The organism is Clostridium pasteurianum BC1, assembly GCF_000389635.1.
Classification (GTDB): Bacteria; Bacillota; Clostridia; order Clostridiales; family Clostridiaceae; genus Clostridium_I; species Clostridium_I pasteurianum_A.
The window spans coordinates 3,170,238-3,285,580 of sequence record NC_021182.1 but is presented as its reverse complement, the minus strand read 5'-3'; the positions used below and the strand labels follow the sequence as shown (position 1 = coordinate 3,285,580).

Annotated in this window: 117 protein-coding genes, 2 pseudogenes and 1 riboswitch (1 of these 120 only partly in view); of the genes and pseudogenes, 85 read left to right on the top strand and 34 right to left on the bottom strand. The window is 29.6% G+C overall.

What is annotated here, in order from left to right; translation table 11 throughout:
• From CLOPA_RS15560 to CLOPA_RS15500, 13 genes are all read left to right on the top strand, one after another.
• On the top strand, positions 1–875 hold the 3' portion of the coding sequence (locus CLOPA_RS15560; RefSeq protein WP_015616386.1) for a PQQ-dependent sugar dehydrogenase. 445 nt of this gene lie to the left of the window's left edge; only the last 875 of its 1,320 coding nucleotides appear in the window; its start codon lies beyond the left edge, outside the window; the stop codon is at positions 873–875.
• Positions 876–917: 42 nt separating this feature from the next.
• A complete protein-coding gene (locus CLOPA_RS15555; protein WP_015616385.1) occupies positions 918–1,652 on the top strand; it encodes a zinc dependent phospholipase C family protein in 735 nt (244 codons plus the stop codon).
• A gap of 156 nt (positions 1,653–1,808) precedes the next feature.
• Positions 1,809–2,345, top strand: a complete 537-nt coding sequence (locus tag CLOPA_RS15550; RefSeq protein WP_015616384.1) for a hypothetical protein — start codon at positions 1,809–1,811, stop codon at positions 2,343–2,345.
• The gene (locus CLOPA_RS15545) at positions 2,320–3,999 is read left to right on the top strand and encodes a B12-binding domain-containing radical SAM protein (RefSeq protein ID WP_015616383.1); all 1,680 of its coding nucleotides are present in this window, start codon (positions 2,320–2,322) and stop codon (positions 3,997–3,999) included. The genes CLOPA_RS15550 and CLOPA_RS15545 overlap by 26 nt, the downstream gene beginning before the upstream one ends.
• An 83-nt stretch (positions 4,000–4,082) precedes the next feature.
• A complete protein-coding gene (locus tag CLOPA_RS15540; protein ID WP_015616382.1) occupies positions 4,083–4,589 on the top strand; it encodes a hypothetical protein in 507 nt (168 codons plus the stop codon).
• Positions 4,590–4,914: 325 nt separating this feature from the next.
• Positions 4,915–5,748 carry an Rpn family recombination-promoting nuclease/putative transposase gene (locus CLOPA_RS15535; protein WP_015616381.1) on the top strand — a complete coding sequence of 278 codons (834 nt, stop codon included), beginning with the start codon at positions 4,915–4,917 and terminating at the stop codon, positions 5,746–5,748.
• A gap of 383 nt (positions 5,749–6,131) precedes the next feature.
• Complete coding sequence (locus tag CLOPA_RS15530; protein ID WP_015616380.1) at positions 6,132–6,902, top strand: ABC transporter ATP-binding protein; 771 nt, start codon at positions 6,132–6,134, stop codon at positions 6,900–6,902.
• 1 nt (position 6,903) lies between these two features.
• A complete protein-coding gene (locus tag CLOPA_RS15525; RefSeq protein ID WP_015616379.1) occupies positions 6,904–8,031 on the top strand; it encodes an ABC transporter permease in 1,128 nt (375 codons plus the stop codon).
• A complete protein-coding gene (locus CLOPA_RS15520) occupies positions 8,028–9,230 on the top strand; it encodes an ABC transporter permease (protein ID WP_015616378.1) in 1,203 nt (400 codons plus the stop codon). Before CLOPA_RS15525 ends, CLOPA_RS15520 begins: the two co-directional genes overlap by 4 nt.
• Positions 9,231–9,315: 85 nt before the next feature.
• Entirely contained in the window at positions 9,316–9,606 is a 291-nt protein-coding gene (locus CLOPA_RS15515) for a type II toxin-antitoxin system Phd/YefM family antitoxin (RefSeq protein ID WP_015616377.1), read from the top strand.
• Positions 9,584–9,901, top strand: a complete 318-nt coding sequence (locus CLOPA_RS15510) for a type II toxin-antitoxin system RelE/ParE family toxin (protein ID WP_015616376.1) — start codon at positions 9,584–9,586, stop codon at positions 9,899–9,901. Before CLOPA_RS15515 ends, CLOPA_RS15510 begins: the two co-directional genes overlap by 23 nt.
• 86 nt (positions 9,902–9,987) lie before the next feature.
• Positions 9,988–11,118 carry a sensor histidine kinase gene (locus CLOPA_RS23890; RefSeq protein WP_015616375.1) on the top strand — a complete coding sequence of 377 codons (1,131 nt, stop codon included), beginning with the start codon at positions 9,988–9,990 and terminating at the stop codon, positions 11,116–11,118.
• Positions 11,111–11,740 (top strand): response regulator, encoded by a 630-nt coding sequence (locus tag CLOPA_RS15500; protein WP_015616374.1) that lies wholly within the window; start codon positions 11,111–11,113, stop codon positions 11,738–11,740. Before CLOPA_RS23890 ends, CLOPA_RS15500 begins: the two co-directional genes overlap by 8 nt.
• Before the next feature lie 91 nt (positions 11,741–11,831).
• On the opposite strand, the gene CLOPA_RS15495 is transcribed toward CLOPA_RS15500, so the two are convergent.
• The gene (locus CLOPA_RS15495; protein ID WP_015616373.1) at positions 11,832–12,332 is read right to left on the bottom strand and encodes an amidase domain-containing protein; all 501 of its coding nucleotides are present in this window, start codon (positions 12,330–12,332) and stop codon (positions 11,832–11,834) included.
• A gap of 186 nt (positions 12,333–12,518) precedes the next feature.
• Between CLOPA_RS15495 and CLOPA_RS15490 the strand changes: the two genes are divergently transcribed.
• The 4 genes from CLOPA_RS15490 (at position 12,519) to CLOPA_RS15475 (ending at position 17,055) form a co-directional block, all read left to right on the top strand.
• Positions 12,519–13,205, top strand: a complete 687-nt coding sequence (locus CLOPA_RS15490) for a GntR family transcriptional regulator (RefSeq protein ID WP_015616372.1) — start codon at positions 12,519–12,521, stop codon at positions 13,203–13,205.
• 342 nt (positions 13,206–13,547) lie between these two features.
• Positions 13,548–14,564 (top strand): zinc-binding alcohol dehydrogenase family protein, encoded by a 1,017-nt coding sequence (locus tag CLOPA_RS15485; protein WP_015616371.1) that lies wholly within the window; start codon positions 13,548–13,550, stop codon positions 14,562–14,564.
• A 280-nt stretch (positions 14,565–14,844) separates the two neighbouring features.
• Positions 14,845–16,164 carry a gluconate:H+ symporter gene (locus CLOPA_RS15480; RefSeq protein WP_015616370.1) on the top strand — a complete coding sequence of 440 codons (1,320 nt, stop codon included), beginning with the start codon at positions 14,845–14,847 and terminating at the stop codon, positions 16,162–16,164.
• Positions 16,165–16,488: 324 nt separating this feature from the next.
• Entirely contained in the window at positions 16,489–17,055 is a 567-nt protein-coding gene (locus CLOPA_RS15475) for a non-canonical purine NTP pyrophosphatase (RefSeq protein WP_015616369.1), read from the top strand.
• Between the two features lie 34 nt (positions 17,056–17,089).
• Here CLOPA_RS15475 and CLOPA_RS15470 read toward each other — a convergent pair whose 3' ends face one another.
• Positions 17,090–17,773, bottom strand: a complete 684-nt coding sequence (locus CLOPA_RS15470; RefSeq protein ID WP_015616368.1) for a DUF4397 domain-containing protein — start codon at positions 17,771–17,773, stop codon at positions 17,090–17,092.
• Positions 17,774–18,048: 275 nt separating this feature from the next.
• On the opposite strand from CLOPA_RS15470, the gene CLOPA_RS15465 reads away from it, so the two are divergent.
• The 9 genes from CLOPA_RS15465 (at position 18,049) to CLOPA_RS15425 (ending at position 27,574) form a co-directional block, all read left to right on the top strand.
• Positions 18,049–18,372, top strand: a complete 324-nt coding sequence (locus CLOPA_RS15465; RefSeq protein WP_015616367.1) for a hypothetical protein — start codon at positions 18,049–18,051, stop codon at positions 18,370–18,372.
• 262 nt (positions 18,373–18,634) lie between these two features.
• Positions 18,635–19,837, top strand: a complete 1,203-nt coding sequence (locus tag CLOPA_RS15460; protein WP_015616366.1) for a sensor histidine kinase — start codon at positions 18,635–18,637, stop codon at positions 19,835–19,837.
• A 101-nt stretch (positions 19,838–19,938) separates the two neighbouring features.
• Entirely contained in the window at positions 19,939–20,523 is a 585-nt protein-coding gene (locus CLOPA_RS15455) for a response regulator (protein WP_278246063.1), read from the top strand.
• A gap of 250 nt (positions 20,524–20,773) precedes the next feature.
• A complete protein-coding gene (locus CLOPA_RS15450; protein ID WP_015616365.1) occupies positions 20,774–21,913 on the top strand; it encodes an ABC transporter permease in 1,140 nt (379 codons plus the stop codon).
• A 12-nt stretch (positions 21,914–21,925) separates the two neighbouring features.
• A complete protein-coding gene (locus CLOPA_RS15445; protein ID WP_015616364.1) occupies positions 21,926–22,609 on the top strand; it encodes an ABC transporter ATP-binding protein in 684 nt (227 codons plus the stop codon).
• Positions 22,606–23,721 (top strand): FtsX-like permease family protein, encoded by a 1,116-nt coding sequence (locus tag CLOPA_RS15440; protein ID WP_015616363.1) that lies wholly within the window; start codon positions 22,606–22,608, stop codon positions 23,719–23,721. The genes CLOPA_RS15445 and CLOPA_RS15440 overlap by 4 nt, the downstream gene beginning before the upstream one ends.
• A 211-nt stretch (positions 23,722–23,932) precedes the next feature.
• Positions 23,933–25,111 (top strand): metallophosphoesterase, encoded by a 1,179-nt coding sequence (locus CLOPA_RS15435; protein ID WP_015616362.1) that lies wholly within the window; start codon positions 23,933–23,935, stop codon positions 25,109–25,111.
• Between the two features lie 170 nt (positions 25,112–25,281).
• Positions 25,282–25,875 carry a TetR/AcrR family transcriptional regulator gene (locus tag CLOPA_RS15430; protein ID WP_015616361.1) on the top strand — a complete coding sequence of 198 codons (594 nt, stop codon included), beginning with the start codon at positions 25,282–25,284 and terminating at the stop codon, positions 25,873–25,875.
• Positions 25,876–26,395: 520 nt separating this feature from the next.
• Positions 26,396–27,574, top strand: a complete 1,179-nt coding sequence (locus CLOPA_RS15425) for an acetyl-CoA C-acetyltransferase (RefSeq protein ID WP_015616360.1) — start codon at positions 26,396–26,398, stop codon at positions 27,572–27,574.
• A 73-nt stretch (positions 27,575–27,647) separates the two neighbouring features.
• On the opposite strand, the gene CLOPA_RS15420 is transcribed toward CLOPA_RS15425, so the two are convergent.
• Entirely contained in the window at positions 27,648–27,959 is a 312-nt protein-coding gene (locus CLOPA_RS15420) for an MGMT family protein (protein WP_015616359.1), read from the bottom strand.
• Between the two features lie 98 nt (positions 27,960–28,057).
• On the opposite strand from CLOPA_RS15420, the gene CLOPA_RS15415 reads away from it, so the two are divergent.
• The 4 genes from CLOPA_RS15415 to CLOPA_RS15400 all read left to right on the top strand — a co-directional run bounded on the left by CLOPA_RS15415 (position 28,058) and on the right by CLOPA_RS15400 (position 30,666).
• Entirely contained in the window at positions 28,058–28,603 is a 546-nt protein-coding gene (locus CLOPA_RS15415) for a GNAT family N-acetyltransferase (RefSeq protein WP_242834207.1), read from the top strand.
• A 126-nt stretch (positions 28,604–28,729) separates the two neighbouring features.
• Complete coding sequence (locus CLOPA_RS15410; RefSeq protein WP_242834206.1) at positions 28,730–29,398, top strand: HAD family hydrolase; 669 nt, start codon at positions 28,730–28,732, stop codon at positions 29,396–29,398.
• A 144-nt stretch (positions 29,399–29,542) separates the two neighbouring features.
• Complete coding sequence (locus CLOPA_RS15405) at positions 29,543–29,974, top strand: TipAS antibiotic-recognition domain-containing protein (RefSeq protein ID WP_041710921.1); 432 nt, start codon at positions 29,543–29,545, stop codon at positions 29,972–29,974.
• A gap of 146 nt (positions 29,975–30,120) precedes the next feature.
• Complete coding sequence (locus CLOPA_RS15400; RefSeq protein ID WP_015616356.1) at positions 30,121–30,666, top strand: pyruvate kinase alpha/beta domain-containing protein; 546 nt, start codon at positions 30,121–30,123, stop codon at positions 30,664–30,666.
• 189 nt (positions 30,667–30,855) lie between these two features.
• On the opposite strand, the gene CLOPA_RS15395 is transcribed toward CLOPA_RS15400, so the two are convergent.
• Positions 30,856–31,602, bottom strand: coding sequence for a DUF3298 and DUF4163 domain-containing protein (locus CLOPA_RS15395; RefSeq protein WP_015616355.1), 747 nt, complete (start codon positions 31,600–31,602; stop codon positions 30,856–30,858).
• A 275-nt stretch (positions 31,603–31,877) separates the two neighbouring features.
• On the opposite strand from CLOPA_RS15395, the gene ybaK reads away from it, so the two are divergent.
• On the top strand, positions 31,878–32,357 hold the full coding sequence (gene ybaK, locus CLOPA_RS15390; RefSeq protein ID WP_015616354.1) for a Cys-tRNA(Pro) deacylase: 480 nt from the start codon (positions 31,878–31,880) through the stop codon (positions 32,355–32,357).
• 53 nt (positions 32,358–32,410) lie between these two features.
• Here the strand turns inward: ybaK and CLOPA_RS15385 are convergent, their stop codons facing one another.
• Entirely contained in the window at positions 32,411–32,941 is a 531-nt protein-coding gene (locus CLOPA_RS15385; RefSeq protein ID WP_015616353.1) for a DUF2383 domain-containing protein, read from the bottom strand.
• Between the two features lie 265 nt (positions 32,942–33,206).
• Between CLOPA_RS15385 and CLOPA_RS15380 the strand changes: the two genes are divergently transcribed.
• Positions 33,207–33,620: a hypothetical protein gene (locus CLOPA_RS15380; protein WP_015616352.1), complete on the top strand. Its 414-nt coding sequence runs from the start codon at positions 33,207–33,209 to the stop codon at positions 33,618–33,620.
• Between the two features lie 89 nt (positions 33,621–33,709).
• Here the strand turns inward: CLOPA_RS15380 and CLOPA_RS15375 are convergent, their stop codons facing one another.
• Both CLOPA_RS15375 and CLOPA_RS15370 read right to left on the bottom strand, forming a co-directional pair.
• Entirely contained in the window at positions 33,710–35,320 is a 1,611-nt protein-coding gene (locus CLOPA_RS15375; RefSeq protein ID WP_015616351.1) for a putative ABC transporter permease subunit, read from the bottom strand.
• Entirely contained in the window at positions 35,313–36,038 is a 726-nt protein-coding gene (locus CLOPA_RS15370; protein ID WP_015616350.1) for an ABC transporter ATP-binding protein, read from the bottom strand. The genes CLOPA_RS15375 and CLOPA_RS15370 overlap by 8 nt, the downstream gene beginning before the upstream one ends.
• Before the next feature lie 620 nt (positions 36,039–36,658).
• On the opposite strand from CLOPA_RS15370, the gene CLOPA_RS15365 reads away from it, so the two are divergent.
• Positions 36,659–37,249: a DedA family protein gene (locus CLOPA_RS15365; RefSeq protein WP_041710920.1), complete on the top strand. Its 591-nt coding sequence runs from the start codon at positions 36,659–36,661 to the stop codon at positions 37,247–37,249.
• A 385-nt stretch (positions 37,250–37,634) separates the two neighbouring features.
• On the opposite strand, the gene pyk is transcribed toward CLOPA_RS15365, so the two are convergent.
• The gene (gene pyk / locus CLOPA_RS15360) at positions 37,635–39,053 is read right to left on the bottom strand and encodes a pyruvate kinase (RefSeq protein ID WP_015616347.1); all 1,419 of its coding nucleotides are present in this window, start codon (positions 39,051–39,053) and stop codon (positions 37,635–37,637) included.
• 560 nt (positions 39,054–39,613) lie between these two features.
• Between pyk and CLOPA_RS15355 the strand changes: the two genes are divergently transcribed.
• Both CLOPA_RS15355 and queC read left to right on the top strand, forming a co-directional pair.
• Positions 39,614–40,030 carry an acyl-CoA thioesterase gene (locus tag CLOPA_RS15355; RefSeq protein ID WP_015616346.1) on the top strand — a complete coding sequence of 139 codons (417 nt, stop codon included), beginning with the start codon at positions 39,614–39,616 and terminating at the stop codon, positions 40,028–40,030.
• Positions 40,031–40,141: 111 nt separating this feature from the next.
• Positions 40,142–40,819: a 7-cyano-7-deazaguanine synthase QueC gene (gene queC / locus CLOPA_RS15350; RefSeq protein WP_015616345.1), complete on the top strand. Its 678-nt coding sequence runs from the start codon at positions 40,142–40,144 to the stop codon at positions 40,817–40,819.
• Between the two features lie 109 nt (positions 40,820–40,928).
• On the opposite strand, the gene CLOPA_RS15345 is transcribed toward queC, so the two are convergent.
• The gene (locus CLOPA_RS15345) at positions 40,929–41,309 is read right to left on the bottom strand and encodes a type II toxin-antitoxin system death-on-curing family toxin (RefSeq protein ID WP_015616344.1); all 381 of its coding nucleotides are present in this window, start codon (positions 41,307–41,309) and stop codon (positions 40,929–40,931) included.
• Positions 41,310–41,989: 680 nt separating this feature from the next.
• Here CLOPA_RS15345 and CLOPA_RS24480 point away from each other — a divergent pair.
• Positions 41,990–42,157, top strand: coding sequence for a Spo0E family sporulation regulatory protein-aspartic acid phosphatase (locus CLOPA_RS24480; protein ID WP_015616343.1), 168 nt, complete (start codon positions 41,990–41,992; stop codon positions 42,155–42,157).
• Between the two features lie 703 nt (positions 42,158–42,860).
• Positions 42,861–43,076, top strand: coding sequence for a hypothetical protein (locus CLOPA_RS26830; RefSeq protein WP_431602556.1), 216 nt, complete (start codon positions 42,861–42,863; stop codon positions 43,074–43,076).
• A 53-nt stretch (positions 43,077–43,129) separates the two neighbouring features.
• On the opposite strand, the gene gloA2 is transcribed toward CLOPA_RS26830, so the two are convergent.
• Positions 43,130–43,516: an SMU1112c/YaeR family gloxylase I-like metalloprotein gene (gloA2, locus tag CLOPA_RS15330; RefSeq protein WP_015616341.1), complete on the bottom strand. Its 387-nt coding sequence runs from the start codon at positions 43,514–43,516 to the stop codon at positions 43,130–43,132.
• Positions 43,517–43,793: 277 nt separating this feature from the next.
• Between gloA2 and CLOPA_RS15325 the strand changes: the two genes are divergently transcribed.
• Positions 43,794–44,291 carry a D-glycero-alpha-D-manno-heptose-1,7-bisphosphate 7-phosphatase gene (locus CLOPA_RS15325; RefSeq protein ID WP_015616340.1) on the top strand — a complete coding sequence of 166 codons (498 nt, stop codon included), beginning with the start codon at positions 43,794–43,796 and terminating at the stop codon, positions 44,289–44,291.
• A gap of 177 nt (positions 44,292–44,468) precedes the next feature.
• On the opposite strand, the gene CLOPA_RS15320 is transcribed toward CLOPA_RS15325, so the two are convergent.
• Both CLOPA_RS15320 and ppx read right to left on the bottom strand, forming a co-directional pair.
• Positions 44,469–45,158, bottom strand: a complete 690-nt coding sequence (locus CLOPA_RS15320; protein WP_015616339.1) for a TerC family protein — start codon at positions 45,156–45,158, stop codon at positions 44,469–44,471.
• 339 nt (positions 45,159–45,497) lie between these two features.
• Positions 45,498–47,003 (bottom strand): exopolyphosphatase, encoded by a 1,506-nt coding sequence (gene ppx / locus CLOPA_RS15315; RefSeq protein ID WP_015616338.1) that lies wholly within the window; start codon positions 47,001–47,003, stop codon positions 45,498–45,500.
• 242 nt (positions 47,004–47,245) lie between these two features.
• On the opposite strand from ppx, the gene CLOPA_RS15310 reads away from it, so the two are divergent.
• The 4 genes from CLOPA_RS15310 (at position 47,246) to CLOPA_RS15295 (ending at position 53,621) form a co-directional block, all read left to right on the top strand.
• Positions 47,246–48,784 (top strand): HD domain-containing protein, encoded by a 1,539-nt coding sequence (locus tag CLOPA_RS15310; protein ID WP_015616337.1) that lies wholly within the window; start codon positions 47,246–47,248, stop codon positions 48,782–48,784.
• A 64-nt stretch (positions 48,785–48,848) separates the two neighbouring features.
• Positions 48,849–50,957, top strand: a complete 2,109-nt coding sequence (locus CLOPA_RS15305; protein ID WP_015616336.1) for an RNA degradosome polyphosphate kinase — start codon at positions 48,849–48,851, stop codon at positions 50,955–50,957.
• Between the two features lie 507 nt (positions 50,958–51,464).
• The gene (argS, locus tag CLOPA_RS15300) at positions 51,465–53,156 is read left to right on the top strand and encodes an arginine--tRNA ligase (RefSeq protein ID WP_015616335.1); all 1,692 of its coding nucleotides are present in this window, start codon (positions 51,465–51,467) and stop codon (positions 53,154–53,156) included.
• A gap of 93 nt (positions 53,157–53,249) precedes the next feature.
• Positions 53,250–53,621 (top strand): amino acid permease, encoded by a 372-nt coding sequence (locus CLOPA_RS15295; RefSeq protein ID WP_015616334.1) that lies wholly within the window; start codon positions 53,250–53,252, stop codon positions 53,619–53,621.
• 200 nt (positions 53,622–53,821) lie between these two features.
• Here CLOPA_RS15295 and CLOPA_RS15290 read toward each other — a convergent pair whose 3' ends face one another.
• Positions 53,822–54,349, bottom strand: a complete 528-nt coding sequence (locus CLOPA_RS15290) for a superoxide dismutase family protein (protein WP_015616333.1) — start codon at positions 54,347–54,349, stop codon at positions 53,822–53,824.
• 50 nt (positions 54,350–54,399) lie between these two features.
• Here CLOPA_RS15290 and CLOPA_RS15285 point away from each other — a divergent pair, with 50 nt between their 5' ends.
• The 6 genes from CLOPA_RS15285 to CLOPA_RS15260 all read left to right on the top strand — a co-directional run bounded on the left by CLOPA_RS15285 (position 54,400) and on the right by CLOPA_RS15260 (position 59,355).
• Complete coding sequence (locus tag CLOPA_RS15285; protein WP_207637885.1) at positions 54,400–54,666, top strand: hypothetical protein; 267 nt, start codon at positions 54,400–54,402, stop codon at positions 54,664–54,666.
• A 397-nt stretch (positions 54,667–55,063) separates the two neighbouring features.
• Entirely contained in the window at positions 55,064–55,465 is a 402-nt protein-coding gene (locus tag CLOPA_RS15280) for an FMN-binding protein (protein ID WP_015616332.1), read from the top strand.
• Between the two features lie 127 nt (positions 55,466–55,592).
• On the top strand, positions 55,593–56,756 hold the full coding sequence (locus tag CLOPA_RS15275) for an MFS transporter (RefSeq protein ID WP_015616331.1): 1,164 nt from the start codon (positions 55,593–55,595) through the stop codon (positions 56,754–56,756).
• Between the two features lie 116 nt (positions 56,757–56,872).
• Positions 56,873–57,937, top strand: a complete 1,065-nt coding sequence (locus tag CLOPA_RS15270; protein WP_015616330.1) for a nitroreductase — start codon at positions 56,873–56,875, stop codon at positions 57,935–57,937.
• A 57-nt stretch (positions 57,938–57,994) separates the two neighbouring features.
• A complete protein-coding gene (locus CLOPA_RS15265) occupies positions 57,995–58,435 on the top strand; it encodes a GNAT family N-acetyltransferase (protein WP_015616329.1) in 441 nt (146 codons plus the stop codon).
• Positions 58,387–59,355 carry an MFS transporter gene (locus CLOPA_RS15260; protein WP_080648328.1) on the top strand — a complete coding sequence of 323 codons (969 nt, stop codon included), beginning with the start codon at positions 58,387–58,389 and terminating at the stop codon, positions 59,353–59,355. The genes CLOPA_RS15265 and CLOPA_RS15260 overlap by 49 nt, the downstream gene beginning before the upstream one ends.
• A gap of 469 nt (positions 59,356–59,824) precedes the next feature.
• Here the strand turns inward: CLOPA_RS15260 and CLOPA_RS25190 are convergent, their stop codons facing one another.
• From CLOPA_RS25190 to CLOPA_RS15250, 3 genes are read right to left on the bottom strand one after another with little or no spacing between them, the layout of a single operon-like run.
• Positions 59,825–59,989 (bottom strand): hypothetical protein, encoded by a 165-nt coding sequence (locus CLOPA_RS25190; RefSeq protein WP_155241925.1) that lies wholly within the window; start codon positions 59,987–59,989, stop codon positions 59,825–59,827.
• Positions 59,980–60,189 carry a hypothetical protein gene (locus CLOPA_RS15255; protein ID WP_155241924.1) on the bottom strand — a complete coding sequence of 70 codons (210 nt, stop codon included), beginning with the start codon at positions 60,187–60,189 and terminating at the stop codon, positions 59,980–59,982. The genes CLOPA_RS25190 and CLOPA_RS15255 overlap by 10 nt, the downstream gene beginning before the upstream one ends.
• A gap of 17 nt (positions 60,190–60,206) precedes the next feature.
• The gene (locus CLOPA_RS15250; RefSeq protein WP_015616328.1) at positions 60,207–63,155 is read right to left on the bottom strand and encodes a vitamin B12-dependent ribonucleotide reductase; all 2,949 of its coding nucleotides are present in this window, start codon (positions 63,153–63,155) and stop codon (positions 60,207–60,209) included.
• A 441-nt stretch (positions 63,156–63,596) separates the two neighbouring features.
• On the opposite strand from CLOPA_RS15250, the gene CLOPA_RS15245 reads away from it, so the two are divergent.
• From CLOPA_RS15245 to CLOPA_RS15230, 4 genes are all read left to right on the top strand, one after another.
• Positions 63,597–64,010, top strand: coding sequence for an RrF2 family transcriptional regulator (locus CLOPA_RS15245; RefSeq protein ID WP_015616327.1), 414 nt, complete (start codon positions 63,597–63,599; stop codon positions 64,008–64,010).
• 114 nt (positions 64,011–64,124) lie between these two features.
• Positions 64,125–65,999, top strand: a complete 1,875-nt coding sequence (cooS, locus tag CLOPA_RS15240; RefSeq protein WP_015616326.1) for an anaerobic carbon-monoxide dehydrogenase catalytic subunit — start codon at positions 64,125–64,127, stop codon at positions 65,997–65,999.
• 137 nt (positions 66,000–66,136) lie between these two features.
• Positions 66,137–66,346: a (2Fe-2S)-binding protein gene (locus CLOPA_RS15235; protein WP_015616325.1), complete on the top strand. Its 210-nt coding sequence runs from the start codon at positions 66,137–66,139 to the stop codon at positions 66,344–66,346.
• A gap of 137 nt (positions 66,347–66,483) precedes the next feature.
• Complete coding sequence (locus CLOPA_RS15230; RefSeq protein ID WP_015616324.1) at positions 66,484–66,987, top strand: gamma carbonic anhydrase family protein; 504 nt, start codon at positions 66,484–66,486, stop codon at positions 66,985–66,987.
• A 317-nt stretch (positions 66,988–67,304) separates the two neighbouring features.
• Here CLOPA_RS15230 and CLOPA_RS15225 read toward each other — a convergent pair whose 3' ends face one another.
• Positions 67,305–69,938, bottom strand: a complete 2,634-nt coding sequence (locus CLOPA_RS15225) for a calcium-transporting P-type ATPase, PMR1-type (RefSeq protein ID WP_015616323.1) — start codon at positions 69,936–69,938, stop codon at positions 67,305–67,307.
• Positions 69,939–70,450: 512 nt separating this feature from the next.
• Between CLOPA_RS15225 and CLOPA_RS15220 the strand changes: the two genes are divergently transcribed.
• Positions 70,451–70,873, top strand: a complete 423-nt coding sequence (locus CLOPA_RS15220; protein ID WP_015616322.1) for a YaaR family protein — start codon at positions 70,451–70,453, stop codon at positions 70,871–70,873.
• Positions 70,874–70,896: 23 nt separating this feature from the next.
• Here CLOPA_RS15220 and CLOPA_RS15215 read toward each other — a convergent pair whose 3' ends face one another.
• The gene (locus CLOPA_RS15215; protein WP_015616321.1) at positions 70,897–72,822 is read right to left on the bottom strand and encodes an NAD(+) synthase; all 1,926 of its coding nucleotides are present in this window, start codon (positions 72,820–72,822) and stop codon (positions 70,897–70,899) included.
• Between the two features lie 400 nt (positions 72,823–73,222).
• On the opposite strand from CLOPA_RS15215, the gene CLOPA_RS15210 reads away from it, so the two are divergent.
• From CLOPA_RS15210 to CLOPA_RS15195, 4 genes are all read left to right on the top strand, one after another.
• Positions 73,223–73,669 carry an NfeD family protein gene (locus CLOPA_RS15210; RefSeq protein ID WP_015616320.1) on the top strand — a complete coding sequence of 149 codons (447 nt, stop codon included), beginning with the start codon at positions 73,223–73,225 and terminating at the stop codon, positions 73,667–73,669.
• Positions 73,666–74,598 carry an SPFH domain-containing protein gene (locus tag CLOPA_RS15205; protein ID WP_015616319.1) on the top strand — a complete coding sequence of 311 codons (933 nt, stop codon included), beginning with the start codon at positions 73,666–73,668 and terminating at the stop codon, positions 74,596–74,598. Before CLOPA_RS15210 ends, CLOPA_RS15205 begins: the two co-directional genes overlap by 4 nt.
• Before the next feature lie 772 nt (positions 74,599–75,370).
• The gene (gene fabV, locus CLOPA_RS15200) at positions 75,371–76,555 is read left to right on the top strand and encodes an enoyl-ACP reductase FabV (RefSeq protein ID WP_015616318.1); all 1,185 of its coding nucleotides are present in this window, start codon (positions 75,371–75,373) and stop codon (positions 76,553–76,555) included.
• A 371-nt stretch (positions 76,556–76,926) separates the two neighbouring features.
• The gene (locus CLOPA_RS15195; protein WP_015616317.1) at positions 76,927–78,642 is read left to right on the top strand and encodes a glycosyltransferase family 4 protein; all 1,716 of its coding nucleotides are present in this window, start codon (positions 76,927–76,929) and stop codon (positions 78,640–78,642) included.
• A 111-nt stretch (positions 78,643–78,753) separates the two neighbouring features.
• Here CLOPA_RS15195 and CLOPA_RS15190 read toward each other — a convergent pair.
• The 5 genes and pseudogenes from CLOPA_RS15190 to CLOPA_RS15175 form a co-directional block, all read right to left on the bottom strand.
• A pseudogene (locus CLOPA_RS15190) lies at positions 78,754–79,227 on the bottom strand (flavin reductase family protein); the annotation flags it as partial.
• A gap of 22 nt (positions 79,228–79,249) precedes the next feature.
• Positions 79,250–79,525 (bottom strand): hypothetical protein, encoded by a 276-nt coding sequence (locus CLOPA_RS15185; RefSeq protein ID WP_041710918.1) that lies wholly within the window; start codon positions 79,523–79,525, stop codon positions 79,250–79,252.
• Positions 79,479–79,721, bottom strand: coding sequence for a recombinase zinc beta ribbon domain-containing protein (locus tag CLOPA_RS23885; RefSeq protein WP_051115659.1), 243 nt, complete (start codon positions 79,719–79,721; stop codon positions 79,479–79,481). Before CLOPA_RS23885 ends, CLOPA_RS15185 begins: the two co-directional genes overlap by 47 nt.
• Before the next feature lie 65 nt (positions 79,722–79,786).
• On the bottom strand, positions 79,787–80,662 hold the full coding sequence (locus tag CLOPA_RS15180) for a recombinase family protein (protein WP_051115658.1): 876 nt from the start codon (positions 80,660–80,662) through the stop codon (positions 79,787–79,789).
• Positions 80,659–80,958, bottom strand: coding sequence for an XRE family transcriptional regulator (locus tag CLOPA_RS15175; RefSeq protein WP_242834205.1), 300 nt, complete (start codon positions 80,956–80,958; stop codon positions 80,659–80,661). The genes CLOPA_RS15180 and CLOPA_RS15175 overlap by 4 nt, the downstream gene beginning before the upstream one ends.
• Before the next feature lie 148 nt (positions 80,959–81,106).
• On the opposite strand from CLOPA_RS15175, the gene CLOPA_RS26200 reads away from it, so the two are divergent.
• The 4 genes from CLOPA_RS26200 (at position 81,107) to CLOPA_RS15155 (ending at position 82,739) form a co-directional block, all read left to right on the top strand.
• Positions 81,107–81,352, top strand: coding sequence for a hypothetical protein (locus CLOPA_RS26200; protein ID WP_015616314.1), 246 nt, complete (start codon positions 81,107–81,109; stop codon positions 81,350–81,352).
• 11 nt (positions 81,353–81,363) lie between these two features.
• On the top strand, positions 81,364–81,648 hold the full coding sequence (locus CLOPA_RS15165) for a hypothetical protein (RefSeq protein WP_015616313.1): 285 nt from the start codon (positions 81,364–81,366) through the stop codon (positions 81,646–81,648).
• Positions 81,645–82,217 carry an HD domain-containing protein gene (locus CLOPA_RS15160; protein WP_015616312.1) on the top strand — a complete coding sequence of 191 codons (573 nt, stop codon included), beginning with the start codon at positions 81,645–81,647 and terminating at the stop codon, positions 82,215–82,217. Before CLOPA_RS15165 ends, CLOPA_RS15160 begins: the two co-directional genes overlap by 4 nt.
• Positions 82,218–82,280: 63 nt before the next feature.
• Positions 82,281–82,739 carry a single-stranded DNA-binding protein gene (locus tag CLOPA_RS15155; protein WP_015616311.1) on the top strand — a complete coding sequence of 153 codons (459 nt, stop codon included), beginning with the start codon at positions 82,281–82,283 and terminating at the stop codon, positions 82,737–82,739.
• Positions 82,740–82,980: 241 nt separating this feature from the next.
• On the opposite strand, the gene CLOPA_RS15150 is transcribed toward CLOPA_RS15155, so the two are convergent.
• Positions 82,981–83,172, bottom strand: a complete 192-nt coding sequence (locus CLOPA_RS15150) for a hypothetical protein (protein ID WP_015616310.1) — start codon at positions 83,170–83,172, stop codon at positions 82,981–82,983.
• Positions 83,173–83,378: 206 nt separating this feature from the next.
• Between CLOPA_RS15150 and CLOPA_RS24475 the strand changes: the two genes are divergently transcribed.
• The 6 genes from CLOPA_RS24475 (at position 83,379) to CLOPA_RS15125 (ending at position 86,385) form a co-directional block, all read left to right on the top strand.
• Positions 83,379–83,528, top strand: a complete 150-nt coding sequence (locus CLOPA_RS24475; protein ID WP_015616309.1) for a DNA cytosine methyltransferase — start codon at positions 83,379–83,381, stop codon at positions 83,526–83,528.
• 29 nt (positions 83,529–83,557) lie between these two features.
• Positions 83,558–84,178, top strand: a complete 621-nt coding sequence (locus tag CLOPA_RS15145; protein ID WP_041710917.1) for a hypothetical protein — start codon at positions 83,558–83,560, stop codon at positions 84,176–84,178.
• Between the two features lie 11 nt (positions 84,179–84,189).
• Positions 84,190–84,405, top strand: a complete 216-nt coding sequence (locus CLOPA_RS15140) for a hypothetical protein (protein WP_015615719.1) — start codon at positions 84,190–84,192, stop codon at positions 84,403–84,405.
• 63 nt (positions 84,406–84,468) lie between these two features.
• On the top strand, positions 84,469–84,867 hold the full coding sequence (locus CLOPA_RS15135; protein ID WP_015616308.1) for a phage holin family protein: 399 nt from the start codon (positions 84,469–84,471) through the stop codon (positions 84,865–84,867).
• Between the two features lie 3 nt (positions 84,868–84,870).
• Positions 84,871–85,812 (top strand): GH25 family lysozyme, encoded by a 942-nt coding sequence (locus tag CLOPA_RS15130; protein WP_015616307.1) that lies wholly within the window; start codon positions 84,871–84,873, stop codon positions 85,810–85,812.
• Between the two features lie 192 nt (positions 85,813–86,004).
• Positions 86,005–86,385 (top strand): hypothetical protein, encoded by a 381-nt coding sequence (locus tag CLOPA_RS15125; protein WP_015616306.1) that lies wholly within the window; start codon positions 86,005–86,007, stop codon positions 86,383–86,385.
• A 448-nt stretch (positions 86,386–86,833) separates the two neighbouring features.
• Here the strand turns inward: CLOPA_RS15125 and CLOPA_RS15120 are convergent, their stop codons facing one another.
• A complete protein-coding gene (locus tag CLOPA_RS15120) occupies positions 86,834–88,111 on the bottom strand; it encodes an IS110 family transposase (protein WP_015613850.1) in 1,278 nt (425 codons plus the stop codon).
• A 450-nt stretch (positions 88,112–88,561) separates the two neighbouring features.
• Between CLOPA_RS15120 and CLOPA_RS26655 the strand changes: the two are divergent.
• Together CLOPA_RS26655 and CLOPA_RS15105 are read left to right on the top strand one after the other, a co-directional pair.
• A pseudogene (locus CLOPA_RS26655) lies at positions 88,562–89,452 on the top strand (DUF6731 family protein).
• A 28-nt stretch (positions 89,453–89,480) separates the two neighbouring features.
• Complete coding sequence (locus CLOPA_RS15105) at positions 89,481–90,008, top strand: hypothetical protein (RefSeq protein ID WP_015616304.1); 528 nt, start codon at positions 89,481–89,483, stop codon at positions 90,006–90,008.
• Between the two features lie 260 nt (positions 90,009–90,268).
• Here CLOPA_RS15105 and CLOPA_RS15100 read toward each other — a convergent pair whose 3' ends face one another.
• Together CLOPA_RS15100 and CLOPA_RS15095 are read right to left on the bottom strand one after the other, a co-directional pair.
• The gene (locus tag CLOPA_RS15100; RefSeq protein WP_015616303.1) at positions 90,269–90,787 is read right to left on the bottom strand and encodes a GNAT family N-acetyltransferase; all 519 of its coding nucleotides are present in this window, start codon (positions 90,785–90,787) and stop codon (positions 90,269–90,271) included.
• Between the two features lie 364 nt (positions 90,788–91,151).
• Positions 91,152–91,247: riboswitch (guanidine-I (ykkC/yxkD leader) on the bottom strand.
• 152 nt (positions 91,248–91,399) lie between these two features.
• Positions 91,400–92,002: a gamma carbonic anhydrase family protein gene (locus tag CLOPA_RS15095; protein ID WP_015616302.1), complete on the bottom strand. Its 603-nt coding sequence runs from the start codon at positions 92,000–92,002 to the stop codon at positions 91,400–91,402.
• Positions 92,003–92,360: 358 nt separating this feature from the next.
• On the opposite strand from CLOPA_RS15095, the gene CLOPA_RS15090 reads away from it, so the two are divergent.
• Positions 92,361–93,578, top strand: a complete 1,218-nt coding sequence (locus CLOPA_RS15090; protein WP_015616301.1) for a macrolide family glycosyltransferase — start codon at positions 92,361–92,363, stop codon at positions 93,576–93,578.
• Between the two features lie 340 nt (positions 93,579–93,918).
• Here the strand turns inward: CLOPA_RS15090 and CLOPA_RS15085 are convergent, their stop codons facing one another.
• Complete coding sequence (locus tag CLOPA_RS15085; protein WP_015616300.1) at positions 93,919–94,578, bottom strand: superoxide dismutase; 660 nt, start codon at positions 94,576–94,578, stop codon at positions 93,919–93,921.
• 577 nt (positions 94,579–95,155) lie between these two features.
• Between CLOPA_RS15085 and CLOPA_RS15080 the strand changes: the two genes are divergently transcribed.
• From CLOPA_RS15080 to CLOPA_RS15065, 4 genes are all read left to right on the top strand, one after another.
• Entirely contained in the window at positions 95,156–95,911 is a 756-nt protein-coding gene (locus CLOPA_RS15080) for an RES domain-containing protein (protein ID WP_041710915.1), read from the top strand.
• Positions 95,912–96,416: 505 nt separating this feature from the next.
• Positions 96,417–96,878: a hypothetical protein gene (locus CLOPA_RS23880; protein WP_015616299.1), complete on the top strand. Its 462-nt coding sequence runs from the start codon at positions 96,417–96,419 to the stop codon at positions 96,876–96,878.
• Between the two features lie 242 nt (positions 96,879–97,120).
• Positions 97,121–97,447 (top strand): 5-fold beta-flower protein, encoded by a 327-nt coding sequence (locus CLOPA_RS15070; RefSeq protein ID WP_015616298.1) that lies wholly within the window; start codon positions 97,121–97,123, stop codon positions 97,445–97,447.
• Positions 97,448–98,299: 852 nt separating this feature from the next.
• Positions 98,300–98,485 (top strand): DUF3606 domain-containing protein, encoded by a 186-nt coding sequence (locus tag CLOPA_RS15065; protein ID WP_015616297.1) that lies wholly within the window; start codon positions 98,300–98,302, stop codon positions 98,483–98,485.
• Positions 98,486–98,494: 9 nt separating this feature from the next.
• Here CLOPA_RS15065 and CLOPA_RS15060 read toward each other — a convergent pair whose 3' ends face one another.
• The 3 genes from CLOPA_RS15060 to CLOPA_RS25185 form a co-directional block, all read right to left on the bottom strand.
• On the bottom strand, positions 98,495–98,731 hold the full coding sequence (locus tag CLOPA_RS15060) for a helix-turn-helix domain-containing protein (RefSeq protein WP_015616296.1): 237 nt from the start codon (positions 98,729–98,731) through the stop codon (positions 98,495–98,497).
• A gap of 730 nt (positions 98,732–99,461) precedes the next feature.
• Positions 99,462–100,040 (bottom strand): flavin reductase family protein, encoded by a 579-nt coding sequence (locus tag CLOPA_RS15055; RefSeq protein ID WP_015616295.1) that lies wholly within the window; start codon positions 100,038–100,040, stop codon positions 99,462–99,464.
• 29 nt (positions 100,041–100,069) lie between these two features.
• Positions 100,070–100,201, bottom strand: a complete 132-nt coding sequence (locus CLOPA_RS25185) for a hypothetical protein (protein ID WP_015616294.1) — start codon at positions 100,199–100,201, stop codon at positions 100,070–100,072.
• A gap of 499 nt (positions 100,202–100,700) precedes the next feature.
• Here CLOPA_RS25185 and CLOPA_RS15050 point away from each other — a divergent pair, with 499 nt between their 5' ends.
• The 7 genes from CLOPA_RS15050 (at position 100,701) to CLOPA_RS15020 (ending at position 107,315) form a co-directional block, all read left to right on the top strand.
• Positions 100,701–101,813 carry an RNA-guided endonuclease InsQ/TnpB family protein gene (locus CLOPA_RS15050; RefSeq protein ID WP_015616293.1) on the top strand — a complete coding sequence of 371 codons (1,113 nt, stop codon included), beginning with the start codon at positions 100,701–100,703 and terminating at the stop codon, positions 101,811–101,813.
• A 102-nt stretch (positions 101,814–101,915) separates the two neighbouring features.
• Positions 101,916–103,094, top strand: a complete 1,179-nt coding sequence (locus CLOPA_RS15045) for a YibE/F family protein (protein ID WP_015616292.1) — start codon at positions 101,916–101,918, stop codon at positions 103,092–103,094.
• 159 nt (positions 103,095–103,253) lie between these two features.
• Positions 103,254–103,691: an RrF2 family transcriptional regulator gene (locus tag CLOPA_RS15040; RefSeq protein ID WP_015616291.1), complete on the top strand. Its 438-nt coding sequence runs from the start codon at positions 103,254–103,256 to the stop codon at positions 103,689–103,691.
• Between the two features lie 18 nt (positions 103,692–103,709).
• The gene (gene cysK, locus CLOPA_RS15035; RefSeq protein WP_015616290.1) at positions 103,710–104,639 is read left to right on the top strand and encodes a cysteine synthase A; all 930 of its coding nucleotides are present in this window, start codon (positions 103,710–103,712) and stop codon (positions 104,637–104,639) included.
• A gap of 81 nt (positions 104,640–104,720) precedes the next feature.
• A complete protein-coding gene (nifS, locus tag CLOPA_RS15030) occupies positions 104,721–105,902 on the top strand; it encodes a cysteine desulfurase NifS (protein WP_242834204.1) in 1,182 nt (393 codons plus the stop codon).
• 15 nt (positions 105,903–105,917) lie between these two features.
• Positions 105,918–106,994 (top strand): tRNA 2-thiouridine(34) synthase MnmA, encoded by a 1,077-nt coding sequence (gene mnmA, locus CLOPA_RS15025; RefSeq protein ID WP_015616288.1) that lies wholly within the window; start codon positions 105,918–105,920, stop codon positions 106,992–106,994.
• Positions 106,995–107,144: 150 nt separating this feature from the next.
• Complete coding sequence (locus tag CLOPA_RS15020; protein ID WP_015616287.1) at positions 107,145–107,315, top strand: zinc-ribbon domain-containing protein; 171 nt, start codon at positions 107,145–107,147, stop codon at positions 107,313–107,315.
• A gap of 365 nt (positions 107,316–107,680) precedes the next feature.
• On the opposite strand, the gene CLOPA_RS15015 is transcribed toward CLOPA_RS15020, so the two are convergent.
• Complete coding sequence (locus tag CLOPA_RS15015; protein WP_015616286.1) at positions 107,681–108,421, bottom strand: polysaccharide deacetylase family protein; 741 nt, start codon at positions 108,419–108,421, stop codon at positions 107,681–107,683.
• A 466-nt stretch (positions 108,422–108,887) separates the two neighbouring features.
• On the opposite strand from CLOPA_RS15015, the gene CLOPA_RS15010 reads away from it, so the two are divergent.
• Positions 108,888–109,568 carry a response regulator transcription factor gene (locus CLOPA_RS15010; RefSeq protein ID WP_015616285.1) on the top strand — a complete coding sequence of 227 codons (681 nt, stop codon included), beginning with the start codon at positions 108,888–108,890 and terminating at the stop codon, positions 109,566–109,568.
• Positions 109,565–111,088, top strand: a complete 1,524-nt coding sequence (locus tag CLOPA_RS15005) for an ATP-binding protein (protein WP_015616284.1) — start codon at positions 109,565–109,567, stop codon at positions 111,086–111,088. Before CLOPA_RS15010 ends, CLOPA_RS15005 begins: the two co-directional genes overlap by 4 nt.
• A gap of 34 nt (positions 111,089–111,122) precedes the next feature.
• Here the strand turns inward: CLOPA_RS15005 and CLOPA_RS15000 are convergent, their stop codons facing one another.
• Complete coding sequence (locus CLOPA_RS15000; RefSeq protein ID WP_015616283.1) at positions 111,123–112,451, bottom strand: S1C family serine protease; 1,329 nt, start codon at positions 112,449–112,451, stop codon at positions 111,123–111,125.
• A 255-nt stretch (positions 112,452–112,706) separates the two neighbouring features.
• On the opposite strand from CLOPA_RS15000, the gene CLOPA_RS14995 reads away from it, so the two are divergent.
• Both CLOPA_RS14995 and CLOPA_RS14990 read left to right on the top strand, forming a co-directional pair.
• Complete coding sequence (locus CLOPA_RS14995) at positions 112,707–113,747, top strand: AI-2E family transporter (protein WP_015616282.1); 1,041 nt, start codon at positions 112,707–112,709, stop codon at positions 113,745–113,747.
• 168 nt (positions 113,748–113,915) lie between these two features.
• The gene (locus CLOPA_RS14990) at positions 113,916–114,380 is read left to right on the top strand and encodes a DUF3189 family protein (RefSeq protein WP_015616281.1); all 465 of its coding nucleotides are present in this window, start codon (positions 113,916–113,918) and stop codon (positions 114,378–114,380) included.
• Positions 114,381–114,503: 123 nt separating this feature from the next.
• On the opposite strand, the gene CLOPA_RS14985 is transcribed toward CLOPA_RS14990, so the two are convergent.
• The gene (locus CLOPA_RS14985; RefSeq protein ID WP_015616280.1) at positions 114,504–115,148 is read right to left on the bottom strand and encodes an undecaprenyl diphosphate synthase family protein; all 645 of its coding nucleotides are present in this window, start codon (positions 115,146–115,148) and stop codon (positions 114,504–114,506) included.
• Positions 115,149–115,343 lie beyond the last annotated feature (195 nt).

Genomic DNA, 115,343 nt, shown 5'->3' with positions numbered 1-115,343 from the left:
CAACCAATTCCGGTGTAGTTGGTAGTGACAATACATGGGTTAAGGATAATCCCTTTTATCATGATATAACACCTAAATCCATAACGCTTAAAGGACAAAATTTTGGGAATAATAAAACTGGAGCTTTTGAGCCAAGTAACACCAATAGTTTTAAAGGACAAATTGTTCCTGAACATTTTCCGGGAAATGCCTCTGTTATCATATATAATTTTAAAACAAAAGCTTCCGAAACTTATGCTTATGGAATAAGAAATATAAGTGGAATGGATTTTAATAGTGAGGGAAAACTAATTGCAGATGTAGGTGGAATGGAAGATAGAGGATTTAGACCTATAAAGGGAGATTCTGATTATATATATTCAATAGAAAAGGGAAAATGGTATGGATGGCCAGACTATAGTGGTGGAGATCCTGTAGATTCTCCTAAATTTAAGGGTTTAAACAATACAAGAGTTGATTTTATTTTAGATAAGCATCCAACTACTAATCCTCCTGCACCTTTATATCAGCATAAATCGCTTTCTTCATTAGGTGCTCTTGCAGTGGATTCCAAGGGATTACTTAATGAAAAGGATGATATATATTTTTATGACAGTAAAGATAATTCAATATACTTTATAAATAAGAAAAATATATGTACAAAGCTTATGGATTTTTCAAAAAACTCTCATGTAAGTAGCATGAAGTTTACAAATAGTGGACTTATTGTGTTGGATTCAAAAGAAGGATATTTGATATCTGTAGCTAATAAAGGAGCTATAGAGAGGAAAATTTTACACAGTTATATCATATATGTATTAATAGCAGTTGTATTAATAGGAATAATTGGAGTATTATTAATGGGAAAAGTAAATAAGTCATCTAAAAAGAAGTAATAATTTATCCGATGACTAAAAATAGAAAATAGGGGATTGAATATGCAAAGAGCAATTGAAAAAAATTATGGTAAAGCGGTTAGAGGTGTTATGGCCACTGTAAATCCTATAAAAAAATTATTAATAAAGACTTATTGTACCGTTCATAAATATATAAATATAAAGGCAATTGAAATTATTAAGCATGAAGGAAATGATGAAATTTACAGGTTCTTTATGAAATATTTAAAAGAATTAAATGAAGGAGTAACTTGGGCTGATCAGGATTTCAAGAGTACAAATCATTTTTATCATTTTTCACAGGAGAAAGGTTTGTATGGATTTTCAAACGCTTTAACGGAATGTAAGAAATATTATAGAATGTCAATAAATTATGCTAAAGCTGGTGATAGATCAAGGGCATTATTTTATTTTGGAGCAGCCTGCCATTTGATTCAGGATACAACCGTACCACAACATGTAAATAATAACCTTTTAAAAAGCCACAGAGCTTTTGAAATGTGGATTTTAAAAAAGGTGGTAAGTGGCTATAGTTTTGAAGAGGGAACAGAAAGTAAAAGGTATGGATCTATAGATAAATATATTAAAGCTAATGCTTTAATGTCAAATAATACCTATACGAAATTTCAAAATATACTTGACGTAGAAAAAAGATATAGAAGTATTACTAACGTTATTATTGTGGAAGCTGAGAGGACTACTGCTGGGTTTATGATAGATTTTTACAATGAACTCTGCGTAAACAATATAATTTCACTGGATGAATTCAACAAATAATTTTAAAGAGAAAATAACTAACTTATTATGTAGTGCTTAGCTATCGTATCTGAATGTAAATAAAATTTAAATAAATAGTTCTTCCATTAATTGGAGGAATTATTTATTTTTTGTAGAATTTATTATTTAAATACGTATTTAAAGGGTGTGAGTTTTATGGGTAAAGAGATATTTATTAATTTGGAAAAAGAAGTATTTATAGGTAATGTATTGGATATAGGTTTTGAAAATAATGGTATTGTCTATGATCTTTGTAAAAATATAGATGACAATATAACTATTGATTATATAAATGGAAATGTAGACAAAAATAGAATAGAAAAAAATTATTATGACAGTTGTGTAGTATTTTTTTCGTTGCTAGAATTTAAAACTAAAAGATCCAAGTTAAATTTTTTTAAAGAAATTTCTGAGTATATAAGAAAGGATGGAATATTATATTTATGGGATGTAGATAAACCCAGATTTAAAAGTATTTCTATGAAGCTTAAGGTATTTGTTCCAAATAGAAAATATAAAGTGGTGCCAATAAATGCCAGAAATCCATTAATAGATGCTTCCTGCAAAAATACTGGTAGGCTTTTGCAATCTTATTTTAATATAATTGATTTAAAATGCTCTGATAATATATACTATATAAAGGCGCAAAAGAAAGGGAGTTTTTTAATTGGAGATATTATTAGCAGCAATTAATTCTAAATATATACATAGCAATTTAGCAGTAAGGTATTTAAAAGAATACACTGTAGATATGGATTATAAATGTAAAGTAAAAGAGTTTTCTATTAATGATAGAATAGAAAAGGTGTTTGAAAATATAATAACTGAAAATCCAGATATTGTGGCCTTTTCTTGCTATATATGGAATATAGAATATGTAAAAAAGCTTGCAAATTTAATAAAAACCTTAAATAGTAAAATAGAGATATTATATGGTGGACCAGAAGTCTCTTATGATGCTGAGAAATTTCTCCTTCATAATTCAGGGGACTATCTTATTGAAGGGGAAGGAGAGGCTGTATATAGGGAATTTATACAGTGGAGAATAAATAAAAAGGATTATCAAGAAGCCTCAAATATCAAAGGTTTATATCAAAAAGTAGATAATAAAATTATATATGGCGGAGAAAGATCACTTATGAATTTCGATGAAGTGGTATTTCCCTATAGAGAAGATGACAATTTGAAAAATAAAATAGTTTATTATGAAAGTTCCAGAGGATGTCCATTTAATTGCAAATACTGTTTATCCTCTATCAGTAATGGAGTGAGATTTCTAAATGTAGATAGAGTGAAGAGAGAACTACAGTTTTTTATAGATAAAGGAGTAAAACTTATAAAATTTGTGGATAGAACCTTTAATTGTAATCATAAATTTTCAATGGAAATATGGAATTTTCTAATTAACGCCCATGCAGATGCAACCTTTCACTTTGAAATATCAGCAGACATATTAAAGGATGAAGAAATAGAACTTTTAAAAACTGCACCTAAAGGGAGGATACAGCTGGAAATAGGAGTGCAGACCACAAATGATGATATACTTAAAAATATAAATAGAAATATTAAATTTAAAGATATAAAGGAAAAGGTTTTAAAGCTTCAGAAGAATAGAAATATAAAACAGCATTTAGACTTAATTGCAGGGCTTCCAGGAGAAAATTATGAAAGGTTTAGGAAGTCTTTTAATGACCTCTATTCAATAAGGCCAGAAGAAATTCAACTGGGATTTTTAAAACTGTTAAAGGGATCTGCTATGAGATATGAAGCTGAAGAATGGGGGATGGTGTATTCACCCTATGCACCTTATGAAATACTTAAGACAGACTGTTTAAGCTATGAAGAAATACTGAAACTTAAAAGAGTAGAAGCCATGGTGGATAAATATTACAATTCCGAAAAGTTTGGAAATATACTTAAATATTTTGTATCGAAATTTGAAAAACCCTTTGACTTTTATTTTTCTCTTGGAAACTTTTTTAAGGAAAAAGGATATTTTGATAGAAATATATCATCTTCAGATTATTATAAAGTGTTTCTAGAATATAATGAAGAAGAACTAGTTGGAGATAATAGTGATATAAGTGAAATAATAAAATTTGATTATTTAAAATTCAATAAGAAAAAATGGCTTCCGACATTTTTAAATAGAGATATTGATAAAGCTGTGGAAAAAGAGATTAGAAATAAATTAAAGAAAGATAACATATTTTCTAAAGAACAAAATTTTCACATAGAAAAATTTGATATAGATATATTAAAATATAAAGTAGAAAGTAAAATTGATAGGCAAACAAAATATGTAATTTTTGATGAGAATAATGTAGATAATATATTTTATTTTTAAGTGATATATTAACCGCTATTTACAATTGTGAACTTTTCATGTATACTTCTGTATATACAATAGTATATTCGAGGTGTAAAATAATGAAAAATAATGTTAAAAAATTGACGGTTACGAGTTTATTAACCGCATTAGCAATCATAATTCCCATAGTATTTGGGCCATTTTTAAAAATTCAAATACCACCTTTTTCAGCTACTCTTGCTTCTCATGTACCAATGTTCTTGGCAATGCTCATAGCTCCTGAAGTCGCTGTGGTTGTTGGGATTGGTTCTGCTCTAGGCTTCTTAATTACATCACCAGCAGTAATAGCTGCAAGAGCTTTTACGCATACTTTTGTTGGACTAGCTGGAGCACTTTTAATAAGGAGAGGTATGTCATTTAAAAAGGTTATAGTATTTACAGCACCAATTCACGCAATTCTTGAAGCCCTAATAGTAATTCCATTTGGTTTTACAGCGGCTAATGCATTATATATAGTTGGTATAGGAACAGTTGCACATCATTTTGTCGATGGAGTTATAACAGTTATATTAGTGGGGGCTATTGAGAGGGCATTAAGAATAAAGTTAACGAAGGCCTTCTCATAAGAAGCTAGGTAAACTTAATTTAAATACAATTATCAATGAATCTTACTCATTGGGAGTTTAGATGAATTATCCAGTAACGTGTCGCTGTTATCTCCACCTTGTAGACGGGGGAGTGATACAGCGACTAGTTATCGGATAAATTAAGAATAAAGAACTTGGAAATAAAATTCCAAGTTCTTTATTTCTATAGAAATAGTTAAAATAAATGATAATACCTATAAATAAAATACAATGAATTTATTTAAGAAATATTTTTAAATGTAGACTATAATAAAGGATATTAAGTTATAATGAGAATATGATATTTACAGGGAGAGTGATTATAATGTGTAAAATAAATCCAAAAGTAGATTTTGCATTTAAGAAGCTCTTTGGGAGTGAAGAGAATAAAGAACTATTAATATCTTTTATAAATTCAGTATTATCAGAGCAAGAACAAATAAAGGATATAACTATAAAAAATCCTTATAACATATCTAATTATATTCATGGAAAGATGTCAATACTGGATATTAAAGCAGTAGATGAAAAGGGTAAGTGGTATGATATAGAAATTCAAGTAGCACCGCAGATCTTTTATGATAAAAGATCTTTGTACTACTGGGCTAAAGTATACTCAGATCAACTTCAGGAAAAGGGAAGATATGGAGCATTAAATAAGACTATAGGGATAAATGTATTAGATTTTAACTATATTGAAGGAGAAGATTATCATAATAAATATAAGCTTTATAATTCAAAAACAGGAAAAGAGTTTTCAGATATATTAGAGTTACATTTTATAGAGCTTAAGAAATTTGATAAAGACATAAGGGATATAAAAACTACCTTAGATAGATGGATTACCTTTTTAAATAATGCTTATAAATACAGCAGAAATAGAATACCAAAAGAATTAGAAGAAGATAAAAATATCAAAAGGGCAGTAGAAGTATTAGATATAATGTGTCTAGATGAAGATGAAAGAGAATTATATGAGAATGACCTGAAAGACTCTATAGATAAACAGGAGCAACTGTATACCGCTAGGGAAGAAGGTATAGAAGAAGGTATAAAAAATGTAGCTAAAAGTTTGTTGGATGTACTAGATATAGATACAATAGTATCAAAGACAGGATTGTCTAAGGAAGAAGTATTGAAATTAAAAGATGAACAATAATATATAAGTACAATTAAATATAGAAATTATTTTTATCCGATGACTACCATCCGTAATACTCCCATCGCACTCTGTGAAAGCGATTCACACAAAATCAAAGATTTTGGTTCTCTGCTTTTCTATCAAAGTGGGAGATAACGGCTGCTACGTCCCTGGATAACGATTTCTAAGTTTCAGCTGGAGAAAAAAACTCCACCTGAAACAAAGAACTCTGTTTATAAGGCATATGAAAATAGATAACAAGTCAAATATACTAGCATACTGACTTAATTATTTTTTGAAGATGACTAAATAGGTATTACTAAAGTAATACCTATTTATATCTTTTTGCACTTAAAAATAAAAAAAGAAAATGATAACATTTAACCATGGAGGTGGTTAATATGGCATTGCCAATATTAAATTTAGAAAAGGTAAGTAAAAAATATGATAGTAAAACAGTAGTTGACCATATATCACTGGAGATAAATAAAGGTGAAGTATTTGGGCTTTTGGGCCCCAATGGAGCTGGAAAAAGTACCACTATGAATATGATTTGTTCTCTGGTAAAACCAACCACAGGTAAAATTACCGTATTCAATTATGATAATAAAAAAGAAATGAATAAAATAAAGGAGAAGCTAGGGTATATTCCACAGGAGCTTGCTATACATGGAAATCTTAAAGCTTGGGAAAATGTAGAGCTATTTGCTGGACTTTATGGTTTAAAGGGAAAGCAATTAAAAAATGCAGTGGAAGAATCATTAGATTTTGTGGGACTTTCTGAGCATAGAAATGGATTTGCTAAAAATTTCTCGGGGGGAATGAAAAGAAGGCTAAATATTGCCTGCGCCTTAAGTCATAAGCCAGAGCTTCTCATATTTGATGAACCTACCGTTGGCATAGACCCCCAATCCAGAAATTATATTTTAGAAAAAATAAAGTATGTAAATTCTCAAGGGGCAACAGTTATATACACTAGTCATTACATGGAAGAGGTTGAGGCTATATGCAGCAGGATAGCAATTATGGATAATGGAAAAATAATTGCGTCAGGAACAAAGGAGGAACTTGTAGCATTGGTATCAAAGGATGATAAGAATATGTCTTTAGAAGAGGTATTTTTAACACTTACTGGGAAAAAACTTAGAGACTTCGGTGAGGAGGTTTCTTAAAATGTTATTAATATTAGTTAAAAATAATTTTAAGCTCATGCTCAGAGATAAGATGTCAATGCTCTTTTTAATTTTTCTGCCTATTTTGTTAATTGCCATATTGTCCAGTGCCTTTTCACAGATGCTCAATAAAGATTATACTTTGAAGTCTTTTACTGTAGGTTACAACATTGAGGCTGGCAGCCATATAGATAAAAGTTTTTCAAATTTTATAAAAGCTTTTGAAGAAAATAAAATTACCTTAACTAAGATGACAAAGGAAAAAGCTGTAGAAGAAATTAAAAACGGAAGCCTAGCTGCCTATGTGGATATAAATGATAATGAATATACAATTTATAAAAAAGATGCCTTTAATATAAATGCAGAAATATTTGAAAACAGTATGAATAGTGCAATGTATTTATATGATGGAAATAAAGCTTTAGTGAATTATTTAGTTGAGAATAAAATTCCAATCAAAACAGAGAGTGGAAGTACCTCAGAGAATAAAAATTTTGTTAAGCTAGATACTCTGAAGGTTGATCCAATGCCAAGTTCAATAGTATACTATGGTATAACTGAAATTGTTTATGTTATTTGGTTTGGAATGTTATCGGTATCCTTAATAGTAAATAATGAGAGAAAATATGGAGTTACAGATAGAATTGGACTTACCAATGCCAGTCCATTAACGCTATTCTTTGGAAAGCTTATTCCTTCAGTGCTTGTAGTATCCATCCAAATATGTATAGCAACAATAGCTTCAATAATTTTAATGGATGTAAATTGGGGTAATTCACCTCTATTGTCAGCAGGAATATTATTTTTAGAGATAATAACTTCTTCAGTCCTAGGAATATTAATTTCATTAATAATAAAAAGTCAAGCTTTATCAAATGTTATAATAGTTTTGTTTGCCTTCTTTTTTGGATTCGTAGGAGGATCCTTTCAAACCTATATGTATAACTTTGTCAGTGATAATCTTGCTAAGCTGTCACCACTATATTATATAAATAGAACCTTGGTAGAGATTTCAATAAAAGGATATAGTGACTATACAAATATATGTATTATATTACTTTTAACTATATCAATTATAGCAATAATTATAGGAGTAGTAACTACTGCAAAAGGGAGGGAAGTCCTATGAGCGGATTTTTCGTAATGCTGAAATCAAATCTAAAGCTGCTGTTTAGAAATAAAGCATCTATATTCCTGTTTTTATTAATACCATTAGTTTCAGCTCTAATATTGAAAATACCTGTTAATAGTGATAATTCAGAAACTGCAGTATTTAAAACAAGTGTAACGGTATTTGATAATTCTAAAAGTGAGTTGTCAAAGGAAATAATAAATTTATTAAACAGTAATAGTTCCTATAAAATAACTGTGTATGAAGGTTCAACTAAAGATTTAAATTCTGCCAAAGAAAAAGCAGTAAATATAGCCAATAGAACGCCTACAAATGGATTTATATATATTCCTTCAGGCTTTTCTGATGCTGTAATAAAAGGTAATAATGAAAATTTATTAAATGTATTCACTACAGGAACTGACGAAAGAGTGAAGCTTTTAGAGAATAATATTAATATGATATTGTCAAGATTCAATATGTATTCAACGATGGCAAAGGGTGATAAAACTGTTTTTCAACAGCTAATGAAAGAAGCAGCTCAGAATAAAACAGAAGAAAAATTAAATTCTGTTACTCAAGGAGAAAAAGCTTTAAATACTGTAGAAAAATCACAAATCTATAATTTTGGATATCTTGTAGCTATTATGTCAATTACCTTAATGTTCAGTGGTAATTTTATAGCATCTATATTTATTGAGGAAAAAAACAATAGAGTATTAAAGAGAATAATGCTTACTAAGAGTAGTATATTTAATTACGGCATGGTAAAGGTTTATGTAGCTATAGCTGCTCTTATAGTACAAATTGCTATGATTGCTATTAGTATAAAATTATTTGTAAGAGTTGATGTAGGTATGAATCTATTTGAAATTTCAATATTAATATTGGGATTAGGTTTGATATTTAATACCTTGAGTATAGCTTTAGGAGCTATTTTTGAAAGTCTAAGTAATTCAAATTATTTAACTTTTTTTATAACTACAATTACTGCACTAATGTCAGGATTATATTTTCCACTGGATATAACTCCAAAATGGATGCAAAATGTTTCATTACTTATGTCACAGAGATGGGTAGTTAAAACAGCAGAACAGATACTTCTAGGATCGAATCAATGGGGTATAGTATTTGGAATGGTTGTTATTGCATATATGGCATTGTTTTTATCTATAGGATTTTTGGGGTTAAAGGTGAATAATAATTATAAAGCGTGAATTACTCCAACATAAAGTATTCATTGACCAAATAGCATGAAAAGAGTATAATATGGTTAGAATATTACTATGAGGAGTTGATACTATGCAAATTAAACCGTCTGCAAGTATTCGGCAGAACTATAATGAAATTGCTGCTTTGTGCAAATCCTCTGGAGAGCCTGTATATCTTACGAAAAATGGTGAGGGCGATCTTGTGGTTATGGATATAGAGGCGTTTGATCGGCGTGAAAAAATGCTGAAACTTTGGGAAGAACTGTTAGCTGTTGAGGAAGACCGTCTAGCCGGCCGAGAGGGAACCACGCCAGAGGAACTGGACAGCTATCTGGATAGCATCATTGATGAGGTGGAACATGGAAAAGAAACCTCAATATAAGGTAATTGTTTCTAACCGTGCCCGTCAAATGCTGGCGGGCCATGTCCGATTTTTGGCGCAAAAAAGTCCCTCCGCTGCCCGTAAAGTAAAGAATGAGTTGATGGAGGCCATTCGCTCTCTATATCAAATGCCGGAGCGTTTCCCGTTTCTGGATGCCAAATTTATACCACTCAATAAATATCATAAGATGTTTGTTGAGAAATGGTATCTGATTTTGTATCAAATCAAGGATCAGACGGTGTACGTTGATTACATCGTGGATTGCAGGCAGGATTACGGATGGCTGGTGCGTTAGTCTTTACAAACTAAATAAGAGTCATTGAACCATATTTTGTGATATAATTAATATAAAATATAATGCTTATTTATAGGGGGTATTACATGAATGAAAAGATAATGGAAAATTATTTCCCAATTGCAAAGTTAATATACATATTTTCATTAATCATATATTTTATAGCTACAAATGTAACAATTATATATGAAAGAAGTATTTTAGAGATAAGCTTATTGTTTATATTTACTTCAGCTACATTGTTTTATGAACTGCTTGATAAAAAGAGTATAATTCTATTGATTTTATGCTTATCTATTTGTATAATATTAATCTTTAATTTTCAAAGCTTTTATTCAGTACTTATTCCTATTGTAGCATTGGACTTAATAACCTATTTTGGATTGCCATCATATCTATATTTACTTACCTTTTTAATTGTTTTACAGAAGGATAATAATAGAATAATATATTTTATAGCTTGCTTATGCTGCAATATTATGTACTTTCAGCACTACTACATAATAAATGCATATAAAGCAATATTAACTGATTTTACCAATACTGAAGAAGATTTAAAAACATCTATAGAAAAGCAAAGAATGAGACATAAAAATGATATTGAAAAATTTACATTAGCACTTGAAAATAAATCTCTTGAAGAGAGAAGTAGATTATCTCAGGCACTGCACGATAAAATAGGACATAGCATAAATGGATCTGTTTATCAACTTGAGGCATGTAAACTTTTAATTAAGGATAATCCATTGGACAGCAAGAAAATTATTCAAGCAGTAATAGATAACTTAAGAAAAAGTTTAGACGAAATTAGAGCAATTTTAAGAAAAGAAAAGCCAAATAAAGGTCAGCTGTCATTGATTCAGCTTAGAAAATTATGTGAAAATTTTAAGGAAAACTATAATATAAATGCGAAGATTGTTTGTAGTGGAGAAATTAATGAAGTTCCAGAGCATATCTGGGAAATTATATTGAATAATTCCATAGAGGCTTTTTCAAATGCTTTGAAATATTCAGGGTGTAAAAATATAAAGATAAATATAGTTATTCTCAATAAATTGGTTCGCTGTTCTATAGAGGATGATGGGAGAGGATGTAGTAATATTAAAGAAGGAATGGGGCTGACTGGTATGAAAGAGAGAACGAAAGCAGCTAATGGTAATATTTTCATAACATCAAACCTTGGTTTTGAGATTAAGGAGAGGGAATATAGTGGATAAGATAAAAATTGTGATTGCAGATGACAGCGATTTTGTAAGGGATGGTCTAAGAATAATATTAGACATGGATGAGGATTTTCAGGTAGTTGGATGTGCTAAAAATGGCAGAGAAGCTATAGCTCTTTCTTTGAAAAATAAGGTGGATATTATATTGATGGATATTCAAATGCCAGAAGTAGATGGAATAGAGGCTACAAGGGAAATAGTAAAAAAGTCTCTAGGAAAAGTATTGGTATTAACTACTTTTGATGATTATGATTTGGTAGAAAAGGCCATACAAAATGGTGCAAAGGGATATTTAATAAAAAATCATACACCAGAAAAGCTTAAACAGATGATAAAATCTCTTTATAATGGCGTGAATGTTTTAGACGAAAAAGTATTTGAAAAGATAGCTAAAAGATCTAATTATATGAATGTAGGTTTTGATAACAGTATTTTTACTGAAAGAGAGCTTGAAATTATTGAAGCTGTAGCAGAGGGATTATCAAATAAAGAGATAGCTGCAAAATTATTTATAGGAGAAGGTACAGTAAAAAATCATATAAGTACCATACTTGAAAAGGGAAATTTAAGTCATAGGACTCAATTAGCAGTATATTATTTGACAGGTAAACGATGAAAATAATGATTAGAAACTTGTATATTATGTGTTTATAGTATACTGAGGATAAGATTATATATATATTATTTTATCTTCAAAATTATTTAAATTATAGTGATATTTTTATAAAATGCATTTTACTTGCCCAAAGTTTTATATAAGGTATATTTAAAATCTCAGGACTATGCTGTGATATTAAAGGCATATCATCCTTAAAAGAGGTTATAATTGCAGAATGAGTTAGTTTATCATTGCCATTTCTATAAAATATTAAATCTCCTGTTTCCAATGAGGAAATAGAGGAAACTTCTCTTCCTTTAACACCGTACAAGTTATCATTTCCGCTTACTTTTAAGTACCAATAGAGAGAATGTGCTGTAGCCCAGGAAACAGACCAACCTTTACTATTATACCACCATATATTTCTACTTGAAAAAACCATAGGTGCTCCTCCTGCAAATAGACACTGGGAAGTGAAATTTGTACAATCACCACCATTATCATATTGTACAGGAAAATATTTGTATGAAGGATTTGGATTCTCTGCATACTTTATAGCATAATTTACAGCATTAACTCGAGAATAGCTGGAATTTATTTTATTATTCATAATTTCTCCATAAGATTAATTATGTTATATTTTATGATAATACGTAAATAAAAAGTACAGTTTCTACATATAAAGATATAAATTTTAAAGGTGTTTTAACATTATAGTTTTGATAGTAGGGTGTGTATATGTTAAACTTATAACATCAAATTTTAAAATAAAAATAGTTTTTAAGGGAGCGCAACTATGAATCTATTAGATAGATTAGATGGAGAAAGTGGAAGGGAATATGCATATAGAATTTTAAAAAATAATATTATGTCCTTAGAACTTAAACCAGGTGAAAACATTAGTGAAACTATATTAGCACAACAATTGAATATTTCAAGAACGCCTATTAGAGAAGTTTTGATGAAGCTAAAGGAAGAGCATCTCATCGAAGTAAAGCCTCAAATCGGAACTTATGTTTCATTAATAGATAAAAATCTTATTGAAGAGGCATTTTTCATGAGGTATTATTTAGAAATAGAAGTAATGAAACTGGCCTGCAAAGATTTCCCGAAGGATAAATTGTCAGAACTTGAAAAATGTTTGATATCGCAAAAATATATTTCTGGGAAAACAGAATGTGAAATAGATTTTCATAAATTAGATGTACAATTTCATAATATAATATTTTCAGGTGTTAAAAGATCAGAAGTTTGGAAAGGAATATTGAGAATAAGTACTCATTATGATAGATTAAGATTAATAGCAGAAACTAAATATTCTAATGAAAGTACTATTAAACAGCATGAAAAGTTTATTGAAACCATAAAAAATAAAGATATAAAATCTGTTGAAGCTTTAGTGACTAAACATCTTAAAGAACCTAAAAAAGGATGGGACGAGATTTTTAATAAAGATTTTGAATACAAGAGTTATTTTAAATAGTTAATTACAATATAGTAATAAGGAAAGTTTTATTTTCATATACCTAAACTATAGCGAATTGATATAAACATCAGGGTGGAAATTATTAATACTTCTTGATGTTTTATTACACATATGCTAGTATACAAGTATACATAAGAAAATGTTTACATTAAGGATAGAATTTAATAATAAATTGAAAAAAGAAAGGAGAATAAAGTATTAATAGACATTTAGTTGGTATGACAATGATAAGCTGGAAAACTGAGATATGGACTTTATAATAGAGCATTAGGAGCAGTATACTTAAATAGAATAGGGGAAACTCTTGAAAAGGAAAATAAAAAAGGAGTTGAATATTATATGAAAACGGTTTATTTGGAATCGCCAAAGAATATAAGAATTAATGAGATTGGAGAGCCAGTAAGAAAGGAAAATGAAGCGCTAATAAAAGTTAAAGCCTTGGGAATATGTGGCTCGGACATCGGAGCTTATAGGGGAGTTAACCCACTGGTATCTTACCCAAGGATAATAGGACATGAAATAGCAGGAGAAGTACTAGAGATAGGAGATAACAGTAAAGGAATAAAAAAAGGAGACAGGGTTATTATAGATCCTTATATTTACTGTGGTAAATGTTATCCCTGTAGTTTAGGAAGGACAAATTGTTGTGAAGATTTAAAAGTATTAGGTGTTCACATAGATGGAGGAATGACAGAATTATTTACACATCCATCAGAATTATTGGTTAAAGCTCCTGATAATATTCCTTGGGAGCAAATCCCTATGGCAGAACCATTGACTATAGCATTACATGCAATTCATAGAACTAAAGTAAAAGAAGGAGAACATGTTGTTATAAATGGAGCAGGTGCAATAGGTATACTAATGGCATTATCGGCTATAGCTTATGGGGCGGTTCCAATAGTTATAGATATTGTGGATGAAAGATTAGAATTTGCAGTTAAATTGGGAATAAAAAATATTATTAATACTGTAAAAGAAAATGCAGAAGAAAAGATAAGAAAGATTACAAATGGGAGAATGGCAGAAGTGGTAATTGAAGCTTCAGGTGCTAATTCAGCCATAAGAAATTCAATTGATTATGTATCCTATGCTGGAAGGATAGCTCTTACAGGATGGCCTAAAAAAGAAACAAGTATTCCAACAGATTTAATAACTAAAAAGGAGCTCGATATCAGAGGGGCTAGAACAAGTGTTGGGGAATTTGAAGAGGCATTAAAGTTAATTTCTGATGGAACTGTAGATGTTGAACCTATAATTAGTAAAGTAGTGTCTATAGATGAAATACCAAAAGCAGTAGAGGAACTTTCAGATCATCCTGAAAAATATCTAAAAATTAATGCTGTTTTAAAATAGATTATTTCAATTTGATGTTTTCAATTAAGGTTGTTTATCCGATGACTACCAACTCTAATACTTCCATCTGCTTCAAGGTGTGAGTATTAGAGTGACTGCGTCTCTGGATGAAGATTTGACCTAAAGTGCAACGAGTTCTAGGTATCAGAGGTCATAAGCAAAAATTCCACCTGATGTCAAGAATTCTGTTTATGTATAAAAGTATTTTGACTTTAATTTTACAACAACAGATTTTCTATAAAATTATCATATTTAATATAATTTTAAGGGAGGACTCTATATGCCGTTAATTATAGTTTGCATAGGAATTGCAATATTATTGGTGTTAATAATGTTTTTTAAATTAAATGCTTTTGTTTCATTAATTATAACTGCACTGATAGTAGGGTATATGGAAGGCATGTCAATATTAAGTATAACTAAATCTATTGAAAATGGTGTGGGAAGTACGCTAGGTTATCTAGGATTAATTCTTGGATTTGGAGCTATATTTGGAAAACTCATGGCAGAATGTGGAGCGGCACAGAGAATAGCTACTACCTTAATTGATAAATTTGGTGAGAAACATGTTCAAATTGCCATTGTATTAACAAGTTTTATTGTTGGAATTGCATTATTTTATGAAGTGGGAATTGTTTTGCTATTACCTATTATTTTCACAATTGCAATATATGCCAAGGTACCACCACTTACTATAGGGATATCTGCAGCAGCGGCACTATCTGCTACCCATGGATTTTTACCACCACATCCAGGAGCCACAACTATTGCTGTTATATATAAAGCAGATATAGGCTTGACTTTGCTATACGGAATAATAGTAGCAATTCCTGCGGCTCTATTAGGTGGTCCTTTTCTTGCTAGGTTCTTAAAAAAATTTGATCATGAAATTCCTAAAGATTTATTTAATAAAAAAGTATTTAAAGAAGAAGAAATGCCAAGTTTTGTTGTAAGTGTGATTGCAGCATTAATTCCAGTAATACTTATGACTTTAGCTACAATTGGTAAGATGATTCTGACTAAAAAATCTGGTATGCAGACTTTCTTTGAATTTATAGGGGATCCAGTTATAGCTCTATTGATAGCATTGCTTATAGGATTTTTTATTTTTGGCATAAACAGAGGAAAAAATATGAAGGAAATTGAAAAAACAGCAGGATCGGCTGTAAGTGCTATAGCAATGATTATATTTATAATAGCTGGTGGAGGCGCTTTTAAGCAAATACTTATAGATAGTGGTGTAGGAAAATATATAGTTACGCTTATACAAGGAACCAACATTTCTCCAATATTTTTAGCTTGGTTAATTGCATCACTCATAAGAATTGCCCAAGGATCTGCTACTGTAGCAGCTATTACAGCAGCTGGAATTATGATGCCTATAATTCAAGTAAGCCATGTAAGTCCGGAATTGATGGTATTGGCTACAGGGGCAGGAAGTTTAATTTTCCCTCATGTAAACGATACTGGTTTTTGGATGTTTAAAGAATTTTTTAATTTAAGTGTACCAGAAACCTTTGCATCCTTTACCTTAATGGATACAATTTTGTCCTTTGTAGGCCTTGCAGGAGCACTAACATTAAATGCTATTATATATTAATTTAAATTTATCCGATGACTACTCTCTCTAACACTCCCACTGCCTTTCGTAAAGTTGGAGTGAAGAGCGGCTGCGTCCCTGGACAACGATTTCTAAGTATCAAAAATACTGATACTTAGAAATCTGTTAGTAAGTATCATAAATACCGATACTAAGAACTTTGTTTATATGAGATAATCAATATAGGCACAATAAATCTGCCTGTATTGATTATCTTTTTTCTACATTTTCTATAATTTTATTCTTAGTTTTTGAATTATTTATAAAATTAATATAAAATATACTTATACACTAATATTTTATTTAAAAAGGGTGGTGGATGAAATGAAGGAAATTATCTTTGTAACAACAAATAAAGGTAAAATTGCTTCAGCAGAAAAAGAGCTAAAAAACATAAAAGTTTTATCTTATGATGCTGAACTTATAGAGCCGAGAAGTGACGACATAAAAGAAATAGCCAAGCAAAAAGTTATACAAGGATATAAAATAGTGAATAAACCATGTATAGCCTTAGATGCAGGATTCTTTATTGAGGAACTAAATGGCTTTCCTAGGGCATATGTTAATCCAATGCTAGATACTATAGGAATAAAAGGTGTATTGAAACTAATGGAGGGTATTGATAACAGATACTGCGAATTTAGATCCTGTTTAGCGTATTATGATGGAGTGGATATAAAATTTTTTGAGAGTAAATCTCAGGGAACACTTTCAGAAAGTATAAGAGGACAAGACAATGAAGATAAATGGTCTGAACTATGGTATATATTTAAACCGGAAGATTTTGATAAAACTTTAGCGGAGTTTGATGAAGAGGATTTCATAATATATGATAAGACAAAAGAGGACAGCTGTCTGAAAAAGTTTGGAGAATGGTATAGTTCATTGTAAATTTTAAAAAAGAGGATGATTAAAAATCTCCTCTTTATTGTCGTTGCTCTGCTGTAACCACAGCACTTAAAGGGACAGAGGCTTCTGCGGAGCCTAAGACATAAATAGTATAATAAGTATTTGGTAAAAGCTGAACATTTGGAATAGTTAATATTGTATCATTTGATCCAGTGGCATTTATTGTGAAAGTATATGTTCCAGAGGGAAGGCAAGCATAATCAGTAATTTTTTTATAAGTAATATTGCTAAAAACTTTTGTACCAATGGATAAATTTAAATCAACGGCAGGGGCATCTGGTGAAAGATGGACGAATCTAACACAAGGTCTTCCAAAATTTTGTGCAGTTACAGGCTCTGGAATAGTGTACAAACTTAAGTTTGGAGCATTTCCAATAATGGCTAAATTAGAAATAGTATTTGGTGCTACATAAAGGTCAGCATCCACATAAGGATTTATATTCTGTCCAGTAGGAAAAATTTTAATGTTATAGTTTCCTGTGGAAGCAGGAAAATAAAGTGAAAATTCTTTGTAGGGTAAATTTTGCACAAGTAAAGTGTTGTTTACATAAATATCTAAAGCTGGGGAATTGGGTGAAGCGTTAAAAAATCTGATGTACGAATTAGTTTGAGATTCTCTGTAGCTTTTTTCTATGCTATAATCTGAATAAGTTTCGTTACTGTAGGTTGTCGAAGATTTTTCAGAATTTAAATTTTCCAAAGGAATACCCCCTAATAAAAAATTCTAATATATAACTTATTATATGAAATAAAGCGTTAATCTGTTAACATATACATATTAATTTTTTTAAGTTACAGCTAAAAAGTAAAATGCTGCTTAATATAAAATTAGAAAAATATCAAAATACAATTGATAAATAGTCAAAGATATGCTATTATAATTACCAGATAGATAAACAAAATATTGTTTGATTATAATATTTTGAATATGTTACATTTGCTGGTTTAAATTCTATTTATTTGGAGGTGCATGATATGAGTTTTATGCAAGTTAGCGATGAAGCTTATGAAGAATTCAAGAGTTTTTTAGTAAATACTAATATGCAAGATTTTAATTTAAGAATAACTTATTTAGGAAGAAACTGTAAAGAAGTAACTTTTAATCTTGACTATGGAGTAAAAGGTGATAATGATGTTTCAGAACAAGTTAAGGATATTACTTTCATCATTGATAAAGAAGCATTAGAGGAATTTGAAGGATTTACAATCCTATCTAATAATGAAAATAAAGGACAAGGTCTTGAATTAAAGGCTGTTAAGGTTCCTGAAAGTCCCTGCACAGTTTGTCCTGGCTGCTAATTTTTGTATTTGTCCGATGGCTACTCACTCTATACTCCCAGCTTCTTCAAAGTGGGAGTAAAGAGTGGCTACGTCCCTGGATAACGATTTCTTAGCATCAGAGGTCATAAACAAAAACTCCACCTGATGCTAAGAACTCTGTTTATGTAAAGTTAATAATTATTTAGGCGATGTTTTAAAATGAGTAGTATTTTAAAACATCGCCATTTTATTTTGGTATAATATTTATAGATTTATTTGTAGTAGTTTTGGAGGGTTTATAATGAAAATCAGAACTAAGGAATTTATAATAATTATAAATTATTGTGCATTTACGCTAATTATGTTGATAAATTGTGTATACAACAAAGAGTGGATTGGGCTAATGTTTTTATATTTTCTATTTTTATCTCTTTATTCAATTAACACCTTCTTTTTATATAAATTTTACAATAAATGGATCAAAATTAAAAACTATGATATTTTCATTATATCTATATATTTTTTACAGGTTCTTTTAATATTTTTAATCAATAAATTTGATATAACATTAATATCTACAGTTTTATATATTTTTATATTAGAAGATATAGTTATAAATCAAAGATTTTTATTTGGTATTATTGCGTTTTTTACTATGTATGCAATATGTTGTATTTCAATTTTAAGTAAAATGAATCAAGATACTGGAAGGGCTGTTGTAGCTGTATTACTGATGCTTCCAATTTTTATTGTGGTGTACATAATATTTTTCTTAATAAACTATCGCTTAAGGCAGACAAAATTTATAGAAGAATCATTAAAGGATATTACAATTAAAAAACTTGAAAAGGATTCTATGTACAATGAGCTTAAAATTGCCTATGAAAGAGTGGAAACTATAACTGCACTAAAAGAAAGAAATAGAATTGCCAGAGAAATACATGATACTGTTGGACATACTTTAACTACGGTTTTAGTTGAAATGGAAGCCTCAAAAAGACTTGTAAAAAAAGATTTAAATCTGGCAATGGATAAGCTAAGTTTAGCCCAGCAGCAAGTTAGAAAGGGACTTAATGATATAAGAAGCTCTGTACGTATACTTGAAAATGGGGAAGATATACTTGATTTTTACTCCCAACTGAGATCTATTATAGCTGATGCAGAAAAGCATTCAGAGGTTATAATTAAAGCTCAAATAGATGATAAAATAGTATTTGAGAAGGCTCATAAAAAAGTTATTATATCAATACTTCTAGAGGGACTTACTAATGGGATAAAGCATGGTAAAAGTAGTGCTTTTTTGTTTAAATTGTATTCCAAAGATGAAAAAATATTTTTTTCACTGGAGGATAATGGATTGGGTGTGGATTTATTTACTCCTGGCTTTGGTCTTAGGGCTATGAGAGAAAGAGTGCTTGAACTTGGGGGAAATATAGATATGTCTTCTAAAATAGGGGAAGGCTTTGGATTGTATATTTCTTTGCCATGTAATGTTAAAAATTAAACTTACAAATACTATTTAAGAGGTGAACAATGAGTAATATAAATATAATAATAGCAGATGACCAAACCCTCATGAGAGATGGATTAAAAACTATTCTTTAGCTGGAAGAAAATTTAAATGTAGTGGGAACAGCAGAAAATGGGGAGGAAGTTATAAAGCTTTGCAGAGAAAAATTACCTGACTTAGTGTTAATGGATATAAGAATGCCTAAAATGGATGGAGTGAAATGTACTAAAATTTTAAAAAGCTTATATCCTGAAATTATTGTATTGGTTTTGACTACTTTTAATGATATAGATTATATTGTTGAAGCATTAAATTATGGAGCGGCTGGGTACATACTTAAAGATATAGAAGGGGACGAGCTCATTAAAGCTATTAATGAAGCATATAAGGGTTCAATTATGCTGCCGGCAAGTGTAGCAAGAAAATTAGCTGAAAAGCTTTCAAATAATACTGTTAACTCTGTAATAAAAACTAAAGAAAATATTAACAATGACTTTTCACAAAGAGAGGTGGAAATAGCAAGAATGCTTGCAATGAGCTTTAATAATAAGCAGATAGCATCTTCACTCTTTATATCAGAAGGTACTGTAAAGAATTATATAAGTAATATTTATAGTAAAATTGGCACTTCAGATAGAATGTCAGCAGCTCTTGAAATAAAAAGAATATTGAAGATGTAAGCTAATTATTGCAATATATATTTTAAGGAATACTCAGAACAGGTATAGCTTACTTTGAAGATTCATTGATTATTTTTAAAAGTTACCACAGTCATATTTTTTATTACTGTGGTAACTTTTTTATGATTGGAAATTTAGTTATTATTGTAATATAAGCTAATTTAGGAATCTTAAAATAAATAGCAAGGCAAAGATGACATGAATAGAAGATTACCTAAATAAGCAGTTAAAAGAAAAGGAGAGATAAAATATGAAGCCACTGTCCATATGCAATTATTATAGAAATAATAAGAAAAAATTTATAAGTTCAATTCTTTCCGTATTCATTGCAGTAAGTTTTTTGTATGTGTTAAATACTTTTGTAAAATCCATGTATGATTCTTCCTATAAACTTGGTGTGATTCAATATAAATACTATTCTACAGTGAAAGGATATAATAAGGGCAATCCTATACCTGAAGATATTATAAATAAACTTAATGATGACATTAATGTGGATAAACTAATTCCATTTATGAAATATGGATTGAGATACAGTACACCAGGAAGTCTTAACCAGGCTGATGTATTTGCCTTAAGAAACAAAGATATAAATTATTTTTTATCAAAGCAGAATACTACTGTTACCAGTGGAAGATTACCATCAGAAAATAAACATGAAATTGCAGTTAATTATCCTGTGGCACAAAATAAGAAAATTAAAATTGGAGACAGCGTGGGAAATGAAGTAAACAAATTTGAGGAACTCAATGGCAAATATAAGGTGGTTGGCATCTTAAAAGGAGAAACAATGATGTCTATTGTTTCAGCTAATAATGAAACCTTTCCAACAAAGGATAGTGGAGAAGATATAATGAGAAATGGAATAATGATTTTTCCTAAGATGGGTAAAGCAAGTGAAGTCAATAAAATTATAGAATCTTTGCCTAGAGATGAGGTACAAAGTGAGACTATTAATAGTGTTTCTAAGCAATTTACAGATCAAATGGGAGCATTGAGAATACTTGATATTGTAAGTATACTTGCCATAGTCTTAATGGTAATAACTGTGGGAAGCTCAAAATATGTGCAGTTTTTTAATAGAAAAGAAGAATTGGGAATACTAAATGCCATTGGATATGACAAGAGTTATATATTAAAAAGGGCAATACTTGAGGTGGTTATAGTAAATAGCATATCCTATATAATTGGTATACTCTTGGGTATTGCATTAAGTTATATGAATAAGATGAATATTTTCGAAGCCGCAGGTGCTGTGGGAGTAGTACTTTATTCAAAAGCTTTCATTGTATCCTTATATGTTCCTCTGTTTACCATACTATTTACAATAATACCTATAAATATAATGATAAATAAACTTGATCCAATCAAAATGATTGAAAATAATTAGGGGGTAACAGCTATGATATTTAAGATGGAAAATGTAAATTTAGTTTATGATATAGGAAAAGAAATGCAGACCTATGCACTGAAGGATATAAATCTTTCTATTGATGGCAATAGACTTATTGGAATTATGGGGCCTTCTGGTGGAGGAAAAAGTTCTCTTCTCTATGCATTGGCTGGTTTTAAAATACCTACTTCAGGGGAGGTCTATTATGAGGAAAAGGACTATAGTAAAATTTCAACAGCCAAAAGTGCAGATATAAGAAAAAAAGAGTTTGGTTTTATATTTCAAAGACATTTCTTAATTGATTATATGACAGTACTTGAGAATGTACTGGTTCCTATAAATAATGATAGCAGTGAAGCAAAAAATAAAGCAATATCTATATTAAAAGAGCTTGGACTGGAGCATCTTATCAATAAAAAGCCATATCAGCTTTCAGGGGGACAGAGACAAAGAGTTGCTATTGCAAGGGCACTTATAACTGATCCTAAAGTTATTTTTGCAGATGAACCAACAGCAGCTCTGGATCATAAAAGTGCAATAGAGGTTATGAATTTTCTTGAAAACTATAAAAAAGACAAACTTATTATAGTGGTAACCCATGACTCATCTATACTTAAAGATGCAGATTATATTATCAATATGATGGATGGAGCTATAGAATCTATTGATAACAAAAAAGGAGGGATACTATGAAACCTCTTTCCATAATAACCTATCTAAAAAATAATAAAAGAAAAGTGTTACCTGGATTTGTATGTATAGTACTCAGTGTGTTCCTTGTGTACTTCTTTTCTATACTATTATATAGCACCATATACGCTATACAGCTTGGAAGTATCAATGTAGTTGACAAAGTAACTATCGTAAACAGCACAAATAAAAATAGCATATCAGATAAAATATTAAATAAAATTAGTACTAGTAAGGACGTGAAAGATATCATTCCAATTATAGGAGATGTAGGATATTTTGAATATCACAGTCCTTTTGGAAGTATGTCTGTTGAAGGATACAACGTTTTTTCAGAGGATATACCTAAACTTCTTAATATCTTTAATATGAAGCTTCAGCAGGGAACAAATCCAGCGGATAATAAAAATGAAATAATCATATCTCTAAAATATGCAAAGCAAAACAAAATTAAAATAGGAGATTATATTGGAACAAATCCCGATCTAAGGGCAAATTTTAATAAAAAGTATAGGGTAAGTGGAATAATAGATGGTCCTGTAAATATTGCTTTTACATCTAATTCAGGAAGTATAAAAAGAGAAGATGCATTAAAATACAGCTTGATGTTTTCCATGAATGATAGAAGAATTAACGATGAAATTATGGACATGGGAGATAAAAATGTAAATATAGTGGATTATAAATCAGCTGTAACAGAGGTGAATCAAATAATAGAAAGCATGAATGCACTGGGAATAATATTGGATACTATAATTATAATAGTACTTTGTATTTCCATTGGAAATTTAAACTATGTAGTATTTTTAAATAGGAAAAATGAATTTTCAATTTTAACGGCTATTGGTTACAGAAAAATAGCTCTCTATAGAAAATTATTAATGGAAAATTTAGCAGTGAATATATTGGGCTATATACTAGGTATTGCATTTACCATTTTAGTAGTGGAAATTCTGAATATAACTGTATGGGAACCTAATGGTCAATATATTTATAGTTTAAGAACAGGTAGCATGATTACTGCTCTCCTAGTTCCAATATTTGTGTCCGTAATAAGTATGATTTCACCTTTAAGGGAGCTTAAGGCTATGGATTATGAGTGCATTAATATTTAGTATATATGAAAGTTACCACAGATATAAAGATTTAATGTCTGGGGTAACTTTTTCTATTGAAAATTTTACTTATTAGTACATTGAGGATTAATTTATAAAGTAATACAAAGTAAATGTTTAAAAAATTAACAAACTTGTTGATATAATGTATGCTATATAAGCTATTTCAATAATAGATATAAATATAAGTGAATTTTTAAGAGGTGTTTAAATGAAAGTATTAAAATCAATAGTAACAGTTTCATTGATACTAATTTTTCTTTCACTATATATAATGGCTTGTTATTATATTGCTGGAAAAGGCATGAATATATTTCCATATAAAAATGATAAATCTAAAATAATAGTATATTGGATACTATTTTGGATTTTGTCACTTTCTTATATTTTAGGTATTATATTCAGAAGTTTTTTGTCAGCAAATAATTTATTGACTTCAATATCTAAATTAGTTGGAGCAATCTATCTTGCTGCCTTTTTTTATTTGATGATATTATTTCCAATTACTGATCTTATAAAATTTATTTCTGGGAAAATAGGTTTAAAAGGAGAAGCTATAAATTATTTAAGTAAAATATATGATAATGGAGTTTTAGTTTTCCTAGTAGTTTTTATTCTTATTTCCTTTGGGGTATGGAAGACAATACATCCTACGGTTACTAATTATAATGTTAATATAAACAAAAACGCTGGTAAAATTGACTCACTTAATATTGTTATGGTTTCGGATGTACATGTTGGCATAGGTGTAAAACAAAAAGGTATTGATAAAATGATTAGTTCAATAAATAGTTTAAAGGCTGATATAGTTTTCTTTTGTGGTGATATGGTAGATGAAAATACTAATAGTAAATCAAAACAATATCTTGCACATGCTTCAAAAAATATAAAATCTAAATATGGAGTATATGCAATCACTGGAAATCATGAATATATCGAAGCAAATTTAGCAGAAACTTTTTCATATTTTAAATGTAGTAATGTGAAAATATTACAGGATACAGCAGAGAAAATTGATGACAGCCTTTATGTGATAGGAAGAGATGATCCAGCAAGTATATCTGTGACAAAACATCAGACAAAATCCTTAAAAGAAATATTGAAAAATATAGATAAATCACTTCCAATTATAGTATTAAATCATAGACCTATAGAATTAGAAGAAGCTCAAGAAGAAAAGATAGATTTACAACTGTCAGGACATACCCATAATGGTCAATTTTTCCCCAATAATTTCATTACAAAACTTGTATTTGAAGATGCCTATGGCTATCTTAACAAAGGCAACTTTAATTTAATAGTTTCTTCAGGTTATGGAACCTGGGGGCCACCTATAAGAATTGGAACAAAGGGTGAACTAGTCAATATAAAGGTAAATTTCAATAAATAAAAAATGTTAATGGTTACTATAAAAAATATCAACATGTTTTCTATTGAATAAGACTTGTTGATATTTTATTTGTAAATATTCTTATATATTATATTGACAAAACATACCGAACGGTTTATTATTAAAGCAGAGTTAATAATAAATCGTTAATTTTTATGGGAGGAATACTTTTGAATAAGGGTATCAAAGGTGAAAATTCAAAAAAATATTTAATAGAAATAGCTGCTAAATTATTTTTGCAAAAAGGATATTCAAACACAGGTATAAATGATATATTGACCGAAGCTGGAGTATCAAAAGGATCCTTTTATTTTCATTTTTCAAGTAAGAAAGATCTTGCAGTAGAAGTATCTAAATATTATTATAAAATTATAGTACAGAATTGGCTTAAGCCATTATCAAATAATACTTGGGATGTATTTATAAATAAATTAGTATTAGATATAAAGAATTCTACATCACTGGGTAAGTTCTTTGGGTGTCCCATAGCCATATTAGGATTAGAAATAGCATTTATAGAAGAAGATTTATCTGATATGTATGCATATTCAATTAAGGAATTAATTGAGGTTTTTAAAAATTCTTTGAAAGTTTCGGAAGTATCAGAGGATAAATTGGATAGTATTGCTAGAAAAGCTTTTTCCATATATGAAGGATATACAGTTTACTATAGAATTACTAAAGATAAAAATGTAATTGACTTTATGTTGAAGGATTTATTAGAAATACAATTACATAATAATATATCAATGAATCTTACTTAGTGTGTCTTTGTACCTAAACTAAGTTTTGATGAATTATCCAGGAACGTGCCGCTGTTATTGTATCTCTGGAAAAGAAAGTATTACAATGGCTAGTTATGGGATAAATATATTTTTTATGCAATTTTGTGTTAAATTTTTAACTAGTTAATTCATAATATATTTTTTATAAATTGTAAACCAACCAGTCTATTATAAATATAAAACATATAACTGAAGTTGATTTAATTAAATTCTAGCCTTAGTAAATCATAAGAATTTCGTTCAAGAGGCTTGATGATTTATCTGTGATTTTAGAAGATTAAGTATTAAAGCAAATAGTCATAGAATAAATTATTTTAAGCTGTATATTTAAATTTAATTAGATTTGTAGCAATATAATCCTACAAAATAAAACTATGAAAGGGTTGAAAAATATGAAAGATGAAATATTTAAAAATGTTTATTAACATTTATTAAATATATAGTACATCTTATTATCTATTTTCAGATATCTAACATCAAAAATTAGGAGGAGATTTAAATGAAAGAAGTTGTAATAGTTAGTGCAGTTAGGACAGCTATAGGAGCCTTTGGCAAAAGCCTTAAAGATGTGCCAGCAGTGGATTTGGGAGCAGCAGTGGTAAAAGAAGCAGTGAAAAGATCAGGAATAAAGCCAGAGGAGATAGATGAAGTTATTTTAGGAAATGTTCTTCAGGCAGGTTTAGGACAGAATCCAGCAAGACAGGCAGTGATAAAGGCAGGATTACCTATAGAAGTTCCAGCTTTTACTCTTAATAAAGTATGTGGATCAGGCCTAAGAACTGTTAGTTTAGCAGCTCAAATAATCAAAGCTGGAGATGCTGATATAATTGTAGCAGGTGGTATGGAGAATATGTCAAGAGCACCTTATTTAGTTGATAATGCTAGATTTGGATATAAAATGGGTAATGGGCAGTTTGTCGATGAAATGATTAAGGATGGAGTATGGGATGCATTTAATGATTATCACATGGGAATAACTGCTGAAAACATATCCGAAAAGTGGTCAATAACAAGAGAAGAGCAGGATGAATTTTCAGTTGAATCACAGAATAAAGCTGAAAAGGCTATAAAAAATGGAGAGTTCAAAGAGGAAATAGTACCTATAGTAGTAAAAACAAGAAAAGGTGAATTTGTATTTGATACAGATGAACAGCCAAGATTTGGCAGCAATATAGAAGCATTATCAAAGTTAAAACCATGTTTTAAAAAGGATGGAACAGTTACTGCTGGTAATGCATCTGGATTAAATGATGGAGCAGCAGCTTTAGTTATAATGAGCGCTGATAAAGCAAAGGAACTAGGGATAAAACCATTAGCTAAAATTTCTTCTTATGCATCAGCTGGAGTAGATCCAAAGATAATGGGTTATGGGGCTTTTTATGCAACAAAGGCTGCTTTAGAAAAAATAAATTTAAATGCAGAGGATTTGGATTTAATAGAAGCCAATGAAGCTTTTGCAGCTCAAAGTATAGCAGTAACAAGAGACTTAAAAGTTGACATGAAGAAAGTAAATGTAAATGGAGGAGCAACAGCACTGGGACATCCTATAGGAGCTTCAGGAGCAAGGATTTTGGTTACATTATTGCATGCTATGGAAAAAAGAGATGCGAAGAGAGGACTAGCTACACTATGTATAGGTGGAGGCCAGGGAACTGCGTTAATAGTTGAAAGGGAATAAATTAATTTATAACTTAAAAATTAGAGTCATGAATATGTGACTCTAATTTTTTGGCATTTAAACATAAAAATTTTTATTTACCATCCCATAAATGCTTTTCTACAATAATATGTCCATTATTGTTAAAGGTTATGCCTTCATTTTCCAACATAGCTCTTTGTATTTTTTTATCACCAAAGATATAATCAGCTGCTAATTCCCCAGTTTTATTTACAACCCTGTGGCAGGGAAGGTTAAGATCTCTTGGAGCAGATCTCATAGCATATCCAACTATACGGGCACTTCTTGGATTTCCAAGTAATGCCGCTATTAATCCATAAGTAGCAATTTTCCCTCTTGGTATTTTAGCTACAATTTTATATACTGTATCAAAATATTTTTCCACAATGGTGCACCTTCCTGAAAATCTTTAAAATACTTTTTATTAGCCCTATTATATGATAGGCTATTTTTATACTATTAATAATAACAGAAAAGTTTAAAATGAAAAGAGGAATAATATATATGTACTGTGGAGAAAAAGTTTGTTTGAGGGCTTACAAAGAAGAAGATATTAAGCTGGCAATGAAGTTTGTCAATGATAGGGAACTTAAAAAGTTTTTAGTTACTAATATTCCTTTTCCAATGAGTTTATGGGAAGAAGAAACTTGGGTTAAAGCTCAAAAGGGCAGTGAAAGTGGTGAATATAATTTTGCTATAGAGGATATAAAGACAAATAAATATATAGGTGGCTGCGGCATTCAAAAAGTGAATTGGCTAACTCGTGTGGCCGTTGTGGGAATAATGATAGGAGATAAGGATTATTGGAGTAAAGGTTATGGCACAGATGCTATGAAAGTGCTTATGAAATTTATTTTTGAAGATATGAATATCAATAAAATAAGATTAAATACTTTTTCATTTAACGAAAGAGCTAAGAAATGTTATGAAAAATGCGGCTTTGAAGTAGAGGGTATTTTAAAAAATGAAATATTTAAAGAAGGTAAATATTATGATGAAATAATTATGTCTGCCTTTAGCAAAAAATAATGAAATATTTTATGTATTGATAATAATATCTCATGTATGGTTAAATATATATAATAAGATTTGAAATTACACATAGTAATAATACTGAACAGACTTCAATAATGGAGATGATGAAATGTGGAAGGTATGGAAAATCTAGATAAAATAGTATTTTTTGATATAGGTGGAACTTTAGTAGGCGCTCCAAATTTGTTTTCATATATAGCCAGTAAATATAAAAATTCTCAAGGTGATAAAATTGCTAAAGTAATAAGTGAAAATTATGATGAACTATATTACAATGTACAGGAAGATGAATTTTTGAGTGTGAAGGATATGTTGGAAATATCACTTAAAAAAGCGGCTTTGAAATTAAATATAGAAGATTTAAGTAATTTAGCACATCACTATTATGAAGAACTTTATATTAATCAATCATATCTTTATGAAGATGTTATTAGAGTTTTAAATATACTGAGAAAAAGAAAAATAAAATTAATTGTATTTAGTAATTCTGATTCAGATATATTAATTAAAGAATTACAGGCTTTGAATATACATCATTATTTTCATGAATTTATAATATCCAGTGATGTTAGATCCTATAAACCATGTGACATTATAATAAATAAGGCATTGTCCTATTGTAATATTCCAAATAAGGATATAATATTAGTGGGAAATTCTGATGAAGATGTTATAAGTGCTAAAAAAATGGGTATTACTTCTGTTTTAATAAAACGATGGAATAAAAAAATTAATGTTTCCAGTGATTATAATATAGATTCATTAGATGAGTTGTTAGAAATATTATAAAATGTGATATATAAGTTGCCATTAAAATTGGTCATTTAATAAATGGTATTTAGATGCCTTACCAAAATAGAATATTATATTATGAATATAATTTATTGCAACATATGTATTATTTTTTAAATAAGTGGTGGTTGGTGGTATGGTATGAAAAAAGATGATATATTCGTATTGTTTGATAAGGCATATATGGAGATCTATAATAAAGAACAGAGTAAAGCTGAAAAGAAAAAATACATGAATAGTGTTTATAAGGAGATCTATAAAAAAGTATCTAAATATACTAAAGAAGATTGGAAAGGCCTTAGAGAAAGATTAAATTATATATATGAAGATATAATTATTTTAATGGATAAATCACCTGCACATGAAAAAGTTCAACAAGCTATTGAGGAATTAAGAAAGTACTATAGTGACAGCTTCTACAATTGTAATTTAAATATGTTTAGAGCTCTTGGAAAATTATATATAGAAGACGAAAATTTCAGAGAAAAAATTAACCAACGAAAGGAAGGCTTAGCTGAATTTTTAAGTGAGGCCATAGAAATATATTGTTATAGATCAGAAAATAATGAGTAGATTTGTATAGCAGGTTTAAGGCCTGCTTTTTTCTAATTGCTTTGCGCTTTAACATATTTAAAGTATATGAAATGATTGGTTATTTCTTTACGGTTCCCAATATAGATGTATAATGTAAGAAATAGTATAAACAGGAGGGATTTAGTATGTATTTTGAAAATCCAGGCAGATTGAACACAGAGGAGACTGTAAAGCTTGCTATAAAGACTGCTGTAGAAAGAAAAATTAAATATATAGTGGTTGCTACAAGTAAGGGAGAAGTGCCTACTTATCTTAAAAATTGTGGTATTAAAGTTATAGTAGTTACTCATGCAAATGGTTTTGCAGAAAATGGTGTTCAGGAACTTTCAGAGGAAAAAAGAAAAGAGTTAGAGGAATATGGTTTTGTAATATATACATCCAGCCATATACTTTCAGGGGCTGAACGCAGCCTTTCAAGTAAATTTGGTGGTATATTACCAGTGGAGATAATTGCAAATTCATTAAGGATGCTTGGTCAGGGTGTCAAAGTGGGTGTTGAAATAAGTACTATGGCTTTGGATGGCGGAGTTATACCCTATGGTGAAGATATTATTGCTATATCAGGTACTGGACGTGGAGCTGATACAGCAATAATAATAAGGCCGTCTCATGGAGCAGATATATTGAGGACTAAAGTAAAAGAAATTATTTGCAAACCGGCAGAATGGTAAATATAGGCTTATCCGATAACTAGTCGCTGTAACACTCTACCTTCTACAAGGTGTGGATAACAGCGACACGTTCCTGGATAATTCATCTAAACTCAGTGTGGGTACAAACTCCCACTGAGTAAGATTCATTGATAATGTAGTGATTTATATCATATAGAGAAAAAGCAGAGTTATTTATTTGAATATGCCTTATATACTTCTTAAAAGCTGGGGGTTCAATATATCACTTAATTCTGAGAAAGGAATTTTTATCAAAGGTATTCCGGAAGCAACTGGAGCAATTTCATTGAAGCCAAAAAACAATACAAGGTTATTATTATCCAAATAGTAAGGTTGATCTTCGGTTATGCCTTTAAAATTGCTGGCGGTACTAGGATAGTAGTCTTGAGGATTTCTCTGTAAAATTGACCTTATTTTACTGTTTAATACAGATATATAATTTGAACCAGGTTTAAATAGATCTCCTAAAGGCATAGATCTGGCATTTTGAAGATTATAATTATAGGATGTTCTTATATAACTATTTCTTCCATTTATATATTGCTGGTAGATTAAAGAAATACTCAAAAGGTTATTTTTGTTATAAGTTACTACATAGTTGTTTGAAATTTGGAATGGAATTACTGGTTTACCTGCCTGCTGCATAGCTTTTGCATTTTCATCTGCAGCTGCTTCCATCTGACTTTTGAATTCTAAAATGTCATTTTTTACATTATTATTAATGTAATTTATAACATTAGGATTAAAATCTCCGCTTAGTACTGGAATATTTAGATATTCGTGTATTTTATAATTTTCTGAATTAAGTGGCTGTGAAGTGGCAGTTAGGGTTTTCACGTTTGCAGTATCGTTTCTATACATGTAATATTTTGGATAATAATCCGGTGGAAGTTGAGAACGAGTAGGATTATTATGTTCTTTATGTTTATGATTCATAATGTACACCCCCTAAGATATTGTAAAGAAGATTAACGTATATGTGTCAATATTTTTTAATTATTTTTTACGTATCTAAGCCACTAACTAGAATATGTTACAAGTATAAAAAAGTTGCTTTTATTAATAAGTTTCTTAGATATCCGGTAATTAGATATCTGAGAATGTATAGTAAGTCAAAGCTGTGACGCATATTTTGATGGTAGTAAATGCTATCTGAATATGTGTTAGTTTTGCAGATTTAAAAGTGTCAAATTGATATAATGGAGGAATTTATGTCACATATTAAAACTAATGCCATGCGCATTTTAGATAGAAAAAAAATTGAATATAATATTATCACTTATGATAGCTCAGATGGTAAAATAGATGGAATTTCAGTAACCAATAAACTTGGGGAAGATCCTAAAGTTGTTTATAAAACTTTAGTACTTCAGGGAAGCAGTAATAATATATATGTATTCGTTACTCCTGTTGAAGAGGAAATAGACTTAAAGAAAGCGGCAGTATGTGCAGGAGAAAAAAGTATTAAAATGATAGCAGTTAAAGATATAATGAAATTAACGGGATACATACGAGGTGGCTGTTCACCTATAGGAATGAAAAAGGATTATAAAACTTTTGTTAATATTAGTGCTTTAGATATTAATAAAATAATTGTAAGTGGTGGAAAGATAGGTACACAAATTGAAATTTCTACTGAGGATCTTGCTGAAGTTACAAATTGTGAATTTAAAGATTTCATAAAACATTAAAAGAAAAATCATAAGAAGAGAGGCTGTCCAAAATATTTGGACAGTTTATTAAATTAATGCTGTTCAAAAGTTGATATCATTCCAGCAAGTGTATTAATATGATTTTTATCTTCAGTTAGCATGGAATCAACTAATTTTGAACTGTCCTCGTCCAAGTCACTTTTTACAATTTTAGAAACAATCTTTATACCCATATCTTCTCCATGCTGTGCCTTTTTTAGATAATCTAAAGGTTTTTTTGTGCCTATATTTTTCACATTGGATATAGTTTCTACAACTCTACCTGTTACACCTACACTGGATACAGGAACTCCTCCTAAAGTTTGGATTCTTTCAGATAATTTAATGGAATTTCTTTTGTGTTCTTTTTGTATTTTTTGAAATTCAGCTTTTGTGTTGGAATCATCTATATTTTTTATATACTTTTCATAGGAATCAATAGCCATGTACTCACCCTTCAATACAGCATTTAGTTCTTTTATACTAACATTTTTTTCTTTTTTCTTTAAATTAGAAACATTAGGAATATGATAGAAATTATTTTTTTTATTAACAATATTTTGCTTTGTTTTACCTGTAGGCATATAAAAACACTTCCTTTCACATTAATAATATGCTCATATAATGAATAACTTATGTTATGTAATGCTGTATAGTACAGGAAAAATTTTCATAATTTTAATTAAATATATAAAAATAAAAAGATAAATGTTGTACAAACTAATTATAATAATCAAATTAAAGAAGTTTATTTTAATGATTTTTGTAATATATAATTTCAATTATTTATTATTAGTATTTTTTAATTAAATAATAATTAATGTGATATATCTTAGGAGGAGAATAATTATGGCTGCATATTCTAAAATACTTTTAATAGGTCATGAAAGCAAAGATGGATTGGAAGACATATATGTAGAAATTCTGCAAGGTGAAGGTGAGAAAAGGTGGTATGAGGCAAAATATGATGAAGAAAAAATAAAACGACTTGGAAATATAAGATCTGTGATTCCAAGAGATAGAGATGATCCCAATTCAACTTTAGATGCATGTATAGCTTTTGCTCCAAAATTATTTGAAAATTGTCCCTCATTAAATGATGTAAAAAGTGAATTGAAAGATAAAAATATGATAGATTTTTCTACGGGAAATAATGTACCAAAGTCTTGGTGTAATCTTAGAGAAGAGGCCAAGAAAAATTTAAGCAGCATACACATATATGAAGCAGATATAAAAAGGCATAAAATGTTAAATAAAAATTAATAAAAACTTAGTGGAGATATTAATTTATTTCCACTAAGTTTTAAAAATATATTTTATATAGAATATAAGTATTATTTCCTTAGCTATTTTTAGTCTAAAAACTCCACACCTTTGGTTAGAGCTAAATTATATGTTAAAAAGGCCAATATAGAATAGAAAATAATAAGTATTATAAAAGTTATAATTAAATTCAGATTTAATACAATTGGAACTATTATTGTAAGTGCAGCAGTTACCAACAAAGCAAGTACTACAATAAGACCATTGAAGTTTTGTTTTACTGCTTTTGCTTCATTGTCCCAGTCCAGTTTGGGGAATTTTAAGTCAATAAATATTCCCAAGAAGGAATAGAAAATTATTCCTATTATAGATGTAATAATCAACATAATTATCATTAAAAAATTAATTTTAAATACTATAGTAGCAACTATTAACATTAGTATATCAGATATAATGCTTACTATTATTCCTAAAAGAACCTTTGCTAGAATTTGTTCTTTGTAGGAGATAGGAAGATATTTAATTGTGAAAAAACCTTCACCTTCTCTGGATATAGCTGTGGAGCATATCATATTAAAGCTTGTGGCAACCAGTAGTACGTTGGCGGCTGCAGATAAAAATATATGGTTCATAGGTAGGTTTAAATCTTTAGACATACCGCCATTGCTGAATAATATTATTAAAAGCATTATTGGTGGGAAAACTACACCTCCAAGTACACAATTCTGCAAATAAGCAGGGGTTCTAAATAATAATTTCCATTCCTTTATTACATAGGATCTCAATTTAGAGCTTTGAGTTGAAGATTTACTGAACTCCTTATCAGATAATTTTTTACCTTTTGAATTGCTTTCTGAAATTCCAATAGCACCTTTAAAATATAGACTCTGTGCTGCTATAACAAATATAATAAGAGCTAGTGCTGAAATTATCAAAAATATAAGTAAATTTAATAAGCCAGAAATATTTTTTGAATTTAAAAGGCTTAAAGCAGCTAATTTGGTAGATGGAAAAGCAGTGGTAACCCTATTGATAATATCACTGTTATCTTTAAGTGAAGTAATGATGGCATTTGGACCGCTGACTTTTCTCATAAACACGTTTATAAGTATTGCAAGAACTATACCTACCATACCAGATAAGAATTTAAATCTATCCTTATCCTTAGCAAAATCTGTAAAGGACATTATAAGCATAATAATTAGACTGCAAATTATAATTGGAATTATAGGCAAAGTTAAAAATATAATTATTCCATAAATAATAAAAATTGCATCTCCAGCCTTATAGCAAAAACCTATAAGGGTTGGAAGTAAGGTTACAAGTTCTACAAAATATTCAAATAAAATAATTATGGCTAGTTTTGCTCCAAGTATTTCATAGGGTTTTAAAGGAAGTGGCAGTAATGTATCTATATCCTTGCTAAAATAAAATACACTCATGATGTAGAAAAAACCAAATACAATCATTACAATACAGGAAATTACCAGGTTAGAGCCTAAAAGTGCACCTTGAAGATTAAGCTTTGCCAGAGCATCATAAGAAGATACTGTTGAGGCTGCAAATCCAAAAGCTAAGGGTAGAAAGCATAGTATTAAAAGAATTATCATTCCAAACTTTCTTTTCTTGTTAAAGCCGGACTCAAAAGGATTATCGTTATTTTTTAATAGAGTCTTAGTTAAAATAAATAATTTACTCATGGCCAGTCATCTCCAAAAACATTTCTTCAAGAGATTCATTAGTTTTAAAATGTTCTCTCATTTCAGTCAAGGTTCCACAAAATAATAATTTCCCTTTATTTATTATTCCAACTCTATCACATAGCTTTTCAGCTACTTCAAGTACATGGGTTGAGAAAAACACGGTTTTACCACTATCAGCATGTTCTCTCATCATCTGTTTTAGGGTAAAGGATGATTTTGGATCAAGGCCGGTCATTGGTTCGTCAAGAATCCAGGTAGATGGACTGTGTACAAGTACACCCATTATTACTATTTTTTGTCTCATACCGTGAGAATAACTCTGTATTTTATCTCCAAGGGCAGTGGTCATTTCAAATCTTTCACTTAAACTTTTGACTCTTTCTTTTCTTAATTCATTGCTTACATCATACATGTCTGCCATAAAATTTAGATATTCTATGCCCTTAAGTCTCAAAAATATATCAGGATTATCAGGAACATATCCAAATTGTTTTTTTGCTTCAAGAGATTTTTCAGTTATGTCTATACCATTTATACCAATATATCCAGAATCTTTTTTTAGAATTCCTGTAAGCATTTTTATAGTTGTAGTTTTTCCAGCACCGTTATGGCCTAAAAATCCAAAAATTTCTCCATCATTGATAGTTAGATTTAAACTATCTACGGCTTTGTTAGTTTTGTTGTAGCTTTTATTAACATCTAGAATTTCTATCATTGTAACAAGCTCCCCTCATTTTTAATTTTAGTATATTTTAAGTCATATATATAAGATATTATAAATTTTTATTCAGGTCAAATATTTATCCGATAACTACCCACTCTAATACTCCTATCTTCTTCAAAGTGGGAGTAAAGAGTGGCTACGTCCCTGGATAACGATTTACCCTAAAGGACAACGATTTCTAAGTATCATAAATACCGATACTAAGAACTCTGTTAGTAAGCATCAGATGGAATAAAAACTCCACCTGATACCAAGAACTCTGTTTATCCGATAACTAGTCGCTGTAACACTCCACTTTTACAAGGTGAAGATAACAGCGACACGTTCCTGGATAATTCATCTAAACTCAGTGGGAGTACAAATTCCCACTGAGTAAGATTCATTGATATTAATAGAAAAAACTAGATAATTAAAAAGAATGAAGCATATTTATTGAAAATTAACGTGTATGAATGTAATAGTACAAAAATAAATGCTATAGTAGTATTTAAAATATGGTATAATATGAATATTTGAAAAGAATTTTATTCGGTTTTAAAATGGTGAAGTTAAAATTTCAGAGAAATGATTATAAAAGTGAAAGTTTTAAATATGTTACTGGAGGAAATATTTTGCAATCAGTAAAATTATTATTAGATCAATATGGATATATTGCATTATTTTTATCCTTGTTACTTGAATTAATAGCATTGCCACTTCCAGGGGAAACTCTTATGAGTTATTGTGGCTATCTTGTTTATAGAGGAAAACTTAGCTGGAGTATAAGTATATTGACTTCATCACTGGGGGCAATTATTGGTATAACTATTTCCTACATTATAGGAAAAACTCTTGGAGCAAATTTTTTTAATAAATATGGATCATATGTACATATGAAGCCTGAAAAATTAAAAAAGGTATCCAGTTGGTTTGAAACATATGGCAGCAAGCTTTTAATTTTTTCTTATTTCATACCAGGTGTACGACATATAACGGGATATTTTGCAGGTATTACTAAAATATCCTTTAAAAAATTTGCTATTAATGCATATATAGGTGGATTTTTATGGAGTTTTACATTTATAACACTTGGAAAAGCCTTAGGTAGTGGATGGCATAGATTTCATGCATATATAAGAAGGTATGTTATTTTAATAGCTATAGTTTTAGTGATTATAATATTGATAATGTTTATTTATAAGTATTACAAAAAGAATTCATGATATTTTTGTTTTTGGATAATAATTGGTATAATATGTACTCCTATTGGAAACTATACAGTTGAGAAAGGGGTGCTACATATGTCTAAAAGAAGCAATTCTGATAAAAAGAACGATAAAAACATTTTAGATTCTGAAAGTGACTATGAAAAAAATAGACAGGAAAAAACGAAGAAACATAAATAGAACGTATAAAAATGTAATATTTATTAATGTAAATTAAAGAAAAATGGGCTGTCTCACAATGCTTATCATGCATAGCGAGACAGCTTCTTAACTATTCTACTATTAAAAATAATTATTAAAATCTGATTTTTAATAAACAAATGAGGCCGTTCTCAAATTTAATGAATATTTATTCCTTTTGAGACAGTCCCTTTTTGTTATTTTAAATTTGCTGGATTTTCATCATATTTGTTGTACCTGTAGTACCAGCAGGTATTCCGGCAGCAATTATAACCAAATCACCTTTTTTTATATAATTAGACTCTAGAGATTTTTTTACTGCATCTTCAATTAGTTCATCTGTAGAGATTAATTTGTTGGATACTATTGCTTTAACTCCGAAATTTAAGGAAAGAGCTCTAGCCACTTTTTCACTTGGTGTAACTGCAACGATTGGACATTCAGGTCTATATTTAGATACCATTCTAGCGGTATGGCCAGTTTGAGTTGAGGTTATGATTGCAGCAACCTTAAGTTCTTGGGCAGTATTACAGGCAGCTAGGCTTATAGCATTTGATACATTGCTTATACTACTTTCCTTTCTCCTATTTAAGGCGTCAGAGTAATCTATATTTGCTTCAGCTTCCTTGGCTATGTTAGACATAGTGCCAGCAGCCTCTAGTGGATAATCACCACTTGCACTTTCACCACTTAACATTATGGCATCTGTTCCATCAAATATGGCATTTGCTATATCTGAGGCCTCTGCTCTGGTTGGTCTTGGATTTCTTATCATTGAATCCAGCATTTGAGTTGCAGTTATTACAGGTTTGCCAGCTTTATTACATTTTTGTATTATCATTTTTTGAATAATAGGTACTCTTTGAAGTGGAATTTCAACTCCCATATCTCCCCTTGCAATCATAATTCCATCTGCAGCTTTAATTATTGCATCAATATTATCTACACCTTCTTGGGTTTCTATTTTAGGTATTATTTGAATTTTTTCTCCACCATTTTCATTAAGTATTCTTCTCACATCTAACACATCTTCAGCTTTTCTTATGAAGGAGGCAGCTACTATATCTACTTCCTGCCCACAACCAAATATTAGATCAAATTTGTCCTTTTCAGTAACAGCAGGGAGACCTATGGATACATTTGGCACATTTATACCTTTGTGGCTTCCAATGTAACCTGTATTAAGAGCTGTGCAGTGAATTTCATTACCTTCAACAGAATCTATTCTTAATTCCAGCAGACCATCGTCTACAAGTAACATTCCCCCAGCTTTCACATCTTTATATAGCTGGTCATAGGAAACAGAGCATCTCTCTTTATTTCCAAGAAGTTCTTTCCCACATATGAATACGAACTTATTATCTTTTTCTATTAACACTTTATCATTTTCAAAATTATGAGTTCTTATTTTAGGGCCTTTAATATCAAGCATAATTGCAACGGGTTTATTAAGTTTCTCTCTAAGTCTTTTGATAATATCCATTTTTTCTTTATGACTCTCATGAGTGCCATGAGAAAAGTTAAGTCTTGCTACATTCATACCAATATTTATAAGTTTTTCTAGAGTTTCTTCTGTGTCACTGGCTGGGCCAATAGTAAAAATCATCTTTGTTTTTTGCATAATAAAATCTCCTTATCCACTAGATTTTAAGTATAAAGTTTAGAATTTGTTTATTTGATGAAAGTATAACGAAATATAGTTAAAATATTATCAATGTACTTTTTTAACTTTATAATTTTACATCAATCGAGCATGTAATAGATGAACTATGTCATTAATTATTTATTGAAAATTGCCATTAATATATAATATAAATTTTTATAAGCATTGTTTACAAATCCAAAAGTTGATTTTTATGCGATTATATGTAAAGTTTTTATATACAATTTATAAAATTTAACATATAAATACATATGTCTATAATAAAACATATAATGCTCATATTCAATAATTTAATGTTAAAATTTTTCATATGTTCATTTTTTAACAAAGTCTACAATATATAATTTTGTATAAAAATATTTTATGGTATACTATTTGTGTTAATTAATTCTATTAATGTATATACAATTATAAAATCATATTATAGCTTTTACAGATAAAAGGATTTTAAAACATATTTTATTAAATAGTCTTAAAAAATTTTATTTATAGGATGATATTTTTAGGAGGTGTATTTTATGTTTATTAATGATACAATACTTAAAGTCAGGTATGCTGAAACAGATAAAATGGGAATTGTACATAATTCTAGATATTATATATGGTTTGAAGTAGCAAGAGATGAGTACATAGAAAAATTAGATATTACATACAAAGAACTTGAGGATATGGGAATAATGATGCCTTTGGTTGAAACTCATTGTAAATACTTAGAAGGGGCAAAATATGGTGATGAGATTTTAATAAAGACCTCAGTTATTGAGATAAGTGGGGTAAAGGTAGTTTTTAATTATGATGTGTTCAGGAATAGTGATAAAAAGCTTCTGGCAAAGGGAGGAACTACCCAGGCCTTTGTAAATAGCAAGGAATTTAAAATAGTTAATATTAAGAAGAAATATCCAGAGGTATGGAAGTTATTTGAAAAGTTAATGTAAATATTCAATTTGTATTAATTGATAGTTAGGAATTAAAAAATGCAAGCATTGAACTAATAATAGTTATTAGATATAATAAATTAAGATTTTATGAAGTAAAAGAGGGATAAAATGAAAAAAGCAGTTGTTTTATTATCAGGTGGTTTAGATTCAACCACAGCTTTGTATCTGGCAAAATCACAGGGCTTTGAAGTTTATGCTATTTCCTTTAATTATGGGCAGAGACATAAGAAGGAAATAGAGTCTGCAAAAAAGGTTGCAGAAAAGGCAGATATAAAAGAACATATTATTGTAAATACAAATATGAATGCATGGGGAGGTTCAGCACTTACTGATTCCAATATACAAGTTCCAGATGGAGATGAGAATAGGGCAGATATTCCTGTTACTTATGTACCTGCAAGAAATATGATATTTTTATCCTATGCAGCTTCCTATGCTGAAGCTGTAGGAGCACAGGATATATTTATAGGAGTAAGCCAGGTGGATTATTCCGGGTATGTAGATTGCAGAAAAGAATTTATAGATGCCATGGAAAATGCAATCAATAAAGGAACAGTATGTGCAGTTGAAGATAATAAACCTATAAAAATACATGCACCTTTTATGAATATGACAAAAGCTGAAGAAATAAAGCTGGGAATGAAATTAGGAGTAGATTATTCTTTGACCTGGACCTGCTATAATGGATATGAAAATGCCTGTGGAAATTGTGACAGCTGTTTGTTAAGAATTAAAGCTTTTGAGGAAGCAGGATATAAAGATCCAGTAAAATATATGGAGAAATAGTTGAGAAAATTATGTATTAACTTTTTAACTTTCAATTTTTAGATATGATCATTATTTTAATTCGTAAATGTAGGATATTACGCATTAAATAAAAAATCACTATACACGTTTATTTAGTATAGTGATTTTTAACCCATAATACTATATACTCTTGTTTAAAATCTCCTTTTCCTATTCCTAACCCTAAGTTAATTAACTCATTTTGAGTAAATCTTAATTTTATTCCGTTATACTCTAATAATATAAGCATTACATATATTCCTATTCTTTTATTTCTCTCTACAAAAGAATGATTATTTATCATACTATAACAAATATTTGCACATTTATCTTCAAGAGTAGGATAAAGATCTTCTCCATTAAAAGTTGCTTTTGAATTTTCTATTGATGATTTTAACAATTCTATATCTCTTAATTCACTTGATCCACCTATAGCTGTTATAAGTTTTTTATGAAGTTTTAAAACATATTCACTTGAATTATACTTCATTTAGCTAATTCCTTAAATGCTTCCATATTTTCTTCTAATATTCTATCAGCAATAGTATCTATCTTTTCTTCTTCTGAAGAAGCTTCTTTACTCATATAATAAATAAAGTTATCTTTTTAAAAGATATTATCGTATTGTAATAAGATGATGTCAACTGTGTGTATGATTTACATCATTTTTTAATACGTCCTAAAAGATACGCCTGTATAGACTAAAAATCTATTATAATATTTGCGTATATAAAAGTTATTAAATATATTTACAAACCTTTATAAATAAAGACGCCTTTTACAGACGATATACTTGGGAATAGATTTAAGAGAAATTAAAAAATAATAATAAATTTGAAATAAACTTTATTTTTTAAGAGGTATTAAAATACAAATCTACAGTTACAGCGGCTAGTCATCAGATAAATTCATATTTTTTTATATAATATCAATTATAATGAAAATTTTAATTAGATTTAACTAAAAATTAAAAATGAATTAACCATTTCATAACTTATAAATATCATGATGATATATTATAGTATTATATGTATGTTATTATTTTACATTAGAGGAAAATATAAATATTACAAATTTTATACAATAGACCAACTCAATTTTGTATTGTTACAATGTTGCTAAAGATGAACATTTAAACATTATAAAAAATACATTTAGGGAGTGATTTTTTTGGAAAATTTGGAATGTAAATTAAAAATCGCGAGAAGAATGGAGCTTTTAAGAGAAAAACTTAACAAATGCATTGATAATAATTTATATAATCTTAATAATGAGGAAATTTTGCATATTAGTGAAGAACTTGATATTACAATAGTTCAATATGTTAGAAGTAGTTAAATACTATAGATAAAATAACTGAGAGTTCAAAAGAAAAGTTATATTTTTATTATAAATTTTTTAAGAAGATAGATTTATCCGATGACTATCCACTCTAATACTCCCATCGCACTCTGTGAAAGCGATTCACACAAAATCTAAGATTTTGGTTCTCTGCTTTTCTTCAAAGTGGGAGTAAAGAGTGGCTACGTCCCTGGATAACGATTTCTAAGCATCGGATGGAATAAAAACTCCACCTGATGCCAAGAACTCTGTTTATATTAAAAATATAATTTAATATAAAACTTAATAAAATTGTTGGATCAAAATAAAGACTTGAATAATACTTTATGCTATTAAATTACTTTATGTATAAATATTTATGAACAACAATAAAAAATGATAGAAGCTCTATTGTATCTTTGTTTTATAAATCCGTATTTTTAATTTAATATAAATTATAATTAAATTTATATTAAATTAAAAATAAGTCAACTGTTACATGACTTATAAATTGGCATTGCTATATATCATAGTAGTAGACATATGTTATTTATTGGATAGAGAATGAAAATATAAATATTATAAATTTTAGGCAATATATTTATCAAATATATACTTGATTTTTGATATTTTGCTATTGCAATCAGTATAACATAATAAAAGGTGGCTCAAATAAACAATATGTAAGTTTGCACATTGAATTGTAATGACATATTGTGCTGTGAAATATAAATATGTAGTAGCAGCAAGAACTTGTGCATCTTTTGGAGTAGTACCAACAGCTAGTTCTAATAGTAGCCAATCAGTAAAAGCAGTACTAAGTGGACAAACTGCTAATCCAGTTATAAACCTTGCAGATTATTGCAGGTACTACAAGTATTTTACCGTGAAGAAAGTTAAATGTTATGAAGATGCAGTCAAGTTTATAGTGGAATAATGAACATAATGTGTAGTTGTGTTAAGTTGCACTTTTCTTATAAAATGCTTTCTTTATTTTTCATAAATTTCTATAGGTAGGTCATCAGGATCACTTAAAAAAGTAAATTTTTTATTGGTAAATTCATCTATTCTTATGGGTTCTACTACTATCAGCTTATCTTTTAAATATTGAACTGTATTTTCTATATTGTCTACCTCAAAAGAAATATGTCTTAGACCGCAGGCTTCAGGATAGCTTGGCCTTTTGGGTGCATTTGGAAAAGAAAACAATTCAATCTGATCAAAGTCTCCAACTCTTAAATCCAGTTTATAAGACTCTCTTTCTTTTCTATAGGTCTCATGGATTATGGCAAAACCAAGAATTTCCGCATAGAATTTTTTAGATTTATAGTAGTCAGAACAGATTATAGCTACATGATTTATTCTATTGAATTTCATAATAAGTATCCTTTCCTATTTCATTCGTATATTTAAGATTATAGGTCACATTTGTAATTATAACATATCCTGATAATATTTTCTATAATAGTATTTTTTACTTAAAACGCTATAATATTACAGTGGAATTTATACTTCAGTAATATATCCTGTACAATATTTATTAATGACCTAATATCATAATAGTAACTATTTTAGAGAATAATATTATAGCTTATAGTTATTATATACGGTATAAAGCAAATAGTCTTTTTAAATATAAAGAGGGTGAATACAATTGAACAAAGCTTTATTTTTAGATAGAGATGGAGTTATAAATGAGAACGAAAAACCTATAAATAAACCTGAAGATTTTAAGCTCTATAAAGGAGTGAAAGAAGCCTTAAGCAAGGCTCAGGAAAATGAATTTGAAATATTTGTAGTTACAAACCAGGGAGGAATTGAGATTGGACATATCACTGTTGAACAACTTAATAATATTCACGAGAAAATGATTGAAATGCTAAGACCCTATTGCAATATTAGAGAGATAAAATTTTGCCCAGACTATCATTTAGATAGTGGGTGTAGAAAGCCGTCACCTAAAATGATATTGGAATTAGCAGAAAGGTATAACATTAATCTTAAAGAAAGTTATATGATAGGTGACAGAGATACAGATATAGAGGCTGGAAAAAGAGCTGGCTGTAAAACCGGAAAAATAGGTAAATTTAATGTTGATGCCGATGTTAATGGGAAAAATTTATATGATATAGTTAATAATATAATCAATTAGTATAAATGGATAAAATTTGTATATCATTTTCACAACAATTATACTAATATTTAATGAATTAGACTATTCAAGCATTACATTTACTTGTGAATATTATCATGAAATATATTAAAATTACAATTTAATCAAATAAAACTAAGTAGAAGAAGTTTTTTAGTGAGACTTCTTCTATTAAATTTAAGCTATCTTTTTTAATTTATGTCTATTTGAGGAGGTAACATAATATCCATAGGCTGTAATAATAATTGCTGCAGCATATGGGATATATAATACAAAAAATTCTGGGATTATTTGAAGCATTAATTTATCATGTAAAAACATATCAAAAGCAGTGTGGGCAAGTATGGCACCACCTATGTATATTACAAAAGGATGTTTTTTCATAATGTTTGCTACATATACGCTTCCTAAAAATATTATTGGAATATTTATGAGAAGACCGAAAACAATCAAAAATATATTACCGTTTGCACTGCCTGCTATGGCTAGTACATTATCAATACTCATAGTTAAATCTGCAAGGACAATACTGTAAATAGCACGCCAAAAACCATGTACACTTTTTTGTTTTAATTTAGTATTATTATTTTTTGGTTTAATAAAGTCAAAGGTTATTATTATGAGTACAATACCTCCAACTAATTTAATTGGGAGTCCTTCAATCATTAAAATGTATGTAATGAAACAGGAAAATATTATTCTTAAAACAATCGCAAAAATAACTCCTATAAAAGAAGCTTTTTTTGCAAGCTTTAAGGGTAAATCCTTTGTAGCTAGTGCTATTATGCCTATATTGTCTCCACTTAATACCATATCTAATAGAGTGATTTTTATTATGCCGCTAATAATTAAAATATAATGATCCATAATTTTCCTCCCGAAATGGCTCTATATTATAGATATAAAAATGTATATATATAATTATATTATAGATAAGTAATTTAATGTAATAAAAATAAATTATTTATTTTAACCTAATATTCAGAATTCTTCAATCCTCTATAGGTGGTGAGTAGTTCACAAGGCAATTATAGTAATAATTAAAAACCTGTGTTTATATAATAAGATTATTGAATAAATTCAGATACTTCAGTAACAAGAAACAGTACAAACCCCCTTAACTAAGATTAGACAAGTAATCCTAGTTAAGGGGGTGATGTTTACATAAAGCAAATTAAGTCTTATCAATAATTTCAGAGACTGAGGTTAAACAATATATAATTTTTTGCCAAATATATCTTTAAATTCATCAGCAGAAGTTAAAGCTTCTTTAATTTCAAGAGTAGGCATGGCATTAGAAATGGTTTTTATTATTACAGTATCTTCATCTATAATGCATTTAATATTTTTTACTATTGAAATCATACTTTTATCTAGATTTTCGGCAAGTCTCAGTAATAATCCTAATTGTCTTATGGTTTCCAAATCTTCCTTAGTAATTATTGTTTTATATTCAGAATAATTAATTGGAAAACTATCATCTCTATGACTTGCTGTTATACAGGCACTCATCACTAGTTCTCTATGAGAAAGTCCATTGATCTGTGAATTGAGTATCATATATAGAGAATGTTTATAATGAAAATAGTAAGTTATATTTGAGCCAATGTGGTGCAGCATGGCAGAAGTCTTTACAATATTATGTAGGCTGCAGGAACTTTTTATTAATGGTTTAAGATCACTATATAAAGAATTCATTAAATGATATATGTGCTCAGCATGTCTGAAATTGCTATTATGATTCATTAATAAGGTATTGATAGAAAAATCAAGTACATCTTTTATGGGAATATTGTCTTTGCATATATGGCTATAAAGTAAACCCTCCCTTATGCCATTTCTACTTATAATTACATCTTCAATAGAACAGAATTCTATTAAGGTTGAAATGGCAGCGGCAGCACCTACAAAAATATCAGCTCTATCACTGGATAAGCCTTTGATTTTTCTTCTTTGAGCGTTGTTTTTACTCTTTACTAAATTATAAATTGATATAATATCTGTGTTTTTCATGTGATAATTATGCATTAGGTTTAAAGGATAATTAATAGATTTTCTATGGATTTTACCTAGTGTTCGTATACTTCCACCAATGCCTATTAGAGTATATCCTTTAGCTTCCTTTAGCCACTCTAAATCATTAAATTGCTTTATTAAAAAATTTTTAAGTATACTCTCTTTATCTTCTTCCAGTATATCATTAATTTCAAATTTTTTAATTAAATTTATTGCTCCAAATGGAATACTAATGCTATTCATAAGTTTTCTATGCTTTACGAGTATGAGCTCAGTGCTTGCTCCGCCAATATCTATTATAAGAGCATTGTCTACAGTCATACTGTTTATAGTGCTGAAATAGTCATAATAGGCTTCTTCTATGCCAGTTAAAACAGTTATTTTTAACCCTATACTGGTTTCTATTTTATCTAAAAATTCCCTTTGATTTTTAGCGCTTCTTATGGCTTCTGTTGCTACTGCTGTTATTTCTGAAACTTCAAAAGCAGTACATATATTTTTATAGGTAGTTAATGTTTTTAAGGTTAGTTCGATTTTTTCTTCGGATAATATTCTATTTTCATCAAGTCCATCTCCAAGTCGTAAGTATTCTTTAAGCTCATTTATTATGCGTATAGAATTTTTATCACCTATATCTGCAAGCAAAAGGCGTACTGAATTGGATCCTATATCGATTATACCTATCCTTTTGTTCATAAAGTCACTCCTTGTATGAATAAATTTATATATTTTAATATATATATAATCTTTCTCTGTTATAATATATATTATTTCATAAAATAATTATATTCAACATAAATTTTTATTAGTTTCTAGGATAAACTAATAGTAAGTTGCCTATTTACTGGAAAGATATCAATTTATGATAATAGAGTAATTTATAAATTTCAACAATAAAATTAATTATGTTGTTTTGTATAATTAGGGAGGGCAAAACTATGGAAAATATTCATAGAGAAACCGTTGCAGCTTTAGATCTTGGGGCTAATTTTTTCAGAATGATAATAGCTGAAATTAATAGTGATGGTAGTATTAATATATTAGACGATTTGCAAAAAAATACATCTTTAGGAAGAGATACTTTTACCAAGAGAAGAATAGGGGTAGAAGCAATTTATGAGACTTGTTCAATATTGGATGGCTTTGTAAAGCTCATGAAGGACTATGGTGTTAAGTTTTATTGGGCAGTTTCTACCAGCGGTATAAGAGAAGCTGAAAATAGAGAGTATGTATTAGAACAAATAAGAGTGAGAACGGGAATACTAATTGAGGTGATAAACACATCTCAGGAAAGATTTTTAGTATTTAAAGCTTTAAGAGACAAAATAGAAAACTCAAATGAAATATACAATGAAGGTGCAATGATTCTTAATATAGGTTCAGGCGGTATTGAAGTTTCCATATACAATGAGGGAAGTCTTAAATTTACTGAATATATAAAGATAGGTTCTCTTAGGTTAAGAGAAATTTTGGGGGGACTTGAAAGTAAAACTTTAAATTTTTCAGAAGTCATGACTGAATTTGTAGAAAGTAGAATTTACACCTTAAGAAATTATTTAGAAAGCTATAAAGTTAAAAATTTTGTGGGGCTAGGTGGAAGCTTTAAATTTCTTTTGAAAATATATGCTGCCGGGGAAAAAAGATATATTTCAAGGGAGTCTCTTTCAGATTTTTTGAATAAGATAAAAAATATGACAACAAAAAGGATATGTGAAAAATTTGATATAAATACAGAGGAAGCCAAGCTTCTACTGCCTTCTACAATAATTGTGGAAACATTTTTAAATATGACTTTAGCTGAAGGCGTACATGTACCAAAAATTTCTCTACGACATGGAATGTTAATAGATATGCTAAGTAAAAAACTTGATCCCAGCAAAAAAAGAATGTTTGATCATGATATTATAAGCTCTGTCTGGTATATAGGGAAGAAATATGGTATAGATAAAGAACATTCAGAAAGAGTAAAAGATTTATCTCTTGCAATATTTGATAAAACCAAAAGATTTCACAGATTAGGTAATAGGGAAAGACTATTTTTGGAAATAGCAGCCATACTTCATGATGTAGGAAAGTATGTAAACTTAAATGAAGATGGTTTTTATTGCTATAATATTATTTACTATGAAGAAATACTTGGATTGTCTGACAAAAATTTAAATGTTGTAGCAAATGTGGTAAGATATCATGGTGAGGAGATGCCTTCACTTTCTCATGAAAATTATAAATCTTTAAATTTTACTGATAAAATAATTGTATCCAAGCTGGCAGCCATTCTAAAACTTGCAGAGGCTTTGAATATATCAAAGAAAAATAAAATTGATAATAATATAGACATAAGCATAGAAGACAGGAATGTATATTTTGATTTGGATACCTATAAGGATTGTACCCTTGAAATGTGGAGTTTTAAAAATAATGGGGAATTTTTTGAAGAAGTAATGGGAGTAAAGCCCATAATAAAGATCAAAAATTAAAAGTTTTAGAATAAGGAATCTTAAACTTGCTATTTATTTTAGATATCTAAAGGAAAGGTGTATTATGGATAATAAATATGAAAACTTTATTAACAGAGAACTTAGTTGGCTGGAATTTAATAAAAGAGTTCTAGAAGAGGCGGCAGATACAACTAATCCCCTGCTGGAGAGACTTAAATTTTTGTCAATTGTAAACTCAAATTTAGATGAATTTTTTATGATAAGAGTGGCTTCACTAATAGAACAGGTACAGGCAAATTTTAATAAAGTGGATTTTGCGGGACTTAGTTCCAGTGAGCAGGTTAAAAAAATAACTGAAAAGGTTCATAAGATGGTATATGAACAATATGATATATATAAAAATCTTAAGAGTGAACTAAAAAATGAGCATATTGTTATATTAAAACCTGGGGATGTAAGTGATGATCAGAGAGAATTTATAAATGTTTATTTTCACTCAAAGATATATCCAGTTCTTACTCCGATGGTGGTGGATAACAGCAGACCTTTTCCACTTATCCTCAATAAGAGTTTAAATATAGCACTTTTTATTGATGGTAAGGAGGAGGAAGAGAATATTTTTGCCACAGTGCAGGTTCCATCTGTACTTGGAAGAATAGTGGAATTGCCTAAGTACAATGATGATAAATGTTTTATTCTTCTTGAAGACATTATAAAAATGCACATAAATGATATTTTTATAGGCCACAATATAAAAGCCATGGGGTGCTATAGAATTACAAGAAATGCAGACCTCAGTATTGATGAGGAAGGAGCAGAAGATTTGCTAGAAGCTATTCAGCAGTCTGTAAAGAATAGAAAATGGGGAGAAGCTATTCGTATAGAGATAGAGCATGATATGGATGACAGGCTTATTGAACTTTTAAATGAGGAGCTAGAGGCTTCATTCGGGGAAATATACGATATAAAAGGTCCAATTGATATTACATTTTTATCTAAACTAGGTTCTATTGAAGGTTATGATAATTTAAAATATCCTAATTTTAATTCTGTACCTGTACCGGAATTTATTGTACAAGAAAATATATTTGATGCCATATCAAAAAATGACATTTTAGTACATCATCCTTATCAGACCTTTCAATGTGTTGTGGATTTAGTTAAGATGGCAGCTAGAGATCCTAAGGTGTTAGCTATAAAACAGACACTTTATAGAGTAAGCGGAAATTCTCCTATAGTAAAAGCACTAATGGAGGCGGCAGAAAATGGAAAACAAGTAACGGTATTAGTGGAATTAAAAGCCAGATTTGATGAAGAAAACAATATAATATGGGCAAGACGCCTTGAAAAGGCGGGTTGCCATGTTATATATGGCTTGGTGGGACTGAAAACTCATGGGAAAATTCTTTTAATAGTTAGAAATGAAGATGATGGAATCAAAAGATATGTACATATGGGAACAGGTAATTATAATGATGTAACTGCTAATTTTTATACTGATATTGGATTGTTTACCTCTAATCCATATGTAGGTGAGGATGCATCTTCTTTGTTTAATATGCTTTCAGGATATTCTATGATAAATGAAATGAATAAGCTGTATATAGCACCTTCGGGACTCAGAAAAAAATTTATTTCTCTTATAAAGAGAGAAGAGGATAATGCTAAGTGTGGCAAAAAAGCCAATATTATAGCTAAAATTAATTCACTTGTAGATAAACAAATAATAGAAGCTTTATATGATGCGTCAAAGGCTGGAGTTAAAATTCAGCTTATTGTCAGGGGAATATGCTGCCTTAGACCAGGACTTAAGGGTGTAAGTGAAAATATAACTGTAATAAGTATAGTGGGAAGATTTTTAGAACATAGTAGAATTTTTTATTTTTATAATGATTCAAATGAGGAAATATACTTATCTAGTGCAGATTGGATGAATAGAAATTTGGATAGAAGAGTGGAAATACTATTTCCAATAGAGGATGAGGAAAATAAACACAGGATAAAACAGTTTCTGAATGTCTATTTATCTGATAATGTAAAGGCAAGAATTTTAAATAGTGATGGAACTTATTCTAGAGTAACTTGCAATGATGGAGATGAAATGATAAATAGTCAGGAATATTTTTCAAAGAAAGCTATAAAGCAAGTTAAAAAAGCAAAAAAACAAGAAAATCAGCAAAAATTTACCCCTGTAACATCATTTAAAATATAAATTTTAATAAGTAAATTTATATTGACATAAATATAGTTTAAATACTATAATTTAGTATAAACTATTATATAAGTAGGATTTGTTGAAGAGGAGAGTAGCTAATAGAAAATTTTTAGCGAGCTGAAGATAGTGGGAGTTCAGTGGTTTTTTATTAAAGCATATATTAATTTAGTGTGCTTATGGGTATAAATGTCCATGTGAAAAGAACCTTGGAAAAGCTTCAAAGGGAAATATATTTTTCTTGATGAAAGTCGTTTATGCTGCGTTATAGCATTGAGTGGACTGAGGAATCATCAAATAAATCACAGCTGGCATACTTGGTAGTGTTATTTATGTAGATGTTCAATGTCAATCAGAGTGGTACCGCGGATTATCCGTCTCTGCAATTTTTTGCATAGACGGTTTTTATTTTTTGATAAATATTTATAAGATGATATAATTCATCTAAACTTAATGAGGTTACAAATTTTCAGTAAGTAAGGTTCATTGATAAAAAGGAGAGTACTTATGGATTATAAGAAAATAATTGCAGAAAAAATTAAAAAAAGTGTAGAACTAGAATTAGAAACTATTGAAAGATTAATAGAAATACCACCCAAATCTGAGATGGGAGACTACGCTTTTCCATGTTTTTCTCTGGCAAAAACTTTGAGAAAAGCACCAAATATGATTGCAGAAGATATTGCAAGAAATATAGATAGGGAAGGCTTTGAAAAGATAGAAAATCTAGGACCATATTTAAATTTCTTTGTTGACAAGGGAGTTTTCACAAAAAATACAATTGAAAAAATATTAGCTGAAAAAGATTCCTATGGTGCTTCCCAAATTGGAAAGGATAAAAATATTACTATAGATTTTTCTTCACCCAATATTGCAAAGCCTTTTCATGTAGGTCATCTTTTTAGCACGGCCATAGGAAATTCATTATATAGAATTTTATCCTTTGAGGGTTATAAATGTATAGGAATAAATCATCTTGGAGATTGGGGAACTCAGTTTGGTAAATTAATCTGTGCCTATAAAAGATGGTGCAATAAAGAGCAACTAGAAAAAGAGCCAATAAAAGAACTCTTAAGAATATATGTTAAGTTCCATGAAGAAGCAGATAAGGATTCAAGTCTTGAGGATGAGGCGAGGATGTATTTTAAGAAATTAGAAGATGGAGAAAAAGAGGAAACTGAGCTTTGGGAAAAATTCAGGGAACTCAGTCTTAAAGAATTCCAGAATGTATATGATTTATTAAATGTAAAATTTGATTCCTATGCAGGGGAAAGTTTTTATAATGATAAAATGGATGCTGTAGTAGAGGAAATAGATAAAAAGGGATTACTTGTAGATAGTAATGGGGCAAAGGTTGTAATGCTGGATGAATTTAATATGCCTCCGTGTATAATTAAAAAGTCAGATGGGGCTACAATTTATGCTACTCGTGATTTAGCCGCAGCAGAATATAGAAAAAATACTTATAATTTTTATAAGAGTATTTATGTAGTTGGAGGGGAACAAAAGCTTCATTTTAAACAAGTGTTTAAGACATTAGAGCTTATGGGTTATGATTGGGCAAAAAATTGTAATCATGTAAGTTTTGGGCTTGTAAAATTTGCCGATAAAAAGCTATCCACTAGAAAAGGTGAGGTAATTTTCTTAGAAGACTTGTTAAATGAATCCATATCAAAAACCTTAGAGATTATAAATGAAAAAAATCCTGAACTTAAGGATAAAGATGAAGTTGCTAAGAAGGTTGGAGTAGGAGCAATGATATTTACCTATCTTAAAAATGGCAGAGAAAAAGATATAGTTTTTGACTGGAAAGAAATGCTCAGTTTTGATGGTGAAACTGGCCCTTATATTCAGTATACTTATGCAAGAGCAAAAAGCATATTGAGAAAACTGGGAACTGCTGAGGGTGAAATAGACTATTGTAAGCTAAATACTTCCGAAGAATTTGAGCTTATAAAGTATTTAGAAAGCTTTCAAAAGTCTATTTTTGATGCCATAGACAAATTGGAGCCTTCAATTTTAACAAGACATATTATAGACATTGCAAAGGCATTTAATAAATTTTACAATCTTCACAAGATAGCAACTGTAGAAGATGATAAAATTAAAAATGCAAGATTAAAGCTTGTAGAAGCAACTTCCCAGGTAATAAAAAATGGTCTGTATTTATTGGGAATAAATACAGTGGAAAGTATGTAGAATTATAGTATAATTATATCAAAGATTTTATTTTAGAAATGCATAAAGCTATAAATAAGTCTACATATTAAAAGTTTACAGGGAGGTATGGAAATGAAAGGTTTTTCTTGGAACACAATGATTCCGGTTATCATATTAATAGTCATATTACTGGCGGCCTACAATATGCTCAAAGTATTTGTATTTGATAAGATAAGAGCAGTAAAATGGGCAAAATGGGTAGTGTTGGTGATTACTATATTGTTAGGAGCACTAAATGCATATGCGATGAATAAATTTGGTGAAACAAGCTGGCAATACTACATTTGTATGGGATTGTTTGTTATAGCATTGTTTACTTTTTTCGATCTTTTGGGGTTTGGAAAAAAAAGAACAGATTCAAAATATAATAAAAAAGATGATGTGGTTATAAGGCCTAAAGCTAAACCTAATAGGGTAAAAGATAAAAGTAAGAACAATCAATAACCAATAGGCCTTACCTGAAAGGTATTTTTGGTGAAAGATTTATAATCAAATTTTCTAATTAAAAAACACTATGAGATTCACATTAATTTTATTAGTTGATTTTCATAGTGTTTTATTATTTTTAATTTCAATTATCAATGTGTTTTTTAAAATACTTAATAAATTTAAATTTTTTATAATAATATCTTTTATACACTAATCTATTTTATAGTTCCACAGGCAATTTTTATGCCAGAATTACCAGAAGGTTGAGTTCTGTAATCATCTGGACTTTCATGGATAACTACAGATCTATTAATAATATCTCTAACTTTAAATTTACTTGTAAAAAAACTCATTTTAGTTATAGAATTATTGTTGGAAAATAATACAGGAAAGTCTCCAGCATGGTTTCCGTGTGGCTGATTTGTGGGATTCCAATGCTGCCCTGTTTGTGGAAAGGGATTCTCTGTTGTGCCTGCATTTCCACAGCTATTTTCATGTATATGAAAACCAAAGGGACCTATTTGGGGGCTATTGCCTTCTGCTGCTTTGTAAGGCGGTAAATTCTTTATATTAACATATACCTCACAGCCGGCAGGAACATCTTTAAAAAATACTGTACCAGTTATGTTAGGATATTTGGTACCACCATTAATATAGGCAATAGCATATGTTGGTACTGAAGCTCTTGTAAAGTTATCATAATAAATATTATTATAGTAGTACTCGTTGTAGTTACTATACATATATATTCCTCCAATAAAAAGTTTACTGTATATTATATGAACTTGCTTATATGAGTAATGCATTAAGATATGAAAAAGATTTAGTTTACCATGAACCACAATCTTCAGGTCTTAAAACCTATGAATTAATTTTATCAACGATAATAGAATGTAAAGAACAAGGCTATTTTCAAGATAAGGATGCTGAAGTAATAGGTCAATGCTTACGGGCAGGAATACATGGTTTAACTTCATTGTTTATAGGACATGATGAATTTCCATGGAAGGATAAAAAATGTTTAATAGAAAATATGATCAATTCTTTGATAAGCAAGTGATGCTATAAGTAAAATAAATATTAAGCGGATCCCTTTGCTTAAAAAAAGTGGAAGGATAAAAATTGCCAACAATATATAATAATAGTATTTATATTAAAGGTTTAAGATTAATTTGTTTTAGTTATCATTTAGCGAGGAATTAATATCAACAGTATTATTAGCATGTTAAAATTCTCTTCTTTCGTTAGTGCTTGTCTAAAGAAAACAGTCTATGTTATTAATTGAGTCTACAAATTGTACAAGTTTTTTCATTTACAGCTTAATAATAAAAGCTACCAAATATTAAATTATTTATTTAAGCTATTGATTTATTAAAAACCATGCAATATAATGATATTAGAAAATATAACACTGTTAGATATAATAATATAGTTACAAAATAGAGGAGGAACATAACATGAATATTAATAAAAAAATTGTATTAATTTTAGTAAGCTTGTGTATTGTTGCAGGAATATTTTTAGGAGTAAATTACCTTATCAATTTACAAAAATATAAGAACGCAATTAAAGCAATATCAATAGGCAATGTTAATCTATCTAAAATTTCAGACGGTACTTATTCAGGTTCTTATGATGCATATATAATTGCAGCTGATGTAAGTGTTGCAGTTAATAATCACAAAATAACGGATATTAAATTATTACGTCATAAAAATGAAAGAGGTCAAAGAGCAGAGGTTATTCCACAAAGGGTTTTAGCAGCTCAATCTTTAGCGGTAGATACAGTTTCTGGAGCAACAAACAGTAGTAAGGTTATTTTAAAGTCTATTGAAAATGCTTTAGAAAAAGGAAAATAAGGATAATTTCAATAATTAAAAAATACTTATGAGCGAAGTTTTTGAAATGGAAAGCTTTTGAATGGGTACAGTAATAGATCAAAAGGTTTATTTGATGCAGATGTCTTATCTACTGGAGGTTATGTAATTGAGTGAAATAGTTAAATTATTTAATAAGAACAAGTGGGTAATCTATTTAATGGCATTTCTTATAAGTAGTGCCATTGGTATTATAATTCCACTTACTTCTACTCACATGTCAAGAAATCATGTTAGTGATGTCTTAATCGGAGTTATTTCTTCAGTATATTTTTTTACTATTGCTTTAGGAACAATATTAATTAATAAAAAGTTGAAAAATAGAGATTTAAAGAAGCTTATTTCATTAGGATTATTAGTCAGTGCCCTGTGTACATTAGGATTTCCAATGGTATCTAGCGCTGCAGTATGGTTTATTCTTATGGCATTAATGGGTTTTGGCGTAAGCTTTCATCTGGTAGGTACTCAAACAGCTCTTCATAGATTCACTGATGACTCTATCAGAGGAGTTGTAAGTGGAGTGTATACGCTTTTTTTTGCTTTTGGATTTGCTTTTGGTACAATTGGGGGACCTAAAATATATGAAAAAGATATATGGTTATCTTTTATAGTAGGTGCCTCATTTTTACTTATAGCAGCACTCCTTCTATATTTAAAAATAAAAACAAAATTAACAATATCAACAAATTCAAATAATAATGTAATTAAAAAAATATCATTATCTTTACAAGGAGCATTTTCATACGGATTTATAGAAAATACTATTGCATCAATATATCCTTTATTTTTATTACAACACAAATTTACACTTTCACAAATGGGATATGCTTTAGGAATGTTTGTAATTGGAGGAATAGTTGGAACCATACCAATCACTTATATCGGGGATAGGATCGGACGAGAAAAGGGTTTGATAATAAGTGTACTGATTTCAATATCAGCATTCATAGGTATAATAGTATTTGATGAATTAATGTATAAATTGGTTTTTTCATTTATTTCAGGAATAGGTATAGGTGCAATATATCCTATTTCCATGGCACTGGGGGTTCAGGGCTTAGATAATGAAGAAATTATATCTGCTGCCTCAAATTTTACTTTTTTTTATAGTTTTGGATGTGCTGCTGGACCAGTATTATCTTCAATTGCTATGAATAGGCTTGGCAATAATTATTTGTTTAGTATAAGCTTGATACTTTTAATAGCGCTTTTGTATAATTTATTTTCAAAAACAAAATACGGTACTGATGAATTCGTATTTAAATGTTTTTAACCTTGCTGCAACAGTATTATAAATAATATCGCATATAACCAAAAAGTATTTATAAATGTAATAGTTTTAGTATTTGAAATAGACACAAGGTGTAATGATAAGGGGGAATAGTAATCATGTCTATAATAAACGCAAATGCACCAAAAAGAGATAAGCTTTTAAGTAATCTTCCAATTCATCAGGAGATGAAAGAAATAATCTATTATGGAACACTGGCACCAAGCAGCCACAATGCACAAATGTGGAAGGTTAAAGTAATTTCAGATAATGAAATAATGGTAATGATAGATAAAGATAATGTACTACCAGCATTAGACCCTACTAACAGAGAATCATTTATAGCTATAGGTGGATTTATTGAAAATATTGCTCAAGCAGCGCCTAAATACAAGCTTATTGCAAAGATTGATATACTTTCAAAAAATTACAATGATATAGATGCTGTAAGAATCAGATTTGAAAAATTGAGTAACAGTGAAAATTCAGATAAGAAAACTTATAATATTGAAAATAGATTGAGTATTAATGATGCTTATCTTAATAAAAAACTTAATCAGAAAGACGTTGATTCGCTAATATCAGAAATTGAAGAAGAAAATGGATATTACTTCGATGTAAATAGTGCAAATGGACAGTACATTCAGCAAAATTTAATTGCAGCCAATAAAAAACAAGCAAGTGACAAGAAAAAGCAGGAAGAGCTTGCGAGTTATATGCGTTTATCAAATCTAGAAGCAAATACTAATAAGGATGGCATAACAGCTGAAATGATTGGACTCACAGGATTAAAAAAGTGGCTCTACTATACTTTTACTACAAAGAAATCAATAACTTCAGATAGTTTTATTAAGCTAACTGTTAATAAAGTCAAAAGTCAAGTGAATAATTGTTCAGGATTTTTTATTGTAACAAGTACTGATAATTCTCCAGAAGGTCTGATTAATGGAGGAAGAAATATGGAGAGGTTATGGTTAAAGGGTATAGAGCTTAAGGTTGCATTGCATCCCATGTGCCAGATTATTGAAGAGAAGCCCTGGAAAGAAGATATAAATAGAAAATTAAATATAGATAGGCCAATTCAGATGATTATGAGAACAGGCTATGTAAAAAAATATGGAGATCCAGTGAGCTTAAGAAGGAGCATTGATGACATTGTTATATTAGATTCAAATTATAAATAACATGAATATTATATTAAAAGTTGATGATATGTGAGATATAAACAGGGAGTGAGATTTATGGAGATTAAAATTGTTGATAATTATGATATGTTAGCAGAATGCTACAAAATAAGAAATGATGTTTTTTCAGTAGAACAAGGGGTTCCATCAGAGCTAGACAAGGATGAATTTGACATAATAGATTCTAACAAAAGTATTCATATTCTTACTTATGAAGATAACTTACCTATTGGAACGAGCAGGTTGAAATACATATCAAAGGATACTGTTCAATTAAATAGAGTAGCTGTAAGTAAAAATTACAGAGGAAAAAGTGTAGGAGAAAAAATGTTGATATTTTTAGAAAACTATTCAAAGGAAAAGGGGTATTCATATGTTTATGTTGAAGCTCAAATGCAGGCAAAAAGATTCTATGAAAAATGTGGATATTTCAGTTTGGATAGAAATCCATTTCTAGATGCTGGAATTTTGCATATAGCTATGAAAAAGTTACTTTAACTTCAACCTTTTTCAATGGGGCAGTGAGACCTCCTATAAGCGCAATAATAACGGATATATTACCCCCGGACAAAAGGAAGCTTGGCTTTTCACTTCAGTATCTTGGAATTAACCTGGGAGTGTCCTTGGGGCCAATTGTAGCTGGATTTTTATTTAAAAATTATCTTCCAATATTGTTTCTAGGAGATGCCATAACATCATTTATAGCCGTGTCGCTTGTGGTAATAAACATTAAGGAAACCAATCTTAAAAATATTAATAAAGTGGAGGCTTTAGCAGAAAAAAAAGAGTCCGAGAATATTCTTCAGGTTCTTTTACAAAGACCTGAAATTATTGCTTTTTTGCTTATATATATAATTTACAGTGCTGTATATACTCAACACATTTTTTCTATGCCATTGATGCTAAACAAGCTATATATGGACAGAGGCGCACAGTTGTTTGGTCTATTAATGAGTGTTAACGCTCTGACAGTAATAACCCTCACTGTGATAATCAGCAATATTACTAAAAAACTACATGCATTATCTAATGTAATAATAGCAGGAATACTCTATGCTGTTGGCTTTGGAATGATAGGAATAGTAAAATCTTTTCCCCTCTTCGTTGTATCAACAGTGTTATGGACAATTGGAGAAATTCTGATTGTAACAAACTTTGGAACCTATGTAGCAAATAACAGCCCTGCAAATTTCAGAGCAAGATTTAGTGCTGTAGGCAGTTTAAGCTGGGCATTAGGTTCAACTCTTGGAACTTCACTTATGGGCAAATATATAAGCATGATGAGTATTGATATGGTATGGCCATTAACCTTTGTACTTTCATGCATTTCAAGTCTGCTTATGTTTGGATTATATACTTACTCTAAAAGAAAAGATTCTGTAAGCAGCGCTGCAAGTGTTGACAGTAGCATGAGCTAAAGTTTTTGATTGATAGAAGAAACAGAAAAGAATTGACGATTTGGATGATTCTGTTGGTATATTAAAAAAGCTGCTGTTGTCAAAAGCAGAGAAAATCAATTAATGCAATATAGTAATTTGGGAGAGATGCAAAATTACTATATTGCATATAAAAGATTTAAATGGAAGTCTACGTTATAATAGTTATGGTGAATAATATAACTGAGAAACATAAGTAAAGCTGTAGGATACTCGAAAATAGTGTTTTCAGAGCGATTTTTTATTATATGGGTATCTCCAACATTTCCACAAAACCCACGCTAAGATAAAAAATGGATAGAAATTAATCAATCTATCCACTTTAAAATGTATGTGAATGTAAAATTAAATAATAATATTCTTTGGGAAAAGCTCGAAATTAGCTATCCCTAGTTACAAACACGTTTCATTTGAGACATTAAAAAAATAATAGCTCAATGTTTTTTGAAAATCAATTCAACTTGATATATCTAAGTATCATCTCGACATACTGTTCTACTGAAGCATCAATATCAGTTTGATGTACAACACTATAGCTGAAATTATCTACAAGACAAAAGAAAAGAAATGCAGTTATATCTAGATTTTCGTTCTTTGCATTTATTCTTACAAGCATTTCCTTGATCTTTGAAATAATATGCTATGACTTATTTCATTTTGAAGTTTTATATCTTTATCAGTGTGCCTCAATGCAATCAATTCATCCTGAAATCCATAATACTTTCTGCTTATATCAATGGTAGCCAATATTATTGCCTTTATATACTTCCTACTATTTATAGAACACAACTTATTTGTATTTCTACATTTATCCATAATGGTTAATTGAAATGTTAGCTGCAACCTGTGGTGGTTCCACAATCCATACAAACCATACATGTGCCGTTTCTTGCCATTCTTGTAGAAGAACAGTTAGGGCAAGTGGCGTCGTAAACTCTTTCTAAATTAGCTTCATTTTTGTCTGCTGCTTCATACTGGTCAGGGGCTACTTGACAGCTGGAAAAATCGTTGAGTTCTATATCAATTACTTTACTTATAAGGTCAGAAATAGATGTAACATATTTTATATATGGGTGCTTTTGTACAAAACCATAAGGCTCATATTTTTGCCCCCTAAGCATTCTCGATATATCTTTTGGAGGAACATGATATTGAAGCATAACCGAAATTGATTTAGATAGAGAGTTTAAAAGTCCTGTAATAATAGTTCCTTCTCTATCTGTTGTTATATAGATTTCACATATTTCTCCATTCTCGTTTCTATTAACTGTAGTATAAATTTTAACATCAGCTATTTGAGCTGGATGAGTGGTTCCATATCTTATTCCAACAGGTTTAACACGATTAGCTTTTGAAGATGTATTTTTAGTCTGTAAAGATTTAACTTTATTCATAAGAGCATTGTAAGTCATGTTTTCTAAATCTAAATTATTATTTTCATCTAAACTTGTATTTAATGGTTGACTTGCTTTAGAGGAATCTCTATAAAGAGTTATTCCCTTGATACCAAGTTCCCAGGATTTAAGAACCACATTTTTAAAGTCTTCAACAGTAGCATCATTAGGAAGATTAACTGTTTTAGAAATAGAGCCGGAAATTAAAGGAATAATTGAGGCTACCATAAGCACATGCCCCATAGGTGAAATATATCTTTTACCACTACCACATTTATTAGCACAGTCAAATATAGCCAGATGCTCTCTTTTTAAATGTGGAGCACCTTCTATTTTGCCGTCTGCTAGTTTTTCATATTGAAGATCTCCGTCTTTAACAGTTTCCGTTCTTAAGATATAGTCCATTATATCTTGTATTTCATTTTCGACATAGCCTAAATTTTTAAGTGAAGTTTTTATTACAGGATTTATTATGGTCATATAGCCCCCGCCAGATAGCTTTTTATAAATAACGTGGCTAAAGAAGGGTTCTATGGAGGTAGAACCACAATCCATGGCAAAGGAAATAGTACCAGTTGGGGCAATTACTGAAACCTGAGCATTTCTATATCCAAATTCTTCTCCATATTCAATAGCTTTTTTAAAGCTTTCTTTTAGCAGATGACTTATATCCTCCAGATTTTCATCAAGCAATAATTTATGATTTATCCTAACTGGATTGTAGTTAAGATTTTCGTAATCAGTATCTAATAAGCCGGCTGATCTTGCATGATTCCTTATAACTCTTTTCATATAGGTCTTATTTATTTCATATTTCTGAAAGCATCCAATTTTAGCAGCCATCAATGAAGAAACGTAATAAGAGTGAGCAGTAAGTATTCCAGTTAAAGATGCTGCCAAAGTTCTGGCTTTATCAGAATCATAGGGATAGCCTTTAACCATAAGTAAGGATGCTAAATTGGAAATACCAAGGCCTGTAGTTCTAAACATATAAGTTTTTTTAGCTACATCTTCTGTAGGAAATTGCCCCCAATGAATAGAAGCTTCCAATACAAGCTGGACTAAACCTATTACGTGAACATAACCCTCTAAATCAATGAATTTTTTATCAGTATCATAAAATTTAAATATATTGATAGATGCAAGGTTACAGGAAGTATCATCTAAAAAGGCATATTCTCCACAAGGATTTGTTGAGTTAATTCTGTTATAAGGCGCATTATATACACCGTCTTCACCAGCAGGACAGGTATGCCAGGCATTTAACCTATCGCCGAAAAGTGGAGCAGGATCAGCACATTTCCAAGCAGATTCATTAAATATATTCCATAAATTTTGCACCTTAACAGTTGTATTTACAGAATCATCAGTTCTGCCTGTTAATTCTATTGTTTCATCAGGATTTTTACTCAGATTTTTAACTTTATTCATAAATTCATCTGAAAATAGTACGGAGTTATTTCCATTTTGACCTGATACAGTTTCATAAGCCTCACCCTCAAAACTCATATCATATCCCATTTTACCAAGAGCTCTAACTTTATCTTCTTCTTTTGCTTTCCAGCTAATAAAGTCGAATATTTCAGGGTGATCAATATTAAGGCATAGCATTTTTGCAGCTCTTCTTGTAGTTCCGCCGGATTTTATAGCGCCAGCATTTCTATCTAATCCCCTTAAAAAACTCATAAGACCAGAAGAAACACCACCTCCAGATAATCTTTCACCTTTTGCCCTTATGGTAGAAAAATTTGTTCCAGTACCAGAGCCGCCCTTAAATAATTTTGTCTCTGTAACGTATTGATCAGATATGGAATGGGAGCCTAGAAGTTTATCAGCTATAGAAATTATAAAACAAGCCGAGGCTTGAGTTCTTGTATAGTTATCTTCTGCTGCAGCAATTTTTTTGGATTTTTCATCATAATAATAATTTTCCTGTTTTTGACCCTTAATATTATAGGAAAGGGCAAGGCCCGTATTAAACCATTGAGGTGAATTTGGGGCAAACATTTGATTTAAAAAGGCATAGACCATTTCGTCATAGAAAATGTTTTCTTCTTCTTCCGTTTCTATTAATCCTTCATCTTTTAAAGCTTTGCACCAAAAATTTACTAATCTGTGGGCAATCATTTTAAGACTATTTTCATAATGGGGAGCTTTTGGAATTCCTGCTTTTCTAAAATATTTAGATGCTATTATGTCACAGGAATTTTGAGAATAATTAATTGGAAATTCAAGATTTTTCATATCAACTAAAATCTTGCCTGTTTTATAGTCCTTCATAAAAACATCTACTTTTTTCCATTGAAATAAATCATATACACTTTTATCTTTATGTATATCCAGTTCTTTAGTGTAAACTCTCTTAATTATACTTTTTATGCTGTTCATGTATTTCCTCCATTTAAGGCATATTAAAGGAATAATTAGCAAATATGCCAGTATATCTCGATAATGTAACAGTTATAAAATCCATGATACCAATACCACCATGAAAATATATTATGATAGATTATATATAATATACGGTTTATCCCTTAATTATTACTTATTTCTAATTGCCAGAATTCTATATATAGTATTGTATGCATAAACATAACACCACATGTGGTATATTATATTATTATTTTAAATAAATTTCAAATACAGAGTAATTCAATTTTAGTCAAAAAATTTAATTATCTCTATTATAATGCATTATAATGATTAATTGTTAATAATTAATATTAATAGACAAGGAATAATTTACATAAAACCATTGACAAATGAAATGAAATTATATATCATTAAAAGTGTACTAAACAGGTATACTTTTAAAAGTAGGTGTGAAAAATGAATATCACTCAAGAAAGTGATTATGCAATAAGGGCAGTACTCATACTGGCAAAGAATTTAGAAAAAGATATTTTAGATGCAAGAACTATATGTGAACTTGGAAATGTACCCTTAAGATTTTTATTAAAGCTGTTAAGGAAACTTACCAAAGCTGGAATAATCAAATCCTATAGAGGGGTAAATGGTGGATATGCACTTGCAAAAGCACCTATAGACATAAATTTGAAAGATATTATAGAAGCTATTGAAGGGCCTATAACTATAAATAGATGTCTATATGATAAAGATACCTGTTCCGCAGGTAAGGGTGACAATTGTGCAATTCATGCAGCACTATATGATGTGCAATCAAAAATGATTAGTGAATTAGAGAAAATAAATTTTGAAGATTTGAAAAGAAATAAATGGTAATTTGCAAGCATAAGTTTTGTTTTACACAAAAGTATACTAAATAGGTATACTTTGATAATTATAAAATAAATATAAAATATAAAAATAATTTTTGGGTTTTGAGGAGGAATTAGAATGTCAATATGTAAATCAGCAGATTGTAAGTTGTGTGAATTTTTAGAGTCTAAGGAGGATTTGGAAACATCCTTTAACAGAGTGGAACAGCAAAAAAATAAGTGTAAGTTTGGTACAGATGGCGTTTGCTGCAAATTGTGTTCAAATGGTCCATGTAGAATAACGCCTAAATCACCTAGAGGTGTCTGTGGAGCCGATGCTGATACAATAGTTGTAAGAAATTTCTTAAGAGCTGTTGCAGCTGGTTCAGGTTGCTATGTCCATGTAGTTGAAAATACCGCTTGGAATTTATTGAATATAGCTAAAGGCAAAGGCGATTTAAAAATAAAGAGTCCTGAAACTCTAAATCAATTAGCAGAAGCTTTTGGCATTGAAGAAGATGATTTAAATAAAAAGGCTATAAAGGTTGCCGAAACAGTATTAAGTGATTTATATAAACCTAAATTTCAAAAGATGGAGCTTGTTAAAAAACTTGCCTATGGACCAAGAATTGAAAATTGGGAAAAGAATGGAATATTACCAGGTGGAGCAAAGTCAGAAGTATTTGATGCAGTAGTCAAAACTTCAACAAATCTTAACAGTGATCCTGTAGATATGCTTTTAAATGCTTTAACACTAGGAGTATCCACAGGTATTTATGGACTTATGCTTACGAATTTATTAAATGATGTAATTCTTGGTGCTCCAAAGATAAGAGCAGCAAAAGTTGGCTTCAGGGTTATAGATGAAGATTATATAAACATTATGGTAACAGGCCATCAGCATTCAGATATTGCTCATCTTCAAGACAGGCTTATAGATGAAGATGTGAAAAAGAAAGCTGAAGCAGTAGGGGCAAAGGGCTTTAGATTAGTTGGATGTACCTGTGTTGGACAGGATTTACAATTAAGAGGAGAACACTATTCAGAGGTATTCTCAGGACATGCAGGAAATAACTATACAAGTGAAGCAGTAATTGCTACTGGTGGAATTGATCTTTTAGTTTCTGAATTTAACTGTACTATACCAGGTCTTGAAGATGTTGCCGAAAAATATAAAGTTAAAAGTATATGCATAGATGATGTGGCTAAAAAGAAAAATGCAGATTACATTCCATTTAGTATAAATGATGCAGAAAACATAAGTGACACATTAATAGAAGAGGCATTGAATAGCTATAAAGAGAGAAGAGGATCAATAAACATAGATATTCCAAAGGATCATGGTCATGATGATGTAATTACAGGAGTAAGTGAAGGATCTTTAAAAGAATTTTTAGGTGGAACCTTTGAACCACTTATAAAACTTATAGCAGAGGGTAAAATAAAGGGTGTAGCAGGAGTTGTAGGATGTTCAAATCTTACTGCGAAAGGGCATGATGTATTCACTGTAGAACTTACTAAAGAGTTAATAAAGAGAAATATTGTAGTTTTATCTGCTGGTTGTTCTTCTGGTGGACTTGAAAATGTGGGACTTATGTCACCAAAGGCGGCAGAACTTGCAGGAGATAGTCTTAAGGAAGTATGCAAGGCACTCGGAATTCCACCTGTACTTAATTTTGGTCCTTGTCTTGCCATAGGTAGACTTGAGATGGTAGCTGTAGAACTTGCAAAAGCATTAAATATTGATATACCACAGCTTCCATTGGTACTTTCAGCACCACAATGGCTTGAAGAGCAGGCTTTAGCAGATGCAGCCTTTGGTTTAACTTTAGGTCTTCCACTTCACGTAGCAATTTCTCCATTTATAGATGGAAGTGCTACAGTTACAAAAGTTCTTAAAGAGGATTTAGTTAATATTACTGGCGGAAGGCTAATAGTTCAAGAGGATGTTATTAAGGCGGCTGATGAACTGGAAGCTATTATAGAAGAGAGAAGAAAAAGTTTAAATATTTAATTTCAATTATGGTATAATAGTATATAGATAAACTATTTTAGGTATTATTTAGTAACAATCGAAAAGTTTAAAATTAAATTTCAATGTAATATCTAAAATGACTTAAGGTTTATCTGTCATATGGGAGGTGACAGTTTGTGGAAAATAATGCAAGTAAGGAGATCATGGATAAACTCACTAAGACTTGTATTTGCAAGAGTATACCTAGAGCTGTTATAAAAAAAGCCATTAGGAATGGAGCTAAAACTGTAGAAGAAGTACAAAAATTAACAGGGGCAGGTTCTGGTGGCTGTAAGGGGAGAAGATGTACCCCAAGAATACAAATTCTTTTGGATAGTAAAGAATAAGATGTAATGTTTAGGGATATTTTAAATTATTGATTTCAGTATTGCTTTGTGAAGGATAATAATTTAAAATATCCTTTTTAGTACATTAAATTTATGCTATAAAAAGTTTAAGTTTTAAACATAAGGATGGTGATTTTATGCTATATAATTTTAAAAATTATGAGCCTAAAATACATGAAAGTGTTTTTGTTGCAAAAAGTGCAGATGTTATAGGTAACGTATCTATTGAAAAAAACTGTAGTATTTGGTTTGGGGTAGTAATAAGAGGGGATATGAATAAAATAACCATTGGAGAAGGAACCAATATTCAAGATAATTCCATACTACATATAAGTGAAGAGGAAAGTCCTCTTGAAATTGGTGATTTTGTTACAGTAGGCCATGGAGCAATACTGCATGGTTGTAAGATTGGGAATAATTCATTGATTGGTATGGGTTCTACAATATTAGATGATGCCGAAATAGGAGAATTCACAATAATAGGGGCAGGTAGCTTAATTACAAAGAATAAAAATATACCTGGTGGAGTACTTTGTATGGGGAGACCTGCTAAGGTTATAAGAAATCTTACAGATGAGGAAAAAGAAAACATAAAATTAAATGCACAGGAATATGTGACAATTAGCAGAGAGTACAAATAAAAGTCATACACACATTTTAACCAATATTTTGCTGAATGCATAAAAATTCAAATGATTAAAGTAAAATATAGATATCAAAATATAAAAGTCATTGCGTGGAATATGCATTTTAAGGCATTTAATATTAGCAACTAAAAGGGGCTGTCCCAAAAGAAATAAATACTCATTTCTTTTGAGAACGGCCTCATTTAGTTATTAAAATGCAATTTTTAATAGTAGAATAGTTAAAAAGCTGTCTCGCAATGCATAGATATGCATTGCGACCGCCCCTTTTATAGAGAATTTTTAAAGAAAGCTGATCAGAAGCATGGTTTATATTAGGCTGTTTTATTTTTGCTTGCTCTTATGAAAATTTTTGCAATTTCATTTATTATTAAAGTTAGTATAGAAATAGCAATGACAAAAGTCCAATCAAAGAGAGTTAAATTAAATAAATTAAATAAATTTGATAAAAAAGGTACTGTTATAACTATATATTGCAGCAGTATACCTATAATTACAGAACCAACTAAATATTTATTACTAAATAAACCTGTTTTAAATATGGATTTTTCTGGATGTCTCATATTAAAGGAATGGAAAAGTTGTGAAACGCTTAAAACTACGAAAGCCATAGTTTGAGCATGTTCTCCTCCTGCTCCATATATTTTTTCTCCATATCTGAAGGCTATCAAAGTTAAAACTCCTATCAATATTCCATTTAATACTAGAAATATGCTGGAACCTTTTGAAAATAAGCTTTCCTTTGTGTTCCTGGGAGGGTTATCCATAACATTTTCATCACCAGGATCAACACCTAAGGAAAGTGCTGGTAATGTATCCGTAATTAAATTTACCCATAATATATGGATTGGTCTAAGGGGAGTATCCCAGTTTAAAAGTATAGCTACAAACAAGGTTATAATTTCACCTAAATTACAGGAGAGAAGAAATATTATAGATTTTTTTATATTGTTAAATATATTTCTACCTTCTTTTATGGCAGAAACAATAGTAGAAAAATTATCATCAGTTAAGATCATGTCAGAAGCACCTTTGGCCACATCAGTACCTGTTATACCCATGGCTACACCTATGTCAGCTATTTTTAAAGAAGGAGCATCATTTACTCCATCACCAGTCATAGATACTATATTTCCTTTAGATTTAAAAGCCTTTACAATATTAACCTTGTGTTCTGGAGAAACTCTTGCAAAAACTCTTAGGGAATCAACTTTTCTATTGAGTTCCTCCTGACTTAATTTATCAAGCTCTGTACCTGAAATAGTTTCATTAGAACTTTCAGCTATACCAAGTTCCTTAGCTATGGCAAAGGCCGTATTTTTGTGGTCACCAGTTATCATTATAGTTTTTATACCAGACTGCTTGCAGGTGTATATAGAGTCTTTAACTTCTAATCTAGGAGGATCAATCATTCCAACTAGACCTATGAAAATTAAGTCTTTTTCTATATCTTGTATAGATATATTTGGAGAATCTAATTCTTTGTAAGCAGATCCAAGTACTCTTAATGCATCATCAGACATGTTGTTAGAAGCCTTCATAATTTTTGCTTTTAAATCTTCAGTAAGATCTTGTATATGTCCATCTATGTTTATTTTATTTGATATTTTAAGTAAATTATCTATAGCACCTTTAGTATAAACAATGTAGTTTTTATCACATTTGTTTATTGTAGACATAAGCTTTCTATCTGAATCAAAGGGAACCTCATCATTTCGTTTAAAAGAGTTTTCCAATTCATTTTTAAATATATTAAATTTTACACCAATTTCCAAAAGAGCTATTTCTGTTGGGTCACCAGTTTGAGAACTTTCCGTGTAAGTAGCATCGTTGCAGAGCATAAGATTATCAAGTAATAGTCTATTACTTGCATTATTTATATCTAATTCATCAATATTTTTTATTGAATCATGTGCAGCCGTATAAAATTTTGTAACTGTCATTTTATTTTGAGTAAGGGTTCCTGTTTTATCGGAACATATTATATTTACTGCCCCTAAAGTTTCAACAGCAGGAAGTTTTCGTATAATGGCATTTTCTTTTATCATTCTTTGAACACCCATGGCAAGTACAATTGATACAATAGCAGGGAGTCCCTCAGGAATTGCTGCTACAGCAAGACTTATGGCAGTAAGAAACATTTCAAACAGATCTCGTTTTTGGATGACGGAAATTACAAATATTAAAGCACAGATTACTACTGCTGCAATACCTAAAATTTTACTTAGTTCAGCAAGCTTTTTTTGCAGTGGGGTCATTTCACTTTCAGATTCATCAAGCATCTTAGCTATTTTACCAATTTGAGTGTTCATTCCAGTAGCAGTGACCACACCTATACCTCTTCCATAAGTGGCTAAAGTTGATGCAAAAGCCATATTCTTTTGATCGCCTAAAGGAATATCGCTATTATTAAAGCTCATATTAGCATCCTTACTTGAAGGTACCGACTCTCCAGTAAGAGCAGATTCTTCTACTTTTAAATTAGCACTTTCAATTAGTCTTAAATCAGCAGGTGTATATCTTCCAGCATCTAAGACAACTACATCACCAGGGACAACCTCCTCTGAGGGGATTTCCTTAAGATTTCCATCTCTTTTTACCACTGCTTTAGGGGTAGATAATTGTTTTAAGGCTTCCATAGCTTTCTCGGATTTAAATTCTTGAACTGTGCCAACCATTCCATTTATAAATATTACAACTAAAATTATTATAGCATCACTTAGTTCTCCCATGAATCCTGATATTATAGCGGCTATTATTAGTATAAATATCATAGGGTCTTTTAATTGAGAAAGAAAAATTTGAAATATAGTTTTTTTTGCCTTAGATGAAAGCTTATTTTCACCATATTCCTCTAATCTTTTTTTCGCTTCTTCAGAAGACAAACCTTCCTTGGGATCTGAATTTAACTCTTTGATAACTTCTTCGGCAGTTTTATTAAGCCACATAACTTGAATCTCCTTTCCATTATTAAAAATAAACACTGAAATTTGTATTCCTTTGATGTTTTTAGAGCAACTATTTGTCTATATATTATTGATTAATAATATACCAATAAGTAGTTAGTATTAAATAGTATCAAGATATTTATGTTAGTTAGTATAACCTATAAGTTTATGTATAATTAATTATTTGAAAAATTACAATTATAAATAAAAAAGACTTATGCATAACTAAAATATAAGTTACACATAAGTCTTACTATTTAATACAAAGCCAGATGAAATGATTCATCGGGTGTTGACTTTGCCACAGATAAAATCTGTTAGCTACTCCCTTACGTTCAGTATAAAATTATACTTAAATTATATATAAAATATTAATTCATGTCAAATACAAATTATGAAAATTATTCTAAGTTTCATTTGTATTCTATCTTCTTGTAAAGAAGCTTTTTATATAAAGATAAACAAAATCATGTTATAATTAAAAAATAATATATTTTTACGGGGATGATTAAATGGAGGTATCAAGAATTAGAAATAGTACTGCCATATCACAGGAAAGAAAGAAAATAGATTTTAAAAAAGATTTTTCTCAAAATTTTAACTTTGAGAGAGATAGAAGAAATGAAGAGGAAATGAAAAAATTACTGGACGATATTAAAAAAAGAGGGAATAGACTAGTAATAAGTAAATGCTATGCAGATGTTAAGATATATAAAAATTTAATTAAAGAATATTTACAAAGTGTATTGGATTGCATGTATAAAGTTAAGAACGAAGCTAGCTTTTGGCAAACACAATATTATATAACAGTGGAAGTAATAGATAAAAAATTGGAGGAAATAACAAAAGCTATTTTAGGAGAAGAAAAAGAAAATTTAGATGTGGCAGCTACTATTGATGAAATTCAGGGAATTATTGTAGATATTTATAGGTAATAAATATCTACAATAAGATATAATTATTTATTGAAGTTATCTATCCATAAATTAAAGCTTGCATCAGAAGGCATTCGCCAGTCACCTCTTGGAGATAAACTTACAGTTCCTACCTTTGGTCCATCAGGCACAGCGGAACGTTTAAATTGCTGGGTGAAAAATCGTGTGATAAATTTGTTAAGCCATTTTTCTATAGTTTCTTCGCTATAGGTATCTTTAAAAGCAATTTTGGAAAGATATAATATTTTTTCCGGAGATGCCCCTTGTCGTATAAAATAATATAAAAAGAAGTCATGAAGCTCGTAAGGGCCAACTAGATCTTCTGTTTTTTGTGCTATATTACCTTCTTTATCTTTAGGTAAAAGTTCCGGGCTTACAGGTGTATTTAGTATGTCTAGTAGAATTTTTGATGTAACGTTATCTACTTCTTTTTCAGCCACATATTTAACTAGATATCTCACTAAAGTTTTAGGTATAGAACAATTTACAGAATACATGGACATGTGATCACCATTATAGGTACACCAGCCCAATGCAAGCTCTGATAAATCTCCAGTACCAATTAACAGTCCAGCTTCTTTGTTGGCAATGTCCATTAATATTTGAGTTCTCTCTCTTGCTTGAACATTTTCATAAGTTACATCATGGTTTTCAGGATTATGGCCTATATCTTTAAAGTGTAGAAGACATGCGTCAACTATGTTTATTTCTTTAAGGTCAGTATCTGAATTTTTGCATAGACTAATTGCATTATTATAAGTTCTATCAGTAGTACCAAAGCCTGGCATTGTTATGGTGAGAATATTCTTTCTTGGTAATTTTAGCATATCGAAGGTCTTTATAATTACTAGTAATGCTAGAGTTGAATCTAAACCACCAGATATACCAATTACAGCTTTTTTTAGATTAGTATGTTCTATTCTCTTTGCAAGGGCAGCAGTTTGAATATTGAATATCTCTTTGCATCTAACCTGGCGGACTGACTCATCAGCAGGTACAAAAGGATGCTTATCAATAAACCTGTTAAATTCACCTATATATGTATTTTTAAAATTAAAGTTAATAATTTTACTTTTAAATGGGCAAATTTTTATACTATCACTGAAGCTTACATTTTTTGTTCTCTCCATATCTAGTTTATCAAAATCTATAATTGAGGTTATAACTTGATTTTCTCTTTGAAATCGTTCATTAGCTTTGACTATTAAACCATTTTCTCCAATAATAAGATCACCGCTAAAGAGTAGGTCTGTGGATGATTCATAGACTCCGCTGGAAGCATACACATAGGCACCCATACATCTGGCGCTTTGATTTGAAACTAGACTTTTTCTGTAATCGGCTTTACTTACAACTTCATTTGAAGCAGAGAGATTTCCAATTATATTAGCACCACAAAGGCTTAAATAAGAACTTGGAGGAATGGTAACCCAAAGATCTTCGCAAATTTCTAGCCCCAGTTTTAGTTTACCTGAACTAAAGATTAAATTTGTGCCAAAGGGAATATTGATTTGAAAAGGTAAGTCTACTGATTCATCTATAATCCCCAAACCTTCAGTAAACCATCTCTTTTCATAGAATTCTGTATAATTAGGTATATAACTTTTAGGTACAATACCTAATATTTTGCCATTAAATATTGTAAAAGCACAATTATATGTACAATAGTTGCGAATTAAAATTGAACCTACTACTATTAATACATCTTTTTCCTTTGAGAAAAGACAAAGTTCCTCAAGAGCATCGTAGGATTTATGAATAAGTTTTTCTTGATAAAATAAATCTCCACAGGTATAAGAAGTTATAGATAGTTCAGGAAATATAACAAGCTTTGAATTGTCTTTTAAAGCTTTAACTATGCAGCTTTTTATATTTTCTAAATTAAAGTCTATATCTGATACTCTGGTTTTTGGGCAGGCAGCAGATACTTTTATAAAAGAATTTACCATTATTCTCACTCCATTTCTTAATGAAAAAAGTTTGACTCATTTTCTTTAATATAGCTTAACATATTGTGCATTTTATATTCAATATAATAAGATTAATTAATATCCATAGTAAACATAAGAAAATTAACGATAGGAGGAGGGGGCATGATATACAGTGGAGAAAAGTTAGTCAAGTGGTTTAAAATACTGCTTAATAAGTGAAAACAAAACTTTATTTAATGATATAAATACGATATTATAATTTGTATAGACAATATATTTAAATACATAATTATATTGAATATGAATTTATTGTATTATATTTTACATAAATGTTATACAATTAAATAAATGTCCTTTATATAAATTTATTATTAGAGTATTTGCTTTATAAAATTAATTAATTAAGGGGGGATTTGAATTGAAAGATGCATTACAGCTTTGGGTTGTTATAGCCATAACTTGTTTAATTATTGATTTTTTAACTGCTGGTTTTCTTTTTGTATGGTTTACCATTGGCGGCATTGGAGCTATAATAGCATTATCCTTAGGATATTCTTTTCCTGTACAGATTGGTGTGTTTGTGGTATTAACTGGAGTGTCCTATTCTATAGGTTATCCTTTCGCAAAGAAATTTTTAAATAAGGATATACCAAAAACTCCAACCATGGAGGAAAACTTTATTGGCAGAGTTATTACAGCTGAAAAAGACATTAAAGAAAAAGGAAGAATAAAACTTGATGGTATATACTGGACTGTTAAAAATGAAGGAGTATATTTATCGGAGGGTGAAAAATTTAAGATTATAGGTCTAGAAGGAAATAAGCTTGTCATAAAAAAAGAAGAAAAAGGAGAGGATATTGAATGATTATTCCTGTATTAATTATTATTATTCTTATAGTTATTATTTTATTAAGTTCTCTTAAAGTTGTTACTACTGGATACTTATTTGTAGTTGAAAGACTAGGACAATACCATAGAACTCTTCAACCAGGTTGGAATTTTGTAATACCTTTTGTGGATTTTGTCAGAGGAAGGGTTTCAACTAAACAGCAAATATTGGATATTGAACCTCAAAGTGTTATTACTAAGGACAATGTTAAAATTTCTATTGATAATGTTATTTTCTTTAAGGTTATGGAGGCAAAAGACGCTATCTACAATATTGAGAACTTTAAATCTGGTATAATATATTCTACTATTACAAATATGAGAAACATAGTGGGAGACATGACATTAGATGAAGTTTTATCTGGAAGAGATAGGATTAATTCTAAGCTACTAGAAGTAGTAGATGAAATAACAGATGCCTATGGAATTAAAATACTTTCTGTAGAAATTAAAAATATTATCCCACCTACAGAAATTCAGCAGGCTATGGAAAAACAGATGAGAGCAGAAAGAGATAAAAGAGCAGTAATTCTTGAAGCAGAAGGTAAAAGACAAAGTTACATCTCCATAGCAGAAGGAGAAAAACAGGCAAAAATTCTTCAGGCAGAAGCAGAGAAACAAGCTAATATAAGACGAGCAGAAGGACTTAAAGAAAGTCAGGAGTTAGAGGCTGATGGTAAAGGTAAGGCTATAGAAATAGTTGCAATAGCACAGGCAGAGGCTATATTAAAAGTTAACAAGGCAATATTGGACTCAGGAACTAATGAAACTGTAATAGCATTAAAACAAGTTGAAGCTTTACAGGAAATGGCTAAAAACCCTGCTAATAAACTTATACTTCCTAATGAAACCTTATCTTCACTTGGCAGTATTGCTGCAATAGGAGAATTATTAAAAAATAAATAGAATAGGATTAAAATTATAAATAAAATATTAGAGTAATTATTTAGCTGTTTTCCTTTTATGGAGATAGAGTATTACAGCGGCTAGTAATGAAATAAAAAGTGTGTATTTATTAGTAAGAATGTTGTACTAAAATGTTGAAAATTTTAGTACAACATTTTATTTTTTAAAAAATACTGCACACAGCATTCGATGATGTAAAACTTAATTCTCATGAAAATAATATGTATAGAGGATAATATTATAAAATATATTTTTATATTGTTACATAATATATTTAAGCAAATATGATAGATACTATTCTGTTTATTATTTGGATAAATAGAAAAAAATATAAATAATTTATTTACCACGAGAAATGTTTATAGTATTATAATATCAAGTAATCATACTTGGTGTGAGTTTATTTCTTTCACTAAGTTTAAATAAATTATTCAGTAACATGTGTATGGTGTCCAAGCTTAAGAAAAGTAGATAAAACAAAATTTATGTTATATTTGTTACCGTTTACCTTAAAGTGGTGAAAATGTTGCAGTAACTAATCATTAGATAAGGCATATGAAAATAAATAGTAAGTCAAAGATGCGACGGATATTTTTAATCATACAAGGAAACGGGTTCCGAGGATAGTGAGCTATCTGAGGGTTCTGTTGACGTAGTAGGATTCAAAATAGACTAGAATACTGACTAGTTATTTATTTGAATATGCCTAAATATATAATTTAATTTTAAAATTATTTAAGTCATATGCAAATTAAGTTTAGGAGGATAATTTATGATAGTAAAACCAAAATTCAGGGATTTTATATGTGTTACAGCTCACCCGGAAGGATGTAGAAAAAATGTCTTAGAACAAATAGACTACGTAGAAAAGTTTAAATTATCAGGTGGATTTAAAAAGGTGCTTATAATTGGCGCGTCTACAGGCTATGGATTGTCTTCTAGAATAGTTTCTACTTTTGGTTATAAAGCTAGTACTATTGGAATAATATTTGAAAAGCAGGCATCTGGAAATAGAACTGGTACTGCAGGCTGGTATAATACTGCAGCTTTTGAGCAGGAGGCCTTAAATAAAGGTTATTATTCTAAAACTATTAATGGAGATGCATTTTCTAAGGAAATTAAAGACAAAACTATAGAATTGATAAAAAAGGATTTTGGAAAAGTGGATATTGTCATCTACAGCATAGCCTCACCTAAAAGAAAAGATCCACTTACAGGTAAAATATCCTATTCGGCTTTAAAGCCTATAGAAAAAGCCTATAAAAATAAAACTGTAAATTTTCATACCTTTAAAGTATCCAATGTTGAAATTGAGCCAGCTAGCGAAGATGAAATAGAGCAAACTGTAAACGTAATGGGTGGACAAGATTGGAAGCTTTGGATTGACGCATTGATGAATGAAAAAGTGCTTGAACAAGGTGCAACTACCATTGCATACTCTTATATTGGACCTGAAATCACATATCCCATATATAGGCAGGGTACTATTGGTAAAGCTAAAGAAAATTTAGAAGCCACTTCTCTACAATTAGATCAAAAGTTAAAAGCTATAAATGGAAAAGCGTTTATTTCAGTAAATAAAGCTTTAGTTACCCAATCAAGTTCTGCTATTCCTGTAGTTCCATTATATGTCTCTGTACTAGACAAAGTTATGAAAGAAAAAAATATTCAAGAGGGATGTATTGAGCAAATGTGTAGATTATTTTCCAAAATAAACAGTGGTAATCTTCAATTAGATGAGAAAAATAGAATACGATTAGATGATATGGAAATGAGGAAAGATGTCCAAGAAGAAGTGTGTAATATCTGGGACAGGATAACTACAGAAAACATTACAAATTTAACTAATATTAAAGAATTCCAAAGAGATTTTTTTAAATTGTTCGGATTTGAATATAGTGATATTGACTATGAAAAGGATACTAATGTTGATGTAGATATGATAAATATGATATAGATAATACAGCATTTATGCATAAATCTAAATATGAAATATATGCAATTTAAGGAATTTATTTTTATAATTATTATATTACTTGTAAATGTAATCATAAAGATTTATTATTGTATTATAAGGTATATGAAAAGCAATACAATTAAGATATATGAAAATAAATAGTAAGTCAAAGATGCGACGTATATTATGAATCATAGATGGAAACAAGTAACTAAGATAGTGAGGCTATCTGAGGGCTCTGTTGATGCAGTAGGATTCAAAATAGACTAGAATACTGACTAGTTATTTATTTGAATGTGCCTAAATATAAATAAGTTTAAAAGTAAAATTATAGCTTGAATAATTTAATCATTGAAAAGGAGAGTTGTTTGATGAGAATAGTAATGCTTTCTTGGGAATATCCACCTAAAAATATAGGAGGATTATCTAATCATGTACATAATCTTTCTAGGGCCCTAACTTTATTAGGTCATGAAATACATGTAATTACCTGCGAGGAAGGTACGTCACCAGTGGAGGAAAATGATGATGGTATTATAGTTCATAGAGTTACACCATATAAAATAGATACTGAAGATTTCACAAAATGGATTATGCAGCTTAATTTTTCAATGATTGAAGAATGTATTAGAATTATAAGGAAAATAGGTAAAATAGATATAATTCATGCCCATGATTGGCTTTCAGCCTATAGTGCAAAGGCACTAAAGTGGTCTTTTAATATTCCTATGGTTTCTACTATACATGCTACTGAAGAAGGAAGAAACAATGGGATAAGAACAGATATGCAAAGATATATTTCTTCAACAGAATGGCTTTTAACATATGAATCTTGGAAGATTATATCTTGCAGCAATTACATGAAGGAACAAATTATAAGCAACTTTAAAGTAGCAGATGATAAAATTTGGGTAGTTCCTAATGGCGTGGATTCAAAAGGGTTTGATTTTGAATTTAATCCTTTAGAGTTTAGAAGAAATTATGCTTTAGATGATGAAAAAATAATATTTTTTATAGGAAGACATGTTTTTGAAAAGGGAATTCAACTATTAATAGATGCTGCACCACGAATAATAGCGGAATATAGTAAAGCAAAATTTGTAATAGCAGGAACAGGACCTATGACGGAAGAATTAAAATATAAGGTTAAACAAATAGGGCTTGAAAATAAAATTTTATTTTCAGGATATATGAATAATGAAATTAAGAGTAAATTATATAGAGTTGCCAATATAGCAGTATTTCCATCACTATATGAACCCTTTGGGATAGTAGCTCTGGAAGCTATGGCAGCAGGATGTCCAATTGTAGTTTCAGATACTGGTGGATTAAGTGAATTAGTAAAGCATAGAGTAAATGGAATGAAAATGATAAATGGATTGGTAGAAAGTCTTAAGGATAATGTGTTAGCACTGTTACAGGATAATGAATTATGTGAACGTATAAAAGAAAAGGCTAAAGAAAGTGTAAAAGAGAAATATACCTGGGAAGAAGTTGCTAAGTTAACAACTAAAATGTACACTTTAGTTAAATCGGAAGCTTTAGATACAGAGTGGGATGTGGATAAAAAAGTTTTTACAGAAACTAATTTAAGCGATACAAAGAAAAGCAAAAGAGTTGTTTCTTCTAGAAAAACAGAAATAGCTAAGAAAAAAATCCAAAGTTCTGAAGAAACTAAGCCAAGAAGAAGGTCGAGGAAAGTTACTGCAGCTAATGCTGCTACTGTAAGCAAAATAGAAGATACTTCCTCTGAAGCTAAAAGTAAAACCAGGGCAGCATCAAATGCGGCTAAAACTAAAGAAACTCTTAAGATAACAACTAGAACAAAAACAGCAAGTAAAAATGCCAATGAGTCAAAACCGGATGGGGAAGCCTCCGAGGCAATAAAAGCAGCTTCAGAAATTGAAAGTGCTGTAAGCAAAGTAGAAGATTCAGCTAAAACAAAAATAAGGAAGACACGTACAAGGAAACCAACTGCAAAGTCTGCTTCCACTGAGAAAATCAGCGTAAATAGTAGTGATGGTGAGATTGAATCTACTAAGAAACCAGTAAAAAGAACTAGGCGAACTAAAAAAACTGAAGAATAGAGCAAATAGGACATACTGTAAATATGCAGCTAGTAAAAGATATCTAAAAAATCATAAAATATTTTTGTAAATAAGATGGCTTAGTAATTGGAAATTTATTGCTAAGCCATCTTATTTAATTTTCTTTTTTCGTTTTACTGAAAATCCGAATTTACCTAAGGATTTTTCAGGTAAAGGATAGTATTCACCGTGGCAATAGCTTATAAGATTTGCTTTTTCATAATGTATTTTACCATATTCATCTATTAAGTCTTCATCTACATTAACTTTTAAAATTTCTGCTAAAAATAAATGGTGGGTTCCAAGATAAAGGATATTTTTAACTTTGCATTCAAGTGTTATAGGGCATTCATTTATCATGGGGCAGTTTATTTCGCTGCTATTGGATAAATTAAAATTCATTTCTTTAATCTTATCTATTTCTCTGCCAGATTTAACGCCGCAGAAATCTACTTTTTTTATTAAGGATTTAGACGGAAGATTTACAACGAACTCCATAGTTTCAGTTATATATTCATAAGATAATCTTTCAGGGCGTATTGCTATAGTTAGCATAGGCGGCTTTGTACATGCAGTTCCAGCCCATACATAAACATCGTATAAAATATTATAAAAAAGTTACATGTAAATTCATTGAATCACTGTTGTATTCAACCTTTTCTATGAATTTATTTATTGCTTCTCTTTTTTCAGAAATATCAAGTTTTTCAAAGTTGCTAACAAATTGATTGAGCGCAGTGTATATAAATTCTATTGGTATGTTAGAATTATCTAATTCTTTTTGTTTCAATAAAAATAATTCTTGCTTTAATTCTTCATTTTGAGAGGTTAGTTCCTCAACTCTTATTAAATAACGCTTTGCTGCATTTATTAAATGTATCAAAGTCCATATTAGCATAATTTTTAAGACTTTTTATAAATTTATCATCTAATATTGATTGTTTTATCTGTTTAGTATCACAATAATCAACACCATAGGTTTTTCTTCCTGTACATACATAAACATATATGATGCTGCCATCTTTATTTTTATGATTATGACTTACAGTTATAGGTGATCCACATTTGGCACATTTCAAAGTACCTGTTAAATAGCTAACCTGTGATTCTTTGGGTCTAGGATTTTTTTTAGTTTTATCTTGTATTAATTGTATTTTAAGCCACGTATCAGCTTCAATAATACCTTCATGTTTACTAATAGTATAAAAAACATTGACTTGTCATTCCAACGATGTTTACCATTACTGTAAGGACGTCTGTTATAAGATAGAATACCATGTATGTTGTCACAAGTACCGAATACATCACCAAAATTTTTTAAATATTCAACAACATTTTTATTCACTTTAGCATATACAGGCGATGTTAATATATTTTTAATAGTACTTAAGCTCCATTTAATACCATTAAAGTACAACCACTTTTGAACATTGCGCATACTTTCTGATTCTATGTATTTTCCAAAAATTTCTTTTATTAATTGTAACCTCGATTCATCTAATTTTAAATATGTAGCTTTCTTATTATTTTCTTCAACTCTTTGTGTGATATATCCAAAAGGTATAGTGCCGCCAGTCCATTTCCCACTTTTAGCAAGTTCTCTCATGTTATCTTTTACACGTTGAGCTATATTTTCACGCTCCATTTGAGCAAAACCACTTAACATTAATAGCATCATCTTGCCCATAGGACTTTCAGTATCGAAGTTTTCTGTTATACTAATAAATTTAACATTGTACTTTTTAAACTCTTCAAAAGTATTTAAAAAGTCAAGAACATTTCTTGATATTCTATCGATCCTATACACTGCAACTACATCGAAGTCGTTTAGTTGTTTCATCATTAGCTTAAAAGAAGGTCTGTTTATATTAGCTCCTGTAAATCCTTCATCTTCAAATACCTCAAAAGATACTTTGTCATTTCTTAAATTAAAATATTCTTTACACATTTTAATTTGATTTTTAATACTATCGCCTTTATCTGTCTCAACTGATTTTCTTGAATATATAGCTACTCTCATTTTTTATCCCTTTTATTTTTTTCAATTCTTTGTATTATTTCTTTTTCCAATACCTTTAGTATAAGATTTTGAGCCATTTCATTAAGCTTGCCATCTTCTTTTATGATACCCGTATCTATCATTGAATCTATTAATACGTCCAAGCTTTCATGATTATAACATTTTATATTTTCAGGATTTTCACCTTCTGTCCAATGAGATATAGTTGTATTAGTTGCCTGTGATAACTTATCTATGAAATCAACAGTGCCTTTCACTCTACCGCCTTCTATTTCAGCGATTCCACTATGGGACATACCAACCATTGTTATATGTAGCTGAGGAAATGAATGTTGATGATAAAGATTTAAATACAGAGCCGGTAGATGTAGAAAAGGAAAAGAAAAAGAAAATGAGGTACCAGAGCAGCCAAAGCCAGTTCAAATAGAACAGAAACAATATTTAATGGAACTTGGAAGACAAAAAGGTTTAGTAATCGGTGAAGGCAAAGGATCAGATGTGTCTAAGCTTGAAGCACTTGCGAATGAACACAAAATAAGTCTTAGAGGTTTAACTTATGACAGTGCAAACACTCTTCTAAAATTAGTTGAAGAATACACTGAGGTTGTAGACGTTGAGGTAACTCCTGTAAATGATGACCCTGGACCAGATGCTCCACCTGAGGATATTGACGATGCAGATCCATTTTAAGAGGTGATTTTATGATTACAAGTTCAAATATTTTTATAAAATCTGATGATGATTATTCATTCAACCCTGAAAGCAAAGATACTCTTATCCTTAAATGTCCAGAAACAACATGGATAATTGGCTCATGGGATGCTTTTAATAAGTTGTTTACAGCTATAGACCAAGTGTTGCATGAAGAAAAAGAAACTCATTCATCATTACAGGATAGATTATTGGAATCAGAAACAAAGACAGATAAATTAAGAGAAGAAAATGAATACCTAAGGGAGCAATTAGAATTAAGGAGGCAAGCATGAAAGATATAAAGGTAATTAAAGAACAAATAATAAATCTTTTGAGTAATGTCAAAAGAGAAAATATAGATAAGGTTGTTAAATATTTGGTAGAGGGCGATTTTTTTACCGCCCCCGCTTCAACCAGATTCCATGGAAATTTTTCAGGAGGACTTGCAGAACACAGTCTTAATGTCTACGAATTATTTAAAAGAAAAAATGAAATATATGATTTTGGACTAAGCTATGACACGGTTACAATTTCTTCATTGCTTCACGATATTTGCAAAGTGAATTTTTATACTGTTTATGACAAGAACGTTAATATTGCAAAAACAGGTGAAAAACCGAAATGGATTAAAACACCTGCGTATGGGGTTAATGATTTAATGCCTATAGGACATGGTGAAAAGAGCGTTATATTGCTTCAGCAATTTATAAAACTAACTAAAGAAGAAGTTATTCTTATACGTTGGCATATGGGTGGCTATGAAGCTAAAGAAAATTTAAATACTATAAGTGCAGCTTGGAATATGTATAAAGCTGGCGTTGCCCTTCATACAGCAGATTTAGAATCTAGTTATATATTATAGAGGATCATTTTGAACCAGGCGAAAATAGTAATCAGATTAAGTTCAAACAGTGAGGTGAAATAGATGAATAAAATACAACTTGTGGGCCACTTAGTAAAGGATCCTGATCTTAAATTTATACAAGGGTCCGGAACTCCTGTAGTGAAGTTCACTTTGGTAATTAACAGACCTAGATTTGACAAAAACAAGCCACAGGAAGCAGACTTCTTTAATTGTACAATGTTTGGGAAAAGAGCGGAAACAATAGCTAATTATGTTTTTAAGGGACATTTATTTGGCCTTAGTGGAAGAGTGCAAATAAATAAATATGCAGCTCAAGATGGTACTAATAGATGGAGTACTGATGTAATGGTTGAAGACTTTGATTTATTACAACCTAAGGGAGTGGATAATAATTCCAAAAATCAAAGTAGCAAGGTTCTTGAACCTGTGAAAAATAATGATGAATATTTAAAAGCGGATATAACGCCCATAGATGATGGTGATATACCTTTTAAGATAGCAGTTAGTCAAGCTGCTTAAACAAAAGGGCAAAGAAATTTAATTCAGAAAGTAAAAAATAGCCCTGTGAAAGGGCCAAGTGGATATTTAATAAAAGTAGCTACTGTGTTATTGTATCATTATTTACAATAATATACAAATTAAGAGAGTTAATGAATTTGTAAATTTATTAAAGGCTGTCCAAAAATTATTAAGAAAATCTACTTATAAATCTTGTACACAAATACATTCTAATATGGACTTTTGACCTTTGTGTTGGTGATTATAATCGTGATTGCAATTCTATTTTTGTTAGTATTTGTGTTATCTGTTGCTCTATTTGTTGTGTTATTCGTTGTATTTCTGCTTCTATTTGTGCTTGTGTTTGAGCTTGTATTGGTGGTATCGCTGGTATCGCTACTCTAGCAGTATCATTTGTAGAAATAAGATTTTTATCAACATTTAGATTTGCCATGCGTTTCTCTTCCTTTTCTTATAATTTAGATATTATAAAGATTATTTAATATCCTGCTATATAGTATTTAGGAATAATGGAAGTGGTGATAGTTTTACGTAAACTGAATATGGTACGTTGTAAATTTAGATGATAGTATTAGTATTTCTTCTTATATTTATGTTTAATTATTATGATAATTAGACGAATCTCCAGGAGGTAGAAGCGTGAAGCAAATTAGTATTTTAGATGAAATTATAGTTGATAACTTTGCTGGGGGTGGTGGAGCAAGTACAGGCATTGAGTTAGCAATAGGACATAGCGTTGAAATAGCAATTAATCATGATCCTGCAGCTATAGCAATGCATAAAGTATAAAGTAAACCATCCGAGTACAGATGGGTGCTATGGCTGATTCAGCAGAAAAGCAGCAGGCAAAGGCAATATTATTTGAGGATAGAATATCAGAAAGTCCTACATTCGGAGCCATGGAACTTGGTACTCAAGGATTTATGATATCTGATCAACTTAACGCAGAGGGACAGTGGATTTTTAAAACTTTTGGAACTGGTAAGGGATTTTTTGCAGATTTAATTGTTGCAGGTAAACTGCTAGGGGGTGCTGTAGAGTTTGATTTAGAAGCGGGTACTTTAAAAATATTTCACAGTGATACTACCTATAGTATTTTTAGTGCAGATGGAGTAAAAAGAGTTATTGATGGCGTAGAGTATGATTATACTTGTTTAGCTTATACAGGTGTTGCGATTATACCAGATACTGCAACCTCAATAACTATTCAATTACCTGATAGATTTAAAAAAAAATCATTTACAGCTACAGCTCAAGCTGCTAGTTTGCAAAACTTGGCAGATGGTTTTGCATTAAAGACTTATGAAGTAGGTGTTAGTGGTTATGATTATCCAAATGCAAGATTTAGTATTGATGGAACTTGTCAAGCAATACAGATATCTAATCCTTCAAATGCACCAAAGATAGATTTTGGTATTACATTTATGGTAATAGCATAGGGGGTTAAAATGTGGAGGATACAAAATTAACTTTATTTTATTCTAAGCAAACAGGAGCAATTACAGCTTTCTGCACAGGAATGCAAGATATGTCTTATTTTGCTTCAAATGAAGAAGACATGAAAATAATATGGGATTTTATAGTAGCTGATTATGACAAATATATTATAAAAAATAAAGATGATTATTATATTGACCTAAGTACTAAAACTGTAAAAAGTAAATAAAAGCTAATCACGCATCCTAATTATAGGGTGTTTTTTTAATATAAAAATTTAAGGAGGTGCAGAATGAATCAAAAAGAAGTATTCAACAGTATTATAGCAGGACTAGGGTGCTTTTTTACTTATGCATTTGGTGGGTGGGATAAATGCCTTATGGCACTAGCATTTTTTATGGCCATAGATTATGCCACTGGAGTATTTAGTGGTTATGTCCAGAAAAAACTTTCGTCTGATATTGGAAGAAAAGTTATCTTTAAAAAATTAACTATAATATTTGTAGTTATTATGGCAGTTGTACTTGATAGGCTTATAAACAATGGAACATGGGTGTTTAGGACACTTGTATGCTATTTTTATATAGGCAATGAAGCTATAAGTATTTTTGAAAACGCTGCAAAAATGGGTATTCCGGTACCTAAAAAGTTAGTAAATGCAATGGAACAATTAAAAAAAGAGGAGGAATAGCATATGAAAGGAATAGATATTTATTCAGGAACTATTATTACAGATTGGAATGCAGTTAAGACAGACGGTGTAGAAGCAGTTTATGTAAAGGCTACAGAGGGCATAAACTACATTAATCCTTTAATGGATAGCCAGTACAGAGAAGCTAAGGGCAGAGGATTGAAGGTGGGATTTTATCACTTTGCTGGTAGAAACATACCAGCACAAGAGTACCAACACTTCATTAATACTATTAGCAAGTATCAACAAGATTTAAAACCAGTATTGGGCTATGAAGTAGCTAATCCAGATATGAGTTTTGTTACTGTATTTATGGCTCTTAATCCTGGTTTATTGTCGTATGCAGCTCACAACGTAGCTGATCAATCAGGACTTCCTAAGAATAAAATATGGATTGCAGAACCAGGAGCAACTCCAGCAGATACCAAAGGTTATGCCGGAATACAGCATAGTTGGACTGGAAGAGTAGCTGGAATGCAGGGTGATGTAGATGTGGATCTATTCAGTAATGATGTTTTAATAGATAGTAATAATGTAGTTTTAACAGCTTCATCAGCTCCACAGCAACCGGTACAGCAAGGTGATCCAGCAGTAAGAATAATTCAGCAGCAGTTAAATTATCTTATAAAGGTCAATTTAACAATAGATAGCATAAGAGGAGAATTAACTAATAATGCAATAAAAGCTTTCCAAGGAATAATGGGTTTAGTCCAAGATGCTATATGGGGGCCTAAAACTATAGCTGCAGTAACAGAAATTTACTCAAAACCTTTGGATGGAGTACAGTATCAACACTACGAATACGCAACTAGATTTATACAGTGGATTGTAGGTGTTACTATAGACGGTGTATTCGGTAATGAAACTAAAATTAAAGTACAGAATTGGCAGGCAAGCACATGGATTAATTCCAGACGGAGTAGTTGGGACAGCAACATGGGCTAAGATGTTAGGTTAAAAGGGATTATAGGAAACTATAGTCCTTTTTTTATAAAAATAATTATAAAAAGAGAGATAACTTTTTAGATTTTATCTCTCTTTTTATTTGTATGTAAAAATATTTACTGATTATATTTGTAGTATTTCCTGTAAAAGAAGATATATACATCAAAATTAAATAAATTGGAGGAATGTAAAATGTTAAGTCAAACAGTTATAAATGAAATTATAATCCCTATAATTGGTGCTGGTGTTGTTACAGTATTAGAGATTGGAAGAAGGCAATTAAAGAATTTCCTAGATGCACATAAGGAACTTATAGAAAAGCAAAAAGAAGCTCTTGAAAAGACTATTGGTACTGAGCAATATAACAAAGATGTAGCAGTGGTTAAAAATACAGTTAAGGCAGTAGAACAGTTAGGCAAGGAATTTAATTGGGAAGGTGCTATTAAGCACAGTAAAGTACTTGAATTGATAAAAGGCAAGACAGGTCTTTCAGATGATGAAATCTTTAATATAATTAAGGGTGCTGTTTTGGAAGTTAATTCCTTGAAGAATAATAGTATAGTACAGAAATAATTAGACATAATAATATTGTCTATATCAATGAATGATTCTTAATACATTATAAAGCCTAGAGTTTATGCTCTAGGTTTTATTTTGCAATTTTAAAAGAAATTTTAAATTAATCTACTACAATTATAAGATATATTACAATTAGTACCAATATAATAAAATAACTATATTATTGTCGAATTGAATTTATTGAGTATTTTCTTAAAAAGTTCTATACTAAAGAAAAAACTTGATGTAAGCTAGCATCTTACATCAAGTTAATGTACTTTCAAATTATATCGTACCTTTATTATATAATATGGTTTTTGAAAGTGCAAGGATGATGTTTATAAAATAAAGCAATTTGGTAATATGTCAAGAACAAAATGAAAAGAAAAAGAAATGATTTTGAAAAAAATGGGTAACCTTAACAAGCATACGTCAAACTTAGAACGTATGTTCGCAAAACTATTTATTTATCTACCCTATTTGAAGAGTAGAGTTGATTTTTAGCCAGCAATCCAAAAATCAAACGAATCAATTTACGAGATGTTAGTGCGAGTGCTCGTTTATGCTGATGTGTAGTTACTTCAGCAAATTTCTTCTGATAGAATTCTTGATATTCAGGAATATATCTTACGATACTTCCAGCAGCTTCTATCAGATAATAGCGCAAATAACGGTTGCCTGCTTTGTTCATTGGTGTGTTTTCAGCCTTAAAACCACCAGATTGATTTTCCTTCCATACGATGCCAGCGTATTTAGCAATGGCATTGTTATTAGGGAAAGCATGAACACTACCTAATTCTGAAAGAATGCCACTAGAGTAAACAGGGCCGAACCCAGGTATTGACATTAAAATTTGGTATTCAACGGGGTTCATTCCCATAACTGCTTTTTCAATAGCCTTGTTAATAGCTTTAAGTTCTTTCTCAAAAGCCTGAATACAATTAAAAGAGCAGGCAATTGAGGTTGTTAAAGGCTCATACAAACATTTATCAAGGCGGTATGAATTACGTGCAGCCTGCTGCAGAATTTCAGCAGTCATCTGTGGATTGGAAATCCGCTTGCGACTTTTTTTATTGACGAAGTCAACAAGATCTTCAATTGAAGTATTTGCAATATCTTCAGAAGAAAGAAAATCTGTCAATATAGATGACGCAGTAGCACCATATTTATCAGAAAAAGGATGATCATCACCCTGTAACAAAGCAAATTCACTAAACTTGAGAAATACATTGGATAACATGTAAGTCTTTTCTCTGGTTAAGCATTCAACAATATGAAGCCTGTGTCTTGTAAGTCTTTGCAGAGCAAGATATTGAGAACCCCGCCAGGGTTCAGTATGAATTCTGCCAACTCTTGCAAAATCAGCAATAACAAAAGAGTCAATGCTGTCATTTTTATCAAGAGAATTGAAGGAATCTTTGTAGTTAGCAACTTCCTTAGGGTTTAAGCAGTAAACATAAGGCTTGTAAGGCATAAGTCTTTCACTTGAAGATAAAAAATTGGCAATATGTACTCCGTAAAAGGAAGTAGATTCTAAGCCGATTATTACAGTTTTAAAAGTGTTCTTTTCTAACACTTTAACAAGCATGGATTCTAATTGTTCTGCACCAAATTGTGTATTAGGAACAGGCTCCATTTTAATCAAGAATTCTTGATCAAAATTAATAGCAGAGACAACATTTTGTCTCGCACCAATATCGATACCAACAAATAGAGTTGATAAGTAATCTAATTTCTTCATGAAATCACCACCTTTCAAAAATAATGAGGAAATTAGAAAGGAATTATCCTAATCCAAAGTACTGACTGCAACCTCGCGTAATTAGCATTTATCCAGACGAAAAACCTTGCTGGTGGCTACGAAAGGATATGCAACATTTGTGTAAGCAGAATATGATACTTTGGTCAGGCTGCAAGCTTTCTAGGCAATAACAATAAGTTTTGCAGGAGAGATAATGCAGTAACCTTTGCTAAAGTTCCATAAGGACTATTTTAGCATTAGGAAATCCTTTGATAAATAGTAAGTTAAAATGTATAGATTTGAAAGTTAAAGAATCAGCAATATTGAATTGGGAGAATCCCCATTAGAAAAATAGAGATGCTTTCTTAATCTATACAAAATATAAAAAATAAATAAGTCTATAACAGTTATTTAACTGACTATAAACTTATTATACGAGGAGAGAAATTAATGGCAAATCAAAAAATAAGAGTTAATTATTATTACCCGATGTCAAAATCACAAGAAAATAAAATCTATGACCTTTCAACAACTCTTAAAGGATTAAGTGAAATGGTGGCAGAAGAAAGGATTCTTCTTGATGGAGAAGGGAATATACAATTAAAAAAAATTAACTATGATGAAGATAATAAAAGATGGAAGTTATGTTTTCTTAGAAATCGGATTGATGCACCTTTTAAGACAAGATTAAATGACAATATAGATACAGCTGAAGCTTTGGATGATGATGAATTTGTTGGACAAGAATGCTGCATGATATATGATGAAGAATCATATATAGTAGCATTACAAAATAATAGAAACAGCATTTCTTTCGGTGGAGTTTCCTAATTTTTAACTAAATTCACTAGGAAAGGTGTTAGTTTATCTCCAATAGTATATCAAGATAAATACTGTGAAATATCTGATGAAACTGAAATTGAGTATAAAAGTGTAATTATTGGTTATACTGATGTAACTAAGATTAGAGAGCTTGCAACACTAGATGATGATGAAGCGATTCAATTTCTTGCAAAATTAACTAATGATATGTCAGCTGTTAATGGTAAACTTGAATTAAGTGTCGGAAGAACAACTAATTTTCTTGGTAAGCCAAAATTAAAGAAACTTGTTAATTTTTTTAAAAGAAATAAAGAAGTAACAAGTAATCTCAAAGTTAAGATGGTAGATAATGATACAATTAGATTGATAGATTTAATGAGTAACAAAGCTAATGACCAAATTGAAATATCAATAACAAAAGATGATCCAAAAACATTCAATAAGATATTAAATGCTATAAATTTTGTATTTGATGCGGCATTAGATACAACATTTGATAAATGTAAAAAAATTGTATAGAACTAATTATTAAGAGGAAGTAGATATTATGAAATTAAAATGGTGGTGTAAGAATTTAATATTATACAGTATACTAATAATAATTTTTGTTATTTTATTTAATAGGTTTGGAATTATAAATAAAATTAATAGATATATTAATTTTGAAACTACTTTGTTAAAATTTCAGGATTTACTTTCAATTACAATAACAGTACTAGCAGTCTTTGTAGGAGCAATTATCACTGTTGCAACTGTTCTTATTTCAATGTGCGATCGAAGGATTATTAGATTAATTACTAAAAATGACAAAGCAGCATATTTAATATCATGCATAAAGATATCTATTTCAACTGGATTAGCTATAATTATGTTACTAGCAATAATTTATGCAAGACTTGATTTTAATATTTATATAGCTAGGCTAATTCTATTATATATAGTTGGATATTTAATGCTAATTTTTATTAGTAAGAGCAAATTGTTAATTCACGTTGTACTTAGTATTTTAAATGAGTCCTTTAAAGGGTATGAAAATTTTATTGATCATGGAGATTTTAAAAAACCTAAAAAATAAAATAAGTATAAAAAGTTAATAAAATTATGTTTAAATTATTTTAGCATATCAATTCTATAAAACATTAAAAGGTACACTATTCATCCAGTGTACCTTTCATATTTTATAAAGGAGATTCAATGATTTTTCATTATAGTTAGATTATTGACATATGTATACAATGTATTCAATTGCTAGGCTTTTATGATATTAATTCGTTATAGTAGAATATTATAAATTGAATTCGGAAATGTTCTTGTAAAATTCTATATAATTGAATTTTACAATATGAGTTTCATTAAATTATCTATCTGCTCGTCTTGTCCTAATTTAAAAATATGTGAACTGTACTTTTTGAACCCTTGCTTTTCATAGAAGCTTATTGCATTTATGTTTTTTTCCCATACACCTAACCAAATATAACTTTGATTATTACTTTTAGCTATTTTTACAGCCTTTTCTATTAACTTTTTACCAATATGTTTACCCTTATATTCCTGTGCTACATAAATTCTTTGAATTTCTAATGATTTATCATATACTTTATTTGTCTGCTTTCTAATGAAATTAAGTTTCATATAAGCAATTATTTCATTATCATTTTGGACCACATAAAATCTTGAATCATTATTTTTTATTTCATTCTCTAACTGTTCATAAGAAAAATTTTTTTCAATATAATCTTCTATATTTTCTTTTAAATTTTCATCATAAAAAGTTTCATAAAATGTCCTTTCTCCTATTTTCTTAAGTTTTTTTATATCTTTTAAATTACATTTTTCAATTATAATATTATCCATAATTTTTTTCTCACTTTCCATTGTAAATATTAACATTTTATTTAAATATATAGTAATTTATATAATACCATATTATAGATTAGATGGTAAATTATAATTAGCAAGCTTGAGGAGTATTAATTCTATATAGTGATAATTATGTTAAATTAAAAAGAGCAGTCGGCTTTTTTTAATCTATAGTAATAGAATGTTACGAAATAACTTTTTAACATTATTTAGCTTAATCTATAACTTCATGTCTTCCTTTAATAAGTGACTCTATAGCATTATCCCTTTCTTTTTATAAGTACTCTGATAATCATCATTTTTTATTAATTTTTAAAATAAATAAAAATAAAAAAGCCATCAGAAATATTATTAAAATATCTCCCAGGCTTTTATCCTTCCGTGTACACAGTTAGCTGTGCGTTTTCTCTCGGACCTGCCAATTATAAACTGCGGAACCCTAGAAAACTATATAAATTTTTTAGTCATTTATAAGTTGCAACTTATAAATGAATTTTAGCATAAGACAATATATAAATCAACTTTATATACTTTTTTCTTCGCACTATGAGAATGTTTCGAACTATGTTAAAAACATTACTTTTCACTCATATATTAGTAAAAATTTTAAATTATTGTATCGTCTTTATGTGCTTTTAAAGCATTTGTCATCATTTTCATAACTTCATACATAGTATTTTCTGCTTCAATTTCCTGATCTACACCATAAACATATTTGGGAAAATTCAAAGGTTCTTGTATTGACCAAATCTCATCATGCTTTTCAGCAGGGAACATCTTCACCGGATTACCAATAGCTATCCATCCAATAGGCACGGACTCATTTTCTGGAAGCGTAGTTTTTATATGAACAACTCCGTTTATTTTAACAACTGAACTTTTGCATAGTTTTGCACCATGGAATATAGAAGCGCCTGTAGCAATAAAGACACTATCTTCAACTGTACACCCTACCACATGAGCGTTAGGTCCAATCAATACTTCATTACCAATTTTTAAAGAATGTTTAACTGTACTTCTTAAAACTGCATTTTCTAATACTACACAATTATCACCTATTTCTATAGTGCCACCTTCAGCAATTACTGCAGCACCATACATAATCCTTGTATTTTTACCAATTCTAACATCACCACATATCGTAGCATTAGGCGCAATAAAAGCATTTGTATCAATAATAGGATCTTTTCCTAAATGATTTATTAACATAATCCCACCACCTATATTTTTTATATATTTCATAAATCATATTATTACATATGTTAATTCGTATTTTAATTATAACTTGGATTAAACAGTATTTCCAGATTTTATTTACGGAATAAAACAAGATGAATCACAAAGACACATCTTGTTTAAATGAAACAGTTATGAAAAAATATTATTGATAATTATAATGGAATATATTCATTAGCAGTATAAAAATAAAGCTGATAAAATTGTTAATACATATTTATTAATTTATTCATTGATATTAAACGTATACATCGAAAACGGAAATTGACAATAAATAGCATTGTAGTAAAATACATATATATAAAATAAAGATAGGATGTGAAGTGAAGTTATGTCAAAAGTACTTTTTTTAAGTATACCGGCTCATGGTCATGTTAATCCTACATTAGGATTAGTAAATGAATTAATAAAACAAGGTGAGGAAATTACTTATTTTTGTTCAGAAGATTTTAAAGAAAAAATCGAAAAAACAGGTGCTGAATTTAAAAGTTATAAAGTAGAATCAAACCTTTTTGGAAGAAAACATAATATGCCTAATGATATGCAGATAGATAAATTATTTGATTATATAAATGAAATGCTTAAATCAAGTGATAAAATTATAAAGGACATCTTAAATCAAATTAAGGATAAAACATTTGATTACATTATGTATACAGCTATGTTTCCTTTTGGAAATGTCATTGCTCAAATATTAAAAATACCTTCTATTTCTTCCTTCGCAGTATTTGCTACTCCAAAAGAACTTATGTCTCAAAACAAAGAATTAATAGATGAAGAGTTAATAAAAAAACATCCAGTTATAGATACTTACAAAAAAGTTTCAAAACAATTAAAAGAAGTCTATAATGTAGAAATGCCTGATAACATGATTAGCTTATTTTTCAATAAAGGTGATATAAATATTGCGTATACTTCTAAATATTTTGTTGCACATCCAGAATATTATGATGACAGCTTTAAATTTATAGGACCACCAGTATATGATAGAAAAGAAAACCTAGATTTTCCTTTTGAAAAATTAGAAGGAAAGAAAGTTATTTATATTTCATTGGGTACAGTATTTAATAATACTGATAGTAAGCTTTATGATATCTTCTTTAAAACTTTTGCTAATACTGATGCTGTTGTGGTTATGGCAGCATACAATGTAGATTTATCTGAATTTGATATACCGGATAATTTTATTGTAAGAAATTATGTTCCTCAATCAGAGATTTTAAAGTATACTGACGTGGCAATAACTCATGCAGGCATGAACAGTACTAGTGACTTATTATATAATAATATACCTTTTGTAGCAATACCTATAGGAGCAGATCAACCATATATGGCAAAAAGAGCTGAAGAATTAGGAGCAACTATTTCTCTTGATAAGGATAATCTTACTCCAGAAATTTTAAAAAATTCTGTTAAGAAGGTTTTAACTGATCCAAGTTATCTTAAAAATATAAAAAAAATAAGTGACTCTTTTAAAGAAGCTGGTGGCTATAAAAAAGCAGTTGAAGAAATTTTTAAGTTAAAAAGAGAAAAAGTTATTCTTGCTTAAAATTTTAAATATCTAATATAGAAAACAGATGTAAGAAATTTTTACTATGCATCTGTTTTCTATTTGTACAACTATAAATGGCGTACTTCCTTATATTTATAATAATACTTTTATAATATTTCAATAGTAATATTTTTTTACATAAAAAACAGGTAGCCATAACGACTACCCTCAAACAAGTTGATTTTAATAAAATGTAAGCATATTCATTAGATTAATTAAATATTGTAAAGGAAGTTACTAAATAATGAAAAATACAATAGTAGTATTTGAAAGTTTATATAATTTATGCATAAGTAATTTTAATCATTTACTTAAAATACTTATATGATTGATAATATTAATAATGAAATTCAAAAGGGTAAGGACTATATCGTTTCATATTCGCATTCATGTTATTAATTTGCAGGGAGGAAACATAATTTGCAAATCTGTTATTTAAAACTCCCCAATTTATATTGTTAATAAAAGTAGATATATACTTTCTCTTATCTGTTCCAAAATCCATAAAATATGCATGCTCATAAACATCCATAACTAATAATGGATAAGAAAGCCATACAGCACCAGTATCATGTAAATCACTGCCTATTATGTGAAATTTATTATCTATAGAATCAATAGCAAGAATAGCCCATCCCCTCATAGACAACCCTACATTTGTGAGATAAGATATAAATCTGTCATAGGAAGAAAACTGATCTATTATAGCATTTAATAATGGGCCAGAAGGGGTATTATTGCCTCCTGTCATGTTCTGAAAATAAAGTTGATGAAGTTTTACACCATCTAAAGAATAGGTTTCTCCAAGCTTTAAACTACGCATATTTGAATAAGTTGAATTGCTATCAGTATAATTTTCAGGTATATAGGGTATATTCCAAATTTTATTTAATGTATTTACGTATCCTACATATAATTTATAATGTTCATCTAATTGTTTAGCTGAGATTCCATTAACTGATTTAAAATCGAAAGTTTTAGGTTTTATGTTATACAATTGAATCACTCCTACAAAATATAGTACTATTTATACTATGTAGTGAAAATTCAAATGTGTAATCTATATATAAAAATAACCTAGGATAGCTACAAACCTAGGGTATTATAAGATGGAGTCTAATAAAATTGTGCATTTGTAATTATTGACAGATATTAATATCTTATTCATTGTAATAAAAAAGATGTAGCCATAAAAGCTACATCAGGGAAAGTATATCAAAATAGATAATGAAAAGTCATTAATAGTATTTATATATTTAAATAATTTATACATAAAAAACAGATGCATCTTTTGATACATCTTAAATAGATAGTTGTGGAGTGTTAAACCACAATATAATTATACTGTAAATGTTTTCAAATTTCAATTGCTTTACATAAAAAAGATGCAGCCCTAAGACCACACCTTTTGAGAGAAAGTTGAATAATGAAAAATTTAAAATCATTTATGATTATTGACATATGTTAGAGTTTTATACAATCATAAGTAATTTTGGTTATTCTCCAGTAAAAGGGAGGGTTTTTTTATTTTTTGTAGAAATATTTTGTATTAGAGTTAGTGGGAGGGATATATTATGAACAATAGCAATATTAAAGAACTATGGGAAGATTTCACAAATATCATAGAATACAAGGATAAATGTTTTCAAGTTAATTCTAAATATGTGGATACGATTAATATAACTTTAGATAAACTAATTAACTTTAGCCGAACTTCAATATCTTTATTCCCTAAGTCATATTTAGAAGGATATAGAGCAGTAAGTGAAATTTGGGATGATGAAAAAAGATTTAGAATAACTTCTTTAGATGAAACTTTAAAATTAATTAAGGATGGAAGGTTTAACAAGGATAAGGTATCTTATTTTTATGTAGCCAATAAAGAAGATATTGCAATTAAAGAAATTAAAGTAGGAGATAAAAAACCAATATCAGTAGCAAAATTTAAAAGTAAAGATGGTGTAAAAATAAGAATCAGTAATCTTTCTATATTAAAAAAAGAAATAGATAGGAAAGCTTTGAAATGGACGAAATCTATAACTAATGAAGAATATTTTCTTTTACAAATATTATTAGACGAAATTTCCAAACCTGTAGCAAAGAATACTCCAGAAGAATATTTAACAACACAATATATATTTGATTATATTAAACGTAAAAATGATGCAGCGGATAAAGAAAATTTTATTGACGGTTTTAAATATCATAGTGCCTTGGGTGATGGATCTAATTATGTATTTTTCTATGATGACAAATTTACATGTTTAGATATAGAACATATAAATAAGCAATATGCTACACCAAATATGATGCACATAACAGACAAATAAAGAATAGGAGTTAATTTAATATTTCATCCAAAAATGTTATTATAAAATTTATAATTAGTCATAATAAAATTTATAATAAATATAATTAATTGTAATCCTTTTACGAGGAGGAATTGTTATGCGAAGGCATATTCATGAAAGAGTTTTACGTATTAGTTTTAATATATTTTTCTTTAAGCTAGAATATAAGTATACGCTAATATATTAAAACTCCAATGACATCATGAATTGCATCAATGGAGGAAGTGATTTAAAACTTTTTCCTGGGTATGCCTATAACAATAAATTAAATAAACTTGAATAATTTTTCCTATATTTTGCTCATTTTAAAGTTAAACTCTCTTCGGAAGCCCATTTGACTCTCTTTCTTTTTTGTCTAGCTTTCTCTCTTTTTATGTAAATATATTTCTTTAGATCCAGTGTACCTTAATTTTTAAGCTATATTCACTTATTGCCAATATTTTGTTAGAATTTATAGTAATTAATTAAATAAGGAGTGAACCTAATGGAATACTTCGGAGAAACAGAAGATTGCATAAAAGCCCAGTGTAATATGTGTGGCGAAATACATAGAGTGCCAAAGACAGATTGTACATTACAGGATAATAAATATATCTTAAAACAGCCTATAGAATGTAAATGTGGCTATATAGCAAATGAATTGATACCTGAAAAGCCACCTTATGAAAAACCAAAAAGAAAAAGCTTTTGGGATAAACCATTAGTAAGCAAACCACGAGTAGATGATTCACCTATAAAATGTCCTAAGTGTGGCAGCACGCAGATAACAGCTAATAAGAAAGACCTTGGAGCTGGAAAAGCTATTATGGGTGGAATGATCGGCGGAGTTGCCGGTGGTCTCATAGGAGGATCTATTGGTCTCATAGGAGGATCTATAGGTAAGAATAAACTGATAATTACTTGTTTAAAATGTGGACATCAATGGAAAGCTGGAAAAGGAAGATAATTTATATAAGAGATAGCATAATACAGAAATAATGGGACACAATAATATGTGTCTTTAGAATTCTTAATATATCATAAAGTCTAGGGTGGATAAAACTACTCTAGGCTTTATTTTTTTACATAAATTGAGATTCATACAGAGCAAATCCTATGGCTGTGGCATTGAACACTAAATTTCATATAATATACTGCAAAAGATTATTATGATTTGTTAAATACTATATGAGAAAGGATGAGTAATGTATGGAAAAGATATATGACCAAAATGAAAATGTTGTGGGTCATTTAAGTGGTAATATTGTTTATGATGGAAGTAACAGAATCATTGGATATGTTAATGATCCTGTACTTTATGATTCAAATTATAATCCAATAGCCTATGTATCAAATGGAGTAATTTATAATTCTGTGGAAATGCCAGTTGGATATTTTAATGGATGGAATGTATATAATATGAATGGCAATAGACTTGGACGTGTGCATAGTTCATGGCTAGGACTACTTGCAGCAGGTTTATTGTTAGGAGCTGCATTCGGTGGATTTGGATTTGGGTTTGGGTTTGGATTTTGATATCCTTATTGGGGATATGATGGATTTTTCTAAAAAATTGAGAAAGAAGAATGTTTAATTTCTACAAGTAGTTATTCGATAGCTTTTACAATACAGAAATAAATTTAAGCCTAGGGATTAATTTCTCTAGGCTTTATTTTTTTACATAAGAATAAACATTTTGAATAATTTGTGATAAAATGTTAATAATATATTAATGAATTTATCATAATTGAGAGGATAAGAATGAAAAAAGTATTTATAGTTATAGCATTGTTTACTTTTATTATGGGCATGTTTGTTTTATATTTGCATTTAGCTTAGTTATATTTATAGGATTATTTTACATAAAAAAAGAAGTAGTTCTTAACGAACTACCTTTAAGTAGGTGGACATGTTACATATATTACCATATATATATAATCCAATAAAATCTTAAAAAGATACACCGCAAAGGCACATCTTAAAAGGTGATTAATGGAGCATTGATTTATGGATGCTATTGACAATTATAATATATGCAAGAACAGTAAAAAGGTACACATTATTAAAAGTGTACCTTTTCTGTAGTTTGATAATAGAAAAACTTTATAATGAGGTTCAATGAAAAAAGTTTCACCGAAGTTATATTATTATCGGATATTTTTAATTTATGTAATGCTGAAAAAGGTGTAGCCATAAAAACCATACCTTTTTAAGAGAAATGGGTTTTTAAGTAATGAACATTTAAATTATTTTTACTAATCCTTCGACTTAGTTTTATTTATGAAATTAAAATTTACAAATAATTTTTAACTGCGAAATAAAATAATAACTATTATAGAATATAATGAATTACAAAGTAGAGGTTTTGAAATAGGAGGTGTGGAAATAATGTCCGATAACCCAGAAACAAAAGAAACCCTAGATAAGTCAAGAATAAATATCGAAGCACCATGGGAAACAAATTTGTGGTGTAAATTATTGCAATGTACGGAAGATGAGTTATTTACGGCTATTAAATCAGTTGGAAATTCTGAAAAAGATATAAGAAATTATTTAAAGAAGAAAAATGAGTAGCTTATATAGTTACTCTTTCCACCATTTTTTAGAATGATTCTTTTTATTTGGTATATATTTGATTAATTCATCTAGTCTACAGTCTAATACCTCACATATCTTATCCAAATGTTCTAAATTCACTCTTTCAGATAATTCGTGGTATATTTCATTTATAGTTGCTGGTCTTATTCCAGCTTTACGAGCAAGATCTGCTTGTGTCCATCTACGTTCTCCTAATAACTTAGATAAGTATATTCTGATCATAACGTTACCTCCTATCACTAGATTAGATTGTAACGTTATTGGTTATAATTAGTATCAATTCAGTAAGAAAATTACTGTATACGTAATTTTATATACTGTCACAAATTACACATTTTATAAAACTGTTCCCAAATTATATATTTAATATAATCCAATTAAAGTTATTATTCAAACATGCAAAATATGTATAAAAAATGAATGTATTATTAATACGTTTTTAACTAAATCTTAGATTAAAATAACAGCCTTTAGAGTATTTTCCAAATTGAGGGTGTCGAATATAGAATTATAAAAAATTTGCAGAACATAAATAAAAGTTGTACAATAATATTACACATACGAGAACAAACGTTCGAGAAGTGTTCGCAAATATAGATACAATAAGGGTTAGATAAGAAAAATAAATTTTAATAATAAAAAACTTATAAGAAAAAAATAATAGATAATATTGGGGGAATCTTAGTGGAGGAAAGTAGCAAACAGCTATTAAATACTTTGGTAAAAGAAAAGAATATTTATCCTATATAATAAAGAAGGAAAATTTAAAATACATACCTATTGATTTATGTAATTTTGATAGTATAGATTTGATTTATAATCAGCTTACTGGGGAAATTGTATTGGATTGTTTGGGAGAACACGACGCAATAATAAATACAAATTTTAATTCATCTACTTTCTTTAAAATTATATACGAAATAAAAGCGAAGGATATATAAGTCCGTCGCTTTTATTTTTTCTTACTTTTCTTTCTAACTGAATAACCAAAAGAACCAAGTGGTTTTGAATTTAACCCATAATATTCTCCATGACTATAGCATATAAGATTTGCTTTATTAAAACATATTTTGTTATTTGAATCTAATAAATTTTCATCTACTTTAACATTTAAAACCTCAAGTAGAAATAAATCATGGGTTCCAAGAGGTGTAACTGATTTTACTTTACATTCTAAAGCCAATGGTGAATTTTGCAATGAAGGGGTAGTGATAGATATACCTTCATTAAGTTGTAAGTTGAAATGCTTAATTTTATCTTCTTTTTTTCCGGAAACAACACCACAATAGTCTACAATTTTAACCATATCTTTTGTAGGAAGGTTTATAACACATTCTCCGCTTTCTTTAATATATTGATAAGAAAGTCTTTCGGGCCTTACCCCCATGGCGATAATAGGCTCTTTGGTGCAAACAGTGCTAACCCACGCAACAGTAAAGATATTTATTTTATTAGATGAATTTTTAGAAGTAACAAGAACTACTGGAGCAGGGTTTAACATTACACTGCCTTTGAAATTTAATTTATTCATAATATCTCCAATCTAATCAAATGCGGTATTTATGCTTGTGTTGCAGTTCCAGCCCAAGCAACGGTAAATACATTAACTTTACCTTTTAAATTTGCAGAGGTTACAAGTACTACTGGTACAGGATTTAACATAGCACTGCCTTTAAATTGTGTTTTAGTCATTTAATATTTCTCCTAACCATTAATTAATAAAATTATATAATATCAGTTCATGTCCAGTATATATAAAACAAATATAATTATAAATTTATAATTATGTAATTGCAATATATGATTTTTTTTTAATATAATTATGTTAAAGTTATATTGTAATTGAAATTATGTGTTATCTTCATAATAGTTAATAAATGCAACTTTGATGCAATATCTATTGTATAATGAAAACAACTTAGTATAAAGTTTATTAATTAATAATAATTTGTTTAAACAATTTTATATTCTATTGCATTATAATATAAATATAGCTTATTATTAGAGTTGCTAATCTTACAGAGGTATATAACAGTTAATGAGACTTTATAGAAACTTATAACTATATTGGATATATATAATGTTTGTATTATGATAAATTCAAAAGTCACAAGAATAGCTTAATCATTTTTAGGGAATTAAAGTATTAAAACTAAAAAATAATAGAAAATGATTAAGGAGTTTTTAGAGAATGATATTGGCGAAGAAAGTTAGAATTATTCCAAATATAGGGCAGGAACAAAAATTATGGCAATCTGTAGGAACTGCAAGATTTGTATATAATTGGACACTTGCTAAACAAGAGGAAAATTATAAGAATGGTGATAAATTTATATCTGATAATGATTTGAGAAAAGAACTGACTATCTTAAAGAAAACAGAACTTAATTGGGTGAGTGGAGTATCTAATAATGTAGCAAAACAGGCTGTAAAAGATGGGTGCAATGCTTATAAAAGATTTTTTAAAGGATTAGCAGATAAACCAAGATTTAAAAGTAGAAGAAAAAGTAAGCCATCATTTTATAATGACAATATAAAACTAAAAATTAAGTCTAAGATGGTTTTAATTGAAAAAGTAGGCTGGGTTAAGACAAGAGAGCAAATACCAATGAGTGTTAAGTATACTAATCCAAGAGTAAGTTTTGACGGAAAGTATTGGTACTTATCTGTAGGTATTGAAAAAGCAAACCCAATAATAGAGTTAACTGATAAAAGCATAGGTATAGATGTTGGTATTAAAGAACTTGCTATATGCTCCAATGGAATGATTTTTAATAACATCAATAAAACAAGATTAGTTAAGAGATTTGAAAAGAGATTACGCATGTTGCAGCGTAAAATATCAAGAAAATATGAATTAAATAAAGAAGGGAGGAAGTTCGTCAAAACCAGCAACATTATAAGACTTGAAAAGCAAATTAGATTACTTCATAGAAGATTATCTAATATTAGGAACAATTACTTACACCAAGCAACCAATAAGATAGTGAAAACCAAACCATCAAGAGTTGTTATGGAAACACTTAATGTTAAAGGTATGATGAAAAATCGTCATTTATCTAAAGCTGTAGCACAACAAGGATTATATCAGTTCAAAAGACAACTTCAGTATAAATGTAAGTTTTATGGAATTAAATTTGTTGAAGCTGATAAATGGTATCCATCATCAAAAACTTGTAGTGAGTGTGGGCATGTAAAAGCTAAATTATCACTATCTGAAAGAACTTATATCTGTGAAGAATGTGGAGCGGTAATTGACAGAGATTTTAATGCTTCAATCAATTTAAGCAGATATTCAGCGTAACTACTCAAACAGTTATGCCTGAGGTGTAGGATTCGTTGTATCCGAAGTTAAGCCCTTGGAGTGCTTATACAAACCAAAGTAGCTTCGGCAAAATGGAGTACGTTGAACAGGGAATTAAACAACCTTATAGAGTTTTATAAGGTTTTGGCAACGGTGAAAGCTGTGTTTAAAAATAAAAAAAATATAATTATAGGGATAATATTAATTTTAATAGCAGTATGTTTTTTTTCTTATAAAAATTTTGTTGCAAATGAAGATGATAATCAGCCTGTACACGGAGTAGTAATATCTGAGAACTCAAATACCAGCAGCTCTCAACAAACACAAAAGAATTCTAAAAGCATGGAAAGCAGTAAGGTTCAGGTGAAAATTACTTCTGGAAGCCATAAGGGAACAGTGCTTAGTTTAGACAACCTTGTAAATGATAAAACTTTTGATGAAACTCTAGCACATAAGGGTTCAGAGGTGCTTGTAAATATCGATGAGAATGATAATGGAAGCATAAAGAGTGCATACATATATGAAGTTGTAAGATATAAATACATATATATATTATTATTTGTTTTTGTTGGGTTACTTGCAATTATTGGCGGAAAAAAAGGAATAAAATCTATAGCAGCGTTACTATTGACAGGTGTAGTTATATTAAAAATTCTTATTCCATTAATAATAAGTGGTTTTAATCCTATAGTAGTATCTATTATACTATGTATAAGTGTGAGTATTTTAAATCTACTAATAATAAGTGGTAAAAATAAGAAAACTTTAGCTGCAATTATAGGAACTGTTGGTGGAGTTATTATAGCTGCAATTATAGGGATATCAATGAGCACCATTTTAAGATTGACAGGTTTAACTGATGATGAATTGCAAATGTTAATTTATATATCTCAAAATACCTCCTTTGATTTTAGAGGTCTACTATTTTCAGGGATATTAATGGGGGCTTTAGGTGCAGTTATGGATGTTAGCATGTCTATTGCTTCGGCAGTTAATGAAATCAAAGAAAACAATAAGGAGATTTCCACAAAAGAGCTTATAAAGTCTGGAATGAATGTGGGAAGGGACATTATGGGTACTATGGCTAATACACTGATATTGGCCTATGTAGGTGGTTCAATGTATATTTTAATGCTGGTGTCATCCTATAATTTACCTATGTCTAGAATTTTAGATCAGGATGTTATAGCTTCCGAAGTTTTAAAATCCTTAGCTGGAAGCATAGGGTTAATTTTTACTATACCTATCACGGCAGCAGCGTCCGCATGGCTCTTTATTTAATTTAGTATTGTCAATAATTTAAGTATACATTTTATTGACAATAAAATATAATAGTAGTATAATCATAGTAAATATATTGAAATACTAAGTTATTGTATAGCAATATTTTACTATTGTAGTAAAATGTTAGATGAAAATATTGAGATAAGAGGTGTGCAAATGAAAATTTCAACAAAAGGAAGATATGGATTAAAAGCTATGATTGATCTAGCTTTAAATTCAGTAAATGATAGTGTTACTTTAAAAAGTATAAGTGAAAGACAAAATATATCTGAGGGATATTTAGAGCAGATTTTTGCATCCCTTAGAAAAAAAGGACTTATTCAAGGGAAAAAAGGTTCCCAAGGAGGATATATATTAGGACAATCACCAAATGATGTTACAGTGGGTGATATTTTAAGGGCTTTGGAAGGCGAATTGAATCTAGTAGAATTTGATGAAACTAAAAATGAAGACAGGGTAGAAATGTGTATTAACTATAATGTTTGGAGTAAACTTAATAAAAGTATAAATGACATAGTGGATGCTATTACTTTAGAAGACCTAGTTATGAAGTATAATACACTTGCTAATGACGTATTTATGTATTATATTTAATAATAAGAGGTGATTTTCATGTCAAGAATTTTTAAAAATGTTACTGAATTGATAGGTAATACTCCTTTAGTAGAGTTATCAAAGTATGAAGATTTAGAAAAACTTGAAGCAAAAATATTAGCTAAAGTTGAATATTTTAATCCAGCAGGAAGTGTTAAAGACAGAATCGGATACTCAATGATCGCCGATGCGGAGGAAAAAGGGCTTATAAATAAGGATACAGTTATAATAGAGCCGACAAGTGGCAATACAGGTGTAGGTCTTGCACTTGTATGTTCAGCAAAAGGTTATAAATTAATTTTAACTATGCCTGAAACCATGAGTATTGAGAGAAGAAAATTATTAAAAGCATATGGTGCAGATCTAGTTTTAACACCAGGTCCTGATGGAATGAAAGGTGCTATAAAGAAAGCAGAGGAACTTGCAGTAGAATACAAGAATGCATATATTCCTCAGCAATTTAAAAATCCGTCTAACCCTGCTTATCACGAGAAGACTACAGCAGAGGAAATATGGAAGGATACCGATGGTAAGGTTGACGTATTTGTAGCAGGAGTAGGTACTGGTGGTACACTTACTGGAGTTGCAAAGGTACTTAAGGCTAGAAATCCTGAAGTTAAAATAGTTGCAGTTGAACCTTATGATTCACCTGTACTTGAAGGTGGAAAGCCAGGACCTCATAAACTTCAGGGAATTGGAGCTGGATTTGTACCAGACGTTTTAAAAATTGATTTAGTTGATGAAATTATTCCAGTAAAAAATGAAGATGCTTTTGCTGTTACTAAAAAATTAGCTAAAGTAGAAGGACTTCTAGTAGGTATTTCATCAGGAGCTGCTACTTATGCTGCTATAGAACTTGCAAAGAGACCAGAGTTTAAAGGAAAAAATATAGTTGTAATACTCCCAGATACAGGTCAAAGATATTTATCAACAACAGTATTTGATTAAGGTAACTGAAAATAAATAATAAGACAAATAAATTAAATATGAATACATATGGCACAAATTGTAATTTGTGCCATATGTATTATGTTTTTAAGAAAGGGTAGTGAGCAAATGAATTATGATAAAAAATTAGTATATTTAGATTATGGTGCCTCTACTCCTATGAGTAAAGAAGTTTTTAAGGAGATAGAGCCTTATTTTTATACACTTTATGGTAACCCCTCTTCAGTATCTTCCTTTTCAGAACAGTCGAAAATGGCTATTTTCAATGCCAGGGAGAGAATAGCTAAGGCTATAAATTGTAAGAGAAACGAAATTTATTTTACCAGTGGTGGTACAGAAAGCGATAACTGGGCAATAAAAGGCGCAGTATTAAAAAATAGAGATAAAGGAAATCACATTATAACTACTGCTATAGAACATCCAGCAGTGCTTAATACTTGTAAATATCTAGAGGAATTAGGTTTTAAGATTACATATGTTCCAGTTGACAAGTATGGTATAGTGAATCTAGAATATATAAGAAACGCTATTACTGAAAATACTATTTTAGTGTCAATTATGTTTGCAAATAATGAAATTGGTTCAATACAACCAATTAGGGAAATAGGAAAACTTTGCAGAGAGCAAGGAGTAATTTTTCATACGGATGCAGTTCAGGCAGCTGGGCATATTCCTATAGATGTAGAAGAAATGAATATTGATATGTTATCTATGTCAGCACATAAATTCTACGGACCCAAGGGTATAGGTATATTATATATAAGAAGGGGCATCAAGATAGATGCTTTTATTCACGGTGGTCATCAGGAAAGGGGTAGAAGAGCTGGTACAGAAAATACTCCTGGTATTGTTGGAATTGGAAAGGCCATTGAGTTGTGTAATTTGAACATGAGTAAGGAATCAGAAAGAACAAAAAAATTGAGAAGTAAATTAGCAGAACACATTTTAGAGATTCCGGGAACCGAGCTTAATGGACCGGATTATGATAAAAGACTTCCTGGTAATCTTAATATATGCTTTAATGGCATAGAGGCTGAAATTTTACTTATGTCTTTGGATTTAAAAGGAATTTGTGCATCTGCTGGAAGCGCATGCTCAGCAGGATCTATAAGACCATCTCATGTACTTTCTGCTATTGGGCTAAGTCCGGAAAAGTGCAAAAGCTCTATAAGGTTTAGCATTGGCGAGGAAACATCGGAAGAAGATATTGATTATACTATTAGTACACTAAAAGAAATAATTAGCAGTATTAGGACTACTTAAAGAAGAGGTGTATTTATGAACAATAGAGTTGTGGTTGGTATGAGCGGAGGAGTAGATAGCTCAGTAACTGCATATCTTTTAAAAGAGCAGGGATATGAAGTAATTGGAGTGACAATGCAGGTATGGCCTGAGGATAAGGAATATGAGGAAAGAGAAGGTGGATGTTGTTCTCTTTCCTCTGTGGAAGATGCTAGAAGAGTTGCTCATAAACTTGAAATACCGTTTTATGTAATGAATTTTAGAGAACTATTCAACGAAAAAGTCATTGAGCCCTTTATTGATGAATATTTAGTAGGAAGAACTCCAAATCCATGTATAGCATGTAATAAATTTATAAAATTTGATGCCTTTTTAGAAAAAGCAAAATCTTTAAATGCAGATTATATAGCAACAGGACATTATGCTAAGATTTATAAGGAAAAAGGAAGGTTTTTAGTAAAGAGATCAAAAGATGATAAAAAAGACCAAACTTATGTATTATATAATATGACACAATATCAGCTTGAACATACACTAATGCCTTGTGGGGATTATAGTAAGGATAAAATAAGAGATATAGCAAAAGAAATAGGTCTAAGCGTCCATAATAAAAAGGATAGTGAAGAAATATGTTTTATTCCAGATAACGATCATGGTGCATATATTAAAAGACAAAAACCTCAAGAGGTTAAAGAGGGGAACTTTGTAGATAGTATTGGTAATATTTTAGGTAAACATAAGGGAATAGTATATTATACTATAGGTCAGAGAAAAGGTCTTGGAATTGCTTTAGGAAAACCTGTGTTTGTAAAAGATATAAATGTGTCTAAAAATGAAGTAGTACTTGGTAGTGAAGAAGATATATTTAAAACAGAACTCATTGCAGATGAAGTTAATTTTATTCCCTTTGATAAACTTAATGCCTCAATGAAAGTTAAGGCTAAAATAAGGTATGCATCTAAAGCTACAGAAGCCATTATATATCCTTATGAGAATGATAAGGTGAAAGTAGTTTTCGAAAAAGGTGTTAGGGCTATAACTAAAGGGCAATCTGTAGTTTTTTATGATGAGGATTTACTTTTAGGTGGAGGGATTATAGAAAAAATTCTTTGATTTATATTTCTTGCCTTTTAGTATTACAAATGATATAATATTCATGTATTCAAGAGATTTAATATCATGAACGGGACATTCTCCTTTTTTATCGGAAGTGTAATTTATGAGTTGTTAGATCCCTAATTCGGAAAAAGGAGGTATGTTTAAATGGCTGATAGAACTATTGTATGTAAAGATTGTAGCAAAGAATTTGTTTTTACTGAAGGTGAACAAGAATTCTACAAAGAAAAAGGTTTTGAAAACGATCCTGTTAGATGCCCTGAATGCAGAAAAGCAAGAAAGGCTCAAAGCAACAACAACAGAGGTTTCAGAAGATAGTTTAATTTGTTTACGTATAGCTGCTGATTTATCAGTGGCTATTTTAATTTTAGTAGCTAAATTTTATTTAAATGGGCCTAAGTACTAGTTTGTGTTAAATTTTCTATTAGTGCAGCGAAGTATTGAGTAAGAGAATATAATGACCTTTATAATATATTTGTCCCATGACTATCCACTCTAATATTCCAATCGCACTCTGTGAAAGTGATTTAAAGTGGAAGTAAAGAGTGGCTACGTTCCTGGCGATTTACCCTAAAGGACAACGATTTCTAAGTATCATAAATACCGATACTTAGAAATCTGTTAATTAAGCATCATAGGTCATAAACAAAAACTCCACCTGCTGCAAAGAAATCTGTTTATATCTATTTTCTAAAATTATAATGATATTCTGGAGTTCTATTAGTAATTGGTTTTATTTCATATCCATTACTTCTATAATAATCTATAATTTGAGGCAGTGCTTTTATAGTATTAATGTTGTTTGAATTGCAATGCATAAGAAGTATTATTCTATCATCCTCAGTGCTATTTTTTTTGGCATTATTTAACAGTTGATCTACAGATAAATGAGGGTTTACTCCATCTTCTATACTGGCATTCCAATCATAAACTTTTAAATTATTTTTGTGAAGTTTTTCAAGCATTTCACTGGTGAGATGTTTAGCACTACCTCCTGGAAATCTTATGGAATTTGTACTTGATCCAGTGATTTCTTTTACTTTTTTTTGAGTATCCAGCATTTCTTGCAGAAATGTATCGTCGCTTTTATATATTTCTTTAAAATTATGAGAAAAAGTGTGTAATCCTATACTGTGGCCTTCATTACATATTCTTTTTAATAAATCTTCTCTTCCACATATTTCTTTACCGACAACAAAAAAAGTGGCTTTTGCATTGCATTGCTTTAGAGTATCTAATAAATGATTGGTTATTATAGTGGGTCCATCATCAAAAGTAAGATATACAACCTTTTTTTCAGCTACAGTTTCTTTGAGAGAATTATTTAATTTTGCCTGAGCATTATCTATATAAATATATTGTACTAAAATTAATGCTGCTAAAAAAAATAATAAATTGATTTTGTATTTTTTTATATTGTACATGGTTTCATCTTCCTTTTATAATAGTGTTCAGCATTGGTTTAATGCTGTCTAACTTATATTGCATAGGTGAATATAATATAAAGTGACATTTATGTATAAAATTCTTATAAAGATATTTAATTATTACTATTAATATAATTAATTTATGGCCAAAGTTTGAAATTAATTAATAAAAAATATAAGTTTATGTTTTTTATTATCTCTAGGAATATAATAAAAATACTGCATTAAATTTTGATAATTTAGTAAGATTTACTATTAAAGTTTTTTAAAAAATAAATATATATATTTTCATTGGTATAAAATAAAAGAGATGTTTTTATTTCAAAATGTAATAAATAAGATTTTTTATGTATGTTATAATAATAGTAAACATAGCTTTGGAAAGTAGTACTCTTAAGCATTAATGTGACTATATTTATTTGATCATATCTAAGTTGAAAATATTATTTAGGAGAAATAATTTATGAAAGAAAACATTTTAATTGTGGAAGATGAAGAGAGAATGAGAAAACTTATTGATGCTTATTTAAAAAAAGAAGGATATAAAACTTTGGAAGCAAAAGATGGAGTAGAGGCAGTAAGAGTTTTTGATTCTAATAAAGTAACTCTTATAATACTTGATATTATGATGCCTTTAATGGATGGGTTTAATGTATGCAAATATATAAGAAAGAACTCTAATGTTCCAATAATAATATTAACTGCTAAGTCAGAAGAAGAGGATAAGCTCTTAGGCTACGAATTAGGCGCAGATGATTATGTAACAAAACCCTTTAGTCCTAAGATTCTAGTGGCAAAGGCAAAAGCACTTCTGAAGCGATATTATCCGGAGGATAATTCCAATATTAGCAATATGAACCTTGATGGTGTTACTATTAATGAGCTCAGTCATGAGGTTACAATTGACGATAAGGAAATATATCTTTCTCCAAAGGAATATGATCTTTTGTTATATTTTATTAAAAATAAAGGGATAGTATTAAGCAGGAACAAAATTTTAGATATAGTATGGGGTATAGATTATTATGGTGATCTTAGAACTGTAGATACACATATAAAAAGATTACGGGAAAAACTTATGGATAAAGCCTATCTAATAGCTACAGTTAGGGGAAGTGGTTATAAATTAGAGGTGAAAAGATGAATTTAAAACAGGGAATAGCTGTTAAATTGTTTTTTATAACACTTGCCTTTTTCGCGCTTTTTATAAGTAGTATACTTATTTTTCAATCCTTATTTTTTGAAAAATTTTATATAAACAGAAAAATGGATACTCTGGAACAAAATGTAGAAAAGTTTAGGGAAGCTTATAATAAAACAGAGGGAAGTACAAACATTTTACAATTAGCTAGAAATTTTGAGGACTCTAATAATAGCAAAGTGGCTGTATTGGATAAATATGGATATTTAAATTTCGTAGCTGGCTCTGAAAGCAGAGAAGTGGAATCTGCCAGTGTAAGGGTTATAAGACAGGTAATTGATAATTGGAATGCAAATCCTGGAGCGGCTATGAATATAAGGAGAAGTGGCAAGGGCAGCACTTATATATTTGACAATAATGTTTATAATGTAAGAAATATAGTTTGCGTACTTCCTAATAATGAAAAGGGTGAGGTAATATTTGTTGTTTCTTCACTGCAACCTGTCAATGAAGCCTCATCTGTTATTAAGGAGTTTTATGTATATATATATATAGCTGCATTAGTACTAATTATAATATTATCACTTATATATTCAAATATGATTTCTAAACCATTAATAAGTCTTAACCGGACTGCATCTAAAATGGTGAATTTAAATTTCTCAGAAAAGTGTATTGTTAAGAGTGATGATGAAATTGGAAATCTTGGTAATACTCTAAATTTTCTATCTGAAAATTTAAATAGTGCAATGAACTCACTGAGAAAAGCCAATGAAAAATTAAAGAATGATATTGAACAGGAAAGAAAGCTTGAAAAAATGCGTAAGGAATTTGTGGGAGGAGTATCCCATGAATTAAAAACACCTATAAGTCTTATAGAGGGATATGCAGAGGGAATTAAAGATAATGTGTTTCAAGGTGAGGATAAAGATTATTATATAGATGTTATTATAGATGAGGCAAAAAAAATGGGATCTCTTGTTACAGATATGTTAGATTTATCACAGCTTGAGAGTGGTAATTTTAAATTGAATTGTGAAGATTTCTACATTGATAAGCTTATCAATTCTACTGTAAGAAAATATTATACATTGTTTAATGAGAGGGAAATCGATGTACATTTAAACTTAAATAATAATGTTTTAACCTGTGGTGATTCTATGAGAATAGAACAGGTACTTACAAATTTTATCACTAATTCTATACGGCATACGGAAAATAATGGTAAAATAAGTATAGATATGAGGGAAAGTAGTGATAAGGTTTATATATATGTAAAAAATTTGGGGGATAATATTGAAAAAGAAGATTTATCTAAAATTTGGGATAAATTTTATAAAATAGATAAGTCAAGGAATAGAAGCCTTGGTGGAACTGGTCTTGGTCTTGCAATAACAAAGAATATACTTATGCTTCATAAAAGTGATTTTGGAGTGGAAAACTTTAATGGTGGAGTAGCTTTTTATTTTTCACTGGAGCTTTCTGAAGATGCTAGAATAGAAAAATTAAAGGTGTTAACCTAAATTTTTAGGTTAACACCTTTAATTTTTTAATTAGTTATTCTGTTAATGTTAAAGTAAGAGATTTAGTACTTCCGTTTCTGTAAACTTGAATATTTATTTTATCTCCAGCTTTGTGAGATGCTTTTATACTGTTTAGTTCATCGGTGGTTGTTATGTTTTTACCATCGAATTTTGTAATTATGTCATTTGCCTGTAAACCTGCTTTTTCGGCTGCACTGGATGGATTTACCTGTATTACCGCAACTCCTTGAGGTACATTATTTTGTTGTGCATCAGCACTGGATATATCGCTGCAGGTAATGCCAAGCATTAATATAGGCTTTAAAAGTGAACTGATTTTTGGCTTAACTAAATCTATTGGTATAGCAAAGCCTATACCTTCAACTCCTGAAGTGCCTATTTTTGCACTGTTTATTCCGATTACCTGGCCTAGAGAATTAACTAGTGGTCCACCGCTGTTACCAGGATTTATGGCTGCATCTGTTTGAATAAAGGTTTCTGTCGTAGAGCTGTCAACCTGAACCTGCCTGTTTAAAGCACTGACTATTCCAGAAGTAACGGAACCTAGAAATTCTTTTCCTAAAGGGTTACCAATGGCTACAACTTGATCTCCGACTTGAAGAGAACTTGAATTACCTAATTCAGCAACTCCAGGAAGTGTTACATTTCCTGTTAATTTTATAACTGCTAAATCCATAGAGGAATCATAATTTACAACTTTAGCAGGCACTTCTTTTTTGTTACTGAGAATTACCGTTATCTGCTGTGCACCGCTTATTACATGATAATTTGTTAATATATAGCCATTGCTATTAAAGATTATACCAGAACCCATACCGTCTTGTTCCTGAGCCTGAGATCCACCGAAAAAATTATTGCCACTGCTAACAGTGCTTTTAGTTGAAACTCCCACTACCGCTGGACTAACCTTTTTAGCGATTTCAGCTATAGTAAGTCCCCCGCTGGTTGCAACAACTGGAGAAGCTTTATAGTTGCTATTATTGGAGGAAGCCTGTTGTGATAAATTTTCATACAAAGGGCTGGATTTAAAAAAACTTGTTTTAGGAAGAACATATAGCGAAGCAACGCCAGAAGCGGCACCGCCAAGTATAGTACAAATAAGACCTACGGCTACATATGAGGCTATTTTTTTACCTTTGCCCTTGTTATTTTTTTTATTTGTTGATGTGACTTCATAATCACTATCAGTAAAACTATTATGTGAACTCCCTTTATCAGTGTTATCATAACCTGTATCCTTTGATACGTTATAAGCTGAGTAGTTTGAAATTGGCAATTCACTTGTTGAGTCTATATTACTAGCATTGTTTTCATTATTTGAATTATTTTCATGTTCATTCATTTGTAAAAACCTCCTTACCATATTTAATTTCTATATTTATATAATAGATGTATACTGTGACAATTTTATGACAGCTTTGTTAAATGGATATGACAATTATATACTTAATAACATACCTATTCTATGATAATATATTCAAAAGTAAAGTAAGATGCTTTTTGGTAGACTAGTACTATTGCAAATAAAATTTATATGTGTTATATCTATATAAAAACAATTAAACGTGGTATAATTTATTACATGAGGTGAAGGGAATTGGATTTTTTAAAACAAATATTTAAAAAAGATTTGGTGAAGAGCTTATTGTTTTTAATATGTATAGGTATATTCTTATATATGATAAAAAGTATACTTAATTTAGTCTTATTGACATTTCTGTTTGCTTATTTAATTAATAGTTTAGAGAATTTTGTGATAAATAAATTGAAAAAATATGTTCCTGTGAAAAAGGGAATAGTTACAATAGTATTATATGTAATTATCTTTGCTCTGATAATAATAATTTTATATAAATACATTCCCATAATAATAATTCAAAGTATAAGTATCATAAGGCAGGCAGAGGAATCCTATATGGAAACTGTTAAATACAACATACCGAGTGGTTTAGGCAAGTTTTTATTTCCAATGATGGCTAAACTTGATATAAGGAACTATACACAATCCGGAATTGATATTGCAGTTCGTACTGCTGCTAATGTTGGAAAATGGGGTGGATATTCATTTATAGCACTGATGCTCAGTCTGTTTTTTATATTACAAAAAGAAGAGGTAATTAATTTTTTAAAGAAATTTGAAAACAGTAAAATTTCCGGTGTATACAAATATTGTGCATACTTTGGAAACAACTTCTTAAATTCTTTTGGTAAGGTTATAACAGCTCAAGTAATAATAGCCATGGTAAATACTATTATATCGGTAATTTTACTTACTATAATGGGTTTTCCTAAATTACTAGCATTGGGATTCATGATTTTTCTATTAAGTTTAATACCTGTAGCGGGCGTTATAATATCTCTTGTTCCTTTATGTTTAATTGCTTTTAAAATAGGAGGGGTTATAAAGGTAGTCTATGTTTTAATAATGGTGGCAATAATACATTTAGTAGAAAGCTATATATTAAATCCTAAACTTATGTCAGAAAAAACTAAATTACCTATATTCTTTACTTTTGTAATACTCATTGTATCTGAACATTTTATGGGAATATGGGGTTTGCTTCTTGGAATACCACTCTTTATGTTTATAATTGAAATATTAGGAGTTAGATTAGGAGAAGAGTCTAAAAGACAATAGATAAATTTACAATATTAATAATGAAACTCTTCAATAAAAACACTGTTAAATTAATAAACAATTTAATGGTGTTTTTTTATTACTATGCATATATATTTGATCTATGTAAAAGAATACTGAATAGATTAAATATATATCAAATAAGTTGATAAAGTCAGGTGAAAATAAATGATAATTATATATCATGATGTAGGTGGAGCACATTCCACAGCTATTGCAGCAAATCTACATATTAATAGACTGCCCATGGACAGATTGCCTAGTAAGAAAGAATTACTTGATTTACCTACCTTTGATAAGGTAGAAAAAGCTGATTTAGGACATTTATTATATATTGGCCAGGACGAATTTGGAGCTAAAGTTTATACACTAGGAAGAAAATATAGACCGGATTTAGTTATACCAGCGGTGGAAGACATGTATTCAGCTTTACATGGTGATGGTGAAGGATTGTATATTGTAGATACCCATCCAACGGTAAATTTACCTATGAAGATAGGTGGTTTTACATCCCGACAATTAAAATGGGTGAGGTTTGGAAGACCTATTGTAACTTATGGTAGTATTAAAGCCTATATGGATATAGTTAATATAGTAAAGGCAGTAAAAAATAATCTAAAGGTGGGAAACTGATACTGTATAAAAATATGATAATTGCTGTGAAAAATTAGTTATGGTGTATAAAATAATGCCTAAAGCAAAAATATATTTATAAGCAGCAATAGTTGTAGGCATTATTTTATAATGAATTCATAATTAGCCACCAAGAGTAACATCTTGTTTACTATACCATTCTAATGCATTATCAAATTGGTTTTTTGTAAAATCAGGCCACATATCATCAATAACATAAAAGTCAGAATAAACACTTTGGACAGGCAAAAAGCCACTGAGTCTTCTTCGGCCACCCCATCTAATAAGTAAATCAACTCTGCTTATGTCATGAGAGCCTATGGTATTGTAAATGCTGTTTCGAGAGTTAACCTGTGTATTCTTAAGATTCATAAGATCCCATTCCCAACCATAGTTTACTAAAAAATTTATTTTTATACCACCTTTTCCGAAGTCTTTTCTTTTAGTAAAAGGAAGTAATTCCTTTGGAAATATAGGGGAATCATAATTTCCAACTACTAATAGAGAGGCATTTTCCCTTGAAAGCATTTCAACTGCTTTCACACAGGCGGCTATAAAAGCATCCTTTTGAGCTGCTGGTCTTTTGGTATTATCTACAGTAAAACCATAAAAAGTGAGTTCTTTAACTCCAACTTCTTCGCAGCATTTAAACAGTTTAACACCAGGAAGTAAGCCCTTATCGTAGCCCATTTCTTTTGTAAACCCATTTTTTACTGCCCATCTTCTATTACCATCTGGAATAATACCAATGTGATTTGGAATTCTCATAATCATCCTCCATCCTATAAATAATGCTATAAAGTAATTCTAGTAGTATATTTATAATATTACAAGTGTAAAGTAAAAAAATTCTATAAATGCTAGTTTACGTATTAATTCATAATAATACTATAAATATATAATTTATAGTATTGCCAAATATAAAGTTTTTAAATATAAAAATTTTATTCTTACAAATTAAAG

Coding starts and splice junctions, on each gene's coding strand:
- CLOPA_RS25185 (WP_015616294.1), bottom strand. CDS start 100,201: ATGACTAAAACACAATTTAAAGGCAGTGCTATGTTAAATCCTGTACCA.
- CLOPA_RS15525 (WP_015616379.1), top strand. CDS start 6,904: ATGTTATTAATATTAGTTAAAAATAATTTTAAGCTCATGCTCAGAGAT.
- CLOPA_RS15230 (WP_015616324.1), top strand. CDS start 66,484: ATGCTATATAATTTTAAAAATTATGAGCCTAAAATACATGAAAGTGTT.
- CLOPA_RS15010 (WP_015616285.1), top strand. CDS start 108,888: ATGAAAGAAAACATTTTAATTGTGGAAGATGAAGAGAGAATGAGAAAA.
- CLOPA_RS15320 (WP_015616339.1), bottom strand. CDS start 45,158: ATGGATCATTATATTTTAATTATTAGCGGCATAATAAAAATCACTCTA.
- CLOPA_RS15145 (WP_041710917.1), top strand. CDS start 83,558: ATGGCTGATTCAGCAGAAAAGCAGCAGGCAAAGGCAATATTATTTGAG.
- CLOPA_RS15450 (WP_015616365.1), top strand. CDS start 20,774: ATGAAGCCACTGTCCATATGCAATTATTATAGAAATAATAAGAAAAAA.
- CLOPA_RS15395 (WP_015616355.1), bottom strand. CDS start 31,602: ATGAATCATAAACATAAAGAACATAATAATCCTACTCGTTCTCAACTT.
- CLOPA_RS15255 (WP_155241924.1), bottom strand. CDS start 60,189: ATGGATAAATGTAGAAATACAAATAAGTTGTGTTCTATAAATAGTAGG.
- CLOPA_RS15530 (WP_015616380.1), top strand. CDS start 6,132: ATGGCATTGCCAATATTAAATTTAGAAAAGGTAAGTAAAAAATATGAT.
- CLOPA_RS15415 (WP_242834207.1), top strand. CDS start 28,058: ATGAAAAGAGGAATAATATATATGTACTGTGGAGAAAAAGTTTGTTTG.
- CLOPA_RS15385 (WP_015616353.1), bottom strand. CDS start 32,941: ATGCCTACAGGTAAAACAAAGCAAAATATTGTTAATAAAAAAAATAAT.
- CLOPA_RS15135 (WP_015616308.1), top strand. CDS start 84,469: ATGAATCAAAAAGAAGTATTCAACAGTATTATAGCAGGACTAGGGTGC.
- ppx (WP_015616338.1), bottom strand. CDS start 47,003: ATGAACAAAAGGATAGGTATAATCGATATAGGATCCAATTCAGTACGC.
- CLOPA_RS26200 (WP_015616314.1), top strand. CDS start 81,107: ATGGAACTTGGAAGACAAAAAGGTTTAGTAATCGGTGAAGGCAAAGGA.
- CLOPA_RS15100 (WP_015616303.1), bottom strand. CDS start 90,787: ATGGATAATATTATAATTGAAAAATGTAATTTAAAAGATATAAAAAAA.
- CLOPA_RS15195 (WP_015616317.1), top strand. CDS start 76,927: ATGAGAATAGTAATGCTTTCTTGGGAATATCCACCTAAAAATATAGGA.
- CLOPA_RS15095 (WP_015616302.1), bottom strand. CDS start 92,002: ATGTTAATAAATCATTTAGGAAAAGATCCTATTATTGATACAAATGCT.
- CLOPA_RS15120 (WP_015613850.1), bottom strand. CDS start 88,111: ATGAAGAAATTAGATTACTTATCAACTCTATTTGTTGGTATCGATATT.
- cysK (WP_015616290.1), top strand. CDS start 103,710: ATGTCAAGAATTTTTAAAAATGTTACTGAATTGATAGGTAATACTCCT.
- gloA2 (WP_015616341.1), bottom strand. CDS start 43,516: ATGAAATTCAATAGAATAAATCATGTAGCTATAATCTGTTCTGACTAC.
- queC (WP_015616345.1), top strand. CDS start 40,142: ATGAAAAAAGCAGTTGTTTTATTATCAGGTGGTTTAGATTCAACCACA.
- CLOPA_RS15480 (WP_015616370.1), top strand. CDS start 14,845: ATGCCGTTAATTATAGTTTGCATAGGAATTGCAATATTATTGGTGTTA.
- CLOPA_RS15410 (WP_242834206.1), top strand. CDS start 28,730: ATGGAAAATCTAGATAAAATAGTATTTTTTGATATAGGTGGAACTTTA.
- CLOPA_RS15515 (WP_015616377.1), top strand. CDS start 9,316: ATGCAAATTAAACCGTCTGCAAGTATTCGGCAGAACTATAATGAAATT.
- CLOPA_RS15055 (WP_015616295.1), bottom strand. CDS start 100,040: ATGAATAAATTAAATTTCAAAGGCAGTGTAATGTTAAACCCTGCTCCA.
- CLOPA_RS15540 (WP_015616382.1), top strand. CDS start 4,083: ATGAAAAATAATGTTAAAAAATTGACGGTTACGAGTTTATTAACCGCA.
- CLOPA_RS15345 (WP_015616344.1), bottom strand. CDS start 41,309: ATGAAGTATAATTCAAGTGAATATGTTTTAAAACTTCATAAAAAACTT.
- CLOPA_RS15550 (WP_015616384.1), top strand. CDS start 1,809: ATGGGTAAAGAGATATTTATTAATTTGGAAAAAGAAGTATTTATAGGT.
- CLOPA_RS15440 (WP_015616363.1), top strand. CDS start 22,606: ATGAAACCTCTTTCCATAATAACCTATCTAAAAAATAATAAAAGAAAA.
- CLOPA_RS15495 (WP_015616373.1), bottom strand. CDS start 12,332: ATGAATAATAAAATAAATTCCAGCTATTCTCGAGTTAATGCTGTAAAT.
- CLOPA_RS15445 (WP_015616364.1), top strand. CDS start 21,926: ATGATATTTAAGATGGAAAATGTAAATTTAGTTTATGATATAGGAAAA.
- CLOPA_RS14990 (WP_015616281.1), top strand. CDS start 113,916: ATGATAATTATATATCATGATGTAGGTGGAGCACATTCCACAGCTATT.
- mnmA (WP_015616288.1), top strand. CDS start 105,918: ATGAACAATAGAGTTGTGGTTGGTATGAGCGGAGGAGTAGATAGCTCA.
- CLOPA_RS15435 (WP_015616362.1), top strand. CDS start 23,933: ATGAAAGTATTAAAATCAATAGTAACAGTTTCATTGATACTAATTTTT.
- CLOPA_RS15020 (WP_015616287.1), top strand. CDS start 107,145: ATGGCTGATAGAACTATTGTATGTAAAGATTGTAGCAAAGAATTTGTT.
- CLOPA_RS15050 (WP_015616293.1), top strand. CDS start 100,701: ATGATATTGGCGAAGAAAGTTAGAATTATTCCAAATATAGGGCAGGAA.
- ybaK (WP_015616354.1), top strand. CDS start 31,878: ATGTCACATATTAAAACTAATGCCATGCGCATTTTAGATAGAAAAAAA.
- CLOPA_RS15265 (WP_015616329.1), top strand. CDS start 57,995: ATGGAGATTAAAATTGTTGATAATTATGATATGTTAGCAGAATGCTAC.
- CLOPA_RS15130 (WP_015616307.1), top strand. CDS start 84,871: ATGAAAGGAATAGATATTTATTCAGGAACTATTATTACAGATTGGAAT.
- CLOPA_RS15225 (WP_015616323.1), bottom strand. CDS start 69,938: ATGTGGCTTAATAAAACTGCCGAAGAAGTTATCAAAGAGTTAAATTCA.
- CLOPA_RS15510 (WP_015616376.1), top strand. CDS start 9,584: ATGGAAAAGAAACCTCAATATAAGGTAATTGTTTCTAACCGTGCCCGT.
- CLOPA_RS15250 (WP_015616328.1), bottom strand. CDS start 63,155: ATGAACAGCATAAAAAGTATAATTAAGAGAGTTTACACTAAAGAACTG.
- CLOPA_RS15160 (WP_015616312.1), top strand. CDS start 81,645: ATGAAAGATATAAAGGTAATTAAAGAACAAATAATAAATCTTTTGAGT.
- nifS (WP_242834204.1), top strand. CDS start 104,721: ATGTTTTTAAGAAAGGGTAGTGAGCAAATGAATTATGATAAAAAATTA.
- CLOPA_RS15165 (WP_015616313.1), top strand. CDS start 81,364: ATGATTACAAGTTCAAATATTTTTATAAAATCTGATGATGATTATTCA.
- CLOPA_RS15535 (WP_015616381.1), top strand. CDS start 4,915: ATGTGTAAAATAAATCCAAAAGTAGATTTTGCATTTAAGAAGCTCTTT.
- CLOPA_RS15090 (WP_015616301.1), top strand. CDS start 92,361: ATGTCAAAAGTACTTTTTTTAAGTATACCGGCTCATGGTCATGTTAAT.
- CLOPA_RS14985 (WP_015616280.1), bottom strand. CDS start 115,148: ATGAGAATTCCAAATCACATTGGTATTATTCCAGATGGTAATAGAAGA.
- CLOPA_RS15040 (WP_015616291.1), top strand. CDS start 103,254: ATGAAAATTTCAACAAAAGGAAGATATGGATTAAAAGCTATGATTGAT.
- CLOPA_RS15215 (WP_015616321.1), bottom strand. CDS start 72,822: ATGGTAAATTCTTTTATAAAAGTATCTGCTGCCTGCCCAAAAACCAGA.
- CLOPA_RS15295 (WP_015616334.1), top strand. CDS start 53,250: ATGAAAGGTTTTTCTTGGAACACAATGATTCCGGTTATCATATTAATA.
- CLOPA_RS15310 (WP_015616337.1), top strand. CDS start 47,246: ATGGAAAATATTCATAGAGAAACCGTTGCAGCTTTAGATCTTGGGGCT.
- CLOPA_RS25190 (WP_155241925.1), bottom strand. CDS start 59,989: ATGCTTGTAAGAATAAATGCAAAGAACGAAAATCTAGATATAACTGCA.
- CLOPA_RS23880 (WP_015616299.1), top strand. CDS start 96,417: ATGGAATACTTCGGAGAAACAGAAGATTGCATAAAAGCCCAGTGTAAT.
- CLOPA_RS15305 (WP_015616336.1), top strand. CDS start 48,849: ATGGATAATAAATATGAAAACTTTATTAACAGAGAACTTAGTTGGCTG.
- cooS (WP_015616326.1), top strand. CDS start 64,125: ATGTCAATATGTAAATCAGCAGATTGTAAGTTGTGTGAATTTTTAGAG.
- CLOPA_RS15205 (WP_015616319.1), top strand. CDS start 73,666: ATGATTATTCCTGTATTAATTATTATTATTCTTATAGTTATTATTTTA.
- CLOPA_RS15060 (WP_015616296.1), bottom strand. CDS start 98,731: ATGATCAGAATATACTTATCTAAGTTATTAGGAGAACGTAGATGGACA.
- CLOPA_RS15245 (WP_015616327.1), top strand. CDS start 63,597: ATGAATATCACTCAAGAAAGTGATTATGCAATAAGGGCAGTACTCATA.
- CLOPA_RS15125 (WP_015616306.1), top strand. CDS start 86,005: ATGTTAAGTCAAACAGTTATAAATGAAATTATAATCCCTATAATTGGT.
- CLOPA_RS15425 (WP_015616360.1), top strand. CDS start 26,396: ATGAAAGAAGTTGTAATAGTTAGTGCAGTTAGGACAGCTATAGGAGCC.
- CLOPA_RS15405 (WP_041710921.1), top strand. CDS start 29,543: ATGAAAAAAGATGATATATTCGTATTGTTTGATAAGGCATATATGGAG.
- CLOPA_RS15280 (WP_015616332.1), top strand. CDS start 55,064: ATGAATATTAATAAAAAAATTGTATTAATTTTAGTAAGCTTGTGTATT.
- CLOPA_RS15000 (WP_015616283.1), bottom strand. CDS start 112,451: ATGAATGAACATGAAAATAATTCAAATAATGAAAACAATGCTAGTAAT.
- CLOPA_RS15380 (WP_015616352.1), top strand. CDS start 33,207: ATGGCTGCATATTCTAAAATACTTTTAATAGGTCATGAAAGCAAAGAT.
- CLOPA_RS15015 (WP_015616286.1), bottom strand. CDS start 108,421: ATGTACAATATAAAAAAATACAAAATCAATTTATTATTTTTTTTAGCA.
- CLOPA_RS15155 (WP_015616311.1), top strand. CDS start 82,281: ATGAATAAAATACAACTTGTGGGCCACTTAGTAAAGGATCCTGATCTT.
- CLOPA_RS15400 (WP_015616356.1), top strand. CDS start 30,121: ATGTATTTTGAAAATCCAGGCAGATTGAACACAGAGGAGACTGTAAAG.
- CLOPA_RS15355 (WP_015616346.1), top strand. CDS start 39,614: ATGTTTATTAATGATACAATACTTAAAGTCAGGTATGCTGAAACAGAT.
- CLOPA_RS15375 (WP_015616351.1), bottom strand. CDS start 35,320: ATGAGTAAATTATTTATTTTAACTAAGACTCTATTAAAAAATAACGAT.
- CLOPA_RS15465 (WP_015616367.1), top strand. CDS start 18,049: ATGAGTTTTATGCAAGTTAGCGATGAAGCTTATGAAGAATTCAAGAGT.
- CLOPA_RS15105 (WP_015616304.1), top strand. CDS start 89,481: ATGAAATTAAAATGGTGGTGTAAGAATTTAATATTATACAGTATACTA.
- CLOPA_RS15290 (WP_015616333.1), bottom strand. CDS start 54,349: ATGTATAGTAACTACAACGAGTACTACTATAATAATATTTATTATGAT.
- CLOPA_RS15150 (WP_015616310.1), bottom strand. CDS start 83,172: ATGGCAAATCTAAATGTTGATAAAAATCTTATTTCTACAAATGATACT.
- CLOPA_RS15285 (WP_207637885.1), top strand. CDS start 54,400: ATGAGTAATGCATTAAGATATGAAAAAGATTTAGTTTACCATGAACCA.
- CLOPA_RS15520 (WP_015616378.1), top strand. CDS start 8,028: ATGAGCGGATTTTTCGTAATGCTGAAATCAAATCTAAAGCTGCTGTTT.
- CLOPA_RS15485 (WP_015616371.1), top strand. CDS start 13,548: ATGAAAACGGTTTATTTGGAATCGCCAAAGAATATAAGAATTAATGAG.
- CLOPA_RS15175 (WP_242834205.1), bottom strand. CDS start 80,958: ATGTCCCATAGTGGAATCGCTGAAATAGAAGGCGGTAGAGTGAAAGGC.
- CLOPA_RS15180 (WP_051115658.1), bottom strand. CDS start 80,662: ATGAGAGTAGCTATATATTCAAGAAAATCAGTTGAGACAGATAAAGGC.
- CLOPA_RS15080 (WP_041710915.1), top strand. CDS start 95,156: ATGAACAATAGCAATATTAAAGAACTATGGGAAGATTTCACAAATATC.
- CLOPA_RS15070 (WP_015616298.1), top strand. CDS start 97,121: ATGGAAAAGATATATGACCAAAATGAAAATGTTGTGGGTCATTTAAGT.
- fabV (WP_015616318.1), top strand. CDS start 75,371: ATGATAGTAAAACCAAAATTCAGGGATTTTATATGTGTTACAGCTCAC.
- CLOPA_RS15475 (WP_015616369.1), top strand. CDS start 16,489: ATGAAGGAAATTATCTTTGTAACAACAAATAAAGGTAAAATTGCTTCA.
- CLOPA_RS15460 (WP_015616366.1), top strand. CDS start 18,635: ATGAAAATCAGAACTAAGGAATTTATAATAATTATAAATTATTGTGCA.
- CLOPA_RS23890 (WP_015616375.1), top strand. CDS start 9,988: ATGAATGAAAAGATAATGGAAAATTATTTCCCAATTGCAAAGTTAATA.
- CLOPA_RS15005 (WP_015616284.1), top strand. CDS start 109,565: ATGAATTTAAAACAGGGAATAGCTGTTAAATTGTTTTTTATAACACTT.
- argS (WP_015616335.1), top strand. CDS start 51,465: ATGGATTATAAGAAAATAATTGCAGAAAAAATTAAAAAAAGTGTAGAA.
- CLOPA_RS15555 (WP_015616385.1), top strand. CDS start 918: ATGCAAAGAGCAATTGAAAAAAATTATGGTAAAGCGGTTAGAGGTGTT.
- CLOPA_RS15490 (WP_015616372.1), top strand. CDS start 12,519: ATGAATCTATTAGATAGATTAGATGGAGAAAGTGGAAGGGAATATGCA.
- CLOPA_RS15220 (WP_015616322.1), top strand. CDS start 70,451: ATGGAGGTATCAAGAATTAGAAATAGTACTGCCATATCACAGGAAAGA.
- CLOPA_RS15270 (WP_015616330.1), top strand. CDS start 56,873: ATGTCTATAATAAACGCAAATGCACCAAAAAGAGATAAGCTTTTAAGT.
- pyk (WP_015616347.1), bottom strand. CDS start 39,053: ATGCAAAAAACAAAGATGATTTTTACTATTGGCCCAGCCAGTGACACA.
- CLOPA_RS15065 (WP_015616297.1), top strand. CDS start 98,300: ATGTCCGATAACCCAGAAACAAAAGAAACCCTAGATAAGTCAAGAATA.
- CLOPA_RS15370 (WP_015616350.1), bottom strand. CDS start 36,038: ATGATAGAAATTCTAGATGTTAATAAAAGCTACAACAAAACTAACAAA.